The 109,051-nt window shown below is 69.0% G+C and carries 112 protein-coding genes; 46 read left to right on the forward strand and 66 right to left on the reverse strand.

Going from position 1 to position 109,051, the window contains the following annotated elements; all coding sequences use genetic code 11:
* Positions 1-196: 196 nt before the first annotated feature.
* The 4 genes from gatB to ACFXIV_RS41295 are packed head-to-tail and all read right to left on the reverse strand — an operon-like array spanning position 197 to position 5,423.
* The gene (gene gatB, locus ACFXIV_RS41280) at positions 197-1,711 is read right to left on the reverse strand and encodes an Asp-tRNA(Asn)/Glu-tRNA(Gln) amidotransferase subunit GatB (protein ID WP_379402431.1); all 1,515 of its coding nucleotides are present in this window, start codon (positions 1,709-1,711) and stop codon (positions 197-199) included.
* Positions 1,712-1,736: 25 nt separating this feature from the next.
* On the reverse strand, positions 1,737-4,253 hold the full coding sequence (locus ACFXIV_RS41285) for an FtsX-like permease family protein (protein ID WP_379402430.1): 2,517 nt from the start codon (positions 4,251-4,253) through the stop codon (positions 1,737-1,739).
* Positions 4,250-5,035, reverse strand: coding sequence for an ABC transporter ATP-binding protein (locus ACFXIV_RS41290; protein ID WP_379402429.1), 786 nt, complete (start codon positions 5,033-5,035; stop codon positions 4,250-4,252). The genes ACFXIV_RS41285 and ACFXIV_RS41290 overlap by 4 nt, the downstream gene beginning before the upstream one ends.
* 40 nt (positions 5,036-5,075) lie before the next feature.
* The gene (locus ACFXIV_RS41295) at positions 5,076-5,423 is read right to left on the reverse strand and encodes a hypothetical protein (protein ID WP_379402428.1); all 348 of its coding nucleotides are present in this window, start codon (positions 5,421-5,423) and stop codon (positions 5,076-5,078) included.
* 206 nt (positions 5,424-5,629) lie between these two features.
* On the opposite strand from ACFXIV_RS41295, the gene ACFXIV_RS41300 reads away from it, so the two are divergent.
* The 6 genes from ACFXIV_RS41300 (at position 5,630) to ACFXIV_RS41325 (ending at position 12,743) form a co-directional block, all read left to right on the forward strand.
* Positions 5,630-6,964, forward strand: coding sequence for a sensor histidine kinase (locus ACFXIV_RS41300; RefSeq protein WP_379402426.1), 1,335 nt, complete (start codon positions 5,630-5,632; stop codon positions 6,962-6,964).
* Between the two features lie 29 nt (positions 6,965-6,993).
* Entirely contained in the window at positions 6,994-7,647 is a 654-nt protein-coding gene (locus ACFXIV_RS41305; protein WP_354835362.1) for a response regulator transcription factor, read from the forward strand.
* A gap of 57 nt (positions 7,648-7,704) precedes the next feature.
* The gene (locus ACFXIV_RS41310) at positions 7,705-9,549 is read left to right on the forward strand and encodes a protein kinase (protein WP_379402425.1); all 1,845 of its coding nucleotides are present in this window, start codon (positions 7,705-7,707) and stop codon (positions 9,547-9,549) included.
* Positions 9,550-9,712: 163 nt separating this feature from the next.
* Positions 9,713-10,492 carry a hypothetical protein gene (locus ACFXIV_RS41315; protein WP_379402423.1) on the forward strand — a complete coding sequence of 260 codons (780 nt, stop codon included), beginning with the start codon at positions 9,713-9,715 and terminating at the stop codon, positions 10,490-10,492.
* A gap of 315 nt (positions 10,493-10,807) precedes the next feature.
* Positions 10,808-11,641, forward strand: a complete 834-nt coding sequence (locus ACFXIV_RS41320; protein WP_379421433.1) for a hypothetical protein — start codon at positions 10,808-10,810, stop codon at positions 11,639-11,641.
* Positions 11,642-11,711: 70 nt separating this feature from the next.
* A complete protein-coding gene (locus ACFXIV_RS41325; RefSeq protein WP_379382137.1) occupies positions 11,712-12,743 on the forward strand; it encodes an ATP-dependent 6-phosphofructokinase in 1,032 nt (343 codons plus the stop codon).
* A gap of 212 nt (positions 12,744-12,955) precedes the next feature.
* On the opposite strand, the gene ACFXIV_RS41330 is transcribed toward ACFXIV_RS41325, so the two are convergent.
* Positions 12,956-13,534: a CGNR zinc finger domain-containing protein gene (locus ACFXIV_RS41330; RefSeq protein ID WP_379402421.1), complete on the reverse strand. Its 579-nt coding sequence runs from the start codon at positions 13,532-13,534 to the stop codon at positions 12,956-12,958.
* Positions 13,535-13,621: 87 nt separating this feature from the next.
* Here ACFXIV_RS41330 and ACFXIV_RS41335 point away from each other — a divergent pair, with 87 nt between their 5' ends.
* Positions 13,622-14,116, forward strand: coding sequence for a carboxymuconolactone decarboxylase family protein (locus tag ACFXIV_RS41335; RefSeq protein ID WP_379402420.1), 495 nt, complete (start codon positions 13,622-13,624; stop codon positions 14,114-14,116).
* 66 nt (positions 14,117-14,182) lie between these two features.
* Positions 14,183-14,407, forward strand: coding sequence for a hypothetical protein (locus ACFXIV_RS41340; RefSeq protein WP_379402419.1), 225 nt, complete (start codon positions 14,183-14,185; stop codon positions 14,405-14,407).
* Positions 14,408-14,444: 37 nt separating this feature from the next.
* Here ACFXIV_RS41340 and ACFXIV_RS41345 read toward each other — a convergent pair whose 3' ends face one another.
* Both ACFXIV_RS41345 and ACFXIV_RS41350 read right to left on the reverse strand, forming a co-directional pair.
* On the reverse strand, positions 14,445-14,642 hold the full coding sequence (locus tag ACFXIV_RS41345) for a DUF397 domain-containing protein (protein ID WP_379382144.1): 198 nt from the start codon (positions 14,640-14,642) through the stop codon (positions 14,445-14,447).
* Entirely contained in the window at positions 14,639-15,520 is an 882-nt protein-coding gene (locus ACFXIV_RS41350) for a helix-turn-helix domain-containing protein (protein ID WP_379402417.1), read from the reverse strand. The genes ACFXIV_RS41345 and ACFXIV_RS41350 overlap by 4 nt, the downstream gene beginning before the upstream one ends.
* A gap of 328 nt (positions 15,521-15,848) precedes the next feature.
* On the opposite strand from ACFXIV_RS41350, the gene ACFXIV_RS41355 reads away from it, so the two are divergent.
* On the forward strand, positions 15,849-16,100 hold the full coding sequence (locus tag ACFXIV_RS41355; protein WP_379402416.1) for a hypothetical protein: 252 nt from the start codon (positions 15,849-15,851) through the stop codon (positions 16,098-16,100).
* Here the strand turns inward: ACFXIV_RS41355 and ACFXIV_RS41360 are convergent.
* From ACFXIV_RS41360 to ACFXIV_RS41370, 3 genes are all read right to left on the reverse strand, one after another.
* Positions 16,097-18,589, reverse strand: a complete 2,493-nt coding sequence (locus ACFXIV_RS41360) for a protein kinase (protein WP_379402414.1) — start codon at positions 18,587-18,589, stop codon at positions 16,097-16,099. The two genes, ACFXIV_RS41355 and ACFXIV_RS41360, sit on opposite strands and share 4 nt — an antisense overlap.
* Positions 18,590-18,657: 68 nt before the next feature.
* A complete protein-coding gene (locus tag ACFXIV_RS41365; protein WP_379402413.1) occupies positions 18,658-19,317 on the reverse strand; it encodes a response regulator in 660 nt (219 codons plus the stop codon).
* A 127-nt stretch (positions 19,318-19,444) separates the two neighbouring features.
* Positions 19,445-20,668 carry a sensor histidine kinase gene (locus ACFXIV_RS41370; protein WP_379402412.1) on the reverse strand — a complete coding sequence of 408 codons (1,224 nt, stop codon included), beginning with the start codon at positions 20,666-20,668 and terminating at the stop codon, positions 19,445-19,447.
* Between the two features lie 167 nt (positions 20,669-20,835).
* On the opposite strand from ACFXIV_RS41370, the gene ACFXIV_RS41375 reads away from it, so the two are divergent.
* Together ACFXIV_RS41375 and ACFXIV_RS41380 are read left to right on the forward strand one after the other, a co-directional pair.
* Positions 20,836-21,732, forward strand: coding sequence for a hypothetical protein (locus ACFXIV_RS41375; protein WP_379402411.1), 897 nt, complete (start codon positions 20,836-20,838; stop codon positions 21,730-21,732).
* A gap of 302 nt (positions 21,733-22,034) precedes the next feature.
* The gene (locus ACFXIV_RS41380) at positions 22,035-23,345 is read left to right on the forward strand and encodes an alpha/beta-hydrolase family protein (RefSeq protein WP_379402410.1); all 1,311 of its coding nucleotides are present in this window, start codon (positions 22,035-22,037) and stop codon (positions 23,343-23,345) included.
* Here the strand turns inward: ACFXIV_RS41380 and ACFXIV_RS41385 are convergent.
* The 3 genes from ACFXIV_RS41385 to gatC form a co-directional block, all read right to left on the reverse strand.
* The gene (locus ACFXIV_RS41385; protein ID WP_379402409.1) at positions 23,306-25,297 is read right to left on the reverse strand and encodes an ADP-ribosylglycohydrolase family protein; all 1,992 of its coding nucleotides are present in this window, start codon (positions 25,295-25,297) and stop codon (positions 23,306-23,308) included. The two genes, ACFXIV_RS41380 and ACFXIV_RS41385, sit on opposite strands and share 40 nt — an antisense overlap.
* 319 nt (positions 25,298-25,616) lie before the next feature.
* Positions 25,617-27,086 carry an Asp-tRNA(Asn)/Glu-tRNA(Gln) amidotransferase subunit GatA gene (gene gatA, locus ACFXIV_RS41390; RefSeq protein WP_379402408.1) on the reverse strand — a complete coding sequence of 490 codons (1,470 nt, stop codon included), beginning with the start codon at positions 27,084-27,086 and terminating at the stop codon, positions 25,617-25,619.
* On the reverse strand, positions 27,083-27,382 hold the full coding sequence (gatC, locus tag ACFXIV_RS41395; RefSeq protein WP_379402407.1) for an Asp-tRNA(Asn)/Glu-tRNA(Gln) amidotransferase subunit GatC: 300 nt from the start codon (positions 27,380-27,382) through the stop codon (positions 27,083-27,085). Before gatC ends, gatA begins: the two co-directional genes overlap by 4 nt.
* A 244-nt stretch (positions 27,383-27,626) precedes the next feature.
* Here gatC and ACFXIV_RS41400 point away from each other — a divergent pair, with 244 nt between their 5' ends.
* Positions 27,627-28,277: an amino acid-binding protein gene (locus ACFXIV_RS41400; RefSeq protein WP_364613416.1), complete on the forward strand. Its 651-nt coding sequence runs from the start codon at positions 27,627-27,629 to the stop codon at positions 28,275-28,277.
* A gap of 240 nt (positions 28,278-28,517) precedes the next feature.
* On the forward strand, positions 28,518-28,937 hold the full coding sequence (locus ACFXIV_RS41405) for a hypothetical protein (protein ID WP_379402406.1): 420 nt from the start codon (positions 28,518-28,520) through the stop codon (positions 28,935-28,937).
* Positions 28,938-29,469: 532 nt separating this feature from the next.
* On the opposite strand, the gene ACFXIV_RS41410 is transcribed toward ACFXIV_RS41405, so the two are convergent.
* From ACFXIV_RS41410 to ligA, 3 genes are all read right to left on the reverse strand, one after another.
* Positions 29,470-30,000 carry a GNAT family N-acetyltransferase gene (locus tag ACFXIV_RS41410; protein WP_379402404.1) on the reverse strand — a complete coding sequence of 177 codons (531 nt, stop codon included), beginning with the start codon at positions 29,998-30,000 and terminating at the stop codon, positions 29,470-29,472.
* Positions 30,000-30,182 (reverse strand): hypothetical protein, encoded by a 183-nt coding sequence (locus tag ACFXIV_RS41415; RefSeq protein ID WP_379402403.1) that lies wholly within the window; start codon positions 30,180-30,182, stop codon positions 30,000-30,002. Before ACFXIV_RS41415 ends, ACFXIV_RS41410 begins: the two co-directional genes overlap by 1 nt.
* A 92-nt stretch (positions 30,183-30,274) precedes the next feature.
* Complete coding sequence (gene ligA / locus ACFXIV_RS41420; RefSeq protein WP_379402437.1) at positions 30,275-32,380, reverse strand: NAD-dependent DNA ligase LigA; 2,106 nt, start codon at positions 32,378-32,380, stop codon at positions 30,275-30,277.
* A gap of 135 nt (positions 32,381-32,515) precedes the next feature.
* Here ligA and ACFXIV_RS41425 point away from each other — a divergent pair, with 135 nt between their 5' ends.
* From ACFXIV_RS41425 to ACFXIV_RS41435, 3 genes are all read left to right on the forward strand, one after another.
* A complete protein-coding gene (locus tag ACFXIV_RS41425) occupies positions 32,516-32,935 on the forward strand; it encodes a PPOX class F420-dependent oxidoreductase (RefSeq protein ID WP_379402402.1) in 420 nt (139 codons plus the stop codon).
* A gap of 180 nt (positions 32,936-33,115) precedes the next feature.
* Complete coding sequence (locus ACFXIV_RS41430) at positions 33,116-34,357, forward strand: ATP/GTP-binding protein (RefSeq protein WP_379402401.1); 1,242 nt, start codon at positions 33,116-33,118, stop codon at positions 34,355-34,357.
* Positions 34,358-34,416: 59 nt separating this feature from the next.
* On the forward strand, positions 34,417-34,830 hold the full coding sequence (locus ACFXIV_RS41435; protein WP_379402399.1) for a hypothetical protein: 414 nt from the start codon (positions 34,417-34,419) through the stop codon (positions 34,828-34,830).
* 47 nt (positions 34,831-34,877) lie between these two features.
* On the opposite strand, the gene ACFXIV_RS41440 is transcribed toward ACFXIV_RS41435, so the two are convergent.
* Both ACFXIV_RS41440 and ACFXIV_RS41445 read right to left on the reverse strand, forming a co-directional pair.
* The gene (locus ACFXIV_RS41440) at positions 34,878-35,321 is read right to left on the reverse strand and encodes a PIN domain-containing protein (protein ID WP_379402398.1); all 444 of its coding nucleotides are present in this window, start codon (positions 35,319-35,321) and stop codon (positions 34,878-34,880) included.
* A 133-nt stretch (positions 35,322-35,454) separates the two neighbouring features.
* Complete coding sequence (locus ACFXIV_RS41445) at positions 35,455-36,303, reverse strand: SAM-dependent methyltransferase (protein ID WP_379402397.1); 849 nt, start codon at positions 36,301-36,303, stop codon at positions 35,455-35,457.
* Between the two features lie 143 nt (positions 36,304-36,446).
* Between ACFXIV_RS41445 and ACFXIV_RS41450 the strand changes: the two genes are divergently transcribed.
* Entirely contained in the window at positions 36,447-37,001 is a 555-nt protein-coding gene (locus tag ACFXIV_RS41450; RefSeq protein WP_379402396.1) for a TetR/AcrR family transcriptional regulator, read from the forward strand.
* Between the two features lie 70 nt (positions 37,002-37,071).
* Here the strand turns inward: ACFXIV_RS41450 and ACFXIV_RS41455 are convergent, their stop codons facing one another.
* The 4 genes from ACFXIV_RS41455 to ACFXIV_RS41470 all read right to left on the reverse strand — a co-directional run bounded on the left by ACFXIV_RS41455 (position 37,072) and on the right by ACFXIV_RS41470 (position 41,117).
* Positions 37,072-38,115 carry a methionine synthase gene (locus ACFXIV_RS41455; RefSeq protein ID WP_379402394.1) on the reverse strand — a complete coding sequence of 348 codons (1,044 nt, stop codon included), beginning with the start codon at positions 38,113-38,115 and terminating at the stop codon, positions 37,072-37,074.
* A 201-nt stretch (positions 38,116-38,316) separates the two neighbouring features.
* Positions 38,317-38,778: a hypothetical protein gene (locus ACFXIV_RS41460; RefSeq protein ID WP_379402393.1), complete on the reverse strand. Its 462-nt coding sequence runs from the start codon at positions 38,776-38,778 to the stop codon at positions 38,317-38,319.
* Positions 38,775-39,896 (reverse strand): tRNA 2-thiouridine(34) synthase MnmA, encoded by a 1,122-nt coding sequence (gene mnmA, locus ACFXIV_RS41465; RefSeq protein ID WP_379402392.1) that lies wholly within the window; start codon positions 39,894-39,896, stop codon positions 38,775-38,777. Before mnmA ends, ACFXIV_RS41460 begins: the two co-directional genes overlap by 4 nt.
* Entirely contained in the window at positions 39,897-41,117 is a 1,221-nt protein-coding gene (locus ACFXIV_RS41470) for a cysteine desulfurase family protein (protein ID WP_379382186.1), read from the reverse strand.
* A 44-nt stretch (positions 41,118-41,161) separates the two neighbouring features.
* On the opposite strand from ACFXIV_RS41470, the gene ACFXIV_RS41475 reads away from it, so the two are divergent.
* Positions 41,162-41,380 (forward strand): hypothetical protein, encoded by a 219-nt coding sequence (locus ACFXIV_RS41475; RefSeq protein WP_379402390.1) that lies wholly within the window; start codon positions 41,162-41,164, stop codon positions 41,378-41,380.
* 11 nt (positions 41,381-41,391) lie between these two features.
* On the opposite strand, the gene ACFXIV_RS41480 is transcribed toward ACFXIV_RS41475, so the two are convergent.
* The 3 genes from ACFXIV_RS41480 to ACFXIV_RS41490 form a co-directional block, all read right to left on the reverse strand.
* Positions 41,392-43,044, reverse strand: coding sequence for an alkaline phosphatase family protein (locus ACFXIV_RS41480; protein ID WP_379402389.1), 1,653 nt, complete (start codon positions 43,042-43,044; stop codon positions 41,392-41,394).
* A 77-nt stretch (positions 43,045-43,121) separates the two neighbouring features.
* Complete coding sequence (locus ACFXIV_RS41485; RefSeq protein WP_379402387.1) at positions 43,122-43,919, reverse strand: murein transglycosylase; 798 nt, start codon at positions 43,917-43,919, stop codon at positions 43,122-43,124.
* Positions 43,920-43,965: 46 nt separating this feature from the next.
* Positions 43,966-45,165 carry a hypothetical protein gene (locus tag ACFXIV_RS41490; protein ID WP_379402386.1) on the reverse strand — a complete coding sequence of 400 codons (1,200 nt, stop codon included), beginning with the start codon at positions 45,163-45,165 and terminating at the stop codon, positions 43,966-43,968.
* A gap of 752 nt (positions 45,166-45,917) precedes the next feature.
* Between ACFXIV_RS41490 and ACFXIV_RS41495 the strand changes: the two genes are divergently transcribed.
* From ACFXIV_RS41495 to ACFXIV_RS41515, 5 genes are all read left to right on the forward strand, one after another.
* On the forward strand, positions 45,918-46,784 hold the full coding sequence (locus ACFXIV_RS41495) for a helix-turn-helix domain-containing protein (protein ID WP_379402385.1): 867 nt from the start codon (positions 45,918-45,920) through the stop codon (positions 46,782-46,784).
* Between the two features lie 263 nt (positions 46,785-47,047).
* The gene (locus ACFXIV_RS41500; RefSeq protein ID WP_379402384.1) at positions 47,048-47,239 is read left to right on the forward strand and encodes a hypothetical protein; all 192 of its coding nucleotides are present in this window, start codon (positions 47,048-47,050) and stop codon (positions 47,237-47,239) included.
* Between the two features lie 294 nt (positions 47,240-47,533).
* Positions 47,534-48,130, forward strand: a complete 597-nt coding sequence (locus ACFXIV_RS41505) for a TetR/AcrR family transcriptional regulator (protein ID WP_379402383.1) — start codon at positions 47,534-47,536, stop codon at positions 48,128-48,130.
* A 65-nt stretch (positions 48,131-48,195) separates the two neighbouring features.
* Positions 48,196-48,831, forward strand: coding sequence for a glyoxalase (locus ACFXIV_RS41510; protein ID WP_379402382.1), 636 nt, complete (start codon positions 48,196-48,198; stop codon positions 48,829-48,831).
* Positions 48,832-48,935: 104 nt separating this feature from the next.
* Positions 48,936-49,400, forward strand: coding sequence for a phage tail protein (locus ACFXIV_RS41515; RefSeq protein WP_364613359.1), 465 nt, complete (start codon positions 48,936-48,938; stop codon positions 49,398-49,400).
* A gap of 64 nt (positions 49,401-49,464) precedes the next feature.
* Here ACFXIV_RS41515 and ACFXIV_RS41520 read toward each other — a convergent pair whose 3' ends face one another.
* The 12 genes from ACFXIV_RS41520 to ACFXIV_RS41575 all read right to left on the reverse strand — a co-directional run bounded on the left by ACFXIV_RS41520 (position 49,465) and on the right by ACFXIV_RS41575 (position 60,385).
* Positions 49,465-49,611, reverse strand: coding sequence for a hypothetical protein (locus tag ACFXIV_RS41520; RefSeq protein WP_354835208.1), 147 nt, complete (start codon positions 49,609-49,611; stop codon positions 49,465-49,467).
* Between the two features lie 223 nt (positions 49,612-49,834).
* Positions 49,835-50,479, reverse strand: a complete 645-nt coding sequence (locus ACFXIV_RS41525) for a class F sortase (RefSeq protein ID WP_379402381.1) — start codon at positions 50,477-50,479, stop codon at positions 49,835-49,837.
* Positions 50,476-51,582, reverse strand: coding sequence for a hypothetical protein (locus ACFXIV_RS41530; RefSeq protein ID WP_379402380.1), 1,107 nt, complete (start codon positions 51,580-51,582; stop codon positions 50,476-50,478). The genes ACFXIV_RS41525 and ACFXIV_RS41530 overlap by 4 nt, the downstream gene beginning before the upstream one ends.
* A 245-nt stretch (positions 51,583-51,827) precedes the next feature.
* Entirely contained in the window at positions 51,828-52,454 is a 627-nt protein-coding gene (locus ACFXIV_RS41535) for a VOC family protein (RefSeq protein WP_379402379.1), read from the reverse strand.
* 75 nt (positions 52,455-52,529) lie between these two features.
* A complete protein-coding gene (locus ACFXIV_RS41540; protein WP_379402378.1) occupies positions 52,530-53,483 on the reverse strand; it encodes a lysophospholipid acyltransferase family protein in 954 nt (317 codons plus the stop codon).
* Between the two features lie 6 nt (positions 53,484-53,489).
* A complete protein-coding gene (locus tag ACFXIV_RS41545) occupies positions 53,490-54,338 on the reverse strand; it encodes a GNAT family N-acetyltransferase (protein WP_379402377.1) in 849 nt (282 codons plus the stop codon).
* Positions 54,339-54,646: 308 nt separating this feature from the next.
* Positions 54,647-55,777: an S-adenosylmethionine:tRNA ribosyltransferase-isomerase gene (locus tag ACFXIV_RS41550; RefSeq protein ID WP_379402376.1), complete on the reverse strand. Its 1,131-nt coding sequence runs from the start codon at positions 55,775-55,777 to the stop codon at positions 54,647-54,649.
* Entirely contained in the window at positions 55,774-56,463 is a 690-nt protein-coding gene (locus ACFXIV_RS41555) for an SDR family NAD(P)-dependent oxidoreductase (protein ID WP_379402375.1), read from the reverse strand. The genes ACFXIV_RS41550 and ACFXIV_RS41555 overlap by 4 nt, the downstream gene beginning before the upstream one ends.
* A 70-nt stretch (positions 56,464-56,533) precedes the next feature.
* Entirely contained in the window at positions 56,534-57,295 is a 762-nt protein-coding gene (locus ACFXIV_RS41560; RefSeq protein WP_379382217.1) for an ABC transporter permease, read from the reverse strand.
* A complete protein-coding gene (locus ACFXIV_RS41565) occupies positions 57,292-58,314 on the reverse strand; it encodes an ATP-binding cassette domain-containing protein (RefSeq protein ID WP_379402374.1) in 1,023 nt (340 codons plus the stop codon). Before ACFXIV_RS41565 ends, ACFXIV_RS41560 begins: the two co-directional genes overlap by 4 nt.
* Before the next feature lie 79 nt (positions 58,315-58,393).
* Entirely contained in the window at positions 58,394-59,011 is a 618-nt protein-coding gene (locus tag ACFXIV_RS41570; protein WP_354835188.1) for a PadR family transcriptional regulator, read from the reverse strand.
* 78 nt (positions 59,012-59,089) lie between these two features.
* The gene (locus tag ACFXIV_RS41575) at positions 59,090-60,385 is read right to left on the reverse strand and encodes an NAD(P)/FAD-dependent oxidoreductase (protein WP_379402372.1); all 1,296 of its coding nucleotides are present in this window, start codon (positions 60,383-60,385) and stop codon (positions 59,090-59,092) included.
* Positions 60,386-60,497: 112 nt separating this feature from the next.
* On the opposite strand from ACFXIV_RS41575, the gene ACFXIV_RS41580 reads away from it, so the two are divergent.
* The gene (locus ACFXIV_RS41580; RefSeq protein WP_356997904.1) at positions 60,498-61,358 is read left to right on the forward strand and encodes a LysR family transcriptional regulator; all 861 of its coding nucleotides are present in this window, start codon (positions 60,498-60,500) and stop codon (positions 61,356-61,358) included.
* 10 nt (positions 61,359-61,368) lie between these two features.
* Here ACFXIV_RS41580 and ACFXIV_RS41585 read toward each other — a convergent pair whose 3' ends face one another.
* The gene (locus ACFXIV_RS41585; RefSeq protein WP_379402371.1) at positions 61,369-61,860 is read right to left on the reverse strand and encodes an SRPBCC family protein; all 492 of its coding nucleotides are present in this window, start codon (positions 61,858-61,860) and stop codon (positions 61,369-61,371) included.
* Positions 61,857-62,642, reverse strand: coding sequence for an SDR family NAD(P)-dependent oxidoreductase (locus ACFXIV_RS41590; RefSeq protein WP_379402370.1), 786 nt, complete (start codon positions 62,640-62,642; stop codon positions 61,857-61,859). Before ACFXIV_RS41590 ends, ACFXIV_RS41585 begins: the two co-directional genes overlap by 4 nt.
* A 76-nt stretch (positions 62,643-62,718) precedes the next feature.
* Between ACFXIV_RS41590 and ACFXIV_RS41595 the strand changes: the two genes are divergently transcribed.
* Both ACFXIV_RS41595 and ACFXIV_RS41600 read left to right on the forward strand, forming a co-directional pair.
* Positions 62,719-63,309: a TetR/AcrR family transcriptional regulator gene (locus ACFXIV_RS41595; RefSeq protein ID WP_379402369.1), complete on the forward strand. Its 591-nt coding sequence runs from the start codon at positions 62,719-62,721 to the stop codon at positions 63,307-63,309.
* A gap of 61 nt (positions 63,310-63,370) precedes the next feature.
* The gene (locus tag ACFXIV_RS41600; protein WP_379402367.1) at positions 63,371-63,808 is read left to right on the forward strand and encodes a DUF1707 domain-containing protein; all 438 of its coding nucleotides are present in this window, start codon (positions 63,371-63,373) and stop codon (positions 63,806-63,808) included.
* Between the two features lie 24 nt (positions 63,809-63,832).
* Here the strand turns inward: ACFXIV_RS41600 and ACFXIV_RS41605 are convergent, their stop codons facing one another.
* Positions 63,833-64,459, reverse strand: a complete 627-nt coding sequence (locus ACFXIV_RS41605) for an aminoglycoside phosphotransferase family protein (RefSeq protein ID WP_379402366.1) — start codon at positions 64,457-64,459, stop codon at positions 63,833-63,835.
* A gap of 349 nt (positions 64,460-64,808) precedes the next feature.
* Positions 64,809-65,324, reverse strand: a complete 516-nt coding sequence (locus tag ACFXIV_RS41610) for a CGNR zinc finger domain-containing protein (RefSeq protein ID WP_379402365.1) — start codon at positions 65,322-65,324, stop codon at positions 64,809-64,811.
* 47 nt (positions 65,325-65,371) lie between these two features.
* On the opposite strand from ACFXIV_RS41610, the gene ACFXIV_RS41615 reads away from it, so the two are divergent.
* Positions 65,372-66,700 (forward strand): FAD-dependent monooxygenase, encoded by a 1,329-nt coding sequence (locus ACFXIV_RS41615; RefSeq protein ID WP_379402364.1) that lies wholly within the window; start codon positions 65,372-65,374, stop codon positions 66,698-66,700.
* A gap of 543 nt (positions 66,701-67,243) precedes the next feature.
* Here ACFXIV_RS41615 and ACFXIV_RS41620 read toward each other — a convergent pair.
* From ACFXIV_RS41620 to ACFXIV_RS41630, 3 genes are all read right to left on the reverse strand, one after another.
* The gene (locus tag ACFXIV_RS41620) at positions 67,244-67,462 is read right to left on the reverse strand and encodes a hypothetical protein (RefSeq protein WP_379402363.1); all 219 of its coding nucleotides are present in this window, start codon (positions 67,460-67,462) and stop codon (positions 67,244-67,246) included.
* A gap of 536 nt (positions 67,463-67,998) precedes the next feature.
* Complete coding sequence (locus ACFXIV_RS41625; RefSeq protein WP_379402362.1) at positions 67,999-68,958, reverse strand: electron transfer flavoprotein subunit alpha/FixB family protein; 960 nt, start codon at positions 68,956-68,958, stop codon at positions 67,999-68,001.
* A gap of 37 nt (positions 68,959-68,995) precedes the next feature.
* Positions 68,996-69,781, reverse strand: a complete 786-nt coding sequence (locus tag ACFXIV_RS41630; RefSeq protein ID WP_379402360.1) for an electron transfer flavoprotein subunit beta/FixA family protein — start codon at positions 69,779-69,781, stop codon at positions 68,996-68,998.
* A gap of 191 nt (positions 69,782-69,972) precedes the next feature.
* On the opposite strand from ACFXIV_RS41630, the gene ACFXIV_RS41635 reads away from it, so the two are divergent.
* Genes ACFXIV_RS41635 through ACFXIV_RS41645 form a run of 3 tightly spaced genes read left to right on the forward strand, consistent with a single transcriptional unit; the run spans position 69,973 to position 73,564 of the window.
* Positions 69,973-70,755 (forward strand): class I SAM-dependent methyltransferase, encoded by a 783-nt coding sequence (locus ACFXIV_RS41635; RefSeq protein WP_379402359.1) that lies wholly within the window; start codon positions 69,973-69,975, stop codon positions 70,753-70,755.
* Entirely contained in the window at positions 70,752-72,305 is a 1,554-nt protein-coding gene (locus tag ACFXIV_RS41640) for a 1,4-alpha-glucan branching protein domain-containing protein (protein WP_379402358.1), read from the forward strand. Before ACFXIV_RS41635 ends, ACFXIV_RS41640 begins: the two co-directional genes overlap by 4 nt.
* On the forward strand, positions 72,302-73,564 hold the full coding sequence (locus ACFXIV_RS41645; protein WP_379402357.1) for a glycosyltransferase family 4 protein: 1,263 nt from the start codon (positions 72,302-72,304) through the stop codon (positions 73,562-73,564). Before ACFXIV_RS41640 ends, ACFXIV_RS41645 begins: the two co-directional genes overlap by 4 nt.
* 94 nt (positions 73,565-73,658) lie before the next feature.
* Here the strand turns inward: ACFXIV_RS41645 and ACFXIV_RS41650 are convergent, their stop codons facing one another.
* The 3 genes from ACFXIV_RS41650 to ACFXIV_RS41660 form a co-directional block, all read right to left on the reverse strand.
* Positions 73,659-74,093, reverse strand: coding sequence for a cupin (locus ACFXIV_RS41650; RefSeq protein ID WP_379402355.1), 435 nt, complete (start codon positions 74,091-74,093; stop codon positions 73,659-73,661).
* Positions 74,094-74,139: 46 nt separating this feature from the next.
* Entirely contained in the window at positions 74,140-74,679 is a 540-nt protein-coding gene (locus tag ACFXIV_RS41655) for a DUF1697 domain-containing protein (protein ID WP_379402354.1), read from the reverse strand.
* A gap of 84 nt (positions 74,680-74,763) precedes the next feature.
* On the reverse strand, positions 74,764-75,510 hold the full coding sequence (locus tag ACFXIV_RS41660) for an acyltransferase (protein ID WP_379402352.1): 747 nt from the start codon (positions 75,508-75,510) through the stop codon (positions 74,764-74,766).
* A 139-nt stretch (positions 75,511-75,649) separates the two neighbouring features.
* Here ACFXIV_RS41660 and ACFXIV_RS41665 point away from each other — a divergent pair, with 139 nt between their 5' ends.
* The 4 genes from ACFXIV_RS41665 to ACFXIV_RS41680 all read left to right on the forward strand — a co-directional run bounded on the left by ACFXIV_RS41665 (position 75,650) and on the right by ACFXIV_RS41680 (position 79,480).
* A complete protein-coding gene (locus tag ACFXIV_RS41665; RefSeq protein ID WP_379402350.1) occupies positions 75,650-76,987 on the forward strand; it encodes a PQQ-binding-like beta-propeller repeat protein in 1,338 nt (445 codons plus the stop codon).
* A 98-nt stretch (positions 76,988-77,085) separates the two neighbouring features.
* On the forward strand, positions 77,086-77,904 hold the full coding sequence (locus ACFXIV_RS41670; protein WP_379402349.1) for an ABC transporter ATP-binding protein: 819 nt from the start codon (positions 77,086-77,088) through the stop codon (positions 77,902-77,904).
* Positions 77,905-77,912: 8 nt separating this feature from the next.
* Positions 77,913-78,674, forward strand: a complete 762-nt coding sequence (locus ACFXIV_RS41675; protein ID WP_379402348.1) for an ABC transporter permease — start codon at positions 77,913-77,915, stop codon at positions 78,672-78,674.
* A 14-nt stretch (positions 78,675-78,688) separates the two neighbouring features.
* Positions 78,689-79,480 carry a MerR family transcriptional regulator gene (locus ACFXIV_RS41680; protein WP_379402347.1) on the forward strand — a complete coding sequence of 264 codons (792 nt, stop codon included), beginning with the start codon at positions 78,689-78,691 and terminating at the stop codon, positions 79,478-79,480.
* 10 nt (positions 79,481-79,490) lie between these two features.
* Here ACFXIV_RS41680 and ACFXIV_RS41685 read toward each other — a convergent pair whose 3' ends face one another.
* Positions 79,491-79,925 (reverse strand): hypothetical protein, encoded by a 435-nt coding sequence (locus tag ACFXIV_RS41685; RefSeq protein ID WP_379402345.1) that lies wholly within the window; start codon positions 79,923-79,925, stop codon positions 79,491-79,493.
* Between the two features lie 59 nt (positions 79,926-79,984).
* On the opposite strand from ACFXIV_RS41685, the gene ACFXIV_RS41690 reads away from it, so the two are divergent.
* Positions 79,985-80,455, forward strand: a complete 471-nt coding sequence (locus tag ACFXIV_RS41690; protein WP_379402344.1) for a MarR family winged helix-turn-helix transcriptional regulator — start codon at positions 79,985-79,987, stop codon at positions 80,453-80,455.
* Between the two features lie 3 nt (positions 80,456-80,458).
* Here ACFXIV_RS41690 and ACFXIV_RS41695 read toward each other — a convergent pair whose 3' ends face one another.
* Positions 80,459-80,920, reverse strand: coding sequence for a MarR family winged helix-turn-helix transcriptional regulator (locus ACFXIV_RS41695; RefSeq protein WP_379402342.1), 462 nt, complete (start codon positions 80,918-80,920; stop codon positions 80,459-80,461).
* Between the two features lie 98 nt (positions 80,921-81,018).
* Here ACFXIV_RS41695 and ACFXIV_RS41700 point away from each other — a divergent pair, with 98 nt between their 5' ends.
* Together ACFXIV_RS41700 and ACFXIV_RS41705 are read left to right on the forward strand one after the other, a co-directional pair.
* The gene (locus tag ACFXIV_RS41700; protein WP_379402340.1) at positions 81,019-82,044 is read left to right on the forward strand and encodes an SMP-30/gluconolactonase/LRE family protein; all 1,026 of its coding nucleotides are present in this window, start codon (positions 81,019-81,021) and stop codon (positions 82,042-82,044) included.
* Between the two features lie 11 nt (positions 82,045-82,055).
* Positions 82,056-82,454: a PPOX class F420-dependent oxidoreductase gene (locus ACFXIV_RS41705; protein ID WP_379402339.1), complete on the forward strand. Its 399-nt coding sequence runs from the start codon at positions 82,056-82,058 to the stop codon at positions 82,452-82,454.
* A gap of 33 nt (positions 82,455-82,487) precedes the next feature.
* Here the strand turns inward: ACFXIV_RS41705 and ACFXIV_RS41710 are convergent, their stop codons facing one another.
* From ACFXIV_RS41710 to ctaD, 12 genes are all read right to left on the reverse strand, one after another.
* Entirely contained in the window at positions 82,488-83,777 is a 1,290-nt protein-coding gene (locus ACFXIV_RS41710) for a class I SAM-dependent methyltransferase (protein ID WP_379402338.1), read from the reverse strand.
* A gap of 18 nt (positions 83,778-83,795) precedes the next feature.
* A complete protein-coding gene (locus tag ACFXIV_RS41715) occupies positions 83,796-84,773 on the reverse strand; it encodes a class I SAM-dependent methyltransferase (protein WP_356997469.1) in 978 nt (325 codons plus the stop codon).
* Between the two features lie 47 nt (positions 84,774-84,820).
* A complete protein-coding gene (locus tag ACFXIV_RS41720) occupies positions 84,821-85,588 on the reverse strand; it encodes an enoyl-CoA hydratase-related protein (RefSeq protein ID WP_379402337.1) in 768 nt (255 codons plus the stop codon).
* A gap of 55 nt (positions 85,589-85,643) precedes the next feature.
* Positions 85,644-86,498, reverse strand: a complete 855-nt coding sequence (locus ACFXIV_RS41725) for an NUDIX hydrolase (RefSeq protein ID WP_379402336.1) — start codon at positions 86,496-86,498, stop codon at positions 85,644-85,646.
* Positions 86,499-86,568: 70 nt separating this feature from the next.
* Entirely contained in the window at positions 86,569-87,015 is a 447-nt protein-coding gene (locus ACFXIV_RS41730; RefSeq protein ID WP_379402335.1) for a hypothetical protein, read from the reverse strand.
* Positions 87,016-87,122: 107 nt separating this feature from the next.
* Positions 87,123-87,956, reverse strand: a complete 834-nt coding sequence (locus ACFXIV_RS41735) for an ABC transporter ATP-binding protein (protein ID WP_354835130.1) — start codon at positions 87,954-87,956, stop codon at positions 87,123-87,125.
* 370 nt (positions 87,957-88,326) lie between these two features.
* The gene (locus tag ACFXIV_RS41740; RefSeq protein ID WP_379402334.1) at positions 88,327-89,070 is read right to left on the reverse strand and encodes a peptidyl-tRNA hydrolase; all 744 of its coding nucleotides are present in this window, start codon (positions 89,068-89,070) and stop codon (positions 88,327-88,329) included.
* 25 nt (positions 89,071-89,095) lie between these two features.
* Entirely contained in the window at positions 89,096-89,506 is a 411-nt protein-coding gene (locus tag ACFXIV_RS41745) for a protease inhibitor I42 family protein (protein ID WP_379402333.1), read from the reverse strand.
* A gap of 139 nt (positions 89,507-89,645) precedes the next feature.
* Entirely contained in the window at positions 89,646-90,875 is a 1,230-nt protein-coding gene (gene serB / locus ACFXIV_RS41750) for a phosphoserine phosphatase SerB (protein ID WP_354835124.1), read from the reverse strand.
* 180 nt (positions 90,876-91,055) lie between these two features.
* Positions 91,056-92,015 (reverse strand): NAD(P)H-dependent flavin oxidoreductase, encoded by a 960-nt coding sequence (locus ACFXIV_RS41755; protein ID WP_379402332.1) that lies wholly within the window; start codon positions 92,013-92,015, stop codon positions 91,056-91,058.
* Positions 92,016-92,061: 46 nt separating this feature from the next.
* Positions 92,062-92,871, reverse strand: a complete 810-nt coding sequence (locus ACFXIV_RS41760) for a CBS domain-containing protein (RefSeq protein WP_379402331.1) — start codon at positions 92,869-92,871, stop codon at positions 92,062-92,064.
* A gap of 173 nt (positions 92,872-93,044) precedes the next feature.
* Entirely contained in the window at positions 93,045-94,781 is a 1,737-nt protein-coding gene (gene ctaD, locus ACFXIV_RS41765) for a cytochrome c oxidase subunit I (RefSeq protein WP_354835118.1), read from the reverse strand.
* Positions 94,782-94,981: 200 nt separating this feature from the next.
* On the opposite strand from ctaD, the gene ACFXIV_RS41770 reads away from it, so the two are divergent.
* The gene (locus ACFXIV_RS41770) at positions 94,982-96,106 is read left to right on the forward strand and encodes an ABC transporter substrate-binding protein (RefSeq protein WP_379402330.1); all 1,125 of its coding nucleotides are present in this window, start codon (positions 94,982-94,984) and stop codon (positions 96,104-96,106) included.
* Between the two features lie 305 nt (positions 96,107-96,411).
* On the opposite strand, the gene nrdF is transcribed toward ACFXIV_RS41770, so the two are convergent.
* Entirely contained in the window at positions 96,412-97,374 is a 963-nt protein-coding gene (gene nrdF, locus ACFXIV_RS41775) for a class 1b ribonucleoside-diphosphate reductase subunit beta (protein ID WP_354835114.1), read from the reverse strand.
* Positions 97,375-97,662: 288 nt separating this feature from the next.
* Positions 97,663-98,457: a magnesium transporter gene (mgtE, locus tag ACFXIV_RS41780; protein ID WP_379402435.1), complete on the reverse strand. Its 795-nt coding sequence runs from the start codon at positions 98,455-98,457 to the stop codon at positions 97,663-97,665.
* Between the two features lie 146 nt (positions 98,458-98,603).
* Here mgtE and ACFXIV_RS41785 point away from each other — a divergent pair, with 146 nt between their 5' ends.
* Complete coding sequence (locus tag ACFXIV_RS41785) at positions 98,604-99,272, forward strand: response regulator transcription factor (protein ID WP_379402329.1); 669 nt, start codon at positions 98,604-98,606, stop codon at positions 99,270-99,272.
* Positions 99,269-100,573: a sensor histidine kinase gene (locus ACFXIV_RS41790; protein WP_379402328.1), complete on the forward strand. Its 1,305-nt coding sequence runs from the start codon at positions 99,269-99,271 to the stop codon at positions 100,571-100,573. The genes ACFXIV_RS41785 and ACFXIV_RS41790 overlap by 4 nt, the downstream gene beginning before the upstream one ends.
* 24 nt (positions 100,574-100,597) lie before the next feature.
* Here ACFXIV_RS41790 and ACFXIV_RS41795 read toward each other — a convergent pair whose 3' ends face one another.
* Positions 100,598-101,863: an MFS transporter gene (locus tag ACFXIV_RS41795; protein ID WP_379402327.1), complete on the reverse strand. Its 1,266-nt coding sequence runs from the start codon at positions 101,861-101,863 to the stop codon at positions 100,598-100,600.
* A 57-nt stretch (positions 101,864-101,920) separates the two neighbouring features.
* Here ACFXIV_RS41795 and ACFXIV_RS41800 point away from each other — a divergent pair, with 57 nt between their 5' ends.
* Together ACFXIV_RS41800 and ACFXIV_RS41805 are read left to right on the forward strand one after the other, a co-directional pair.
* Positions 101,921-102,577 carry a histidine phosphatase family protein gene (locus tag ACFXIV_RS41800; RefSeq protein WP_379402326.1) on the forward strand — a complete coding sequence of 219 codons (657 nt, stop codon included), beginning with the start codon at positions 101,921-101,923 and terminating at the stop codon, positions 102,575-102,577.
* A 313-nt stretch (positions 102,578-102,890) separates the two neighbouring features.
* A complete protein-coding gene (locus ACFXIV_RS41805; RefSeq protein ID WP_379402325.1) occupies positions 102,891-104,171 on the forward strand; it encodes a PucR family transcriptional regulator in 1,281 nt (426 codons plus the stop codon).
* Positions 104,172-104,213: 42 nt separating this feature from the next.
* Here the strand turns inward: ACFXIV_RS41805 and ACFXIV_RS41810 are convergent, their stop codons facing one another.
* Positions 104,214-105,410 (reverse strand): lipase family protein, encoded by a 1,197-nt coding sequence (locus ACFXIV_RS41810; protein WP_379402324.1) that lies wholly within the window; start codon positions 105,408-105,410, stop codon positions 104,214-104,216.
* 290 nt (positions 105,411-105,700) lie between these two features.
* Between ACFXIV_RS41810 and ACFXIV_RS41815 the strand changes: the two genes are divergently transcribed.
* Positions 105,701-105,943 (forward strand): hypothetical protein, encoded by a 243-nt coding sequence (locus ACFXIV_RS41815; RefSeq protein ID WP_364613198.1) that lies wholly within the window; start codon positions 105,701-105,703, stop codon positions 105,941-105,943.
* A 36-nt stretch (positions 105,944-105,979) separates the two neighbouring features.
* Here ACFXIV_RS41815 and ACFXIV_RS41820 read toward each other — a convergent pair whose 3' ends face one another.
* Positions 105,980-106,990, reverse strand: a complete 1,011-nt coding sequence (locus ACFXIV_RS41820) for an alpha/beta hydrolase (protein ID WP_379402323.1) — start codon at positions 106,988-106,990, stop codon at positions 105,980-105,982.
* 750 nt (positions 106,991-107,740) lie between these two features.
* Between ACFXIV_RS41820 and ACFXIV_RS41825 the strand changes: the two genes are divergently transcribed.
* The 3 genes from ACFXIV_RS41825 to ACFXIV_RS41835 form a co-directional block, all read left to right on the forward strand.
* The gene (locus ACFXIV_RS41825) at positions 107,741-108,139 is read left to right on the forward strand and encodes a hypothetical protein (RefSeq protein WP_379402322.1); all 399 of its coding nucleotides are present in this window, start codon (positions 107,741-107,743) and stop codon (positions 108,137-108,139) included.
* Positions 108,118-108,312 (forward strand): hypothetical protein, encoded by a 195-nt coding sequence (locus ACFXIV_RS41830; RefSeq protein WP_379402321.1) that lies wholly within the window; start codon positions 108,118-108,120, stop codon positions 108,310-108,312. Before ACFXIV_RS41825 ends, ACFXIV_RS41830 begins: the two co-directional genes overlap by 22 nt.
* Before the next feature lie 86 nt (positions 108,313-108,398).
* On the forward strand, positions 108,399-109,051 hold a 653-nt coding region (locus tag ACFXIV_RS41835; RefSeq protein WP_379402320.1), incomplete at its 3' end, for a DUF222 domain-containing protein.

A 109,051-nucleotide genomic window follows, 5' to 3' on the forward strand; every position in this document is an offset into this window, starting at 1 on the left:
CCCGGGCTATGTCGCCTTTCATCAACATCCCCCCGCCTGGTTTCGCACCTCCCCGGGTGTGTGGTTCACGCCCTTGAACCGGCGGGGGCGGGGGGGGGGGGGGGGGGCCCCCCCGCCCCGATTCGAGAATGCGGTGGGTGGAGTCAGGACTGTGGCGCACCACATCGGTCGTGCGCCACAGGCTGTTTCGGAGGTGTCAGCCCTCGACTCCGCAGGCCGCGAGGACCAGTTCGCGGACGCGGGCGGCGTCGGCCTGACCGCGGGTGGCCTTCATGACGTCACCGACGACCTTGCCGGCGGCCTGCACCTTGCCGGAGCGGATCTTCTCGGCGATGTCCGGGCTGGCGGCGAGGGCCTTCTCGACCTCGGCCTGCAGCGCGGAGTCGTCGGAGACCATGCCCAGGCCCTTGACCTCGACGATCTGGCCCGGCTCGCCCTCACCGGCGAGGACGAAGTCGACGACCTGCTTGGCGACCTTGTTGTTGATGGTCTTGGCCTCGACGAGCCCGGCCACCTCGGCGACCTGCTTCGGGGTGATGGGCAGGTCCTCGAGCGCGACCTCGCGCTCCTTGGCCTTCTCGGTCAGGTAGGCGACCCACCAGGAACGGGCGGCGTCCACGGAAGAGCCCGCGTCGACGGTCGCGATGATCAGGTCCAGCGCACCGGCATTGACCAGGTCGCGGAACACCTCGGCGGACAGGCCCCAGTCGGACTGGATGCGGGCGCGGCGCAGCCACGGGTACTCCGGGATGGTGCCGCGCAGTTCCTCGACCCAGGCGGCGTCGGGCGCGATGGGCTCGAGGTCCGGCTCCGGGAAGTAGCGGTAGTCCTCGGCGGTCTCCTTGATGCGGCCGGGCGAGGTGGTGCCGTCGGTCTCGTGGAAGTGGCGGGTCTCCATCAGCACCGAGCCGCCGGCGGCCAGCACCGCGCCCTGGCGGCGCATCTCGAAGCGCACCGCGACCTCGACGCTCTTGAGCGAGTTCACGTTCTTGGTCTCGGTGCGGGTGCCGAATTCCTTGGCGCCCTTGGGCATCAGGGAGACGTTGGCGTCGCAGCGCAGCGAGCCCTGCTCCATCTTCACGTCGGAGACGGCCAGGGACTTGAGCACCTCGCGCAGCGCGGTCACGTACGCGCGGGCCACCTCGGGGGCGCGTTCGCCCGCGCCCTCGACGGGCTTGGTGACGATCTCGATGAGCGGCACGCCGGCGCGGTTGTAGTCCAGCAGCGAGTGCGAGGCGCCGTGGATGCGGCCGGTCGCGCCACCGACGTGCAGCGACTTGCCGGTGTCCTCCTCCATGTGGGCCCGCTCGATCTCGACCCGGAAGGTCGACCCGTCATCGAGCACCACATCCAGGTGCCCGTTGGTGGCGATCGGCTCGTCGTACTGGCTGATCTGGTAGTTCTTGGGCTGGTCCGGGTAGAAGTAGTTCTTCCGCGCGAACCGGCCCCACGGGGTGATGGAGCAGTTCAGCGCCAGCCCGATGCGGATCGCGGACTCGACGGCCTTCTCGTTCACCACCGGCAGCGAGCCCGGCAGGCCCAGGCACACGGGGCACACCTGGGTGTTGGGCTCGGCGCCGAATTCGGTCGGGCAGCCGCAGAACATCTTGGTCGCGGTGCCCAGCTCGACGTGTACCTCCATGCCGAGCACCGGTTCGTACCGGTCGATGACATCGGAGTAGTCCATCAAGTCCACGGTCGCTGCGCTCATGCGCTCCATCCTATTTACTCGCCGATCAGTCCACGGCGATGGCCTCCACGATTGGCAGCCGCGCCGCGCGCATGGCGGGCGGGATGGCCCCGAGCAGGGACAGTCCGAGCGCGATCACGGCGTAGGCGACCAGCAGTGGGCTGGGCTGATAGCGGATGTCCATGGCGATGGCGTGCCCGAGCGCGATGGTGGCCAGGTAGTGCACGGCCGAGCCGATCGCCAATCCGAGTGCCGCGCCGGTCACTCCGATGCCGGCGGCCTCGGCGAGCACGGTGCGCAGCAGGAAGCGGCGGCTGGTGCCCATGGCCCGCAGCACCCCGAGTTCACGGCGGCGGTCCAGCACCGACAGCATCAGGGTATTGAGCAGCGCGACGGCCGAGACCACGACCACGATCCAGAGGATGGCCGCGCTGATCGAGGTGCCCTGCCGGACACTGGACGAAATCGCGGTCACCGCATCGCGTCCGGTGCTGACGTGGATATCGGCCGGGACGGCGGCGCGCACGGCCGCCATCACCGCGGCATGATCCGCGCCGGGCGCGAAGTCGATGCCGATGATGGTCTCGCCCGGCCGCTGGTACCACTCGCGCATGATGTTCAGGTCGAGCGCCACCACGCCCGCGATGGCGGAGAAGTAGGGCACCACCTTCAGCACCTGCACCCGGTGCTCACCGGTCGGGGTGGGCAGGGTCAGGTCGGACCCCTCGTGCACGCCGAGCGAGCGGGCCACATCCCGGGAGATGACGACGCCCGCGCCGGCGGCCATGCGCGCCTGGTCGGCCTCGCTCACGCTGTCCAGCACCGAGGTCCGGGCCACGCCGCCCTCGAAGGCCTGCAGCATGACGCGGCCGCGGCCCAGGGTCGCGAAAGCCATTTGGGCCGAACCGACTCCGCCGACGCCGGGGATGGCGCTCAGTTTCTGTTTCAGGTCCGACGGCAGCAGCGGGCCGGTGGGGAACTGCTCCATGGCGGTCGGGCTGACGAACACGTCGGTGCGGGCCAGGCCCTCGAAGCTGTCGGTCGCGGCGCTGACCATATTGCGGCTGGCATTGCCGATGGCGACGATCGCGGTCACGCCGATCATGACGGTCATGACGGTCGCCCAGACCCGGCGCGGTGCGCGTTCGATGGTGGTCGCGCCCAGGGCGCCGGGCGCGCCGAAGAGCCGGGCCACCGCGGCGACCGCGCGCACGATGGGCTCGGTGGCGGCGAAGCACAGCACGACCGCGCCGGCGATGGACAGCGAGATCGCCCCGATCGAGAGCCGGCCCAGGTCCGCCTCGGCCACGACCACCGCACCCGACACCATGATCAGACCGAGAATCGCTGCGGCCCAGCGGATCACCGGCTTCACGCTGTCGGCCGCGCCGACGCCGACAGGGGCCAGCGCCTCGATCGGCGCGACCTTGTACACCTGCCGCGCGGCGATCGCCGCCGCGGCGACGCTGACCAGCACGCAGGCCAGAATCGCCACCGGCACCGCGTAACCGGGCACCTCGTACTCGGTGCGCGACTCGACGGAGTTCACGATGGCGGCGGGCAGCTGCCGGATGGCGGTGCGGCCCATGAAGATTCCGATGATGGAGCCGCTGATCGCGCCGAACAGGCCGAGGATCGCGGCCTCGGCGAGCAGATCGCGCACCACGGGACCGCGCTTGCCGCCCATGGCCCGCAGCAGCGACAGCGTCGGGCGGCGTTGCGCCACGGCCATGCTCATGGCGTTGTAGATGAGGAACGAGGAAACGATGAGCGCCGAGGCCGAGGAGGCCAGCGTCGAGTAGCGCACCAGCATCACCGCGCCGCCGGCCTGCGCGGTCCGCAGATCCGGATCGGCGACCACGGCCCGGCCGGCGATCGCCTTGGTGAGGTCGGAACGCAATTGGCCCACATCGGTATTCGGTGCGGCGATGATCTGGACCGAGTCCAGCCGGCCTTCCCGGCCGGTGATCTTCTGCGCCACCGGTAGCAGCGCGATCGCGATGTGGCCGCCGTTGATCTTGGCGGCGGTGGAGTCGTCGATGACGCCCGCGACGGTGGCCGTCACGGTGCCGAACTGGAACTTGTCGCCCTCCTGATAGCCCATGGCGGAGCCGACCAGGACACCGTTGCCGACCGTGAGCAGTTTGCTCGCCTGATCGGTCACCGTCCCGCCGAGGTCACTGCCCAGCTGGGCGGCGGAGGGGTCCGCACCGACCAGCAGGGCCCGTTTGTCGTCGGCCCCGATGGACTGCCGCACCATCGGCACCGCCGTGCCGACCCCGGGCACGGACCGGATCTGTTGCAGCAGTTGCTGATCGAAGCCCGCGTCGGTGATGCCGCTGACCTCCAGCACCGCCTTGCCGCCCAGACTGTGGGTGAGCTTGTCCACCGAGCCGGTGATGGAGCCGGAGATGCTGAACACCGAAACCAGCAGTCCCGCGGACACTCCCATCACCACCATGGCCATGGTGGTGCGGCCGCGGTGGGCGAAGAGCTCACCGATATTGAACAGGCGGAGACGATCCAGCGCGGCGCGGGGCCGATCCAGAGCGGCGCGGATCATGCGTGCACCGCCCCGGCGTCGTCGGCGGTGACGTCACCGCCGGCGGCGGGCGCTGAACCGTTGCGGCGCGGCTCGGGAACGGTCCGCACCTCGCCGTCATCGCCGCGCTCGACCCGGTCGATGGACCCGATCTGCCCGTCGCGCAGGTTGATCACCCGGTCGCAGTAGCGCACCGCACCCATGTCGTGGGTCACCATGACCACGGAGTTGCCCTCCTCGGTGATGTCGGCGAGCAGCTGCAGGATCGAGGCACCGGTCTTGGAGTCCAGGTTGCCGGTCGGTTCGTCGGCCAGGATCAGTGGCGGATCCATGATGAGCGCCCGCGCCACCGCGACGCGCTGCATCTGACCGCCGGACAGTTCGGCCGGCCGGTGCTCGGCGCGCTCGCCGAGCCCGACCAGGTCGAGCAACTCCAGCGCGCGCGGCTTGGCCTTGCGCAATCCGGTGCCGTCCAGCAGTTTCGGGATGGCGACATTCTCCCAGGCGGTCAGCGTGGGCAGCAGATTGAAGAACTGGAAGACGAAACCGACGCGGTGCCTGCGGAATTCGGACTGCCGGTCGTCGTCCAGGTCGCCGATCTCCTTGTCCTGGAATCGAATCGACCCGGTGTCCGGAGAGTCGAGTGCGCCGAGCAGGTGCAGCAGTGTGCTCTTGCCCGAACCGGAAGGACCGACGATCGCGGTGAACTCCCCCGCATCGATCCGCAGGCTGATCCCGTCCAGAGCGCGCACGGTCTGCTCGCCCACCCGGTATTCCTTGGTGACGTCGGTCAATTCCAGCATTGGTCGTTCCCCTCTGCAGATCAATACCAGCCGGTGTCTATCAGCTGGCCAGCGCTCGCGCACGCGGACGGCCGAAATACAGCCCATCGGTGTCGTAGGTGTCGAGGATCGCGCGCAGGGCCGGCTGTTCGGCGCGCAGCTCCGCGTACACCTCGATCGCCAAAACGCCCTTCTCCATTGCGTTTTCCATCTTCACGGTCAAATGGTTCTCCCAGCGATTGCGCAGTGCGAGCAGCACCCCGTCAGGGCCGCCGAACAGGCGCTGCAGCTCCGGGAGATTGTCGAACAGCTTGGGATCAGCAGGATTCAGTTCGAAGTCACTGCGTGCTGCCCGATCGAGAACGATGTGCAGGATGTCGGTACGAGCGTGAAAGTCTGCCCAGGACATGGCGCCAACCTTCCGTTGAATTGGGTTCCAGCGTTGTGTGCACCCGGTTTTGCGGGCGGGCGCGTGTGCCGTTGCCCCAAAACTACGATCGCTCCGATACCCCTGTCTTCGTGCCGCGGACGCGACTTGACCTCCTACTCCGGTAGGAGACGTGCCCCTGCCGCCGGACGATGTACGCGGTCTGCTTCGACGGATAGCCTTGCAGAATGAACGTGACCAGCGCCACCCCCGAGACGGTCGGGCAGGCGTTGCAGGAGTTACGGGAGTGGCTGCACGAAGCCGGTGTCCGGTCCCGGCGGTTCGTGCGCAACCCGGTCCGCGAATACCGGCGCTGGGTGGAGGAGACCGGTTTCGACTACCCGGTCTCGATGGTCGTGCTGGTGGACGTGATGCTCTACACGTTCAGCACGATCGCCTTCGCCCAGCGGGTGGCAGCGGGCTATTTCCCCGGCCTCCTCGCCCTGGCCGCGCTGCTCATCATCTATCTGACCGGGCCGCCGTGCGTGGTGCTCAACCTCCCGCCGCGCCCGGTCCTGCTCGCCTCGCTGACCATGGCCGGGGTGGCCCTGTTCCTGATGCAGCCGGTGCCGCTGGATGTCGCACCGCTCATCCTGATCGTCGTGACCGGCGAGGTCGCGGCCATCACCCGGACGTCCGTGAGCGCGGTCATCGGCCTGGGCATGATCGCGGAGATCATGTTCTTCGGATACGTCGGGCACATCGACGGACTGACCTGGTTCACGCTCGGCATCCTCTTCGGCTGGTTCACCGGGCAGCTGCTGAACTACCAGCGCCGCTACCTGTATCAGGAACGCGACTACCAGGAGGTCCGCGCCCTGCAGGCCGCCGGCGAGGAGCGCCGCCGCATCGCCCGTGAGGTGCACGATGTCATCGCGCACTCACTGAGCGTCACCCTGCTGCACGTGACCGCCGCCCGGCACGCGCTGCAGACCGACCGCGATGTGGACGAGGCGATCGACGCGCTCGCCGACGCCGAGCGGCTGGGCAGGCAGGCCATGGCCGACATCCGCCGGACGGTCGGGCTGTTGGACGGGCACCATGCGCCCCAGACGCCCGAACCCGGCCTCGATGACATCGAGGATCTGGTGTCGGACTTCCTCCGCGCGGGCATGGCGATCGACTTCCGCTCGGAAGGCGATCGCGGGCAGGTTTCGGCCGCCCTGGGGCTGGCGCTGTACCGGATCTGCCAGGAATCGCTCGCCAATATCGCCAAGCACGCCCCCGGCGCACAGGCTCAGGTTCGAATGATGGTCTGCGCCAGACATATCGAAGTCACCATCACGAATACCCTGCCTCCCGGGGCACTGCTGCGGCCCGGTCGCGGCATGGGCATCTCGGGCATGCGCCAGCGCCTGGCCGTCCTCGGCGGCACCCTGACCGCGGGACCCCACGACGACGGCTGGCAGGTGTCCGCGCGGATCCCGACGAGCGGGCAGATGCCCTGTATCGCCGCCGCGGAGCAGAACCTGCGCTCCGTACTGCTGTCCATGACCCAGAAGACCCCGCAGGAGGGTGCGTGATCGACCGATCCGACGACGAGCCGATCGGCGTGCTCGTCGTCGACGATCAGGAGCTGGTGCGCGGCGGGCTGCGCCGAATCCTGCGCCGCCGCGACGGTTTCACGGTGAGCGAGTGCGCGGACGGGGACGAGGTGCCCGCGGCCGTCACCGCGCACCGCCCGGACGTGGTGCTGATGGATCTGCGCATGAAGCGGATCGGCGGCATCGAGGCCACCCGGACGCTGCGAACGGTCGTGGACGCGCCGCCGGTGCTGGTGCTCACCACCTTCGACGACGACCAGTTGCTGTCGGGCGCGCTGCGGGCGGGCGCGGCCGGGTTCATCCTCAAGGACTCCCCCGCCGAGGATCTGATCCGCGCGGTGCGGACCGTCGCCACCGGCGGCTCCTGGCTGGACCCGACGGTCACGCCGCGGGTGCTGACCACCTATCGCTCGGCCCGTCCCACGCCGGCACCCGGCGGCGATCGCCTGTCCGAGCTGACCGTTCGCGAGCTCGAGGTGCTCGAACTCATCGGCCGCGGCCGCCTCAATGCTGAGATCGCGCGCACACTCGGTATCTCGGAGGTAACGGTGAAGAGCCACGTAGGACATATCTTCGGGAAGCTCGGGTTACGCGACCGGGCAGCGGCCATCGTCTTTGCGTTTGACCACGGCGTAGTGGCACCGGGAGAATCCACCTCCTAGAGGGGTGGGTCGCGGGTCCTCGTCTGCTTCCCTCCCGAGAGTTGGAGGTTGGACGGGGTGGATGCACCGCCATCGCGGGCCGGAAGCAGGTTCGGGCCGTACGAGTTGCGCTCGCTGCTGGGCAGGGGCGGTATGGGAGAGGTCTACGAGGCCTACGACACCTCCAAGGATCGGGTCGTCGCCCTCAAGCTGCTACCGGAAGAACTTGCGAAAGACCCCTCCTACCAGGAACGTTTCCGCCGGGAGTCGCAGGCGGCGGCACGGCTGGCGGAGCCGCACATCATCCCCATCCACGACTGGGGCGAGATCGACGGTGTGCTCTACATCGATATGCGGCTGGTGCGCGGGCAGGATCTGCGCTCGCTGCTGAACCGGTACGGCGCGCTGCCGCCGCTGCGGGTCATCGGGATCATCGAGCAGATCGCGGCGGCGCTGGACGCCGCGCACTACTCGGGGCTGGTGCATCGGGACGTCAAACCCGCGAACATCCTTGTGACTGATGCAGATTTCGCATATCTCGCGGATTTCGGCATCGCGCGCGCCGAGGGCGATTCCACCATCACCATGACCGGTACGGCCGTGGGCTCCTACGCCTACATGGCCCCCGAGCGCTTCGACGCCGGGCCGGTCTCCGGGCGCGCCGACATCTACTCGCTGGGTTGTGTGCTGCACGAGTGCCTCACCGGCGACAAGCCCTTCCCGGCGCACAACATGAGCGTGCTGATCCGCGCGCACCTGTCGGAGCCGCCACCGCTGACGAGCATGCTGCGCGGCGGGATTCCGCCTGCGCTGGATGCCGTGGTGGCCAAGGCGCTGGCCAAGGATCCGAACGACCGGTTCTACACCGCAGGCGAATTCGCCCGGGCCGCGCGGGCGGCGCTGGCCGGTGGTCAGCCGGTGCCCGCGCCCGCCGGACAACCCCGGCCGGGCCGGACCGTGCCGCCGGGTCCGCCGGTCGGCCCGCCACCGACGACCGTGCTGCCGACCGGCGCGCCCGCCGGGCCGCCGACCACGGTCATGCCGGGCGGGACGCCCGCCGCGGGCCGGAATGCGGATCCCACTGTGCGGCACTCCGATCCCGCTGTGCGACAACCTGATCCCACTGTGCGGCAACCCGGTTCCGGGCTCGGGCTGAACACCGGGGCGATCCCGGCCTACATCACCGGATCCTTCCCGGCCGCCGAGGAACCTTCGCCCACAGGGGATCTGCCGGTCATCCTGCCGTCGGATCCGACCCGGGTGCGGGTCAGCGATTTCCACTACACGCCGCTGCCGGCCGACGCCCAGCAGCAGGCGATCTGGGGCCATGCCCAGGCGCAGCAGCGGGATTTCCCGTACGCGCCGGCGCCCGATCCCTCGCTGTACCCGACCGCGGATCACCCCATCGTCCAGCCGCCGCCCCGCGAGCCCGGAAAACGGCGCAAGGGCAAGTCGATCGCGGCGCCGCTGTCGATCGGCGTGCTGGTGGTCGCGGTGGCCGCCGTTGCCGGTGCGGTGGGCTGGCAAGTCCTGGACCGCTCCGGCAACGAAGCACCCATAACGACGGCAGCACAGGGTGTTCCGGGCACCACCGCCCCGCACTCGCAGCAGGCGGGCCCGGCGGCGACGACCCCGGCTCCCACCACTGTGCAACTGCCGGCGGGAGCGACGTCGTGTCCACCGGTGTATGCGGCGCTCGGCGGTTACGCCAGTTCCGCGATCGGAAACACGGTCACGACCTGCCCTTTCGCGGAGGAGGTTCGCCGAGCCTATACCGACGCGGCTTCTGGTCGGCAGGCTTCGGCAGTTAGTGTGGTGGCAGTGAGCCCGGTGACCGGCCGGTCTTACACGATGAACTGCACGGCCGCAGGCAAATTGGTGACCTGCGTCGGTGGTGAGAACGCGGTGGTGTATGTCTACTGATCCAATTCCGGCCTGTCGCAAGGGGTTTGTGCGCGGGCTGGCGCTGGCGGCTGTCCTGGCCGTTTCCGCTTGTGGCCCGAATCTCGGTGCTGTACAGCGTCATTCGGCGCAGTCGGATGAGATCAAACCGGTCGGCGACAGTTCTGCGCTACCGGTCCCGAGCATGATCGGACCGGATTTGCCGGAGCTGTTCGGGCTGCCGAAATCCGTTGCCTTCGCAGCAGATTTCAACGATCTGAAGGCCACCCTGGACGGCCGGGTCGGCGTGGCGGTCATGCCTGTCGGCGGCGGCGACATGACCCAGCTGGGCGAGTGGAGCACCGGCATCGCCTGGTCCACCATCAAGGTGCCGCTGGCGCTCGCCGCGCTGCGCCACGATCCGGTGGGCATGCGCTCCACCGCCGAGGCCGCCATCACCTTCTCCGACAACGATGCGGCACAGACGCTCTGGAACTCGCTGGGCACCGGCAGCGAGGCCGCCGACGCGGTCGAGGCGGTGCTGCGCGAGGCCGGCGACGCCACCACCGATGTCGCCGCGCGCCACACCAGGCTGGCCGCGCTGGAGTCCGACGATCTGCTCGCCTTCGGCGCCACCGACTGGTCGCTGGCCGATCAGGTGCACTTCGCCTCCCGGCTGCCCTGCCTGCCGCGCGCCAATTCCGTGGTCTCGCTCATGAGTGAGATCACCCCCAGCCAGAGCTGGGGCCTGGGCCGGCTCATCGGCGCGGAGTTCAAGGGCGGCTGGGGTCCCGACGACGACACCGGCAAGTACACCGTCCGCCAGTTCGGGCTGGTCCCGACGCTGAACGGACCGGTGGCGGTGGCGCTGGCGGCCGAGCCCGCCTCGGGCAGTTTCGACGACGCCACGGACATGATGGACAAGCTCGCGCTGCTGGTCGGCGACCATCTGCCCGACCTGCACGGCGGACTCTGCTCGCACTAACACATTCAGTGCGTATTCGTTTCAAAATGCCCAGCGTGCACCCCCAATCGGGCGTGAGCCGGTGAAAAACGTCCATACCCACCGGGTTTGACCGCCAGTGTCCCGACCCACAACAATCCTTGCGATTGACGGGTCCGGGTGCGTCCGCTAGGAACAGGGAACGCACCGGACACCCGGGCAGATGGAGGTTACGGGGTGCACGCACCGTATTCGCGGAACGCTGACCAGCGCGACGCACTGGACAGCACACGCGATGCGGGGTACGGATCCCGTTGGCGCGGACGACGGCTCGCGCGGGGATGCGGAGCGCTGGCCGTGCTGGTCGGAGCGCTGACCGCGTGCAGCAGCAAGCCGGTGCTGGTCCCGGACAAGACCACCGTGGCCGCGGCGGCGCCCAGCGCCGCCGGCTCCACCACCGTCATGGCGCTGCCGGGCTCGCTGGCCTGGGATTTCACCAACGACCTGAAGCCGTCGCTGGCCGGTAAGGTCGGGCTGGCCGTGATGCCGGTGGGCACCGATCGGGTGCTGGCCCTGGGCGATTGGAGCTCCGGGCCCGGCTGGTCGACCATGAAGGTCCCGCTGACCCTGGCGGCACTGCGCAAGAGTTCGGGCAATCAGGTGGCGGCGGTCAATGCCATCGAATACTCCGACAACTCCGCGGCCGACACCCTCTGGCAGTCGCTGGGAACCCCCGAGGCCGCGGCCCAGACCGTCCAGGACGTGCTACGCGAGGGCGGCGACACCGAGACCACGGTGCCCGCCACCCGCGCCCGGGCCGACTACTCCGCCTTCGGCCAGGCCGAATGGTCGCTGGCGAATCAGCTGAAATTCGCCGCCAAACTCCCCTGCCTGGCGCAATCCGACGACGTCACCTCGCTGATGGGCAAGATCAGCTCCACTCAGCGCTGGGGGCTGGGCAATCTGGACGGCGCCATCTTCAAGGGCGGCTGGGGGCCCGATCCCAGCGGCAACTACCTGGTCCGGCAATTCGGACTGATCCCCGTGGACGGCGGCCAGATCGCCATCGCGGTTGCCACCCAGCCCAATTCCGGCTCCTTCGACGACGGCACCACCATCCTCACCAAGATCGCCACCCTGATCGGCAAGCACCTCGACGAACTCAAGGGTGGTACCTGCACCGCCGGCTAGTGAAAACCGTAACCCGCGGTTCACGGGGGCGGGGATCACAGGCGGCCGATCTCAGGGCAAGATGGGGATCATGCGCATCGGAGTCTTGACCGGAGGCGGAGACTGCCCAGGCCTGAATGCCGTGATCCGTGCTGTCGTTCGTACCGCGAACGGCCGCTGGGGGGATGCGATCGTCGGCTTCCAGGACGGCTGGCGCGGCCTACTCGAGGATCGCAAGATCCAGATCCTCAACAATGACCGCACCGATCGGCTGCTCACCAAGGGCGGCACCATTCTGGGCACCGCGCGCACCAATCCGGACGTGCTGCGCGCCGGACTCCCCCGCATCAAGCAGACCCTCGACGACAACGGGATCGACGCGCTCATCCCGATCGGCGGCGAGGGCACGCTGACCGCCGCCTCCTGGCTGGCCGACGAGGGCGTGCCCGTGGTGGGCGTCCCCAAGACCATCGACAACGACATCGACTGCACCGACACCACCTTCGGCCACGACACCGCCGTCTCCATCGCCACCGAGGCCATCGACCGGATCCACACCACCGCCGAATCCCACCAGCGGGTCATGCTGGTCGAGGTGATGGGGCGGCACGCGGGCTGGATCGCCATCAACTCCGGTATCGCCTCCGGCGCGCACCTGACGCTGGTGCCCGAGGTGCCGTTCGACGTGGACGAGGTCTGCGCGATGGTGAAACGCCGCTTCCAGCGCGGGGATTCGCACTTCATCTGCGTGGTGGCCGAGGGCGCGCACCCCGACCCCACGTCCATGACCCTGCGCGACGGCGGCATCGACGAATTCGGGCATGTGCGGTTCACCGGCGTGGCGCAGCAGCTGGCGCCGGAGATCGAGCGGCGCATCGGCAAGGAGGTCCGGGTGACGGTGCTCGGGCACGTGCAGCGCGGCGGCACCCCGACCGCGTACGACCGCGTGCTGGCAACGCGTTTCGGCGTGCACGCCGCGGAAGCCGTGCACGCCGGGCAATTCGGGCAGATGGTGGCGCTGCGCGGCACCGAGGTGGAACTGGTGCCGCTGTCGGAGGCCACCAAGCAGCTCAAGCTGGTGCCGCAGGATCGGTACCGGGAGGCGGCCGCCTTCTTCGGCTGAGCCGGCTCGCTCCGAGTCGAAACACACTGCGGCATACGGCCCTCGCACCTGTCGGTGCCAGGGCCGTTTCGCGTTGCGGAGGCGTATCGACCGTGGCCCCGGACTCACTCGCGGCACTCGAATCGGTAGCAGCATCGGGCTCGGTCGCGGCGCTCGGCTCAGTCGCGCCACGCGGATCGGTAGCGGCGCCGGACTCCGTCGCGGCGCCGAACTCAGTCGCGGTGCTGGGCGTAGTGGCGGGCGGCGCGGGCGCGGTTGCCGCATGCGACCGAGCACCACTCCTGGCGCGGATGCGATTTCAGGAAATAGCGCACGCAGCGCGGGGCCGGGCAGACGCGGATCTGGGCGGCCTGGGTGCCGGAGAAGAACTCGATGGTGGCGTCGGCCAGTCCGGCCATGACGGTGGCCAGGTCGTCCGAGGTCAGCAGCCGGTGCTCGGTGTGCGGACCGGTGTCGTCCCACGTCAGCAGCCGTAGCGCGGGGGCGGCCGCGCGATTGACGGCGGCCAGTGCGTCCGGGAAGGCCGGCAGCACCGCGGCGTCGGCGGAGCTGGGCGGCTGGGGCGCAACGTATTCCGCGAACAGCGCGCGCACGTTCTGCCGCAGGTCCACCAGGGCGGCGCGCTCGTCCTCGGTGGGCAGGTACGCCTCGAGGTCCAGGTACACACCGACATTCGCGGCATTGGCGACCAGCCACTCACGGGTGGATTCGGGGGTGCCGAAGGCGTCCGTGAGGCCACGGCTGGTAGCGCGGATGGTGTTCGCCAAACGGAGTGCCAAGGGATCGACCATGTTCGCATTCTAACGGGTATTGCGCTTTCGTTCCATGATATTCTAACGTGTGAAAGCACGATCTTCCGTTAGAAAGATGAGGACGCCATGATCACCCCGATCGACAACGCACCCCTGCTGGACGAGGTCAAGAAGCGGATGGGCCGGGTGCCGAACATGACCAAGGTGATGGCCAACGCGCCCGTGGTACTGGAGGGTTACCTCGGGCTGTCCGGCGCACTGAAGAAGGGCACGCTGCCGGCCCCGACCTCCGAGCGCATCGCGCTCACCGTCGGCGCGGCCAATGACTGCGGCTACTGCGTAGCGGCGCACACCTTCACCGGCAAGCGGGTCGCCAAGCTGAGCGACGCCGAGGTGGAGGCCGCCAAGAGCGGCACCTCCGCGGACCCGAAAGAGGCTGCGGCCGTTGCCTTCGCCCGTGAACTGACCGAGAGCCGGGGCAAGGCCGATCCGGCCGCCGCACTGGCCGCGGGGTGGACGCAGGAGCAGGTGCTCGAAATCGTCGCCCTGGTCGCCCTGCAGACCCTGACCAACTACGTCAACAAGGTCGGCGAGACCGAAAACGACTGGCCCGCCGCCTAATCTGTCCCATTCCTGGCGCGATCGGCCCCCTCGGGGACCCCGCCCGAATCCTTAAGGTCGGAAATCATGAACGCCGTCAAGAACACCCGCCTCGTCGACGCGCAGGTGCTGCGCAGCCTGCTCCACAACGGCATCGTCATCCGCGCGGTGGCGCTGGCCGTCGCCACCATCGTGCTGCTCGTCATCCACCACCCGACCTGGGTGCCCTACTCGGTGAGCGCCTACGCCATCTGGAACGCGGCCGCGATCACCCTCAACTCCGCCCGTGCCGCCACCGCCCGCACGGCCTGATTCCCGGTGCCGCCAGGGGAATTCCGCCGGGCCGAGTTCAGTCGTCGAACCGCCCGGCGGCCAGGGCGGCGGTGAATCGATCCCAGTCCGCCGGCGGGAAGATCAAGGCCGGACCGCTGGGGTTCTTACTGTCCCGGACTCCGACGCCACCGGAGAGGAAGGCGACTTCGACGCATTCCTTCGCACCGGTGCTGCGGGCGCTCTTGAACCACCGGACACCGGGTTCGACGCTCACGTCGCATACTCCTTCGCTGCCCTCCGCAGGAGGTCTCTGCTGGTCGTCTCGTCCAGCGCGGCGCGCTGGATCGCTTGGTATGCCTCGCGGTATCGGTCGACCGCGGCCTGCTTCTCCAGGTAGAGGTCGCCGAGGAAGTTCTCCAGGTAGACGACCGTGGGTTCGACAGGCCGGTTGCCCGCGTCCCGGCCGAAATCCAGGATCACGAACGGGCCGACGGTGTGGCCGATCGGTACGCCCGCCGAGAAGGGTAGTACACGAACAGCGATCGTCGGCAGCGTCGACATGTCCGCGATGCGTCGCAGCTGCGCGGCCATTACGCGCGGGCCGCCGACAACGCGACATAATGCGGTTTCGTGCACCACGACATCGAAGGAGGCCGGACTTCGCTTGCGCGTCAAGAGGCTTTGACGACGGGTCTTCAACTGCACGCGGCGGTCCAGTTCGTCGTGCGCAGCATCCGGCCAGTAATCATTGATCAGAACCCGTGCGTACTCGGCAGTCTGGAACAGTCCCGGGATGATCTCCGGCTGATAGGAGATGAGGGCGCGGGCCGAAGCCTCCAGGCCCACATACATATTGAAGCCCTCGGGAATCAGATCGTCGTATTCGTGCCACCAGGACTTGACGCTGGCCTGTTGCGCGAGGCCGGTGAGCGCGGAGCTGAACTCGTCGTCGAAGTCGTAGATTCGGCACAATTCCCGGACATCGAGGACTCGGATCTTCTCGGCATTACCGGTTTCCAGCCGCTGCAGCTTCGATTCGCTCCACTCCATCAGCGCCGCCGCCTCGGCGATCGTCATATTGCACTGCATCCGGCCTTCCCGCAGGTATCGCCCCAGTTGACGACGCGGCAGAGTCGAACCATGCTCCGACATCGAATCCTCCCCCACGAAGGCGGTTTTCGGTCACTGCGAATGATGCTCCCACGCGATACGAATGCTGACCTGGCGCTTTCGGAAAGTTCCCACCGCGCCAGGGCTGCGATTGTCGGTTCGCCGAAACGGTGCTGGACTGGAGTCGCGCCCGGTGAGAACCGGAGCCCTGATATCTCTGGACCCACTCGTCCCCGAGCCGGGCGCACCCAATCCCTCCCCGACCGCTCCGCGGTCGCTCGGTATGACCGGGCGTGACAAGGGATCCGAATGCGGTGTGGGGCCTGATGAATCTCGATAGTCTTGACGAGGCCCGGCGCAGATGCGCCGCATGCCGAGCACCAGCGCCGGACCGCGAATTGTCCAGCCCCCTGCGCTGCCCCCGGTGGACACCATGATGTATCTGTTCGACTGCACGATGGACCCCGGCGACCTGGCCCTGACCCAGGCCCATCAAGCCATGCAGATCCACAAGTTCTGCACCGTGGACAACTGCCTGGTCCGCCGCCGCGCCCGCCAAATCCTGATCGACCAGGGCCAAATGGTCCTAGGCCCCCGAGCCAACCCGTACCCCGGCGCCTAGCCTGACACCACCAGCACCGCGACAACCACCAACAGCACAAGCGCCACCACCGCCAGCCCCAGCACCACCACCGCGGTGAGCTGCGACGCCTCGGCCCGCTGCGACGTCGGAATCAGCCCGGGCTGCACCGGATTCCCCCCGAACGGCGGCCCACCGTACCCGGGCCCACCTGGCACCCCACTCCCGTAACCCCCATACCCGGGCATCCCAGCAGCGGGACCAGCACCCGTCATTCCGGCCATTCCACCCGAAACTGGCTCGGATACAGCGAAACCCGATGCCTCCCCCTCGGCCGCCACCCCGCCGACGGTCCCCGACCCGCCTACACTGTCCGTCCAGCCGACGCCATCCGTCGAATCGGGCACGAACGCCCCCGAATCCGGATGCCGCACCACACCACCCGATTCCTCGTCGGCGCCACCGGAATCCGCCGTACCAGCAGCGACGCCGGACGGCCCGCCGGACTCCGCACCGCGAACCGGCTCACTCGCCGACATCTCCGCAACCCCGGCCGCCGCACCCGCCTCGTCCGACTCCCCGTCCCCCGCAACCGCTGTCGTCTCAGCCGCGGCCGCTGCCTCGGGCACCGGCGCCATGACAACCGGCTGTGCCAGCACCGTCACCGGCTCGGCAACGATCTCCTCGAAGCCGGGCGCCCCGGCGGTCCCTCCGAGACCCCGCTCCCCCGAATCCGATTCGCCCGTTCCGTCGGCAACCGACGGCTCCGATACGCAGCCTGCCGCCGAATCGGACGAATCCTCGTCCGCCGCTGCGGATCCCGCTCGCTCCGGCCGGTCGGTATCCGACACCGCCAGCCCGGCCGCACCCCCGGTCGAGAGCTCCTCGGACTGCCCCGCCGAAACCACCGGCTGCGGCACGACATCCGTCGGCCGCTGCGACGCATCCTGCGCATCCACATCCGCCGACCGATTCGCCCACCCGGCATCCGCTGGCTCGACATCCGGTACCGCCTGCGGCGCAGGTGATCCCTCAATCGGCGCACCAGGCAGTCCACTACCCGCGACCCTGCCAGTGCCCGCCGTCGATCCGGCCCAAGCCGTCGGCTCCGCCGGAGCCGCAGGCTCGTGCGCGCCGACGGCCGGAGACATCGGCGGCCCTTGCGGCGCCGGATAGCCGGGCACGCCCGCGGACTGGGGTTGCGGCGGTGCTGAGTAACCGGCGGCGGGAGGGCCCTGCGTCGGGGGGTAGGGGCGCGCGGTCGGCCCCGAACCTGCCCGGTCGTTGTCCGCTGGCGGCTGCTGGGAAATCTCGGGCGCGGGGGCCTGCGGTGCCGGCGCGGGGTGGGAGGACGGGTACGGGGGTGCGGGGTAGGCCGGGGCGGCAGCGGGCGCGGGGGCTTGTGGCTGCGGACCCGCCGACGGTGCCGGAGGCGGGTAGCCGGGGGCGCTGACGGGCTGCTGGGAGGCGGGGGGTGCGGACTGTGGTTGCGGCGCGGGGTAATTGGGCGCGGGCGGTTGCTGCGGGGGTGAGGGGTAGGCCGCGGGTTGGGGTGGCAGAGCCGTGGCGGGGTAGGGCTGGGGTGGGGCCGGGTAGGCCTGGCCGGGGTAGGGCTGGGGGGCGTAGTTGGGTTGGGGGGCGGGGGAATTGGGGTAGGCGGGGTGGAGGGGCTGCTGGTGGACGGGGTGCTGGGCCGGGGGGCCGGAGAGGGCGCGGCGGGCGGCCTTGGCGAAATCGGTGCAGGTGGGGAAGCGGTCGGCGGGGCGTTTGGCCATGGCCTTGGTGAGGACGGCGTCCATGGCGGGCGAGAGGCCGGGGCGGCGCAGGGAGACGGGGGGCGGGAGGAGCTGGAGGTGGCCGCGGATGAGTTCGGCGGGGTGGGGCGAGTCGTAGGGGCCGGCGCCGATCAGGAGCCAATAGAGGGCGCAGGCCAGGGAGTACTGGTCGGTGGTGGGGTCCAGGTGGGCGCCGGTCATCTGCTCGGGCGAGGCGTAGGCGAGGGTGGCGGTGAACATGCCGGCCTGGGTGAGGTGGGTGGAGTCCTCGCGCAGGCGGGCGATGCCGAAGTCGGTGAGGAAGACGCGCTCGCCGTGGCCGGCGACGGCGCGGGCCAGAATGATGTTGGCGGGCTTCACATCCCGGTGCAGCACGCCCATGCCGTGCGCGTAGTCGAGGGCGCTGGCCACCCCTTCGATCACCTGTACGGCCCGCTCGGGCGGCAGCGTGGCGACATTGATGCCGGCGGCGTCCACCCCGTCCACGTACTGCATGGAGATCCACAGCATCTCGTCCTCGGTGCCGCGGTCGTACACCTCGACGATATTGGGGTGGTCCAGCCGCGCGACCAGATCCGCCTCGCGTTCGAACCGGGCGCGAATCTCCCTGTCCGCGTACAGTTCCCGGTTCAGCAGCTTCAGTGCCGTCAACTTGCCCAGGCGGGGATGCCGGGCGAGATAGACCGAGCCCATCCCGCCCTGTCCGAGCAGTCGTTCGATGGTGAACCCGGCGAACACGTCACCGCTATTCAGCACTGGCTACGACCCCCTTCCGGTGACGTACAAGTCCGTGAGCCTACCCGTCGAAACCCTGTCCGGGCAGGTCAGCCCGGGGTCACCAGTCCGGATTCGTAGGCCAGCACCACCGCCTGCGCCCGATCGCGCAGGTTCAGTTTGGTGAAGACCTTCGACACGTGCGTCTTCACCGTTTGTTCTGCGACAAAAAGGCTTTCGGCGATCTCGGCATTGGACATGCCGCGCGCCACCAGCTCCAGCACCTCGCGCTCGCGCGGGGTGAGCACCGACAGCTGCGGCGCGGGGGCGCGCCGAGCCCGGCGACGCGTGACATCGGCGATGAGCCGGCGCGTGACGGTCGGCGCGAGCAGCGCGTCACCGGCGGCCACCACGCGCACCGCGCGCACCAGTTCCTCGGCGGGCGCGTCCTTGAGCAGGAACCCGCTGGCCCCGATGCCCAGGGCCTCGTACACGTAGTCGTCGATATCGAAGGTGGTGAGCATGAGCACCCGCACCGGCGGTTCGAACCCGGCGGAGAGAATCGAGCGGGCGGCGTCGAGCCCGTTCATCTCCGGCATGCGCACATCCATCAGCACCACGTCGGGGCGCAGCCGTTTCGCCTCGGCCACAGCGATTTTCCCGTCCGCCGCGTCCCCGACCACGCTGATGTCGGGCTGCGCCGCGAGCAACGCCCCGAACCCCTGCCGCACCATCGCCTGATCGTCGGCGATCAACACGGTTATCGCCACAGTCCCACCTCACGCACGACACCGAGTTTGCCATGCCCCGACCGGAACGGCCCGCGCGACGACGACTTCGCACCCCCGCCATCGCGCACGCCCGGCCGGACCGGGCACGGTGACCCGACCCCCGGATTCAGTGGCCGGAGCCGAGCGCCTCCGCGCTGCCCGCGGCACTCAGCGCGGGCGCCAGCGGCAGCCGGGCCTGCACCTCGAACCCGCCGTCCGGCCGGGGCCCGGCGGTGAGCACGCCGCCGACCGCGGCCGCACGGGTCTGCATACCGGCGATACCGCTGCCGGACGTGCCCGAATGATCACCCGGCCGCACCGCGATCGGCCGATCATTGGCGACGGTCAGGGTCAGCTCGCCCGCGCAGGCGAGGTCCACGCGCACCGCCGCCCCGGGCGCGTGCCGGGACGCATTGGCCAGCGACTCCTGCACGATCCGGTAGAGCGCCAGGCCCGTGGTGTCGGGCACGGCGTCGAGGCTGCCGTCGACGGTCCAGGTGAGCGGCACCCCGGCGCGCTGCGCGCCCTCGAGCAGATCCGGGACGTCGGCGGCCGAGGGCTGCGGCGCGTGCTCGGGCAGCTGCCCGTCACTGCGCAGGACGCCCAGCATGCCGCGGATCTCGTTGAGCGCCGCCCGCGCGCCGGCGCCGATGGACTCGAATTCGGCTCGGGCATCGGCCGGCAGCCCGCTGATCCGATACGGCGCGGTCTGCGCCTGCACCACCACCATCGACATGTGGTGCGCCACCACATCGTGCAGGTCGCGGGCGATGCGCGCCTTCTCCTCCAGGATGGCGCGGCGGGCCCGCTCCAGCTCGGTCTCCTCCTCCGACTTGAGCAGCGCCTGCCGCGACAGCACCACCCACCGGATGAGCAGGCCGAACACCACCAGGCCGGTGATGGCCAGCGGCCAGCCGAACCCGGATTCGGCGAAGCTGTCCCCGGTCTGGGCCATGGCGGTGGCGAACAGCAGTGAGGTCGCCACCCACACCACGGCCACGATCCGGATCGGGGCGCGCACGGCCACCGCGAACACCAGGGCGAACAGCACCAGGATGTGCACCACCTGGAACGGGATCGAATTGCCCGGCTGATGCGGCACCGCGAGCGCGATCATCAGCGCCGAACCGGCCGAAACCGCCCATCCCAGTGGCGGATTCACCCGCAGCAGCAGAATCGGGAACGCGGCGAAGCCCGCGATGAACGGCGCGGCCGCCGCCGGAACCTTGTGCGTCAGATGCAGCGTCGGCCAGGCCACCGCGATGAAGACGATCGCGAGCAGGACCGTGAACCCGTCGAACACCTGCCGCGCCCGTGCGACACGGGCCTGCCCAGACATATTTCCGACCATGCCCTCGACGGTAGAGACTCCGCGCCGCCCCCACCTCATACCCCTGAGTGATCTCCCACCCCCTACCCCGGTACGAGACGTCGGCACGCCTCCCCCGCCTCGCCCACCGCGGAACCGCCCCGCAGGCTGAGGCCCCGGTCGGAGCGCGATTCCTAGCGTCGAGACCCATGAGAGCGTTCCCGACTTCCCGCCGGATCTCGACCCGTTCCACCACACCCGTAGCGGCTGCCGGCCGCGCAGCGGACACCACACGAGAGACCTCGCCCGCCACGACCGCTGACGTACTGGCGGCCGACGACTCGATGAGCACCATGTCCCCTGGCCCTGGCGTGTCAGGCCACGACCGCCGGGCCCGGCAGCGCCGATATGGTGCGCTCGCGGCGGCTGCGGCGGTGATGTGCTCGGCCGGTCTGGCTTTCGCCCCGGGCGCGGGGGCCGTGAACAGCTGGCCGGGCACGCCCGAGAACGCCGCCGCCCGGAGCGGAATCCTGGAATCGGTTGCCGTGCAGCCGGATCCCACGCTCATCCCCGAGGACTTCGTCACCACGGCCGGATACCGCCCGGTGGTCGAGGCGGGCATGCTCATCAACCCGAACGGTGACTGCTCCTCCCCCGTCCCGCTGCCCGCCGAATTCGATCTGGCCTGCAAATCCCACGATCTCGGCTACGACCTGCTGCGCTACGCGGCCGCGCACGGCCAGACGCTGGGCCCGTGGGCCCGGCAAACCGTGGACGCCGCCCTGGAACGACGCATGCACGCGGCCTGCGACGCCCGCGAGAACCCGGTCTCGCGCGCCCAATGCCAGGTCATGGCCAGCGTGGCCACCACCGCCGTGGACCTGAACTCCATCCGCCAGGACTACGGCAACCCCATCTACGAACCCTTCTTCGAGCACTCCGGCGACGCCCCCTCCCCCGCCACCCTCACCCTCGCGGGCCTCGGACTCGCCGCCGGACTGGCCACGGCGACAACCATTCTCGTGCGCCGCACGCGCAACCGCCGGACCACCCTCGCGCATTTGCGTGGTCCCGACGCGCTCGATGGCATGGCGGTGGCACTGTGACCCGCCCGCCCGAGACCTCCGGCGCGCGCGAGGCCGAGCTCTCCCTCCCGTCGGGACACCGGGCCGAACCATCCACTGCGGCAGATCAACTCGGATTCATCCCGACTCATGTGGTGGATGCGGCAATTCCTACTGCCGGCCTCCCATCCCACGGTCAGGAGGGCCCCAGCGGCGGCGTGCGTGCGGAAGTGGTCCCCACGGCGGACGGGGAGCCGACCGGACCTCGGGCAGGAGGCGCCGCTGCCGTGGTCCGGTATGGGCCTCGAATGTGGCTCGGGCGGGCGAAATTCCATGTCCCACGAGTGGGGACCAGTGCCGCGGTGGCGGGCGGGACCATGATCTCGCTGGCGCCGGGGCTGCTACCGCGGACACCGTCGGCGCAGGCGATCCTGACCGCGCTCGTGGTGCTGATCGCATTGGGGCTGGCGGCGATCATCCGAATGGTACTGCGGTGGACGCGGTTCGGGATCGAGCATCTGACGCGCGGCCGAGTTCCGGCGCTGATCGCGGGCATGGTGCTGGTCGGGGCCGCGATGGGCTACGCCGAACATTGGCAGAACACCTTGCGCGCCGCCATGGGAGTCGCGGGTATCGGACCCGGGTACTGGGTGCAGTGGCTGGCCTGGACCGTGCCGCTCGTCGTCGCCGTGGTCGCCCTGACACGCGGAGTGGGCTGGGCGGTGCGGAGATTGGGGCGGGTGCGCAGTATCGCGGCGGGGGTGGCGCTGCTGGTGGCGGGGCAGCTGGTGGTCGTGCCGACGGTGGTGGAGTGGCGGCGGGCGGCCTATGCGGCGGCCAATTCGTATGTGGATCCGGAGTTGGTGCAACCGGATTCGCCGACGCGGTCGGGTAGTCCGGTGTCGATGGCGAGCTGGCCGTCACTGGGGGCGGAGGGCCGCCGGTTCGTGGTGGGGGCTCCGGCGCGGACCGTGCGGGTGTACGTCGGGTTGAACTCCGCGCCCGATCTGGATTCCCGGGTGGCGCTGGCGATCCGGGAGCTGGAGCGCACCGGCGGACTGCAGCGCCGCAATCTGGTGGTGACGGTGCCGACCGGTTCGGGCTGGATCGACAGCGATGCGGCCAAGGGTCTCGACACCCGCTTCGGCGGCGATGTCGCCCTGGTCGGTCTGCAGTACTCCGATGCCCCGAGCTGGGTCACCTTCGTCTTCGGCCGCAGCGCCGCCGAGCAATCCGCCCGCGCCCTGTTCCGGGCCGTGGAGCAACGGATCGCGGCGCTACCGAATCCGCCGAAGCTCTACATCTACGGCCAGAGCCTGGGCGCGCTGGGCGGCAGCGCCGTCTTCACCGATGCCGCCGACCAGGACCGCCGGGTCTGCGGCGCGCTCTGGGCGGGCCCGCCCGCCGGGCAGGTGCGGCACGGCCGCGCGACGGTGCTGGCCAATGCCTCCGATCCGGTGGTGCACTGGTCGCCGGCGCTGCTGTGGCGTGCACCGGATCTCACCACCACCCGCCCGGACGCGCCGGTCCCGCACTGGCTTCCGGTGATCAGCTTCCTGCAGACCACCGCCGACCTGCTGGGCGCGCTCGACGCCCCGCCCGGTCACGGTCACCGCTACGGCGCCGACCAGGGCACGGTCATGCCGGACTGCTGAGCGGCGCCGCGGAACTCGCGGGTGAAGTCGGCGGCCAGCCGTTCGATGGCGGCCGCCGCGTCGAGGCCGGCGCGCCAGGGCGCGGGGATGGCGTGCACCCCGAGCCGGGCCCCGAGCAGAGCGCCGCAGACGGCCCCGGTGGAGTCGCTGTCCCCGGAATGATTCACCGACAGCAGCACGCCGTTGCGGAAGATCTGTTCCGGTGTGCCGCCCACGTTTTCGGCGCACACCGCCGCGCACACCCCCAGCGCCAGCGCCTCGGACCCGATGACGCCGGTGCCCAGCGGTTCCAGCAGTCCGGGCGGCGGCATGGGCCGGCCCCGGAAGGCCACGGTGTCGGCCAGTCGCACGGCCGCGTCGAGAGCCTGGGTGGTCTCCTCGTGATCGCGGTTGCGAACCAGCTGGGCCCGAGCCTGTTCCACCGCCGCCCGCACGTCCAGTCCCCGGCAGAGCCCGTACACGATGGCCGCGAACGCGCCCGCCGGCAGCCAGCCGCTCGGATTGCCGTGGGTGAGTGCCGCCGCGTCACAGGCCAATTCGAAGGCGTACTCCAGCGAGGGCATGAACCCGCACGCCGCGGACCGGACCGTGGCCGCACAACCCTTGGAGTCGTTGATCGGATGATCGCGGGTACCCAGCGGAATTCCGGGCTGCTGCCTCGCCGCCACCCGCAGCATGGCCGAGATGGTCGTCTGTGTCGGCCCCCGATAGGTCATCAGCTCCGGGTATCCGGTCAGCCCGCTCTGCAACGGCACCGGCTGTTCCGGCACCGCCGCCTGCCCCTGCCCGCGCAGCCACACCAGCAGGTTCTCCTGGATCATGCCCACCGCGGCGGCGGTGCCGCGCTCGCGTGCCCGCGCGCTGCGGATGAGCGCCTCCATGGTGAACAGCGCCAGCTGCGTCTCGTCGGAGATACGGCCCCGATAGCCGCTGCCCGCCCCGGTGACGCCCTGGATCCCGTAGCGCTGCTGGATGTTCGGCAGCAGCATGGTCTCGATCGGCGCACCCAGCGCGTCCCCGACGGCGCCGCCGAACAGGCAGCCGAGCACGGTGTCCGGACGCGGCAGCCGGTCCGCGACCGGCCCGCGCGGCCGCCGCACCAGCGACACCGGTTCGGCCACCGTCTCCCAGGCGGTCTGCGCGAATTCGAAGCAGGTGTCGTAGCGGTCGCGCGGATCCTTGGACAGCGCCTTGCGCAGCACCTCGTCCAGTTCCGCGGGCAGCTCCGGCCGCAGCAGGCTCACATCCGGCGGCGGCGATTGCAGATGCCCGAGCATGACGGTCGCGATATTCGGGGCGTCGAACGGCCCGCGCCCGGTGAGCAGCCGAAACAGCGTGCACGCCAGGGAATACTGGTCCGAGCGCGGCCCCATGGGCGCCGAGGTGAGCTGTTCCGGGGAGGCGTAGGCCAGGGTGGCATTGAGCATGCCGGTGCGGGTCAGGTGCGCGGTGTCGTCGAGCACCCGGGCGATGCCGAAGTCGCTGAGCAGCGCCCGCTCGGCGAATCCGGCGCCGATGCCGCCGGAACGGGACAGCAGGATATTGGCGGGCTTCACATCCCGGTGCAGCACGCCGCGCCCGTGCGCGTAATCCAGTGCGGCCGCGGTCTGCACGACGATCTCGACCGCCCGGTCGGGGCTGAGGTCGTAGGGGTCGATGGAGGCGCAGTCGACCCCGTCCACGTACTGCATGGCGATCCACAGCTGCTCGTCGTCATCGCCGCGGTCGTAGACGGTGATGATATTGGGATGGTCGAGCTGGGCGATGACGTCGGCCTCGCGTTCGAACCGGAGGCGAGTCTCGTTCTCGCCGAACATCTCCCGGTGCAGCAGTTTGAGCGCGATGAGCCGCGGGAGCCGAGGGTGGCGGGCAGCGTAGACCGAACCCATTCCGCCACGGCCCACTTCGCGCTCGATCACGTAGCCCGCGAAGACTTCGCCGCGTCGCAACATCCCCAAGAAAACCCTTCACACACGCCGAACCGCTGCCAGCCTACCGGTCTGGACCGACAGGCCGCAGGCATTGCCCGATCGGCCGGACGCCGATCGGGGCGGAATCCGACAAGTCGGGCAGCGGGCAACCCGAACGGACAGCGCAGGGTCCGTGCCGGTGGACAGGGACGGCCCCCGCCGGTGGATACCGGCGGGGGCCGAATTCGCTTGCGGGACTGCCTCGATCAGGCTGTCACCGTGGCCTGGATCAGGCTGTGGCCATGGCCTGGATCAGGCTGTGGCCATGGCCTGGATCAGGCCGCCTTCATGGCCTTCGCGCTCAGGCGATGGGCCCGCGGGCCGCCTCGTAGGCCGCGCCGACCCGGTAGAGCCGGTCGTCGGCCAGCGCCGGGGCCATGATCTGCAGACCGACCGGCATGCCGTCGTCCGCGCTCAGCCCGGACGGCACCGACATGGCGCAGTGCCCGGCCAGGTTGGTGGGCAGCGTGCACAGGTCCGAGAGGTACATGGCCAGCGGGTCGTTGACCTTCTCGCCCAGCTTCCACGGGGTGAACGGGCTGGTCGGCGAGACCAGCACGTCGACGGTCCGGTAGGCCTTGTCGAAGTCCTGCGCGATCAGGTTGCGGACCTTGTTGGCCTGACCGTAGTAGGCGTCGTAGTACCCGGCCGACAGCGCGTAGGTGCCGATCATGATGCGGCGCTTGACCTCCGGGCCCAGCCCGGCCTCACGGGTCATGGACATGACCTGCTCGGCCGAGTGCGAACCGTCGTCGCCGACGCGCAGGCCGTACCGCATGGCGTCGAAGCGCGCCAGGTTCGACGACACCTCCGACGGCAGGATCAGGTAGTAGGCGGGCAGCGCGAATTCGAAGTGCGGGCAGGACACCTCGATCACCTCGGCGCCCAGTTCCTTCAGCTGCGCGACCGCGGCGTCGAAGGAGGCGAGGACGCCCGGCTGATAGCTGTCGGAGTGAAGTTCCTTCACCACACCGACTTTCACGCCCTGCAGGTCACCCTTGGCGCCCGCGCGGGCGGCGGCGACCACCGGCGGCACCGGCACATTGCGGGAGGTGGAGTCCTTCGGGTCGTAGCCCGCGATCACCTCGTGCAGCAGCGCGGTGTCCAGCACGGTGCGGCCACACGGGCCACCCTGGTCCAGCGAGGACGCGCAGGCGACCAGGCCGAAACGGGACACGGTGCCGTAGGTCGGCTTGGTGCCGACGGTCGCGGTGACCGCGGCGGGCTGGCGGATGGATCCGCCGGTGTCGGTGCCGATGGCCAGCGGCGCCTGATACGAGGCGAGCGCCGCGGCGGAGCCACCACCCGAACCGCCCGGAATCCGGTCGGTGTCCCAGGGATTACGGGTCGGGCCGTAGGCCGAGTTCTCGGTGGACGAACCCATGGCGAACTCGTCCATGTTCGTCTTGCCGAGGATCGGGATGCCCGCCTCGCGCAGCTTGGTGGTGAGCGTCGCGTCGTACGGCGACACCCAGCCCTCCAGGATCTTCGACCCGCAGGTGGTCGGCATGTCCGTGGTGGTGAAAACGTCCTTGAGCGCCAAGGGAACACCGGCCAGCGCCGAGACCACCTTGCCGCCGGCGACCTGACGGTCCACCTCGGCGGCGGTCAGCAGCGCCTGCTCGCCGGCCACGTGCAGGAAGGCGTTGATCTCCCCGTCGACCTCGGCGATGCGCTGGATGTGGGCCTCGGTGACCTCGACCGAGGAGACCTCGCGCGCGTGGATCTTGTCCGCGAGTTCGGCCGCGGACAGCTTGGTCAGGTCTGTCATTCGCCCTCTCCCAGAATCTGCGGAACCATGAACCGCTGCTCGTCGACGGCCGGCGCCATGGCGAGCGCCTGCTCCGGAGTCAGGCAGGGCTGCTCCGCATCGGGGCGAGTCACATTGGTCTCCGGATTCGGGGATGCGGTGGCGGGCACGTCCGCGGCGGCGACCTTCGAGATCTGTGCGACGTGGGTCAGGATGGAATCCAGCTGACCGGCGTACAGATCGAGTTCGTCGTCCGTCAAAGCGAGCCGGGACAGCCGGGCGAGGTGAGCGACCTCGTCCCTGGAGATGGCGGGCACCGCGGGACCCCTTTCGGCATGGTTCGAGCTTGGTGATTGGCCATTCGACAGCCTAGTGGGTCGCCTCGCGCCAGCGGTCGCAGGTGTGCGCCAGACCTGGCACCATCAATGTGTAACCGATGGGTAAGTGGCCCGCGTCACACGGAATGGTTCGATTCGATAACGAGCTCTCGAGGGTGTAAGTATTGCGGGACTCGGGTACCCGTCCGAAAGTTTCGGTCGCACAGTAAAGAAAGGAAGGCACGTGTCTTATCTGCTTCGCGTGCAACTTCCGGATCGCCCAGGGAGTCTCGGATCGCTGGCCTTGGCGCTGGGTTCCGTCGGCGCGGACATCCTCTCGCTGGATGTCGTCGAACGCGGCGACGGCTTCGCGATCGACGACATCGTGGTGGAGGTACCCTCGGGCGCACTGCCCGACACCCTCATCACCGCGGCCGAATCCCTGCACGATGTGCAGGTCGATTCACTGCGCCCGTACTCCGGGATGCTGGACACCCACCGCGAACTCGAGCTCATCGATCAGGTCGCCAATGCGCGCGACGATCGTTTGCAGGTGCTGGTCGACGGCGTGCCGCGGGTGCTGCGGGTGGGCTGGTCGATCGTGATCGACATGGGCCCGCAGGGCGCGTATCGCGTGGTCGGCTCGCAGAGCGCCCCGTCGACCCAGGCGGCGTCGGCGCCATGGATGCCGCTGGAGAAGCCGACGGTCCTCGACGGCGAGGCCGACTGGCTGCCGCAGCTGTGGAAGGACATGGACACCAAGCTGGCCGCGGCGCCGCTCGGCAATACCGGCAAGGTGCTGCTGCTGGGCCGTCCGGGTGGTCCGGATTTCCGGCCCTCGGAGGTCGCGCGGCTCGGCTACCTGGCCGGCATCGTCGCCACCGCGCTCGGCTGAGCCGCACCACCTTTCTCGCACCGCGTTTAACGCCCCCGCCGGAGATCCGGTGGGGGCGTTCTCGTCTGCCCGGCCGCTGTTCACCGTGCCGCATCTACGTACGAACTTAGTAGATTCACAGCATTTACCTACTATTCATCTACGTAGATGACCTACGGTCTTACTTAGTAGATAAGTCACCGACGTGACCAGAACCGGCAAGCAGATCAGCAATGACGCCATGCAGAGAGGCAGGACGCCATGCCGCAAGCCCATCGATCACGCCCGACCCTCCGACGAGCGACCCTCGTCCTGACCCCCATGGCCGGACTGGCCGCAGCCCTGCTCGCAGCCGGACCCGCCACCGCCGAATCCCAGTCCCGCGGCACCATTTCGCCCGGCGCCTCCGATTCGGCCGGACCCCGATCCGGCGGCAGCCGGGGCATCATCACCCACGGCGACGACCCCACCGGCGTACACGCGAGCGACCCCTTCGGCTACCGCCACTCGGACATGAATCCCGTTCTGCAGAACCAGCATCCGCGCTCCCCGGGCAAAGTCCCCGCCCCTTCGCCGCAGCCGTTCGACACCGGGGCGGGCAACTCGTCCGTCTGGACGCCGTCGTGGAACGCCGACGGCTCCGGCTACACCGTCTGCCCCCCGCTGGCCAGCTACTGCTGACCCCGCACCGAGCCACGGGAGCCCCCCAATGTCCAACCGCGCAACACCCACGCCGACAACCACCAGCACCATGCCCACCACCGCGAACACGACACCGAGCACCGCGAAGCCCACACCCACCCGCGCGAGCACCGCGCCCACCCGCCCGAGCGACGTTCCCACCCGCGCAAGCGCCGTGCCCACCTGCGCGAGCACCGTTCCCACTCGCGCGAGCAGGCCCGCCCCACCGAGCAGCACCCGCCGCCTCGGGCGTGTGGCCGCCGCGCCCCTCGCGGCCGCGGCGGGTACGCCCGGCAATCCCGGCGCGTTCTCGGACGAAATCCACCACCCGAGATCGCGGCCCGAAGATGCCGGGATGACAGACCGGACTTCCGTCGCCGCTTCCCCGGGGCATCGCCCGCGCACCCGTCGCGGGCCCGCGAGGTTGGCCGGTTCGACCGCAAGACGGTCGAGCCGGTCCGCCGCGGCCGGTCGATGAGTCTGCCCCCGCCCTTTGCCCATTCGACGATGCCGGGCGTCCGGCCCGGCCAGGTCAGCGGGCCGCAGCGATCTCCAGACGCATCACCGTGAGCTGCAGGCCCGAGTCGGTGCGCCAATCTCGTTCCGGGGCATGGGCAAAGCCGAGCCGGTCGTACATGCGGCGGGCGTCCTGCATGGTCGGCATGGTGGTGAGCACCACCGCGTCGAACCCTTCGGCGCGGGCGGTATCGATCACCCGCCCCATGAGGGCGGTCCCGACTCCCAGCCCGCGGGCACCCTTGGACACCGCGAGCATCCGGAACTCCAACTCCCCCGGCCGGGCGATATCCGCGAACGGCGTGCCGGGCCGGGCCATGGTCAGCGAGCCCAGGAGCTCGCCGTCGCGGACCGCCACCACAATCTCGGCCGCCGCCGCCCGGGTGGCCGTGTCGGCGAGCTCCTCGACATAGGGGCTGCGCGGATTCACGTGCCCCTCACCGACATACACCTCGACGGTCAGCTCACCGATGGCCGGGTAATCCCCGGGCTCGGCCACCCGAATCTCCACGCGGCCGTCCCGTGACCGCTCAGTGCGCACATTCATCACCACAACTCCATCCTCAATACCGCCCCGCCGCACGCGATTGCCTTTACCGATCGCTCCGCCCGGGTGGCGGTGTCGGCGAGCTCACCGGTATAGAGGCCCGGCGGATTCGCGCACTCCTCACCGGCATACACCTCGACGATCAAGTCGCCGATGGCCGGGTAATCCCCGGACTCGGCCACCCGAATCTCCAGCTCCCCGACCACATTGCCGATCGCCCCGCACCGGGCGCGTACACGGTTGCACGAGGCGCCGCACCGGTGCGAATCGATCTCTAGGACACCGCCTCCGGGCTCTCGGACTCCGGTTCCGGGATTTCCGACACCGCCTCCGGGCCGCCCTCGAGCAGTTTCACGAAACCTGCCTCGTCGAGGATGGGAACACCCAGTTCCTCGGCCTTGGCGGCCTTCGAGCCGGGTGCGTCGCCGATCACCACGAAAGCCGTCTTCTTGGAGACGGATCCGGCCGCCTTGCCGCCGCGGATGAGGATGGCCTCTTTCGCGCCGTCGCGGGTGAAGCCCTCCAGCGAGCCGGTCACCACGATGGACAGGCCCTCCAGGTTGCGCTCGATGGACTCGTCGCGCTCGTCCTCCATCCGGACGCCTGCGGCGGTCCACTTGTCGACGATCTCGAGATGCCAGGGCACGGTGAACCATTCGGTGACCGCGGCGGCAATGGTGGGGCCGACGCCGTCGGTGGCGGCCAGTTCCTCGGCCGAGGCCTCCCGGATGCGGTCCATGCTGCCGAACGCGGTGGCCAGGGCACGGGCCGCGGTGGGACCGGCATGGCGGATGGAGAGAGCGACCAGCACGCGCCACAGCGGGCGGTCCTTGGCGGACTCCAGGTTCTCCAGCAGGCGTTTGCCATTGGCCGACAGGGTGCCGCTCTTGTTGGTGAACAGCGTGGTGGTGAGCAGCCTGTCCTCGTCGAGGGAGAACAGGTCGCCCTCGTCGGCGATCGCGCCCGACTTCAACAGGTCGATGGCGGCCTCGTAGCCCAGCGCCTCGATATCGAACGCGCCGCGCCCGGCCACGTGGAATACCCGCTCCCGCAGCTGCGCCGGGCAGTACTGCTGGTTGGGGCACCGGATATCGGCGTCGCCCTCCTTGGCCGGGGCCAGCTCGGTGCCGCACTCGGGACAGTGCGTGGGCATAACGAATTCACGCTCGCTGCCGTCGCGGGCGTCCACCACCGGTCCCAGCACCTCGGGAATCACGTCCCCGGCCTTGCGGATGGTGACGGTGTCACCGATGAGCACGCCCTTGCGCTGCACCTCGGAGGCATTGTGCAGGGTGGCCATGGCGACGGTGGAGCCCGCCACGGTGACCGGCTGCATGACCGCGAACGGCGTAACCCGGCCGGTGCGACCGACATTCACCTGAATGTCGAGCAGCTTGGTGGTGGCCTCCTCGGGCGGGTACTTGTAGGCGATGGCCCAGCGCGGCGCGCGCGAGGTGGAGCCCAGGCGGCGCTGCAGGCTGAACTCGTCGACCTTGATGACCTGGCCGTCGATCTCGTGCTCGATATCGTGGCGGTGCTCGCCCCAGTAGTCGATGCGGTCGACCACCGCGTCCGCGCCCTGCACCCGGATCGTGTGCGCCGACACCGGCAGACCCCAGGAGGCCAGCGCGCGGTAGGCCTCGAACTGAGATTCCGGCGCGAAGCCCTCCAGCCGGCCGAAGCCGTGGCAGATCATGCGCAGCCGCCGCCGCGCCGTCACCGCGGGATCCTTCTGCCGCAGCGACCCGGCGGCGGTATTGCGCGGATTCGCGTACGGCGCTTTGCCTTCCGCGACGATGGCGGCGTTGAGCGACTCGAAGTCGGCCAGCGTCATGAACGCCTCGCCGCGCACTTCCAGGAGCTTCGGCACCGGGAACTCGTCGCTGTGGATGAGCTCGTGCGGAATGTCCTCGATGGTGCGGGCATTGAGGGTGACGTCCTCACCGGTGCGGCCGTCGCCGCGGGTGGCGCCGCGCACCAGTTTGCCGTCCTCGTAGACGAGGTTGAGGGCGACGCCGTCGATCTTCACCTCGCACACGTAGTGCAGATCGGTGCCGGCATCGGCCTCCACCTTGGCGATCCACTGCCGCATCTCGTCCTCGTTGAAGACGTTGTCCAGCGAGTACATCCGCTCCAGGTGATCCACGGGCTGGAACTCGGTGGTGAAGCCGCCGCCGACCAGCTGGGTGGGCGAATCCGGGGTGCGGAGATCCGGATGCGCCTCCTCGAGCGCCACCAGCCGGTTGAACAGCTCGTCGAACTCGCCGTCGGTAATGATCGGCGCGTCCCGCACGTAGTAGCGGAACTGGTGGTCGCGAACCTCCTCCGCCAGCCGCTGCCACTCGACGCGCTCGTCCCCGCTCGCCGCGGTGATCTCCATGCCCGATTCGCTCACACCAGGCACTCTATCCCGCCCCACCGACAGGTCTGATCAACATTCCCGCACGTCGCACGCCTGATGCGAGGTTTTTCCGGCCTCGGGAACACGCCCGCAACCGGCCGGGTTCCACTCGGTATGGACCTCGCCAAGGCAGTCGATTTCGCGCGCTCCCACCGCAAGTCGGTGCTCACCACGATTCGCCGCGACACCCGTCCGCAGCTGTCCAATGTGCTGCACTGGGCCGGCGAGGACGGCATCATCCGGATCTCCATCACCGCCGACCGTGCCAAGTACCACAATCTGGTCCGGGACCCGTGGGCCGCGCTGCACATGAGCAGTGACGACTTCTGGTCGTACGCGGTCATCGAAGGCGAGGTGGAGGTCTCCCCGGTCGCCGCCGATCCCGGCGACGCCACGGTCGACGAATTGGTCGCCTACTACCGCGCCCTCAGCGGCGAGCACCCCGACTGGGACGACTACCGCCGCGCGATGGTCGCCGACCGCCGCGCCGTCGTGCGTCTCGCTCCCGCCCGCGCCTACGGTCTGCTCCGCTGAGGTTCCCGCACTGCTCCGCTGTGGTTCGTGCACACCGTCATTCGGCCGCGGCGCGGTCCGTGCCGGTCGCCCCGGTTTCGAACCCGGATATCGCGAAAGTTGCCCTCCGGGTGCCGCCCTCGCGGAATGCCCGAATAAGGTGAGTCGCATTTCCGACCCGCGACCGGCAGGATGTCCAGGGTGTTGCGTAGTTTTCAGGTGTCGAATCATCGGTCCCTCGCCGAACCGCAGGAACTGCGGCTGACCCGGGGTAGCGGGCCGGTCGCCACACCGGTCACCGCCGTCTACGGGACGGCCGCCACCGGCAAGACGGGCCTCGTCGACGCGCTCGATCGCATGCGCGACGCCGTACTGAATTCGGTCACCGGGTGGGATCCCTACTCCGGTCCGGTTCGGACGCCGCACCTCGGATTCTCCGATCGCCCTTCGGAATTCGTGGCGAACTTCGTCGCCGAGGGGTGCCCGTACACCTACGGGTTCCGGCTCGACAATGCCGACGTGGCCGCGGAGTGGCTGCACTCGCATCCGCACAATCGCAAGCGCGTGGTGTTCGAGCGCGCCGGCGACGACATCCGCATCGGGCCCATGTTCGAGGCCGCGCGCTACGGGCTGGGTGCCGTGGTGCCGCTGGTGCGCCCGAATGCCTTGCTGCTCAGCCTGTCCGGGCAGCTGTACGCCGAGCCGCTGGTCCCGGCCTACCGCTGGTTCCAGTCGCTGCTGGAAGTACAGTGCGGGCAGCCGGATCCGCAGGAGGTCGCGCACCGGGTGGGCTCGCACATCTCGCGCTCGACCGACCATGCGGTGCGGCTGCTGACCCTGCTGCGCGCCGCCGACCTCGGCATCACCGATCTGCTGCTGCCGTCCGACGACCCCATGTACGCCGACTACCTGCGTGACCTGGACGCCGATATCGCCTCCACCACAAAGGAAATCGAGTCCTGCACGATCTCGGCGAACTACGCCGAGGAGATGTTCCTCGAACACGGCATCACCGTCACCCTGCTGCAGCGCGAACTGGCCAACCTCTATGCCGCCCGGGACGCGCTGTACTCCCGCATGGTGGCCCGCCGCGGCGTCGGTCTGGGCCTCACCCACGAGGGCATCGAAACCGCCTTCGACATCACCGACGAGTCCAGCGCCACCCTGGCCATGCTGCGGCTGCTGCCGCCCATGCTCGACGCCCTCGACACCGGCGGCGTGCTGGCGGTGGACGATATCGACGCCGCCCTCACCCCCGAGACGGCCGACAGCCTCATCCAGCTGTTCCAGAACCCCGAAACCAATACCCAGGGCGCGCAACTGGTCTTCACCACCGCCAACCGCACCCTCATCGACCGCGGCAACGGCCGCTCCCAGTCCAAGCGCACCACGGTCTGGCAGCTGCGCCGCCACAACGGCATCTCCGAACTCACCGCCCACTAGCCGCGGTCGTCACGCGGCCCCGGCCGGGCATGAACTCCACGCCGCCTAGCATGGAGTTCATGCTCCTGCAGCTCATGTTCGTCCTGCTGATCGGCGGCGCACTGGCCGCGGTCCTGGTGTACTACCGTCGCGGCAACGGCGGCGGCTCACGAGCCTTCCCCGGCGACCCGCTCGCCGCCTCCTGGAACGCCTCCCCCGCCGGCCTCGAATACGGCACCCTCCACGTCACCGGCGTCAGCCCCCGCCCCGACGACCTCGGCGAGCAGTACGTCACCATCTCCGGCAGCATCTCCGGCCCCACCGTGTTCGCCCACGAGGTCTACGGCCGCTTCGCCTGGGACGTCGACAACTGGCCCTCCATCGGCGACCAGATCCCCGTCACCTACCCCTCCGGCAAGCCCGACAAGTGGCAACTCGACCACCCCGGCGCCCGCCCCTACTTCGGCTCCAAACGCCCGAAGAACCAGGGCTGAACGGACCTCGGTTCCCGTTCCACGCCGCACGCCGGGGATAGGCCGGACTACCTCGCATCTCGAATGAAATCCGGCCTCGCAACCAAGTCCGCGACCGCAGACCCCAGTTCCCGGCGAGTCCAGACCGTCAGCCGGTCCCGAATCTCCGCGGTGTCGATCGGCTCGACCCCGCCCAGCCACCGCCTGGCCGCCATCTCGATCAGTGCCCGCCCGGCTCTGGGCACATCGGAATCGATCGCGAACGCGATGAACACTGAAGCTGTTTGCGCTTCAACCAGTTCTGGGAGATTGTCGAGTTGGCCGCGGAGCGCCCGGTCATTCGTGACAAGAACGTCGGCGTGTGCGAAGGCTGCCGCCGCGACAACATGCCGATTCTTGGCGTTGATCAGTTTCGGAACTTCGACCCGCAAGCTCGCGGGCCATTCGACGAGCGCATCCGGAAATGCCCGGGCCATCGCGCCGAAGAGCGATGTCCGCGCGGGAGCGTCCATACAACTCGGTAGATGGCGCGTCACTTCGTCCAAAACCTGAGCACTCCAACGAATTTCGTATAGCTCCACTTCGGCCGGTGTGAGCAGTACGTCCCGCAGACGCGCCGGGACAATCGATTTGGCAGTCAGGCGCTCAGCGGCGGATGGCGGCGATGGTGCCGATGCGGGGGTCGACGGGGGTGGTGGGGCGGGGTAGGTGGGAGATCATGTCGTTCCAGGTGCGGAATTCGGTGGTCCAGCCGATGTTGTCGAGCCACTGTTCGATGTCGTAGTCCGGGGTGGGGGTGGGTGGGGTTGGTTGTGGGGTGTTGTCGCCGGAGACGAGGCGGCGGAGGTCTCGGTACTGCGGGGCTTCGGGGTCGATGGGGATGCGGGCTGCGCCGAAACAGCTTGCGGGGGCGGACAGTTCGGTGAGGGTCTGGACCACCTGGCGGTTCCAGTCCTGGTTGAGGTAGCCGAGGGAGCCCTCGTCGACCCAGCAGGTCGGGACGGTTGGGTCGAAGCCGGTGTCGAGCAGGGATTTTCGCCAGTTTTCACGGAGGTCGGCGATGACCACGTGGCGGTGGCAGGTGGGGGTGGCGGCGGTGGCCGACAGGACCGGCTCCTTGAAGGCGAAGAGTTCGGGTAGGTCGATCTCGTAGATGTGCAGGGCGGGTGGGAGGTCGAGGCGGTAGGCCCGGGTGTCCAGACCGGCGCCCAGGAGGACGATCTGGCCGCAGCCGGCCGCGATCGCCTCGCGGAAGCGCTCGTCGACGAGGCGTACGCCGATGGTGCGGCCGTCGTAGAACTGGTCGGCCAGGGCTTCCATGCGCGCCCAGCGTTCGGGGGTGAAACCTTTGCGGGCCGCGGCCACGAAGTTCTTCGCCTGCGGGTCGTCGTAGAGGCGATCGTCGCGTTCGGATTCCCGCGCCCGGATGATGGCGACCCCGATGGCGGTCACGGCGACGCCGTCCACCGGCACTGTCGCTGCTGTCTCGGTCATGTCCTGCTCCCCACTGCGCAAAGTAACTTGCCGACCGGCTAGGTATCTACCGGTGATGGAGACGCTAGGCTTCACCTTGCCGGTCGTCAAGCAAAAGGGCCGTCGTCAAGGAAACAAGGGCGGGGTACCGAGGGAAGGACTCGATGGACGGGCGTCGCAGTGATACGCGGGAGCGGATTCGGTCCGTCGCCATGGAGCTGTTCTCCGAACGCGGCTATGAGAAGACCTCGCTGCGCGAGATCGCCGAGCGCCTGGGCGTCACGAAAGCCGCGCTCTACTACCACTTCCGGACCAAGGAAGACATTGTCGCCAGCCTGTCGGAGGATCTGCGCGGCGGTGTCGACGGGATCGTGCAGTGGGCCGAGGCCACGCCGCCGGGGCCGGATCGGGCCCGCGAGATCGTGATTCGCTACGGCGCGCTGCTGCACAGCCTCGGCAAGGACATGATCCGGTTCTGGCACGAGAACCAGCCCGCGTTCCGGGATCTCGGGTTCGGCACCAGCCTGCGCTACCAGTTCCGGGTGCTGGCCGACCTCATGACCGCGCCCAGCACGGAGCCGCTGGCCACCTTTCACGCCCGGCAGGCGCTGCTGGCCATCAGCTGGAGCCTGTCCATGATGGGCGATCTGGAGCTCTCCGACGAGGAGAGCAACCAGGCGTCGGTGGCGATCGCACTGGACATCCTGACCCGGATATGAGCCGCGCCCGCCGAAACACCCTGCGGCACAGCGTCACGCTGCCACCCGGCGGTCACGCTGCCACCCGGCCTCACTCGAAGGTGAGCGACTCCGGCTCCTCGGCGTAGGCGCGCGCGGTCTCGGCGGCCAGGCTCAGCGCGCGGCGCGCCCAGGACAGCGGAGCACCGGCCAGGCCGCAGGCCGGGGCGACCAGAATCTGCTCGGCCAGCAGGCGCCGCGGGAAACCGAGCCGATCCATCAGGCGCACACCGGGTTCCGCGATATCGCGCCAGGTGACGGGCACGGCCGGCGCGGTGGTGGGCACCAGCCCGAGCACCAGGTGCTTTCCGCTGTCCAGCAATTCGCCGATCCGGTCGAGGTCGGGGGTGCCGACGGCGGCCATGTCGAAGCCGACCGCGGCCGCCCCGCTCTTGCGCAGGAACCCCAGCGCGGGCCGGTCGGCGCAGGTGTGCACCAGCACCGGCACGGACTGGCTGCCCGCGACGATGTCCAGGATGTGCAGCGCCTCGGGTTCGGGCATGGCGCGCACGGTGTTCAGGACGCTCACGCCCTTCAGCGTGCCGTTCAGCACGGCCGTCAGGTCCGGCTCGTCGATCTGGAGTACGACCTGCGCGCCCAGCCGCTTGGCCACCTCCGCCACATGATTCGCGATGCCCTCGGCCAGCGACTCCGAAAGATCGCGCAGCGCACCGGAATCGGTCAGCACGCGATGCCCGCCCGGCAGCTCCACCTCCGCGGCCACCGACAGCGGCCCGGCCACCTGCACTTTCACCGGATGGCCGGAGCCCGCGAAACCGCCGGTCTCCCAGGCCTCTTCGAGCGCGTCCAGATCGGTGCGCAGCAGATCGTGGGCCCGGCGCGCGACCGCGCCCGGCCGCGCCGCCAGCCGATATCCGCGCGTGGTGCTGTCGAACTGCATGTCCACCAGCAGGCCCGACACCCGTCCGACCATGTCCGCGCCCACGCCACGGCCGGGCAGTTCGACGAGATGCGGCAGCTGCCCCAGCTCCCCCACCACGGTCGCCGCCGCCTCCCGCGGATCGGTCCCGGGCCACGAGCCCACGCCGGTCGCGATGCCGCCGCGCAGTACCGCCGTGTTCGTGTCGTCAGTCATCCCAGCCATCCCGTATCACTCGGCCGTGCGTTCCGAAAACCCCGCGTACCAACTGAACTCGTCACCTCGACGTCGACCCGGCCACCCGGCATCCGCTCGCCCCGTTTCAGCGGCGTCGACGAACTCCCGCCTGGACCGAACCGGATCGCGTGCGAGCCGTCGTGCACTGCGCGGCGAAGCGGGCTGCCGAGCCGCGCGAGGTCACTCGTCGGCATCGCCGCGTTCGGTGCGGCTGCTCGAATTCGTGTACCAGTCCCAGCAGGTCGCGTTGACGAACCAGTCCCAGGTCTTGCCCGCCCGCTCGGCCGCGTCGGCGTGCGCGCCGGGCCCGGTCGTGGGGCGGCCGCGCTCGGCATACGGGGTGACCCGGACGACCACGCCGGTCCGTGCCCGACTGCGGCCGGTGCCGTTCGCCGTGTCCGTTTTCCCGTCCGGGCCGGGTTGCGGCTCGCCGGGCCGGAATTCGCCGGTGTCGGTGCGGGCGATCTGCTCCGGCGCGGCGCTGCCCGCGGCGTTCCGGCCGAGCCTGGCCCGCCCCGGCGCGCGGCGCGGGCGCAGGCGCAGCGGCTGCGGCATTCCGGTGCGCCAGACGACCCGGGAGGTCGATCGAATCTGCGCCGCTACATATGATTTCGCGCGTCCGCGCGTGTGGCGGTCGCTCACCGGGCGCTATCCGAGACCAGTTCGCTTGCGTACGAATGAGGTTCGCGTTCGGTGCCGGAGATGGTGCCGCTGCCCAGCACCTCGTCCCCCGCCGGGTCGGGGCGGTAGAGGACCACGGCCTGGCCGCGGGCCACACCGGTGAGCGGTGCGCGCAGGCGCACCACCAGGCCGCCGTCCACGGCCTCGGCGACGGCCGGGGCGATGCCGCCGTGGGCACGCACCTGGGCCACGCATTCCACCGGGCCGGAAGGACTTTCACCCGAGGTCCAGATGGCGCGGTCGGCGCGCACCGTCCACACCTCGAGGTCCTTGGCCGAGCCCACGCGCACCGTGCCGGTGTCCGGGTCGATATCGGTCACGTAGCGCGGCTTGCCGTCGGCGGCCGGGCCGGGCAGGCCCAGGCCCTTGCGCTGGCCGATGGTGAAGCCGTGCACGCCCTCGTGGTCGGCGAGCTTGGTGCCGTCGGCGTCGAGCACCGCGCCGGGGCGGATGCCGATCTTCGCGCCCAGGAAGGCCTGGGTGTCGCCGGAGGGGATGAAGCAGATGTCGTGGCTGTCGGGCTTGCCGGCCACCGCCAGCCCGCGCTCGGCGGCCTCGGCGCGGATCTGCGGCTTCGGGGTGTCGCCGACCGGGAACATGGCGCGCGAAAGCTGTTCGGCGGTAAGGACGGCCAGCACGTAGGACTGGTCCTTGTCCTCGTCCACGGCCCGGCGCAGCACGCCGTCCGCGAGCCGCGCGTAGTGCCCGGTGACGACGGCGTCGAAGCCCAAAGCCACCGCGCGGTCGGCCAGCGCCGAGAACTTGATCTTCTCGTTGCAGCGCAGGCACGGGTTGGGGGTCTCACCGGCGGCGTACGCGGCGACGAAGTCGTCGATCACGTCCTCCTTGAACCGGTCGGCGAAATCCCAGACGTAGAACGGGATTCCGAGCACGTCGGCCGCCCGCCGGGCGTCGCCGGCGTCCTCCTTGGAGCAGCAGCCGCGCGATCCGGTGCGTAGCGTGCCCGGGTTCGCCGACAGCGCCAGGTGCACGCCGACCACCTCGTGTCCGGCGTCCACCGCGCGGGCGGCCGCCACGGCGGAATCCACGCCACCACTCATCGCGGCAAGTACTCGCATCTAGAAGCCTCCCTTCGCTCCGGCCAGTCCGGCCGCCTTCGCCCGTTCCACCACCTGCGGCAGCACGGCCAGCAGGGCATCGATATCGGCGTCGGTCGAATTGTGTCCCAATGAGAATCGCAGGGATCCGCGCGCCAGCGCCGGTTCCACGCCCATGGCCAGCAGCACATGGGAGGGTCCGGCCACACCGGCATTGCACGCGGATCCGGTCGAGCATTCGATCCCGGCGGCGTCCAGCAGCATGAGCAGCGAGTCGCCCTCGCAGCCGGGGAACGTGAAGTGGGCGTTGCCCGGCATGCGCTGCGCGCCGGTCGCCCCATTGAGCACCGCGTCCGGCACGACGGCGCGCACGCCCTCGATGAGCCGGTCCCGCAGCCGCTCCAGATCGACCGCGCGCACGGCCAGGCCGGCCACGGTCTCGCGAATCGCGGCGGCCAGGCCGGCCGCCGCGGGTACGTCCGAGGTGCCCGAGCGCAGATCCCGCTCGTGCCCGCCGCCGTGCAGCAGCGGCACCGCCGGCACCTGCCGCCCCAGCAGCAGCACGCCCGCGCCGTGCGGCCCGCCGACCTTGTGCCCGGCGAAACTGGCCGCGGCCAGCCCGCTGGCGGCGAAGTCGATGGGCAGCTGCGCCGCGGCCTGCACCGCATCACTGTGCATGGGCACATCGAATTCCTGTGCCACCGCGGCCAATTCCTGGATCGGCTGGATGGTGCCGACCTCGTTGTTGGCCCACATGACGCTCACCAGCGCCGTCTCGGCGGCGTACTCGGCCAGCGCGTCGCGCAGCGTGCGCGGCGAGACGATGCCCTGGGCATCGCACTCCAGCCACGTGATGCGCGCGCCCTCGTGCTGCTCGAGCCATTCCACGGTGTCCAGCACCGCGTGATGCTCCACCGCGCTCACCAGGATCCGGTTCCGCCGCGGATCGGCGTCACGCCGCGCCCAGTAGATGCCCTTGACGGCGAGATTGTCGCTCTCGGTCCCGCCCGAGGTGAAGATCACTTCCGACGGCCGCGCCCCCAGCCCCGCCGCGATCGACTCCCGTGCCTCCTCCAGCACCCGCCTGGCGGCCCGCCCGGACCCGTGCAACGACGACGCGTTCCCCGTCATCCCCAGCGCAGCACACATCGCCTCGACGGCGACCGGGAACATGGGTGTCGTGGCCGCGTGATCGAGGTAGACCGTCTGGGCACCGACCGGACCCGGGAAAGCCGACTTCATGACCGTCCAAGGATAGCCGCCACCGTCGAGACGATATTCCCGCCATGCCCGCAGCACCTCCCGCCCCCATCGTCGCGACCACCGCGCCCGCACGCTCCGCCTCCACTCCCGACGCCGACCACCCCGTCCGAGTCCTCCATGTAGGCCACGAATCGGCAGCGGGCCGGGTTCGCCCGCGTCCCGCCCGGTCCGTTGGTTCACCCCTGCGGCCGGGTGCGGAACGGCCCGCCGGGTTGGACCGGCGGGCCGTCGTGGTCGCGTGATCCGAATCGGATCAGCCCAGGTTCGGCAGCTCGCGCACGCCGTGGGCCTTGGCGGCGTCCAGCTTCTGCGGGTTCTCGTCCAGCAGCTTCAGGATGGTCGGGGCGATCTGGGTGGTCTGCACGGCGTCGGTCACGACCGCCTTCTTGGCGCCCGGGCCGGAGACGATCAGCGGGACGTTGCGGTCGGCCGGGTTTGCGCCGCCGTGCTCGGCGATCTTGCCCTTGCCACCGGTGTAGACGGTGCCGACCTGTGCGACGCCGACCAGGTCGGGGTGGCGCGGGTCGTTCTCCGGGGCGCCCAGGTACGAGGCGGCGTCGGCGCCGGCGTGCACCTCGGTCAGGCCGGACTTGGTGTACGCCTTCGAGTTTCCGCTGATGTCATTGCCGGTGCCGTTGTTGGCCAGCAGCCACTGCTTGGCGAAATCGGCGGCGGCCTGCGAACGGTCGTTCAGCCACAGCAGCATGGCGTCGTCGTCCACGCTGAAGGCGACCAGGTCCTTGGTGGCCTCGGGGTGTTTGGCCTTCCAGGCGGCGTTCAGGGCGGTCAGGATCGGGCCGTCGTCGATGCGGGTCAGGTCGCTCGGCTTGGTGGGCGACTGGCCGTGCTTGGCCGAGACGATGACGGTGGTGTTCTTGTCCTCGCCCTTGGTCTTCAGCTCGCCGAGCAGCTTGCCCAGCTGGCCATCGACGTAGTCGAGCGCACCGGACAGCAGCGCGCCGGGGGTCACGCCGTCGGCCTGGTAGCCACCGGTCATGCCGTCGGAGGTCGGCAGCTTCTGCGCGACGGAGACGGTCTGGAAGTTCATGCCGAAGACGGCCGGCTCACCGACCTGCTTGGTGTGGCCGTGGTCGTAGCCGTCGATCTCGTTGAGGACGGCCTGCACCTTGTAGCCGTCGTACTGCTGGGTGGACTTGTCGTCCTTGGTCCAGTCCTGGCCCGCGATCGGGGAATTGGAGTTGATCTCCGGGGTGAAGAGATCGTCGATGGCGTTGCCGGCCTTGCCCTCGAGGATCGAGTAGGCGGGGTGCTTGTCCGACCAGGCGGTCAGCTTGCCCGCGGCGTGCAGGACATCGAAGACCGAGTTCACCTGGAGGTACTGGCTCGGGTAGACCGGCTTGCAGGTGGCCGGGTCGACCGGCATGGCCGCCGGGTTCAGCAGGGAAGCCGGGTTGCCCGTCATGCCCAGGATGCTGCCCGGCAGGCCCGCCAGGCCCTGGCCGGCGTCGATCGAGTTCTGGTTCTTGTCCATCGCCTCGGTCATCGCGACCTCGGCGCCCTTCGGGGTGTGCGCGCAGTCGGTGGTGCCGGCGGGCAGCAGGTCGTGATTGAAGGTGTCGTCGTAGTAGACGCCCGACTGTCCCGCGGTGGCGCCGGTGAACTGCGCGACCATGCCCGGGAAGGAGTCCGACGGGTTGGTGGTCTGCGCGTTGGTGTACTCGGCGCCGTTGTTCGCCAGCGAGGCCAGCGCGGAGTTCGGGTGCTGCTTGACGTACCACGCCAGGTCCGCCTGGTGCATTCCGTCGATCGAGATCAGCAGCACATGGTCGGCGTCCTTGCCCTGACCGGTCTTGCCGCCGGGTGCGGCATGGGCGATACCGGCACCGGTACAGACCAGCGCCACTGCACCGGCGGCAGCGGCGACCCGAATGCTCTTACGGGACATGGATTCCTCCTAATCACGCGACACAGAACTTTTGTGTCACGGCGTTATTGCGAATGAAGTGATTCGAAAGACAGCAATCAGGCGTCGTAACCGGTTGCGGCAGTGCGCACTTGGCCGACATAGAGCGAGGAGTGGTTGTAGGCGAGGATGGCCTGCCGCCAGCCCGCGGCGGTGGCCAGATCGCCGCCGGCGGCGCACAGGTAGCGGCCCGCGGCCAGCGCGGCGTCGTCGATATTGTCCGGGTTGCCCGACAGGTCGCCGGTGGCAACGGGTTTGGCGGCCTCGAGCGCATCGGCGAGGGCGCGATAGTCGGCACCGGCGCGAACGCCCCAGTGCTTCCAAGTGTCCGGGATGAACTGGAACGGGCCCATGGCGCGGGCGTAGACGGTGCGTCCGGCCCGGGCGGTCGAGGCGGGATCGAGGATGACGGCGTTGCCGCCCGTGCCGTTGAGGGCCACGCCGCGAATCGGCGGCTGCACCAGGCCGTCGGGTGCGATGGTGGCGCCACCGAAACGGGCGTGATCGCTTTCCACGCGGGCGATCCCCGCCAGCGTGGTCCAGCCGAGGTGGCAGCCGGGCTGGGCCTTCGCCAGCACGACCGTGGCGTACCCGTACGCCTCCAGCGCGCGCAGCGGGATGCCGTCCTTGTCGGCCCGTGGGTGAGCCCACTCGCGGAGCTGGTCGAGCTTGTTGTCCATCGCGTCGAGCCGGATTTTCGGGATCGGGCCGCCGGAGCCCGGCGGAGCGGGTTCCGGAGCCCGGCCCGGCCCTGCGGCACACCCGGCCACGGTGAGCGCGACCGCGGCGATGAACAGGGGCAACCGAGCCCCGCCCACCGCCCGGCCACCCGTGCCGGGCACGTACGAGTTCGTCATGTTTCCGCGAGATTCACTGGTGCGAACAAGGTTTCGTTCCGTACGCCTAGCCGCACGGACGAGGGGCGGGCGGGGGTGTCGGCGCCTTGGATGTCGGGGGCGTGGCCGGCTTCGAGGTCGCGGGCACCGGGGGCTTCGATGTCGCGGGCACGGGCGGCTTCGGCGCCGGGGCGGCCGGCGGCGCGGGCTGCGGCTTCACGGTCGGCGGATGCGCGAGAGTCGCGGATGCCAGCGGCTGCATCGGATTCCGCGGCAACGTTGCGATGCAGTGGGGCGAGGTCGGCGGCGGGGCGGTCGTCGTCACCGGGGCGGGCGTCACCGCCGGTGTGGTCGTCACGGGAACCGTGGTCGTCACCGGCGATGTCGTCGTGGGTGCCGTGGTCGTGGTGGCCACCGGAACCGTCGTCGTTGTCGACGGGGGCGTGGTGACCGGAGCTGTGGTGGTGACCGGAATTGTGGTGGTGGACGGGACGGTAGTGGTCGTCGTCGAGGGGTCGGTGGTCACCGTGACCGTCGTAGTGGTGGTGACAGGGTCCGATGTGGGAGTCACCGACTGCGAAACGGTTTGTCCCGGATCGGAAGACTGATCCGCTTGGAACGAGAGGGTCGCGCTCGCGTCGATGGAGAGGCTGGGCGCGGCGGTCGTGGTCGGCGTATCCGTGGTCGTGACCGGCGTATCCGTGGTCGTGACGGGGGCGCTGGTGGTCGCATCCGGGGTGGTGGTCTCCTGGGCGGGATCCGTTGTCGCGGACGCGGGATCGGTGCCCGGATCGGTCGCGGCGATCGGGTCGCCCGCGGCGTCGGGTGTGGAGCCGTCGGTGGGGACCGGAACGTCGCTCGGGGTCAGTGAGCTGTCGGCGAGACCGATCTCCGGCGTGGTCGACCCGGACTGCGCGGCCGTCAGATCGGCGTAGCTCTGCGAATCCGGCGCCTTCGCTGCTTCGGTCGACGCGGCACTGGTCGCCGCCGGATCGGTCCCGTGCGTTTCGGCCGCGGCGACCACGCCGACGACGAGGCTCGCCAGCGCGGCGCCGGCCGCCACCTTCGGCAGATGGCGGCGGACGGGACGCGACGCGATCAGGCGAGCCATCAGCTGCCATTTCCCCGGGGCCTCGGCGAGTTCCCCCCGGGCCTCGATGAATTCGGTCGGCACCGCATCGACGGCATCGGCGTTCGGCTCGATGGTCGGTTCAGGCGTGTCCGATTCGTCCCGATCGGATTCGTTGCTGTCCAAGGCTGTCCCCACTGTGGATTCTTTCTCCGCGATAAGTCGCCGCACCAGCGCCCATGCGGAGGATGACCGGATGGCCACCGGGGCCGGAAATTCAAAACTCGTTATGAAACGGCTTTCTGGCGACCAAGACTGTGCAATGCACGCGGACAGCACGCAACTCAGCCCCGCATCGCGCACCACAACTCGCCGGTGCCCCGCAACACGGCAGCGACAACATGCCCGAGATCACGCATAAATCTCTGCACAACAGGGGAATCGAGCACTGCTGGCGGGATGGATCAGCCAATCGGCACATCGAACGACGCGGCAGCGCCCATCGGCCAGGAAAAAGGCAGCTACCACCGATCAGCCGCGCCGAGTCGTCACCCCAACTCTTCTGCCCGATTCACCAAATCAGTTGTACCAAAACAGGTTTCACACCGAACTCGACACCGGAACGCGAGCTGAACGATTGACCGAGCGACACAAATTGTCACACCTTCCGCCCGAACGCCCTCACCCATCGCCTGCACAACCAGGCAGCACTGGATATGAGCTTTGGAGCTCTGTTCACGATTTTGCCCCATTACCCAAACTTCAATGAACAAACGGTGCATGAAAGGTGTCGGAAAATCGTTGGCATCAGCGAATATTCATGTTGCATACGCTGTGATCTTTCCGACAGTGCGCCGTTTCGGCCCGTCGGGTAAAAGTTCTTCAGCGAATTTGATTCACACCGCTCGGCCGCGCAAGGCTTCGTAGGACGTTCGACAGAGAGGCTGGCCGTGCAGATCGCCGCACCGCTCCCCCACCCCGGCCAGTCGGCGTTTCCCCCGATCCCGCCCACCCAGGTCCGCCGCAGCGCCGGCCGGCTCTCGTGGGTCTGCGAGCGACCCGAGATCGGGGGCTATCTCCGCCGGCAACGCGAGGCGCTGGGATTGACCCAGGAGGAGGTGGCCCTGGCCGCGTCGACCACGCTGTCGTCCCTGCGGAAGTGGGAGGCGGGTCTGCGCAACCCGAGCACCGAAGGTCTGGCGGCCTGGTGCCGCGCGCTGAATCCACCGGACTGGATGTTGCGCAAGATCATGTCGCTCGCGCTCGGTGACATGGATACGCTGCGCACGGAACCCTGGCCCCGGACCATCGGCCGCGAGGATCTCGCTCATCTCGAATCGTTCTCCGCGCCCGCCTTTTTCATCAGATTCCCCCATTTGGATGTCGTCGCCGCCAACGGACCCGCGCGCCAACTGATTCCGAGCTTGACGCCGGCCGACCTCGGTCCGGCCCGCCCGGTCAATCTGGTCGAATGGATCATGACCGACGCCGCACGAGAGCTGCTGGTCAACTGGCGCGACGTCGCCGTTCGCGTGATCCATGCCCTGCGGGTCATGGGTCCCGGCATCATTCCGCAGCAGCGCCTCGACGAGATCTTCAACGCCTGCTATTCCCGATCGCCGAAGGACTTCAAACGATTCTTCGCCACCGACCCGGTCGAGGACGAACAGGACGGCGACGCACTATTGGTGCGAAATCTGGAGCAGGGCACGGTCGATCGGTACACCTACCGATCCTTGCGCCCGACCCAGCCGATGCGCCCGTATGACGTCGTGCACCTGATCCGGAGCACCGCACCGCGTAATGCGGGCGCGTAGGCCGCACCGGATGGACCACACCTGACACCTTCCCGCCGCCCCCATCCCGGGGGTTCCGATCGTGCCAGACTGCGGACCACACGTGCCGATCTCGGACACCGGTGGTGCAGCGCCGGGCCGGGTGCACCAGAATTCGGTGCGGCCGACACCGACTCGCGGACCGGCCCTGGTCTTCAACGCGGTCGACCGCACACGCACCGGTACATGGGCAATGGGGTGGTGTGCGGCCCGGCCGCGACCGATCCCACACGAAAGGTCGATACGTGCCCAAGCACCTGATCACAGTGGCGTCGATTGCGCTGGCGGTGGTGGCCCTCGCGGGCTGCGGCAGCCACCACAGCAGTCCGCTCACCCCGCCGACTTCGACGACCTCGGTACCGGTTTTCGGCGGCGGCCAGATACCGGATGTGATCGATGTGCCGACCACCACCCCGTCCACGACCAAGGCCAGGTGATGGCCGGGCGGTGACCTCGACCGGTTGCCGGCCGCGCCGGAGGCGACGCTCACGCCCATACAGCCGAGCCCCTGCGCGGAGACCGTCGGGCCCTGGGTGCCGAGTTCTCTTGTCCCCGTCCGAAGTTCGTTGCAGGGCACGCGAATCCGGCAGCACCTGATGAGCCACAACGGCTTCCTCCGCTCGGTCGCGGATGCTAGCAATGATAGAACTCATGTCACTGACACGCCCAGAGCCTATAGCTAGATAACTTTACGGCCGATACGATATGTCGATGACGATTCAGAAGACGCCATGACGATCCAGGAACGGCGTGAGCGGGAGCGGGCCGCCAGGCGTCAGCTGATCATCGACACCGCACGCAAACTCGCCGAGGACGATGGCTGGCCCGCGGTGACCACGCGCCGGCTGGCCGATTGCATCGAGTACAGCCAGCCCGTGCTCTACAGCCATTTCACGAGCATGGAGGCCATCGTGGCGGCGGTGGCCGTGGAGGGCTTCGCCGAGCTGGCCGACGATCTGCACGCCGCGGGCGCGGGGCGCGAGACCGTCGAGCAGCGCCTGGGCGCCCTGGCCACCGCCTATGTCGAATTCGGGTTGTCCCAGCCGGCGCTCTACGACGCCATGTTCGTCCAGGCGACCGATCTCGCCTTCGGCAGCGCCGAGACGCCCGCGCAGTTACGCCGCGCCTTCGGCGAAATGCGCTCGGTGATCAGGGCATCCCCCGGCGACATCGATCCGGACGCCGACACCGACACCGAGGTGTTCTGGGCCGCCCTGCACGGCCTGGTGACGCTGGCGCGCAGTCACCGCCTGCGCACCGAGTCCATCGGCGTGCACCTGACGGTGCTGCTGGAGCGTTTCACCAACCTCGGAATCCACCGATCCTGAATCCGTGGCGGGATCCGTGGTCGGCACGGATGTCGCCGGCGCGGCCGAAATTTAGCGTTATCGGCATGACGAACACCGCCACCACCACCGAAATCAATGTCAGCCTCGAGGCTGCCGACCCCACCGCCACCGCGGCCGCCTACCAAGCCGCCTTCGGCCTCGGCGCCAGGCTAACCTTCCGTCCCGCCACCGCCCCGGCGGAAGGCTTCCGCGGATTCATGCTGTCGCTGGTCGTCACCCAGCCCGGCACCGCCGACAACCTCATCGCCAGCGCGCTGCAGAACGGATTCACCATCCTGAAGCCGGCCAAGAAGAGCCTCTGGGGCTACGGCGCCGTCATCCAGGGCCCGGACGGCACCGTCTGGAAGGTCACCACCTCCCAGAAGAAGAACACCGGCCCCGCGACCCGCGAGGTCGACAGCGTCGTCCTGCTGCTCGGGGTCGAGAACGTGAAGGCCAGCAAGCAGTTCTACCTCGACCGCGGCCTCACCGTCTCGAAGAGCTTCGGCAGCAAGTACGTCGAATTCGCCCTCCCCGACTCCCCCGTCAAGCTCGCCATGTACCCCCTCGCGGCCGCCGCCAAGGACGCCGGCGTCCCTCCGACCGGCTCGGGCCCGCACGGAATCGTGGTCAGCGGCGCCACCACCTCGTTCGTCGACCCGGACGGCTTCGAATGGGAAGCATCCGCGAAACGCCCGTGACGCCTTCGGGTTACCCATCGGCCGGGCGGGCGCGGCTAGGATTACCGCGGCCTGTCCGAGAGCACCGTCCGACCTGATCGGACATTCGTGTGAAGGAATTAGCCATGCCGTATGTTGTTGACTTCGTGAACGTCTCGACCGAGGGACTGGAGTCGTCGCCGGTCGCACCCGCGCTCGCCGGATTGCGGGCGAACGAGGCCCGGTACTTCAAGAACAAGTACGACCATGTCTTCACGGTGGAGCCCGCGGAGGATGCCCAGCAGACGATCGAGTGGGTGAACCGGATCCTCGCGGAGGAGCGGTCCCTCGTCATCTCCTCGAAGCCCCTCGAGGCGACGGCCTTCCAGGTCGAGGACATTCGAATCGCCTACGTGTTCTATCAGAACGGCCTGTCGATCAATGTGATGTACACCGTCGACGACGCCAAGAAACGAGCGGTCGGGTTCAAGCTCTCCGACGGGATGGAGGTCCCCGCGGAGCTCGCCTCGCAATTCAAGTTCGCGCGGCAGAAGTCGAAGCTGGCCGGCACCATTCGCGGCTCGTACTTCGTCATCAAGGGCGAGTACTGACCGCGGTGGGCCTTACCGCCCCGCAGCCGACGAAGACCTGCGGGACGGTTCGGCCACTGCTCGATCAGCCGAACGGGTACTGACCGGCGCCGGCGTAGCCGGTGCCACCCATACCGATGATGTCGGTGAGCATCACGAGCATTCCCTGCCCGATCGACAACGCGTCGTTGCCGATCGTTCCGAGGTTCTGCGCAAAGGTCTGCATGTCCACCTCCGCTGTCGGTCGATCCGAATGGTGCGCACGGGAACGTAGCCAATCCGTGTCACCACCGGCAAGTTCGGTGTGGCGCAAGCTGCCGCACCCGGATGCACCGAAATCTGTTCTCTGCCAACAACATTGCCGAGTCTCAGCGGACACGACAGGGCGACACGCCGACATTCGGACAATCAGGGCCACAGCAGACTCACAGGACCGCCGTGCGCCCCGGGCGCCGCTAGGTCACCGAATCGAGGGACGAGAAGACCACCACGTTGGACTCGTAACTCTTGGCAGCCTGGTCGAACTGGCCGCCACACGTGACCACCTGCAGCGTCGCGCCGCCGCGGGGACCGAAGACGAGCTGGTCGGGGAACTGGGATTTCAGGTACATGCGGACATCGGTGACCTTGAAGTGCGCGGTCTTGCCGTCCGCGCGCTTCACGTCGATCATGTCGCCCGGCTTCACCTTCTTCAGGTAGAAGAAGACGCCGGTGCCCTTGTAGGAGTCGACGTGACCGAGGATGACCGCCGAGCCCTGCTCGCCCGGCGCGGGACCCTGCTGATACCAGCCGGCCTGCAGGTAGTCGGAAGGCACCTGGACCGAGCCATCGGCATTGAGCCCCACCGCGATCAGCGACCCCGAGGCCTTGATCGAGGCGATGTCGAACGACACCGGAGTGGACCGGCTGATCGCGGCCGCCGTCTTCACCCCGGAAGCGGACGCGGCCGCGGTGGTCGTGCTCCCGGCCGAATGGGTCGCGCCGGAGGACGAACAACCGGTCACCAGGGCCAGGATGATCGCCACCACGGCGACGAGCGCACCACGTAGTGGTCTACGGATTCTCAATGCGCCCAAGGCGTTTCCCTTCGCGGTGCTCACTGCGCGCTCACCTGGGCGGCCATGCCGCCCGCGCCGGTCTCGGGCGCGCCCTTGGGAGTCACGTAGCCGCCCGGCGGAACCTGATCGGTGACCGCCGTGCCGCCCGGGATGCCGGTGGTCGCGCCCACCGGAATCGCCATGCCGTACGCCGTGTCCGCACCGGCCGCCGCGGCTCCGGCCGTCACCAGATCGATGCCACCCAGTGCGCTACCGCCGATGTCGGTGTTCCCGCCCGCCTGTACTCCGCCACCGGCGTTTCCACCGATCTGCGTACCGCCGCCGACCTGCACACCACCATTGGCATCCCCGCCGATCTGCGTACCGCCGCCGACCTGCACGCCACCACCGGCATTGCCACCGATCTGCGTACCGCCGCCAATCTGCACACCACCATTGGCGTCACCGCCAACCTGGGTGCCGCCGCCGACCTGCACGCCACCGTCGGCATTGCCACCGGTCTGGACGCCTCCGCCGACCTGCACGCCACCATTCGCGTCACCGCCAACCTGGGTGCCGCCGCCGACCTGCACACCACCGTTGGCATTGCCACCGGTCTGGACGCCTCCGCCGACCTGCACGCCACCATTCGCGTCACCCCCAGCCTGCGTACCGCCGCCGACCTGCACACCACCGTTGGCATCCCCGCCGGTCTGCGTACCACCACCGACCTGCACGCCACCACCGGCATTGCCGCCGGTCTGCGTACCGCCGCCGACCTGAACACCGCCATTCGCATCCCCGCCGACCTGCGTACCACCACCGACCTGCACGCCACCACCGGCATTGCCGCCGGTCTGCGCGCCACCGCCGACCTGCACGCCGCCGCCCGTGTTGCCGCCGGCCTGCGCGCCACCGCCGACCTGCACACCGCCGCCGGCATTCGCGCCGGCGCTCGGCTGGACGGACGCACCGGCATTGCCGCCGCCTCCGCCTTGGACGTCGACGCCCACGTTCACCCCGCCGGGTCCGATGCCGACGTCCACACCGAGGCCGGCGCCCGGGGCGGGCTGTGTCGTCGCGGTCGGGTCCGCGCCGGCCAGCGGCGCCCACAGTACGACTGCGGCCGCGGCGATCACCATGACCGGGAATGTCCTAGCCGACATTTTCGAATTCGCTTCCAGACGTTGTTATTCGGTTGCCTTCCCGTCGAACAGACGGGTTGGTGTGTTACCGACAAGTCGCCCCTGACCGCGAGAACTATGCTGTTTCAGGCGCGTTTGAAACTGGACGCCTGCACAAGCCCCTAATGCACCGAGCCCCCACCCGAAGCCCCTAATTTGCTCCGCTTCACCGACCATGCCGACGGCATTCCGGTAAGGCGGGCAACCGCCCGTGGAACGGTGACGAGTCAGCGGGCGGCATGCTGGGACGCGGTCTCCCAGGCGAATCCGTCCGGATCGGTGAAGGTCGCAGCGCCGCCCACCACAAGGCGGTGAGACCCGCTGCCGTCGGAGGAGACCCCGGCGTCCTTTGCCAGGGCACGACGCTTGTACAGGGCCAGCTTCACCGGGCTCGAGCCGGTGTCGAACTCCACGTACATGGGCCCGAAGCTCTTGGCCACCGGCAGCCCGTGGTCGACATAGAAGCGCTTGCTCGCACCGATGTTCTCCACACCCAGCAGCAACACCTTGGAGTCGAAGCGCTTGGCCGCCGGACCGCTGTTCTTCTTCGAGGAGGTCGCGACCTTCCAGATCGCGCCGTCCGGGGCCTGGACCACGCCGCCGTAACCCCACATCGACTTGGCCGCGGGCTTGAGCGCGGTCGCACCCGCCGCCAGCGCCGCATCGAGATAGGCGTCGGCGTCGGCCGGCTGGGCCACCGTCAGCGACAGCGTGTACCCGCGGAATCCGGTGCTGGGCTCCCGGGTGGCCCGGAAGCCCAGCAGCTGCGAGTCCAGTCCGAACGCGGTGGAGTAGAAGGTGGCCGCGGCGTCGATGTCCGCGACGTCGAGGGTGATGTTCTCGATGGAAGTCATGGCAGCAACGCTACGGTCGCGCCACTGACCAGCGCTTCTCGATTCCTGATCAGTCCCGGGCCACTCGCGGGCGAGTCACTTCCCGGCGGTCGCCCGCGGTGCCTCCGCACGTCGATCCGCGCCCGTGCCGACGGCCTCGAGGTACTCGGAGCCGTGGATGACGTCGGTGAAGGCGCGGGCGACGGTATCGCCCTCCAGGGTCTGTTCGCAGCGGCGGGCCAGCTCGTGGCGGTCGGTGTCGGGGAGCAGCTGCGGCTGCAGGGCGATCTCGGCGACGACGCCCTTGGAGCGCAGGACGCGGCGGATCGAGTCGGCCAGCGAGTCGATACCGACGAAGCCGGGGATGGTGGACAGGTCGCCGTCGCGGTCGAGGTAGCGCAGGCGGATGGGCTGCACCGGGGTATCGGAGTCGATGGCAGCCTGGAACAGGGCGGGACGCAGGCGGCCGTGGGCGCGGCCGCACCAGGTGGTGCCCTCGGGGAAGAAGGTGACGCGCTCACCGGCGCGCAGGCGGTCGGCCATGGTCGCGATGACCGACGGCAGCTGCCGCAGGCGTTCGCGCTCGATCGGGATGACGCGGACCCGCTTGGCGACATCGCCGAGCATCGGCCACTCGACCATGTCGGCGCGGGCCACGAAGGACACGGGCTCGACGGCGGTGAGGGCCACGATGTCGGTCCAGCCGATGTGGCGGGCCGCGATCAGCACACCGCCCTCGCGACGGTCCTCGGGGGCGCGGTTGTCGACGATGCGGACGCGAATTCCGCAGCAGGCCAGCAGGGCTCGCGCATAGCGGCGCTGCAGCCCGGCGCGTCGGCGGCGCGGGGTGGCGTAGTGCGCGATCGGGAAGCTCAGCAGGACCCCGGCGATGCCGGCGATCCGGGCGGCCACCCGCAGCGTGCCTGCCTCAGCGGGAGCGTCGACACACGAAGGGCCGCAGGGACTGTGGGGCATCCAGGCGTGGGCGGAGGCCTCGGCCGGCGGGCACGAGAGCGATCCGGTCTCCGGGGAGAGCAGTGCGGGCATCATGGGGCATCACCGGGCATCCAGGCTGTTGGCCGCGCCCTGCAGGCGCTCCAGGTAGCGGGTGTTGATGGTCTCGAGGCCGAGCAGGGCGACGAAGTCGGCGACCGCGAAGTCCGGGTCGTGGGCGGGCTCGCCGCAGATCTGCGCGCCCAGGCGTAGGTAGCCGCTCAGCAGCGGGGGTAGCTTGGGGCGGGTGGGGGCTGCCAGCTCGTCGAGGGTGCGGCCGTCCACCACCACCGGGTTGTACGGGCGCACATGGCGTTCCGTCTCCAGCGCGTGCTTGCGCAGCAGCATGTCGCGCACGCCGCGCACGTTCACGCCGGGCTCGTCCTCGGGGGTCATCCGCATCGGCACCGACACGCAGCCCATCACCCAGTCGTATCCGGTGAGCTGGATGTAGTGCAGGATGCCCGCCCACATCAGCGTCAGCACCGAACCGTTGCGGTGATCGGGCACCACGCAGGCGCGGCCCATCTCCACGATCCGGTGACCGACGGGATCCAGTGCGGCCAAGTCGAATTCGGTGGCGGTGTAGTATCCGCCGGCGGCGGTCACCTTGTCCGGGGGCAGCATGCGGTAGCAGCCGACGAACTGCTCGGTGAGCTCGTCGCGCACCAGCAGGTGGTCGCAGTGGTCGTCGAAACGGTCGGCGTCCAGGCCGGTTCCGTTGTCGGGAATGGTGAAGCCCGGCTCATTGGCGAACACCTGGTAGCGCAGCCGCTGTGCGGCCTCGCGGTGCTCGGCATCGGAGGAGACGACCAGGGAGTACTGGGACCGTCCGGTGGTGCGGGGTGCTTCCGGGGCGGGCTTCGACGCGGCTGCCAGCAGGCTGGAATTCGACGCTGCCATGGTGGTCATAGGCTTGATCAAGCCAGTCCGAGACTGCGCTGGAGCGACCGCCGGATTACCTGCCGATGCCAGTCCGGTGAACGCGACGCAGACCGCACCGGGAGTTCATCCGACCGCCTCGCAACGTTCTCTACCAGGACAAATGCTCGTATCCCGGCGGGGTACCGGCGGCTCTGGAAGGCCGCGCGGCGAGCCCGGAAGACGTTGCGGCGAGCCCGGACCCGCGTCCGCGAGCGGTCGGCAACGCGGAAGAAATCAGCCTACGCCGCCCGGGTGAGCCTTGCATCGCGGGGGTCCACTTCCGGAACGAGGGAGGGTCAGTTCCGGAAGAGCAAGGCGGAATCGCCGAATTCGTGCCAGAGATACCCGGAGTCGAGCGCCACCCGGTACGCCTCCCGCACCACCGCCCCGCCCGCCACGGATTCGAGCAGATGCAGATGCGAGGCGCCCGGCGCGTGCCAACCGGTGATCAGCCCGTCCACCGCCCGCGCGGGACGATCCCCGTCGAGCACCAGCTCGGTCCAACCGGCCATCGAACGCACCAGACCGTCTGCGGCGGTGGCGGTTTCGAGCGCCCGGGTGACCGTGGTCCCCACCGCCACCACCCGGCCGGCCGCCGCATGCGTGGCATTGACCAGCCGCGCCGTCATCTCCGGTACCGCGAACCGCTCCGGACTCGGCGGCTCCCCGGACTCCGGCGACGAAACCCCGGTATGCAGCGTGATCGGCGCGAACCCCACCCCGCCCGCCACCAGCTCGGTCACCAGCGCCTCGGTGAAAGGCCGCCCTGCGCTGGGCATTTCGGCACTGCCCGGCTCGAGCCCGAAGACCGTCCGATAGTAGGCGGCCGACCACCGCCCCGTGAGGTAGGAGTAGGAGATCGGGCGGCCATACCGTGCGAGCAGCGCCCGCACATCCGCCCCCGCTCTCTCGACCCCGTCGCCGTGGCCCGCCGCGGCGGCGCCCCGGTCCCCAACGGCAGCTGGATTCCCGACGGCATCATGATCGGACGCGGCTTCGACGTCCGCGGCCCAGAGGCGGTCGCCGCCGCGCAGCCAACGGGTACGGACGGTGGCGAGGTGACCGGCCGGAAGGGTAATGCGCGCACCGGGTTTCAGCGCCCGCCCGCGCCACGGCACGCCCGCGGGGTCGCGCAGTTCGACCACCCAGCGCCCGTCGTCGAGCCAGGTCGAGAAGTGCAGCACCGCGGCCGCGTCGCCGTACCGCGCATCCACCGCGGCGCTGAGCACGGCCGAATTGTTCACCACCACAAGGTCTCCGGCGCGCAGGAATCTCGGCAGCTCCCGGAACCGCGCGTGGGTGACCGTCCCGGCGTCGCAGACGAGCATCCGGACCTCGTCACGCGCCAGGCCGCGCGCCTCGGGCGGGCTGGTCGCCGACAGCTCGCCGGGCAGGGTGAACGCGAGCTCCTCCATACCGAGGGTCATGACGCCACCGACAGTTCGGACGCGAGGTAGCGGCCGCTCGGCGGGCGCGACTCGAGAAGGCGCAGCAGGGCGGGGACAACGGTTTCCGGTTCCGGACGGTCGGAGATGTCCTCACCAGGGAAGGCGGCCTGATGCATCTCGGTGCGCATGTCGCCGGGATCGAAGCTGTAGATGCGCAGCCGGGGATTCTCGGCGGCGAGCACGTTGGTGAGCTGGTCCAGTGCGGCCTTGGAGGCGCCGTAGCCGCCCCAGCCCTCGTAACCGCCGACGGCGGCGTCGGAGCTGATGTCCACCACCACGCCGTCGGAGGCCCGGAGTGCGGTCAGGGTGAGCTGCAGAATCGCCAGGGGTGCAATCACATTGGTGTCGAGGACGGTGGCGAGTTCGTCCAGCGGGTAGCGGTCCAGGGTCGGGAGCGGGCTCGGCCCCAGTGCGCTGGCATTGTTGAGCACCAGGTCCAGCCGGCCGGAGCCGACGGCCTCGGCGATGCGCTCGCGCACCGCCGGGTCGGCGACATCCCCCGCGATGGCGTGCGCGCCGGTCGCGGCCCGCACCCGGTCGAGCCGATCCGCGCCGCGGGCGACGAGGATCAGCTCCCAATCCCGTTCGGCGAGCGCGAGCGCGACCGCCCGGCCGAAGCCCGCCGACGCCCCGGTGATCAGGGCCCTTTTCGTGTTTTCAGGCATACAGCCATCGTGAAACCTGAACCTCTGTTCAGGTCAACAACTTTTCGCCGGCAGCGAAGAGCCGCCCGGGTCAGGCGTTCTCCCGGGCGAAGCTGCGGGAGGCGACCAGGATCAGCAGCAGCGAGACCACGATGGTGACGGCGGTGCCGACATAGACCTCGTGCGCCCCGAAGTCACCGCGGAACAGCGCCCGCGCCGCGTCCACGGTGTGCGAGAACGGATTCACCTTCGCGATGTCCTGCAGCCACTTCGGTCCCACCGTCATCGGCAGCAGGATGCCCGACAGCAGCATGATCGGCACCGACACCGAGTTCAGCAGCGAGGCGAGGGTGTCCTCCGAGCGCGCCCACAGGCCCAACGCGTAGGACGCGGACGCCAGCCCCGCACCCATGACGGCGATCAGCAACAGTGACAGCACCAGGCCGCCCGGATTCGGCCGCAGCCCGAAGACCGCCGTGGCCACTCCGACCAGCACCAGAGCTTGCACCAGCAGCACCGTCATGTCCTTGAGCACCCGGCCCAGCAGTAGCGCGCCGCGTGAGGCGGGAGTCACCCGCTGCCGTTCGATCACGCCCGCGCGCCATTCGGCCACGATGCCGAAGCCGACGAACAATGCTCCGAACAAACCGATCTGGATGACCAGCGCCGGGGTGAGGATCTTCCACGGATCCGCGCCCGGGCCCAGCGACGGGGCGATGCCCTTCACCAGGGGGCCGAACAGGACCAGGTAGATGATCGGCTGCATCAGGCCGATGATCACCCAGACCGGATTGCGCAGATTGGCCCGGACCTGGGACCAGTAGATCAGTCCGGTGTCGCGCAGGAATGTCATGACCGGTCTCCTTCCCGGAGTGAACGCCCGGTGAGCGTGAGGAACACATCGTCGAGGCTGGGGCGCTTCACCGTGAGCGAGCCGGGCGTGATGCCCTTGTCGCCGAGCGCCTGCAGCAGCGGAACCACCGCGGCGTCACCGTGTTCGACGGTGAGATGCACGAGACTCTTTCCGGCATGGCCGTTCTCGTGGCCCTCGGTGCGCAGCCGGGAGCGCAGTTCGAGCGCCTCCGCGGCGACCTCCAGGGCCAGATCGGCGCTGCCGGAAGCGATCTCGAGGCTGATCACGTCGCCGGAGATGCGCCGCTTCAGCTCATCGGGGGTGCCTTCGGCGACGATGGTGCCGTGGTCCATCACCAGGATGCGATCGCAGAGCGCGTCCGCCTCCTCCAGATAGTGGGTGGTGAGTACGACGGTGGTGCCTTCGTCGCGCAGCCGCCGGATGTGGTCCCACAGGTTGGCCCGGCTCTGCGGATCCAGCCCGGTGGTGGGTTCGTCGAGGTAGATGAGCGTGGGCCGGTGCACGAGGCCGAGCGCGATGTCCACCCGCCGCCGCTGCCCGCCGGAGAGCTGCCCGCACCGGCGGCGCTCCAGCCCGTCGAATTCGAGCGCCTTGGCCAGGTCGGCGGCATTGCGCCTGGCCTCGGTCTTGGACAGCCCGAAAAGCCTTGCCTGCAGGATCAATTCGTCCTCGACCAGTTCGGCCTCGTTGGTCGATCCGCCCTGCGGCACATAGCCGATGCGGGAGCGCACCGTCCGCGGCTCGGCGCGCAGGTCGGCGCCGACCACGGTGGCCTCGCCCGCGGTGGGCGCCAGCAGCGTCGAGATCATCCGCAGGGTGGTGGTCTTGCCGGCCCCGTTGGGGCCGAGCAGTCCGATGATCTCGCCGTAGCGCACGTCGAAGTCGATACCCGTGACCGCTTGCACGTCACCGGTTTTGGTCTTGAAGGTCCGGGCCAGCCCACGGACCCGGATGACCGGGTCGGTGGGTGCGCCGCGGACGGGTGATGTCGTTTCCACGCCTCAACGGTAGAAACGACTCACCCATATAGTCAAGCTTGACTATTAAAACTTGATTACTTCGCCAGGAGCGGCGACACTACTTCACCGGAGGCGGGACCGGGGCCCCGCCCATGGTCCCCGACCAGGCATCCAGCTCCCCGCTCTCGATCCGCTGCAGGGTCCGGCGCGACCACTCCAGATCCGCACGCACATGCGCCGCAGCAAGATTGATCGCATCGGCGACATGATGCGGCTCCGCCTCCCGCGGATCCCCGCTCCCGGCCAGAATCCGCTCCTCCTCGCGCTCGAGATAGACCAGATTCGACTCGAACTGCAGGATCCGGCTGCGCAGCGCCGCAATCACATCCACCTTCGGCGCGTGCGGGAACAGCGACACCGTCGCGAAATACGGATGCTTGAGCTGGTCGGCCGCGAACAGCGACTCGCGCAGCATCTCGCCGAATTCCTTCTCCCCCTCCGGAGTCAGCCGATACGTGCGCCGCTCCGGCCGCGCCCCCTCCTGCCCGACACCCTCCACCGAGATGAGACCGTCCCGCTCCAGCGTGTTCAGCGCCCCGTACACCGAGCCGGGCTTCACATTGGCCCAGTCGTCGGCATGCCAGGACAGCAATTCGCGGCGCACGTCGTAGCCGTGCACGGGCTGGAGCAGGCGCACCACCGCCAGCACCAGCAATCGAGTTGTAGGAACAGCCATAGTCGCAGGTTAACCTTGCCCCACAACGGGAACGAGCCGCCCGGCGCTATGGCCGGGCGGCTCGTTTCGTTCCTGCGGTCAGGCCGCTACCGGTGACTTCTCCGGAGTCTTTGCGGCCGAGGCCTTTTCGACCTCGTTGAAGCCGGGCCGGCCGCTGCCGATGAAGGCGACCAGCCAGGACAGCACCGCGGCGAAGCGGTTGCGGAAGCCGACCAGGTAGTAGATGTGCACCGCGAGCCAGGCCACCCAGGCGATGAGACCGGTGAACTTGACCTTGTCGTTCAGCTTGGTGACCGCGCTGAAGCGGCTGATCACCGCCATCGAGCCCTTGTCCCAGTACTTGAACGGCGTGGCCGCGGGCTTCTTGCCGCGGATGATGTCGGCGACGTGGCGGCCCTCCTGCATGGCCACCGGCGACTGGCCGGGGTAGCCGTTGAGGTAGGTCATGTCACCGATGGCGAAGATGTCGGCGTGGCCGCCGACGGTGCAGTCGGGGTTGATGAGCAGGCGGCCGGCGCGGTCGGTCTCGCAGCCGGTGGCCTCGGCCAGCACCTGGGCGAAGCCGCCGGCCTGCACGCCCGCCGACCACACCACGGTCTCGGCGGCGATCCGGCGCTCCACGCCGTCCTTGCTCTTGACGGTGACCTTGCCGTCCTCGATGTCGGTCACGAAGGTGTCGACCAGCACCTCGACGCCGCTGCGCTCCAGCGACTCCTTGGCGTATTCCGACAGCCCGCCACCGAAGGGCGGCAGCACCACGCCCGCGCCCTCCACCAGGGTGACGGTGTCCTCCTGGTGGTAGTACCTCTTCGCGAGCTCCTTCAACTGACCGGCGACCTCGACGCCGGTCGCGCCCGCGCCGACCACCACGAAGCTCAGCAACCGGCGGCGGGTCTCGGGGTCGGCATCCTTGGCCTGCTCGAAGACGCGCTGGATCTGCGCGCGCAGGTTGCGGGCGTCGTCGATGGTCTTGAGCGAGAACGTCTTGTCCGCGAAGTCGTCACGGCCGAAGTACGACTGGCTGGCGCCGGTGGCGGCGATGAGCTTGCCGTACCGGATCCGGCGCGGACCCTCGGATGTCTCATAGGTGAGGACCGCATTGGGGGCGTCGATGGCGGTGACCTTGCCCAGCCGCACCTCGCCGTTCTTGTGGTTGCGCAGGATATTGGCCATGGGAGGCGCGATCTCGTCCGAGGCCAGCACCCCCGTCGCCACCTGATAGAGGAGTGGCTGGAAGAGGTGCTCGGGCGTACCCGAGATCAGGACGTAACGGATACCCGACTTGTTCAACTGCTTCGCAGCGGCGAGACCACCGAAGCCCGATCCGACGATGACGACATCGGCGGTTTCGATACCCGCCTCCACGTGTTGCATGACTGCTCCCTTCCGTCATGACTAACCGTGATTCGGAACGCGGTTGTTCCAGCCGTCAGGGCGCATAATCAAGATGACTCTTATCTACGTTGATCATGAATTGGAGAATGCCGTGGAGCTGCGCCAACTGGCCTACTTCGTGGCGGTCTGTGAGGAGCTGAGCTTCAGCCGGGCCGCGAGCCGATGCTTCATCTCGCAGTCGGCTATCAGTCATCAGATCGCCCGGCTGGAACGCGACCTCGGCGTGAACCTCTTCGAACGGTCCACACGCTCGGTCGTCCCGACCGACGCGACCACTCGGCTACTTCCCCTTGCGAAGCAAATGCTGAGCCTGGAATCGGCCATTCGCGCAGCTGTGCGGGCCTCCGGGCCGCGCATTCGCTTGGCGGCTAATATGAGCTTTGCAACTAGATCACTGTCCGCCATCGCGGGCGCGCGCGAGGCGCACCCGGGCGCGGAGATCGAATTCGTCATCAAGCCCTTCCGGCAGCGCATCCAGGCGGTGGCCGACGGCGACTGTGACCTTGCCCTCATCCGGGGCAGTGTCGACCAGCCGGGCCTGACCGTCGAGAAGCTCTGGGACGAGGATCCCGTCATCGCCACCTCCACCGCGCACCCGCTCGTCATGCGCGGCGGGGATGTCACCCTCGCGGAACTGGGGGCCTATCCGCTGCTGCTCCCGCCCGAGTCGGAACAGGTCCTGCTCCACAATGTGGTGCGGGCTGCCTTCGCCGACCTCCCCACCGGGCCGGTCTTCGGCCCGCCCATCCCGCCGGACCACACCGCCACCATGGAACTCATCAACCGGCCCGACGCCTGGACCATCCTCTACGCCGACAGCCAGACCGAGGGCATCGCCACCCTGCGGCTCACGGGGCACCCGCTGCGCATCCCGGTCTCGGCCGTGACCCGCAGCGAGGGCCGCACCTCCCCCATCGTGACCACCCTGCTGGCGGCGCTGCACTGCGCGTGACCCACCACCCCTAACCGGGATGCGCGGCGGCGAACTCGGCGAGACCGGCCGCGAAGGACTCGAACATCGGAGTCAGCATCGACCGCACGAACCGCGCCTCGACCGGGGCGAGCGCCGGGGCCGGATCCAGATGGACCTGCCAGGTCAGCGTGCAGTGCCCGGCGTCGATCGGCGTGAACGAGATGTCCTCGATCATGCGGCGGGCCAGGGGAATCGACATGGCGTCCGCGCCGAAGGTGAAGCGCGCGGCCGGTTCCCAGGCCAGGAAGCGTTCCCGCACGGTGATCCAGCGCAGGTGGATATCGCGGATCGCGCCCGCGGCATGGACATTCGAGTACCAGGTGGTGGCGCGATAGCCGTTCGCCCACTCGGTCTGCCCCTCCCCCGAGGCGAGAATCTCGAAGGTGCGCGCCGCCGAGGCCGCCACCGTGCGCTCGCTGTGCAGGTGCAGGCGCATGGCGTCGATGTCGCCGAGTTCACTCGGGCGCAGTGCGAACATCATTTCGCCCCCACCAGACGCCTGGTCACGCGGATGGTGGTGCGGCGGGGCAGGATTCGCGGCAGACTCGACGAGACCGCATTGGCGGTGCCGGACACGACGCTCGGCGGCGGGTTGCGGCGATCCAGGGCCCGCAGGGCGGTGGCCACCACCTGCTGCGACGTCTGCCGGCTGCCGACACTCGCCGCTTCGCCGGCCACATCGAAGAATTCGGTGTCGGTCGCGCCCGGGCAGACCGCCAGCGCGGTGACGCCCGACCCCTCCAGCTCACCCCACAGCGCCTCGGTGAAGGAGAGCACGAAGGCCTTGGTCGCGCCGTAGACGGCCATGAACGGAATCGGCTGGAAGGCCGCCGTCGAGGCGATATTGACGATCACCCCGCGATCGCGGGTCACCATGGCCGGCAGTGCGGCGTGGGTCAGCTCGGCCAGCGCGGCCACATTCACCGCGATCTCCTCGCGGACCTTCCCGGCCGCATGGTCGGCCAGCGCGCCGTGGGTGGCGAAACCCGCGTTGTTGATCAGGATGCCGACGGGATGCAGCGGATCGGTGCAGACCTCGGCGACCCGTGCCACACCGGCCGAATCCGCGAGGTCCGCCGCGAGTACACGCACCGAAACCCCGTGCGCGCCTTCCAATTCCTTCGCCAGGTCCCGCAGCCGCGGCTCGCGCCGGGCCACCAGGATCAGATCGCAGCCGCGGGCGGCCAGGGCGGTGGCGAAGGCCGCGCCGATGCCGCTGCTCGCGCCGGTGACGACCGCGGTCGCCGGATACCACTCGGTCATTTCTCCTCCTAGGTGAACGGGTGTTCAGCTATGTATACTTAACAGCTGTTCAGTCATCTCTGTCAAGGAGGACTTCGTGCCGGGTACCCGACAGCGCCGAACCCGCGGCGAAGGCGAGCGGCTGCGCGCCGAACTCGTCGCCGCGGCCATCGACCTGCTACTCGAGCCACAACCGCTGCCTGCGCCGTCCCTGCGCGCCATCGCCCGCGCCTGCGGCGTCGCCCCCAGCGCCGTCTACATGCACTTCGCCTCCCAGGACGCGCTGAACTACGCCGTCATCGCCGAACTCTTCGGCCGGCTGCGCGCCGACCTCGACGCCGCCGACCCGGCCGGCGCGACGCCCGCCGAGCGACTGGACGCCCTGCTCGGCGCCTACCTGACCTGGGCCGAAAACCACCCGGGCGCATACCAATTGCTCTTCGAGCGGCCCGATCCGCTCGACACCGAAGGCGAGGGACCCGGCCTCGACCTGCTCGACCGCCTCGCCCGGCTGCTGCCCGAGACCGACTCGGGGACCCGGCGCGCCACCGCCCTGCGCATCTGGTGCGCCGTGCACGGGGTGGCGTCCCTGCACATCCACAAACCGAGCGCGCCCTGGGCCGACACCGCGCGCGCGGACGCCCGCGCGCTGGTCGCGAGCATCGCCGGACTGCCCGCCGCCACCTGAGCGCGGCGCACCCGGCCGGATACGGCCGACACGTCCGCCGGAACCGAATTACGCTGGCATCGTGGGGCAGGAGAACATGCGGGCCTCCGACAGGGACCGCGAACAGATCGTCGACCGGCTGCGCGTGGCCATGGACGAGGGGCGCATCACGCTGCACGAGTTCGACGAACGACTGCAGCAGGTGTACTCGGCCCGGACCTACGGGGAACTCGCGCCGATCATGTCCGACCTACCGGTCCAACGGGTTTCCAGCCGGAGCGCCCCGGCCGACGTGAGCAGCGTGCCGCTCTGGGTGAAGATCATCTGGGCGCCCTGGGTTTTCGTGACGCTCATGTGCGTGGTGATCTGGGTGGCCACCGGACTGGGTTACTTCTGGCCGATCTGGGTCGCGGCGCCGTGGGGACTCGCGCTGCTGATCCCCACCTCCATCGGGATGGTGGTGCAGCGCGACGCGCAGCGGCGGCGGCAGGCGGCGCGAGATCGGTATCGGCCGCGGTAGTTCCGCCGCAGTGGTTTCCGGCGGTCAGGCCAGGGCCGCCGCCACCGCGAGATGCAGTCGCAGATCCTCGGGCTCCTCGTCCTGGATGGCCCACACGATCTCCTCCATCGATCGCATGAACGCCCAGGCGCGGGCTCGATCGGCGTGGATGGCCAATCCCGCGGCGGTCCGGTCGGCCACCGCCCGGGCATGCTCCGGCGTCGGGTCGCTCTGCACCTGGATCATCACCAGGAACCCGGCATCGAACGCCGCCTCCCCCAGATATGCCTTCGGGTCGATGAGCAGCCACGGCTCCCGCTCCGCCGCAACGATATTGCCGAGATGAGTGTCGCGGTTGACGACCAGCAGCGGCCCGTCGGGCACCGCCAGCTCCCCGCACCGCTCGGCGGCCCGATCCCGCAGCCGCGCCGGAATCACCTCGGCGACAGCAGCTTCCGGTGCGAGGAACATCGCCTCCCACTCCGCGACCATCCCGGTGGCCGCCGGCAATTCCGGGAACCCGTCCGGGGTCGCGAGCGGCTCCCGGCGCAGCCGCCGATACAGCCGGCACGCCTGGTCGACCTTCGCGATGTGCTCCGGCCGCCCCTCGAGGCTCGGAAACCCGGGCTGATACAGCAGTTCCGTGCCCGGCCGCGCCCATTCGAGCAGCATCGGCCCCGGACTCCGGATCGAACTCGTACAACCGCACCGCCCCGTCGCCGCCATAGCAGTACAGCCCGGTCGGCTCGCCGCAGTTCTCCTCGTCGACCACCGGCACCTTCAGCACGGCGACCGAGCCATCGGCTCGCCGGACCGGCGCGACCCACGAATGTGTCCCGCCCCCGAAACTGCCGCCGACGATCTCCAGCTCCCAAGCCGCGCAAAGCTTCTCCACCAGACCTGGCAGATCGGCCAGCCATCGCGGCCCGCGCTCGCCGAAGCTGTCGGCGATGTTCTCGGCCAGCCCGGGCGGAAGTGAGATCGGCATCGCCCCAGCCTGCCGTAGCCGGCCTGCGCCTGGCTAGCGACGTTGCCGGTGTGCGGCCACCCGGGTTCGGGTGGCGCAGGTGGTGCCGCAGTACTTCTGGGGCTGGCGACGGCCGGTGTCGATGAAGTAGCGGCCGCAGTCGGCGGCGGCGCAGCGGCCCCAGGCGCAGCGGCCGCGGTCGCTCAGCCACAGACCGAGGGCGAGGGCGGCGGTGGAGAGCAGCCAGTACTCGGGGTCGGCGTCCTCGGGCGGGCGGGAATGCATCGACCATGGGCGGCCGGGGAATTGGACCAGGATCGGGCGCGCGGGGTAGTCGGCCAGCAGCGTGTTGATGGCGTGCGCCGCCTCGTCGGGATTCCTCATCTCGAGGATGTCCGTGATAGGGCCGATCGCCCTTCGCACTTCCGCAGGCTTCGCGGCGGTGTAGCGGTCGGGTGCACGGTGGTGGCGCATGACGCGCCGGAGCTCGTCGTCATCGGCTTCGTCCCGCACGGCATTCGCGAGGTCGGCCAGGAAGTACAGGCCCCGGGGGTTCTGGTCATCCACCACGCAGCCAGTGTAACGTCAATACAAGATATTGACGTTACAGGAGGGTCATGCGTACATCCGTGCTGGTGATCGGCGGCGGCCCCGTCGGGCTGACGTTGTCGATCCTGTTGTCGCGCATGGGAATCGACCATCGGGTCATGGAGGCCCGCACCGAACCCTCCCCGCATCCGAAGGCGCGCGGGATCTCGGCCCGGTCCATGGAGATCTTCCGGCGCTGTGGGCTCGAAGCGGACATCCGCGCGGCGGGACTGCCCGCCGAGCACGTCGCGTTCTTTCGTGGGAAGACGCTCACCGATCCGGACTACGTGCGCACCCAGCCGATACCGGGCGACATCGAACACACGCCGTCGCCCGGGCTGATCTGTTCCCAGGACGCGCTCGAACTAGTGCTGGCCGCGCGGGCGGGTGATCGCGTCCAGCGCGGTATGCGGCTGCTCTCGTACGAGCCCGCCGAATCCGGGGTCACCGCGACCGTCCGCGACGAGCGCACCGGCGAAGTGACCGTGCTGCAAGCGGAATGGCTCGTCGGCTGCGACGGCGCGCACAGCACCGTTCGCACCGGGGCTGGGATCACCATGGACGGACCGACCGGCCTGAACGAATTCCTCAGTGTCCGCTTCGAAGCGGCCCTGGGGCCGGTGGTCGCGGACCGGGCGAGCGCCTCATACTTCCTGACCGGCGGGGGTGGGTTTCTCGCGGTCGACAATGACCGGCAGTGGATCTTCCAGCAGCCCTTGCACGGGCGCGATCCCGGTGACATCGACCTGATCGACCGGATTCGCCGCGGCAGCGGCATTTCCGATCTGCCCGTCGTCATCCGCGATACCGCCACCTGGCGCATGGACGCCCGGCTGGTCGACTCCTACCGGTCCGGCCGAGTCCTGCTCGCCGGGGACGCCGCCCACGCCGTCCCGCCCACCGGTGGCCACGGCATGAACCTCGGGATCGGCGACGCCGACAACCTCGCGTGGAAGCTGGCCGCCGTGATCACCGGGGCGGCTCCCGAAATCCTGCTCGGCACTTACGAATCCGAGCGCCGCGAGCTCGCCCGCCAGGTCATCGACATCTCCACCGAGAACTTCCGTACGCGCGGGAGCTACCGCATCGACGACGAGTTGCTGCTCGGCACCGCTTACCGGGACACCGGCACCACCCTCGCCGATCGCGGCTACCTTCCTGCCGCCGAGATCGGCGACCGCCTCCCCCACGCCTGGCTCCCCGACGGCCGCTCCACCCTCGACCTGGTCGGCCCCGGCCACGTGCTGCTCACCGGTTCCCAACTCCCCCAGGCCCTCCGCGATGCCTGCAGCCTCCCCCCCACTACCGGTCTGCTGGTCCGGCCCGACGGCCACATCGCCGCTCGCGTCTACGGCTGAACTCTCGGTGGCTGGTTGTGGCGTAGCGGCGGCCGGTTCCGGTACCGGTGTCTCGTGCACGGTGCGCCACAGGTAGGTTCGGCCGTCGGTCACCAGGACGGCCGTCACTGTGCGCCGACCGGTTTTCACCGTGCCGATGCGGTTCTCGGCGACGAAGCGGACGACGATCAGCTGGCCGCTGCGGGCGATCTCCTGGACCTCGGAGACCTCGATTTCCACGCCCGCCAGCATGTTTCGGGCCGACCACATGCCGGCGAGGAAGGTCTCGCGGTCCACGGCTTGCCCGGTGGTCACGACCGAGGTGAATTGGTCGTCCAGCGCCTCGGAGATGCGGTCGAAGACCTTCAGGGGCACGTCCGATCCCAGCCATTCTGCGAGATCGAAATGCAGGGCCGCGACGACGTCGCCGAGTTCGACGCCGTCGGATCCGGAACCGGCAGCGTTACTGGTCTTACGGGCGACGCGCTCCTCGGCCCGCCATCGCCGAGGATCGAATCGCCCACGCACGGTGTAACTGTACGTCCACGACGCACAGCGATCGCGCTACCCGACGGGGTCCGAGCAGAACACCGTCACACCGCAGCCCCAGCTGCCACTCGGGTTGGATGCCGCGATCGTGGTAGCCCCGGTTCCGGGCGCCACCGCATCCGTCGCCACCGAGATCTCGGTGGGATCGGTCAGCGGCAGCGGCGCGGCCGTAGCCGACCCGATCCCGGCCGCCATCATTGCCGCGACCGCAGCGCCGGTCATGAGAATCCGCATGAGGCAATCCCTTTCGATACCGCGACCGACCCCCGCCGACGCGCCCCAATCATAAATTGCACCTTTTCACAAAAACGAGAGCGGCTCCGAGCCCCCAATACCGGGGGCACGAACGCTAGCCCGGACGGCCGGTGCAGGCGCTCTGCGTCTGGCCGTACGCGGCAGAGGCCGAAGAGCTACCGGAACAAAGGGAAGACCAGAAGCCGTGAATCAGGTCCTGGGCGGAACCGGTTTGCACGAGGTCCGACCACAGGCCGCCATCGAGCGCATAGGAGCCACTGTTCCCGAGGGCACTCGATGCGGATGAGGAGCCGGATTGTGGCGTAGCAGCGGCTTGGCCGATTCCGGCAGCCAGGGCGGCGGTTACGGCGAGGGAGGTGAGGAGAGTGCGCATGGCGCAAACGTAAAGGAATACGTTTCAAACGTGGCCGGAACTCGCGGCACCTCCGTGCCCTCAGTTCCTTGGGCCCGAAAACGAATGTCCCCCGGCCGAATCCGGCCGGGGGACATTCGATCCGCTTGCAGCAGAGCTGAAATCAGCCCTTGTGGGCCTTCACGGCCTCGGTCAGCTGCGGGGCGACGTTGAACAGGTCGCCGACGATGCCGTAGTCCGAGATCTCGAAGATCGGGGCCTCTTCGTCCTTGTTGACGGCCACGATGGTCTTCGAGGTCTGCATGCCGGCGCGGTGCTGGATGGCGCCGGAGATGCCGAGGGCGATGTACAGCTGCGGGGAGACCGTCTTACCGGTCTGACCGACCTGGAACTGGCCCGGGTAGTAGCCGGAGTCGACGGCGGCGCGGGACGCACCGACGGCGGCACCGAGGGCGTCGGCCAGCGGCTCGACGACCTTGCCGAAGTTGTCGGCGGAACCGACACCACGGCCACCGGAGACCACGATCGCGGCCTCGGTGAGCTCGGGGCGGTCGCCGCCCACGTTCGGCTCACGCGAGATGACCTTGACGACGCCCTCTTCCTGCGCGGGCAGCTCGACGGCGACCTTCTCGCCGGCGGCGGCCTGCGGGGCGGCCTCGACGGCGCCCGGGCGCACCGAGATCACCGGCACGTCGCCGGTGGCCTTGGCGTCCACGGTGAACGCGCCACCGAAGATGGAGTGCTGCACCGAGCCGTCGCCGTTCACGGCGATGGCATCGATGAGCAGACCGGAACCGATGCGGGCGGCCAGGCGACCCGACACCTCCTTGCCCTCCGCGGTGGCGGCGACCAGGATCGCGGCCGGGGCGGCGGACTCGGACAGGCCGGCGAGCACGTCGACCTTGGGGGTGACGAGGAAGCCCTCGGCGTCGTCGCCCTCGGCGACGTAGATCTTCTCGGCGCCGGCGGCGGCCAGGGCGTCACCCAGCTTGTCGGCGGTGCCGGCCGGGCCGACCACGACGGCGGCCGGGGTGCCGAGCGAGCGGGCGGCGGTGAGGAGTTCGGTGGTCACCTTCTTGGGCGCACCGTCAGCGTGCTCCACGAGCACCAGAACTTCTGCCATTTTTTCTATCTCCTGAAAGTCGTTGGGCTCGGGGGCTTTAGATGATCTTCTGGCCGACCAGGTAGGTGGCGATCTGGTTGCCGCCCTCGCCCTCGTCGACGATCTTCTCGCCCGCCGTGCGCGCCGGCTTCGGGGTCACACCGGTCACCTGGGTGCCGGCGTTCGCAACGCCCACGGTCTCCGGGTCGACGCCCAGTTCCGCCAGGGTGAAGGTCTGAACTTCCTTCTTCTTGGCGGCCATGATGCCCTTGAAGGAGGGGAAGCGCGGCTCGTTGATCTTCTCGGTGACCGAGACGATGGCCGGAAGAGTCGCCTCGAGCTTGAACACGCCCTCGTCGGTCTCCCGCTCGCCGGCGATGCGCTCGCCGTCGACGGTCAGCTTGCGCAGGTGGGTCAGCTGCGGCAGGCCCAGGTACTCGGCGATGATGGCCGGAACGGCGCCGGCGCGACCGTCGGTGGCCTCGTTGCCCGCAATGACCAGCTCGATGCCCTCGATCTGGCCCAGCGCCGCGGCCAGGATGTAGGCGGTCTGCACGGCGTCGGAGCCGTGGATGGCCGGGTCGTTGATGTGGATGGCCTTGTCCGCGCCCATGGACAGGGCCTTGCGGATGGCCTCGGTGGCCCGGTCGGGGCCTGCGGCCAGCACGGTGACCTCGCCGCCCTGCGCCTCCTTGATCAACAGCGCCTCCTCGACGGCGCGCTCGTTGATCTCATCGAGGATGGCGTCGGCGGCCTCGCGGTCGAGGGTGTAGTCACCGCTGGTCAGCTTGCGCTCGGACCAGGTGTCGGGAACCTGCTTGATCAGTACGACGATGTTCGGCATTGGTCTTCGTCGACCTCCTGTTCTGGTGGCACTGGGTATGGCGGTCGCACGAGTTCGTCACGTACGTCCACAAGTAGCTCGTCCGGGAGATTACCCTACGTTAAGTTACTCGTGGGTAACTTAGTGTGTGACTTTCTGCATCGGCTGATCCGGTCGCGGGTGTGATATGGACAACCGCTAACGTCGGAGCAATGAGCGAGGCCGTGAGTCCTGTTGAAAACCCCACCGATCCCTTGCCTTTGACCGGTGAGCGGACGGTGCCCGGCATCGCCGAGGAGAACTACTGGTTCCGGCGGCACGAGATCGCCTACGTGCGCATGCTGGAGCACTGCGCGGGTAAGGTCGTGCTCGAGGCCGGCAGCGGAGAAGGCTACGGCGCCAATATGATCGCCGACGTCGCCGCGCAGGTCACCGGCCTGGACTACGACGACAGCGCGGTCGCGCACGTGCGCGCCAAGTACCCGCGGGTGCGGATGGTGCAGGGCAATCTGGCCGCGCTGCCGCTCGACGACGCCTCGGTCGACATCGTGGTGAACTTCCAAGTGATCGAGCACCTTTGGGACCAGGCGCAGTTCCTGCGCGAATGCCTGCGGGTGCTGCGGCCCGGCGGCAAGCTGCTGATCTCCACCCCCAACCGGATCACCTTCTCCCCCGGGCGCGATACGCCGCTCAACCCTTTCCACACGCGTGAGCTGAATGCCGCCGAGATGACCGAACTTCTCGTCGAGGCCGGTTTCACCGTGGAACTGATGGCCGGCATCTTCCACGGGCCCGAACTCGTAGCGCTGGACGCGAAGTGGGGCGGGTCGATCATCGACGCGCAGATCGAGCGGGCGCTGGCGGGCGAGCCGTGGCCGGCGGAGCTGGCGGCGGACGTGGCCGCCGTGCGCATCGACGATTTCGAACTGGTCGCCGACACCGAGCGGGACATCGACGCCAGCCTGGATCTGCTGGCCATCGCGGTGAAGCCGTGAGTGACAAGCTTTCCCCGGTGCCGGGCCAGTTCACGCTGGTCCTGCACTCACATCTGCCGTGGCTGGCTCATCACGGGCGCTGGCCGGTCGGCGAGGAGTGGCTGTACCAGTCGTGGGCGGCGTCCTACCTGCCCGTGGCGAATGTGCTGAGAACCCTTGCGGCAGAGGGCCGTTCGCACCTGATCAGCCTGGGGATCACGCCGGTGCTGGCGGCGCAGCTGGATGATCCGCACTGCCTGAAGGGCATGCACCACTGGCTGGGCAACTGGCGGCTGCGTGCCGACGAGGCGTCCATGGCGGGCAATACCGCGCTCGGCGGGCACGAACACCGGCTCGCCGCAACGGCTCTCGACGATTTCGAGACGCGCTGGATGCACGGGGCCTCGCCGGTGTGGCGCGAGCTCATCGACGCCGAAGCCATCGAATTGCTGGGCGGGCCGCTGTCGCATCCGTTCCAGCCGCTGCTGGATCCGCGGCTGCGCGAGTACGAACTGACCGAGGGGCTGGCGGACGCGCGGGCCCGATGGGGGCACACACCCTCCGGCATCTGGGCCCCGGAGTGCGGGTTCACGCCCGGGATGGAAACGACCTACGACAAGGTCGGCATCTCGCACTTCATGGTGGACGGTCCCGCGCTGCGCGGTGACACCACGCTCGGGCGGCCGGTGTGGGATTCGGATGTGGTGGCCTTCGGCCGCGACCTGACGGTCAGCTACCGGGTGTGGTCGCCGAAATCCGGGTACCCGGGACAGCCCTTCTATCGTGATTTCCATCACTACGATCACGCCACCGGACTGAAACCGGCGCGCGTCACCGGCAAGACCGTCGCGGGCCCCGACAAGGCCCCTTACGATCCCGAACTCGCCGCCGCGGCGATCGAGAAGGACGTCGCGGACTTCGTGGCGACCGTGCGGGAGCGGCTGATCTCGGAGTCGGAACGGATCGGTCGCCCGGCCCTGGTGGTGGCCGCGTTCGACACCGAACTGTTCGGGCACTGGTGGCACGAGGGTCCGCAGTGGCTCGAACAGGTGCTGCGCGCGCTACCCGAGGCGGGGGTCACCGTCGGCACGCTCGCCGATGCGCGGGCCCGTGGTTACGTGGGCGAACGCGTCGAATTGGCCGACTCCTCCTGGGGTTCGGGCAAGGACTGGCGGGTGTGGGCCGGGGACCAGGTCGCGGATCTGGTCGAGCTCAACGCCGAGGTGGTGCGGCTGGCCCTGGACACCCTCGACAAGATGCGGGTGGACGCCGGATCGATGCACAACGACCGATTCGGGCTCCGCGACACGGTTGCCGACCAGCTGCTGCGAGAGGCGATCCTCGCCGTCTCCAGTGACTGGGCGTTCATGGTGTCCAAGGATTCCGCGGCCGGATACGCGCGTGACCGCGCCCATGAACACGCCCACGCCGTGCGCGAGATCGCCGCGGCGGTGGCGGCCGGGCAACTCGCCAAAGCGGGGCAGTTGGCGGCAGGATGGTACGCGGCCGACGGACTCTTCCCCGCGCTCGATGCGCGCAGGCTCGGCCCCGCTTCAGAAGGACCCGCATGAAGATCTTGATGGTGTCGTGGGAGTACCCACCCGTCGTAGTCGGCGGGCTGGGCCGCCACGTGCATCACCTCGCCGTCGAACTGGCCGCGGCCGGGCACGAAGTCGTCGTGCTGGCGCGCCGTCCGATGGGCACCGACGCCACCACCCACCCGACGCACTCCTTCATCGAGGAGGGCGTGCTGGTGGTGGCGGTCGCCGAGGATCCGCCGGCCTTCGATTTCGGCGAGGACATGCTGGCCTGGACCCTGGCCATGGGCCACGCCATGGTGCGGGCCGGCATCGCGCTGAACAAGCCCGGCATCGGCGAGGGCTGGACACCGGACGTGGTGCACGCGCACGACTGGCTGGTCGCGCACCCGGCCATCACGCTGGCCGAGTATTACGACGTGCCACTGGTTTCCACCATTCACGCCACCGAGGCGGGCCGGCACAGCGGCTGGGTGTCGGGACGGGTGAATCGGCAGGTGCACTCGGTGGAGTGGTGGCTGGCGCACGAATCCGACGCGCTCATCACCTGTTCGGAGTCCATGAAGGACGAGGTGCACCGGCTCTACGGCGCCGAGCGGGTGCCGATGACGGTGATCCGCAACGGTATCGACGTGGGCGCGTGGACCTTCCGTGAGCGCGCGCCCCGCTCCGGTCCGCCGCGACTGCTGTACGTGGGCCGGCTGGAGTACGAGAAGGGCATCCAGGACGCTATTGCCGCGCTGCCGCGGATCCGCAAGGCGCACCCGGGCACGACCCTGACGGTGGCCGGTATCGGCACCCAATTCGATTGGCTGCGTGAGCGGGCCCGCGCGCACCGGGTGGCGCGCGCGGTCAACTTCGTGGGCAAGCTCGACCACACCGATCTGCTCGGCTGGCTGCACAGCGCCGATGCCATCGTGCTGCCCAGCCGCTACGAGCCCTTCGGCATCGTCGCGCTGGAGGCGGCGGCCGCGGGCACCCCGCTGGTCACCTCCACCGCCGGTGGGCTCGGCGACCTGGTCACCGACGGCGTCACCGGCGCCTCGTTCGAACCGGCCGACGTGAACGGCGTTGCGGACGCGGTGATCTCGGTGCTGGACGACCCCGCCGCCGCCCAGGATCGCGCCTGGTCCGCCCGCGAGCGGCTGACCGCCGACTTCGCCTGGGACGTGGTCGCCGAGGAGACCGCCCTGGTCTACCAGTCCGCCAAGCGCCGCGTCCGGACACCGCTGGGCCGTCCCGTGATCGCGGAACGCCCACTCCCCGAACGCGACCCGAACCAGCCGTACTGAGCCCCTCGGCTCGAATTCACCTGGGACATCCCTGCGCCCCGAATTGGAACGAGTTCTAATTCGGGGTCAGCGGACGCTCGACCCCGGCAGCCGGTCAGTCGAACGGGCAGCCCGGATTCGGCGCATCCTCGGACAGTGGACTGCCCGCGGGCAGCACATACAGCACATCGAGGATCTGCGGCTCGGTGCCCAGATTCCGCTCGAGATGCACATTCCCCGACCCGGCCCGCTCCACGAACGTGGTACCCGGCCCGCCGGTCTGATCCACCGCGCAGTCCGACCCGTAATGGCTCAGCTCGCCCTGCCGCACCAGCGCGTACAACGTCCCATCGTGGTAATGCCACCCGGTGGAACCGCCTGGCGCCACGGTGATTTCGCGCAGAATGTAGTCCATACCGCCGATGGTGGTCTGCGAGAGGATCACGGCGCTGATGCCGCTGGACGGCGTCGCATGAGCATTCGCGGCGAGCGACCCCACCAGCGCGACGGACGCCACGCCGGTCAGCACAGCTCGAAATCCGAGAGTCACCGGCCCACGGTATCGCGCCCCACGACGGCCCGCAGGCCGAAATGCGTTAGGCGTCCATCTTTTTGAGGGCCTTCTGGACCGTCAGGAAGGTGCGGGTGGTGATGTCCTTGCCGTAGGCCTTCTCGACGACGGCCATGAAGCCCGTGGTGCTGGGGTCGGTGTTGTCGATGACCGAGAGCAGGGCGCGGCAGGGCTTGTCGAAGCGGACGAGGCGGACGGTGGATTCGCCCTCGGGGAATTCGGGGAGGGACTTCGGGATGTCGCGGACGAAGGTGACCGTCAGGTAGGTCTCGCGGCCGTGAGTGAGGCCGGCGAAGGGGGCGGAGTCGATGAGGGCCTGGAGCTGGGCGTGGGTCCGGATCAGGGTGCCGCCGGGGATGCCCAGTTCGGAGTTGAGGGCCTGCTGGATCTTGGCTTCCAGGGCCGGGACATCCGAGTCGCCGGACCGGAAGACGACATTGCCGCTGGTGAGCAAGGTGCTCACCTTCTCGAAGCCGAGACCCTCGAAGACGCCGCGCAGTTTCTCACTGCGCATATTGGGGTTGGTGGGCATGATCCCGCGCAGGAAGGCGGCGTAGCGGTGCATGCGCCTGAACGTACCGGGCGGGCATGACAAAGGCCGGGCATCGCGGCCCGGCCTCTGCGCGGTGATGGGTCAGGCGGTGATTTGTCAGGACGCGGTGGCGCCGCTCTTCTTGCGTTCGATGTCGGCGAGGGCGGCCAGGTGGGCGGCGCGCTTCTCGGCGGCGGAGTCCCAGGCGTCCTTGCGGTTCTTGACCACCTTGGCGGGGGCGCCGACGGCGATGGAGTAGTCGGGGACGTCGCCCTTGACCACGGCGTGAGCACCGAGCACGCAGCCGCGGCCGACCCGGGTGGAGCGCAGCACGGTGACCTTGGCCGCGATCCAGGTGTCGGGGCCGATGCGCACCGGGGACTTCACGATGCCCTGGTCCTTGATGGGCAGGTTGATGTCGTCGGTGACATGGTCGAAGTCGCAGATGTAGCACCAGTCGGCGACCAGGGTGGATTCGCCGATCTCGATATCGAGGTAGGTGTTGACGACATTGTCCTTGCCGAACACCACCTTGTCGCCGATGCGCAGCGAACCCTCGTGGCAGCGAATGGCATTACCGTCGCCGATGTGCACCCAGCGGCCGATCTCCAGCCGGCCCAGTTCCGGGGTGGCGTGGATTTCGACCCTGCGGCCCAGGAAGACCATGCCGCGCAACACCACGTGCGGATTGGCCATCTTGAACTTGAACAGCCGGTAGTAGCGCACCAGATACCAGGGCGTGTAGGCGCGATTGGCGAGAACCCACCTGAGGGACGCGAGGGTGAGGAAACGCGCCTGCTCCGGATCACGGCGGCGCGACCCCCGCCAACGCGAGCGCAACGGTGCGCCCCACATGCTCGTCACGAACTACTCCCTGTGTTCACCGGTCGTTTCAACGAGGGTATCCGCCCCCCTCACAGGGCGTGAAAGTAGGCTGTGCTCCGGCTGTAGCGGCCCGGCGAGAAACTACAGACTTCCGTACTGGCAGAAGGGACACCAGCAGGTGCGAAACGGCAGGCGGCGGACCGGACGTGAACGACGCACCCGCACCGGGGCGAAGGTGCTGGCTCTGGCGAGCGCCGGGCTGTTCACGCTGACCGCGTGCGCGTACGGCAGCACCAAGGTCGACGATATCGGCGTAGGCCCGGGCAAGGGGTGGCCGCTGGCCTTCCGCGACGCGCACAACAGCGGGTCGAGTCCGGTCACCGGGTCGCGGAAGCTGGCGCTGAATTGGTCTCGGCCCGTGGGCGGTCCGGTCGCGCAGCCGGTGACGATCGGCGGCGACGGTCAGCTGTACGTCACCACCCGCGCCAATGCCTGCAATATTGTCTCGTTCCAGATGCCGACCGGGCGCAAGCGGTTCTGCAATCCGATGGGTCCCAGCGCCGTCGACGGCGGCTCCGCGGTGGACGGCGTCGGCAATGTGTACGTCGGCGACGACGGCGCGGTGAACTCCTTCAACAATTCCGGGCAGCCACGCTGGCGCACCCCGGCCGCCGGGACACCGGTGTCGGTGCAGTTCACCGGTGACGGAAATGTCCTGTCGGTGACCCAGTCCGGACAGGTGGACGTGCTCAGCCGGCAGACCGGCGATCGGCAGGTGTCCACCTTCCAGCTGCTCGGCGAGCCCGACTTCCTGACCAACCCGTCGCTGAGCCGGCCGCCGGACCGGCAGGGCCTGGAGGATTGCGCGACCGGCGGGCCGCAGTGCCCGATCGCGAATGTGTCGGCGGTGGACCAGAAGTCGGGGCGTTTCTACGCGACGGTGTGGAAGCCGGGCGACAAGGCGGCCGCACTGATCGCACTCACCTACGGCGGCAAGGACGTTCACGTCGACTGGATCGCGCAGCTGCTCGAACAGGGCAGCGCCACCAGCCCGGCGCTGTCGGCCGACGGGTCCACGGTGTACGTCGGCGACAACACCAACCGGCTGATGGCCGTGGACGCCGCCACCGGGCACACCAAATGGGTGCAGGATCTGGGTTTCCCGGCGCGCGGCGGCATCTCGGTGGCCGACGGACTGCTGGTCCCCGCCGGCGACGAGGGGCATCTGGTCGCGCTGCACGACCGGGGGAACAGCGCCGAGATCGCCTGGGAGCGTAAGGATCTGGAGCTGCGCGGGCGGCCGGTGCAGACGGCGGGCGGGACCGGGTACACGGTCGCGCCGATCGGCGACAAGCTGACGCTGGTCACCTTCGACACGAAGACCGGCGCCACGGTGCAGTCGAACGAGCTGCCCGGCGCGGAGGGCACGACCGTGGCCACCGCCGTGGGCGATCAGGGCGAGGTCGTGGTGACCACCCGCATCGGCGAGCTGTTCGTCTTCAAACCCGAGAAGTGACACCGCGTCCGGCTTGACCCTGACGCTGGGTCAACCCTCCATCCTGGTGCCAGGAGCCTCCCGGAACGACCGGAACAGCTCCGGGATGGAGAAGAACGATGACGACTGCCGAAACGGCCCACGCCCCGGCCATCCGGGTGCGGGGTCTCGAGAAATCGTACGGTCAGCTCGAAGTGCTGCGGGGCGTGGACTTCGAGGTAGAGCGCGGCAGCATCTTCGCGCTGCTCGGCTCCAACGGGTCGGGCAAGACCACCACCGTGCGGATCCTGGCCACGCTGCTGAAGGCCGACGCGGGAACGGTCGGCGTGAACGGCTTCGATGTCGCCACCCAACCGGCCGCAGTGCGCGAATCCTTCAGCCTCACCGGGCAGTTCACGGCCGTCGACGAGATCCTCAGCGGGCGGGAGAATCTCGTGCTCGTCGCCCGGCTGCGCCACCTCGCGCAGCCCGGCGCGATCGCGGATGACCTGCTCGCGCGTTTCTCGCTCACCGACGCCGGTGCGCGGAAGGTGTCCACCTATTCGGGTGGGATGCGCCGCCGCCTGGATATCGCCATGAGCCTCATCGGGAATCCGCCGGTGATCTTCCTGGACGAGCCGACGACCGGACTCGATCCGGAGGCGCGCCTCGAGGTGTGGCAGACGATCGAGGAGCTCGCCGGCCACGGCACGACGGTACTGCTCACCACCCAATACCTCGACGAGGCCGAACAATTGGCCGACCGGATCGCGATCCTGCACCGGGGCCGGATCATCGCGAACGGCACGCTCGGCGAACTGGAGCGACTGCTCCCGCCCGCCACCGTCGAGTACGTCGAGAAGCGGCCGACGCTCGAGCAGATCTTCCTCGCGATCATCGGCGACGACCCCGAGAGCGACGTCGCCGGCGCGAACTCCGTCGCTGACACGAACCCCTAGGAAAGACGATGCCCTCCTACTTCTTCGGTGATACCGCCGCACTCACGGGCCGGACCCTGCGCCATGTCACCCGCAGCCCCGACGCCATCATCACCACCGCGATCGTGCCGATCGCCATGATGCTGCTGTTCGTCTACGTGTTCGGCGGTGCGATCGCCACGGACTCGGAAAAGTACGTGGACTACATGCTGCCCGGCATCCTGCTCATCACGATCGCATCGGGTATCTCCTACACCGCGTTCCGGCTGTTCACAGACATCAAGAGCGGGATCTTCGAGCGCTTCCAGTCGATGCCGATCGCGCGGTCGGGTGTGCTGTGGGCGCATGTGCTGACATCGCTGATCGCCAATCTGATCTCGCTCGTGATCGTGGTGGGCGTGGCGCTGCTCATCGGCTTCCGCTCGGGTGCCGGAGTGGCCGCGTGGCTCGCGGTCGCCGGGATCCTGATCCTGTTCACCCTGGCGTTGACCTGGCTCGCGGTGATCCCGGGCCTGTCGGCGGGGTCGGTCGAGGGTGCGGGCGCGTTCTCCTACCCGCTCATCTTCCTGCCGTTCGTGAGCTCGGCCTTCGTGCCCACCGCGGGCATGCCCGCGCCGGTGCGCTGGTTCGCCGAACACCAGCCGGTGACGTCGATCGTCGATACGATCCGCGGCCTGTTCGCCCAGCAGCCGGTCGGCGGCCAGGTCTGGACGGCATTGGCCTGGTGCGTCGGAATCCTGGTCGTGGCCTATGGATTCGCGATGGTCACCTACCGCCGGAAGATCGCCTGAGGCAGTCTGAAGCCATGCTCACCATCAGCAGGCTGGCGGCCTACGCGGGGGTGACGGTGCGGGCGGTGCGCCACTACCACCGCATCGGACTGCTGCCGGAGCCGGAGCGCGACCACTCCGGTTACCGGACCTACGACGCGGCCGCGGTGGTGCGGCTGATCCGGATCCACACCCTCGCTGCCGCGGGGGTGCCGCTGGCGCGGGTGCAGGAGCTCCTCGACGCCGACCCGGAGGAGTTCACCGCGAGCGTCCGGGCGATCGACAAGGAGTTGCGCGCCGAGATCCGGCGGTTGCAGGGCACTCGCGAACGGCTGGCCAAGCTGGCCGCGGGCGAGCAGCTGGCGTTGCCGCAGAGCGTGGTGGACTACCTCGATCGGCTGCGGGGTCTCGGCGTCGAGGAGCGGTACATCGAGCTGGAACGGGACGGCTGGATCATGATCGCCGCCCAGGTGCCGGACCTCATCGACGCCGTGATCGCCAAGAAGCACGAGGAGCTGGACAACCCCGACATGGTGCGGCTCTATCACCTGGTCAGTGGCGCGCTCGACTGGTCGGCGGACGACTCGCGAATCGTCGAGGTCGCCGACATCCTGGAGCGCTTGCTGATTCGCGCCATGACAGCCGGCGAGGCGGATACCGGCAGAGTCGGCGGCAAGTTCACCGACGTGATGGACGATCAATTCGTCGACCTGCTGGACACGACCATGCTCGAGACCTCACCGGTCGCCGAACGGCTCATGGCGATCCTGGCAGAGCGGGGCTGGAAGGGCTGGACCCGGGTCGAGCGGGTGCCGCCGCACCCGTGACGGGCGCCGGCTACCGCAAGGTCAGCGCGAACGCGTCGACGTTCGCCGAAACGCGCTGCAGCAGATCGAGCAGCGTGCGGTAGTCGTCGTCGCTGAGGCCCTCGGTCGCCGCCGTGCGTTGAATCCCGATGCGCTCCAGCAGTTTCGCGTGCGCGCCGATGCCCTCGAGGGTGAGGGCGTAGGTGCCCGCGGCATCGCGAACGACCCAGCCGCGGTCGAGCAGTGTGCCGACATATGGTGCGGCCGTAGGGTCCTGGGCGTTCAGGAACGGCGAGAGGGCTACGTCGAGCCCGGTCGCGTCGAGTGCGCCACCGGAGAGGGTGTGCATGATCTGCCAGTGGCGGCGCAGCAGGCCCTCGGTGGCGAGCAGGGCGGCGAAGTTCTCTTCGAGGGTCTTGTCGATGTGCTTGAACCAGTAGCCGATCGGCTTCGGGGTGTCGGTCATGACATTCTCCAATCAGTTGTCTTATTACATATACATGTACTTTAGCAAGGAATTGTACGATGGCAAGGGTGAAGGACAACGACCCCGCGATCGTCGCCATCGAGCGCGCCATGGTGGCCATCCGGCGCAGCCAGACCCGGCGTGCGCTCAATAGATTCGCGGCCCGCGGGGGCGGACCGGCCGTCGATCCGACCCTCTTCGGCGTGCTCGACGCGGTCGAGGCGCGCGACGGGGAGGCCACCGTCACCGACATCGCGGCCGCGCTGGGCGTGGATCAGCCCCGCGCCAGCCGCCTGGTGGCGCGCGCGGTCACCGAGGGCCTGCTGGAACGCCGTGCCGACCAGCACGACGCGCGACGCATCCACCTGCACCTCACGCCCGCCGCGCAGACCGCACTGAGCCGCGCCCACGCCAACCGCCAGGCCGTCTTCGCCGAGGCGACCGCGGCCTGGGGCGAGCGCGACCGCACCGAATTCGCCCGGCTGCTCACCAGATTCGTCGCCGACTTCGGCGCCATCAGCGACCGTTAGCGATCAGTCCGGCCGCACCGAATCGAGCAGGGTGGCCGCACGCTCGAGCATGGACATGAGCGTCTCGCGCTCGGCATCGGTGAACTCCGCGGCCAGCGCCCGTTCGACCGGGACCGCCCGCTTGTCGGCGGCGTGCATGACGGTGCGGCCCTCCTCGGTGAGCCGGGTCTCGAGCACATTGCGGTGCCAGGCGTGCGGCGTGCGCTCGATGAGGCCGCGCTCGCGCAGATTGGTGAGGACCGTGTTCATGGTGGGCGGCGTGACGCCGCAGCGCCGGGCCAGCTCGGCCGCCGAAATGCCCGGGTTCTCACTCAGTACGTAGAGGGCCGCGTACTGCGGAATCGTCACGCCCGCGGGTTTGAGGGCGGCGTTCTTCGCACCCATCAGCGCCTGTTCGGCGCGCTTGATGAAGGTCCCCAGGCGTTCTTCGACCGGCATCGACGTCACCCCGGCATGATAGCTCATGCAGTTGTTCGAACCTTGACGATCATTAGAGTTCTAATCTATCTTCGCTCTCACACTCAGATGTCATCTCTATCCACCGGGATCGAAAGGCACGAACCATGTCCCACCCGATTCGCCGCTGGGCCGCGCCCGCGGTGACGGCGGCGCTGCTGCTGGCGTCGGCGGCGTGCAGCACCGGCGACGCGGCGACGCCGGGCGCCGCACCCGACCACAACACCCCGGCGCCCGACCGCATCACCACCGCGTACGACCTGCCCGAGCGCGCGTATCCGGAGAGCATCACCGTCGATCCGCGTACCGGCGACGTGTACGCGAGCTCGTTCCTCACCGGCGCGATCTACCGGGCCACGCCGGGCACGACCGCGGCCGAGACCTTCCTGGCCGCGGGCGCGGACGGACGCCGCACCGCCAACGGCGTGCAGGTCGATGCCGCCGGGCGGCTCTGGGTGATCGACCACACCGCGGGAATCACGGTGTACGACACCGGGACTCGCGCCCTGCTGGCCGGCTTCGACGTCCCGGCCGCCGGGCAGCCGTTCGTCAACGATCTGGCCATCACCCCGGACGGCAGCGTCTACGTCACCGACAGCGTGCGGAACGTGGTCTACCGCATCGGACCGGACCAGCTCGCCGACGCGCTCGCGCACGACGGGCACGGCGGCGAACTGCGGGTCTACCTCGACCTCGGCGCCGCCAAGGACCCGGCCGCGCGGAATCCCATAACCCTCAACGGCATTGCCGCCGACAACGGGGGCCGGTATCTGATCGTGGTCGACATGACCAACGGCGACCTCTACCGGGTCTCGACCGGACCGCAACCGACCGCGCAACGGATCGAGCGCACCGGCGGCGACGCGCTCGACGGCGACGGCCTGGAACTGCGCGGCGACACCCTGTGGGTGGTGCACAACAAGGGGAACGCCGTGTCCCGCTGGCGGCTCGGGAACGACGGCGCGAAAGCCGAACTGCAGCACCGCGTCACCGACCCCGCGCTCGACATCCCCACCTCGATCGTGCACACCGGCGGCCATGCGCTGGTCACGGTCTCCCAGTTCGACAAGAACGGCCCCTACGGCGACGGCGTCCCCGCCGGCTTCCGCATCGTCGAGATCTCCCAACTCTGAAGGAGCACACCGTGACCCACCCCGTCATTCCCGAGAAGTACACCGACCTGCTGACCCGCCCGCTGTTCGCGCACCTGGCCACCCTCAACCCGGACGGCACCCCACAGGTCACCCCGGTCTGGCAGATCTGGGACGGTGAGTTCCTGCGCTTCACCACGACCACCGCTCGCGCCAAGCACCGCAATACGTCTCGCGACCCGCACGTGGCCGTGAGCATCAATGATCCCGAGGCTCCCTACCGCTACCTCGAGGTGCGCGGCGTCATCGAGCGCATCGACGCCGACCCCGAGGGCGAGTTCTTCGACGTCCTGGCGCAGCGGTACGGCCTGGCCTACGACAAGCCGGTCGGCGACCATCCGCACCGCGTCGTCCTCGTCATGCGACCCACCCACGTCAGCTATCAGGGCTGAAACAGCGCGAGCTACCGGGGCGGAGACACCGCGTCAGGGCGTGGCGCAGAGGAAAACCGTTGCCGCCCGGCCGATCCGGGTGACGACCAGCGTATGTGGCTGGGAGCCTCGCGGTTTGAGCCGGGCACGGAGCGCATCCGGGTCGATATCGACACCACGCGCGAGGATCTCCAGCGGACCACAGTCGCGACGGTGCAACTCGGCCCGTAGCGGCTTCTCCCGGAATTCCATCCGATCGAGCACCCGGAACCCCCGCACACCCTCCGGAACCCGGTCGCCGGTCAGGTACGCGATGCGCGGATCCAGCTGCCACAGCCGGTGTTTCGCGGCATAGTGCCGCACCAGCCCCGCACGGACGACCGCCCCGTCCGGGTCGATGATCCACTCCCCCGGCTCACGCTCGGGGATATCGTCCGGATCGGCATCGGTGAGAGTCCAGGGCGCGGCAGTGGACGAGAGCACGGTCGCGCGGCGGGTCACACCCGGCTCCGCCAAACCCGGTGACCACAGGCAGGCTTCCCGCACCGCCCCATCGAGCGAGACGACTTCGATCTCCCCCGCCCACCCGAGCTTGTCGAAATCCAGTCCCGGAGCACACTTCACGGCCAGCTCTCGTCCGGCATACGCCGCCAGCAGATCCGGCAGCGGCGGCTGCAGCTTCGCCGGATCATGCGTCCGCCGCCCATCCGCCCGCCGCGCCGGATCCGCGATCACGACCTCAGTGCTACTGCACGGCGCCAGCGCATCCGCCTTGACCAGCACCACATTTCGCACCTGCGCCCCGGCGAGCGCCGCAGTGGATACGCTGCCGATCGCCGACGGGACGCCACGTCCCTGCCCAGCAACGCTCGCATCCCCGTGGTGGATCGCATCGCCGTCCGAGCGGGAATTCACCAGCGGCACACCGAGATTGTGCCGAGCCATCGCGAGACGTACGTCGTCGAGGTCGCTGCCGATCACGGCGGGGCAGACCTCGGCCAGGGCGGCCAATTCCGCGCCGATGGAGCAGGTGACGTCGTGGACCGTGCGGCCGGCCAAGCGCTGGGCGCGGTGGCGAGCTACGGCCGACGGGGTGGCCTGCTGTAGGGCGTCGTCGGTGAAGAGCCACTCCCCCGCGCCGTCGAGTTTGGCTGTCGCGCGGCGGCGCAGGCGGACCGTTTCCACGAGGGCGGGGGCGTGGTCGCCGTGGTCGCGGCGGAGGCGCTCCAGGTCCTTGAGGAGCGAGGCGGGGGTGAGCGCGAAATCGCCTACCTCGGCCAGGGCGGCCGCGCCGGCCGGACTGGCGAGGTAGGCGATGTCAGCGCGAGAGAATGCGTAGCCCACGGGGATTCGTGGACCGGCCTACTTGGCGGAGGCGCCGGGCTTCACGCCGGTGATCATGGCGTTGTAGAAGAACTGGCGGGGCACCACGTGGCGCAGCACCTTCTCGTCGAGGGCCGAGAACGCCAGCCACGCCTTGTACTGGGCCATGCGGTAGCGCCAGGTCAGCTTCTCGTCGGGGACAGCGGCCTCGAAGGTGCGCACCGGCCAGCCCCACAGGGCGGCGGCGAATTCCTCGGTCTTGGCCTGCACCTCGACGGCGCCGGCGCTGCGGGCCATGCGCTCGAGGTCGGACGGGTCGAAGGTGTGCAGGTCGACGACGGCCTCGAGGGCGGCGGCGCGGGAGGACTCGTCGAGCTCCTCCTGCGGGCGACGCCAGTCGCTGAGGAACGGCAGCTTGGTGATCTCGGTGGTGATCTTCCAGGTGACCTGGCCCAGCTTGCGGGCGTAGAGGTTGCCGATGGTGGTCGGCTCACCCGCGAACACGAACCGGCCGCCCGGCTTCAGCACGCGCAGGCACTCCTTGAGCGCCAGCTCCACATCCGGGATGTGGTGCAGCACGGCGTGGCCCACGACGAGGTCGAAGGTGTCGTCCTCGTAGGGGATGGTCTCGGCGTCGGCGACCCGGCCGTCCACGTCCAGGCCCAGGTTCTGGCCGTTGCGGGTGGCGACCTTGACCATGCCCGGAGACAGATCGGTGACCGAGCCGCGCTTGGCGACGCCCGCCTGCATCAGGTTCAGCAGGAAGAAGCCGGTGCCGCAGCCGAGTTCGAGGGCCCGGTCGTAGGGCAGCTCGGCGCTCGGGGCGACGGCGTCGAAGCGGCCCCGCGCGTACTCGATGCAGCGTTCGTCGTAGGAGATGGACCACTTGTCGTCGTAGGTCTCGGCTTCCCAGTCGTGATACAGGACCTGGGCGAGCTTGTTGTCGCTATACGCGGCCTGGACCTCCGCCTCGGTGGCGTGCGGGTTCGGCGCGGGGTCTTCAGGACCAACTGTCATGCAGGGCAGCCTAATGAATACCCCGGTGAACGGTGTTATCGGGCTGCTTAACGGCCGGTGAACCGGGCCGCATCCGGACCGTCGACCAAATAGGAACGTGTTCCAACCTGCTGATCTTCGCTGCCGAACAGATCCGCCCACTCGCGACGCGCCCGATCGTGGCCGTGCGTGCCCGCCTCGAACACCCGCTTGGCAGCGGCCAGGGCCGCGCGCGGACCGTCGGTGAACTGCTTCGCCCACCGCAGGGCGGCGGCGAACACGTCGTCGGGCGCGACCACCTCGTCGACCAGCCCGAGCGCCGCGGCCTCCTCCGGATCCACGAACCGGCCGCTGTACACCAGATCCTTGGCGTGCGAGGGACCGATCAGCAGGCTCAACCGGCGGATACCGGCCAGCGGGATCAGCCCGGCCTTGATCTGCGGCAGACCCAGTTTCACGTTGTCGCCGATGATGCGGCGGTCCGCGGCCAGGGCCAGCTCCAGCCCCGCGCCGAGGGCGTATCCGCTGATGGCGGCCACGGTCGGCTGCGGCAGCCGGGCCAGGCAGCCCAGCGCCGACTGGAAGTCGCCGGCCATGGCCTGCGTCTGCTCGGGGGTGAGCCGGGCCAGTTCGGCCAGTTCGTCACCGGCGGAGAACACCCTCTCGTCGCCGTAGACCACCACGGCCGCGATCGACGCGTCGGCCGCGATCTCCTCGGCGGCCGCCGCCACCTCCAGCGCCACCTGGAGATCGATCAGATTCATCGGCGGGCGTGCGATGCGGAGCACGGCGACATGCTCCGCCACACCCCGGTCCACGGTCACGAATTCGGCCACAGCCGATCACCCTACTTCGGGCCCCGGGCACCGGGACGCCCCGCCCGGGCGGACACTACTCGGGTCGCTGCGAACCGCGGATACGCGAATTGTCGGGCAACTCGGCGAAGTAGCGGTCGGCGTGCGGGAACGCCAGCGCCGGACCGCCGCCCGACGGGTCGTACACCGGCATGATCGGGGTGATGTCCCGGCCGGCCGCGAGAATCTCGGCGGTGGAGGCGAATTCGTTCAGCGCCGCGAGCTGGGTCCAGGTCGGCGGCAGCAGCACGTCCACACCCTCGCGCCAGCGGCCGATGGCCTCGGCGGGGGTGCACCAGGCGACCACGTCGGCCTCGGAGGTGGCGCCGTCGGCGAGCTGACCCTCCGGCAGCACCGCGACGAAGAAGCGGGTGTCGTAGCGGCGCGGCTCGATCACCGGGGTGATCCAGTTGTCCCACGGGCGCAACAGGTCGGCGCGCAGCACCAGGTTCTCGCGGGTGAGGAATTCGGCGAAGGACAGTTCGCGGCGTTCCAGCTGCCCGCGCGCTTCGGCGTACACCGCGGTGTCGCTGACGACGCTGTCGGCGGTCGGTCCCGCCAGCAGCACCCCGCACTCCTCGAAGGTCTCGCGCACGGCCGCGCAGACCAGCGCCTGGGCACGGCCGGCGTCGATGCCGAATCGCTCGGCCCACCAGGCGGGTTCGGGTCCGGCCCAGTCCAGTGCGATGGACGCGTCGGAGGGGTCGACGCCGCCGCCGGGGAAGACGGTCATGCCGGCCGCGAAGGCCATTCCACCCACTCGACGCTGCAGGAACACCTCGGGCCCGTGCGCACCGTCGCGCACCAGCATGACCGTGGACGCGTCCTTGACGGGCGCGGCCGCGGGCTGGGATTCGGACTGGGCCATTGCTTCGCTCACCTTTCGCACCATAACCGTTGCCCCGGCTAAGCGATACCACGCGCTGCGGGTTCGCTGATCACTCGGTCACATGGACTGATGGTCAGTCGGTCACACGGACTGATCCGGTGCGGGTTTCGATGACGGCCCGACCGGCGTCATCGCGCCGGGTCCAGGTGCCCTCCACCTTGCCGGTCCGATAGTCCTGCACCTGGCTGACCAACGCGCCGGAGTCGTCGGCCCAGGTAACCAGGAAGATGCCGGCCGCAATGGACGCGACCGCGACCGGCGTGCTCGACCGGCGTCCGGTGTCGGCGGCGATGTAGGTCAGGGTGCGCCCGTCCGCCGAGAAGACAATGGTGCCGCCCGAACCGCTGTCATAGCTGAGCTGCACGGTCCTACCGTTCAGATCCGACGGGACCGTGGCCCGGCCCAGGGTTTCCGCGGCGTGCGAATTCGAAACCCGCTGGGCGGCCGGTGGATCGGCCACACAGCCGGTGGCGACCACCGCGATGGCCAGAATCGTGATGGCGCCGATGCTCCGGCCCACAGCCAGCTCCCTCCATCCGCGGCAGTTGCGGACAGTTTGCCCGGCGGTAGCGGTGGATGCAATCGCAGCGCGCCGCGGTTCGCGAGACAGGTTGCGGGAGGCAGCTTTCAGCGGTTGCGGTGCCGCCCGAAGCGCTGGCTGCGGCGCGCGAAATAGCGCCCCTCGATACGGTCCAGCTGAATCGACTGGCGGAACGCGTCACTCAGGTTCTCGGAGGTCAGCACATCGGTGAGCAGACCCTGCGCGACCACACTGCCCTCATTGAGGAGCATGCCGTGGGTGAAGCCCGGCGGAATCTCCTCCACGTGGTGGGTGACCAGCACGGTGGCGGGCGCGTCCGGATCGGCGGCCAGATCGCCGAGCCGCTCGACCAGCTCCTCACGCCCGCCCAGATCCAGTCCGGCGGCCGGTTCGTCGAGCAGCAGCAGTTCCGGATCGGTCATGAGCGCCCGGGCGATGAGCACCCGCTTGCGCTCCCCCTCCGACAGCGTCCCGTAGGCGCGATCGGAAAGGTGTTCCGCGCCCAGGCTTTCCAGAATGTCGACGGCCCGGTCGGTGTCCATGTCGTCGTAGCTCTCCCGCCAGCGGCCCATCACCGCGTAGCCGGCCGAGACCACCAGGTCGGCGACCTTCTCGTCGAGCGGCACCCGGCTGGCGATGGCGGCCGAGGACAGGCCGATGCGCGGGCGTAGCTCGTTGATGTCGACCCGGCCCAGGGTCTCGCCGAGCAGGTTGGCGACCCCGGAGGTGGGGTGCATCTCGGCGGCGGCCATGCGCAGCAGCGAGGTCTTGCCGGCGCCGTTGGGGCCGAGCACGACCCAGCGCTCGTCCAATTCCACCTGCCAGGTGACCGGACCGACCAGGGTATGTCCGGAACGTCGGACGGTGACGTCGCTGAAATCGATGAGCAGATCGGGATCCGGTTGCGGCACGGGGTCCATCTTGGCCCACCGCCCTGGATGCTCGTCAACGTGGTGGGAAAACTCGGTGCGTGTCCTCTCCGGAATTGCGATGGCGATAAGCGATTTCGTGTGCGCCACCATCGAATTCCGATGGTTCGCGCTCCGGGCCCGCCAACCCGCGGTCCCGCGCATCCGCCCGCGTGGACCGGAACATGCGCGCCAGAATGAGTGCCGCCGGGACCGAGAGCGCCGCCCACACGATGAGAACAACCAGCAGTGTTGTCATTTCGGTGGTTTCCTTTCGAGGAAACGTGAATCGATCCTTGCCGACCCGACCGGGGAAGTCGATATGCACTGGCCATATAGGTCAGTGCGCCGACCATCCGGTTTCGCTAGTGCGACATCCGCACTACGCCACCGCGATCACGGTCGTCGACCCCGGTGCCACCTCGGTGAAACCGGCATCGCGCACCGCCACCGCGCTGCCCTCGGCCACCCGCCGCTGCAACTCCGCCCAGCGGCCCGGATCGGCCTCCGCGACGGTGCACCGGAATCCCTGTGCGGCCCACGCATACGCCCGCTGCACCGGCAGAGCGCCTGCCAGCAACATACTGGCATGCCCTACCTGTGCCGCAGCCTTCCCTACAGTCATACCCAGTTCCGCGTTCACCCATAGCACCGGAGATTCCGGGTCGATTGCGATCTCCTCCTCGACCTGCAGCTCGGTGCCGCTGATCTGGAGGCGCCGGATGCGCGGATCCACCTCGCCGACCGGTCCCGGCACCAGCGCCCGCGCCTGCGCACCCGCGAAATCGACTGTGACACCGTCGACTTCCTGCGCCGCCAGCCACTGTGCCCCGCGCGCCCGCCGCGCCACCTTGCGAATACGCGAGCGTTTCCAGGTCAGATAGCGCTCCTCCCACTCCCCATCGGGCCCGACCCGCTCGTCGAGGCACAGCGCCACCACCGCCGAGGCGGCGGCTGCCAGCAGTGCGCTGCGCGCCGGTGGATCGTTCTTCGGAATGTGCAGCACCATCTGCATGGCCTGCACGAGCGCCGGGTCCGCCGGATCGCCTCCGCCACCATACCCCCGCGCCAATTCCGCGTGCCTGGCCACGAAACCGGCATCGATGGTGGATCCGACGCTCGACACAACCACTCCTACACAACTGTTCGGGCTAATGAACCGTCAGGTTCAGGGTGAAGCTCTTGGCCGGCTCCACCCCCTGTTCCCAGGCTCGCTTGTATTCCAGGCTCAATCGGGTGGAACCCGCCGCGACCGCCACGAAATTCGACACCGATTTGCCGCCGACCCCGGCCTTGCCGTCCGGATTCGGGTCCTGCTCGTATTCCGGCGAGCCGTTCTGCCTCACCACGTTCTGGTCCAGACCGCCCAGCATCCAGGCGTATCCGGTGGTCGGGTTGGCCTCGAGGGTGACGATCAGTCCCTGACCGACCGCGAGACTCACATCCTTGCCGTCGGAGTCGGCGCCGACCCGCACCGGCTCGTGCTCGGACGAGGTCGAATTGCCGCAGCCGGCCAGCGCCAGCGCGGCCATCAGCACTGCCAGCGGCATACGCACACGCACGGACTCTCCTTCGATCGTGGCCGGACTCCCCGACCACGGTACCGAGAGCGGAGCTGCGAGTGCCGCAACCGAATTGGACGCGTTGCCGGCCTCAGCGAGGCAGGACCCACACGCCTCAGCGAGGCAGGTCCCTCACGCCTCAGCGAGGCAGCGGCACCCGGCGGATGCCACCGTCGCGGGCATCGGCCGCCTCGACCTCGTCGCGGGTGACGCCCAGGATGAACAGCACCGCGTCCAGGAACGGATGCGACAGCGCCGCGTCGGCGACCTCGCGGAGCGCGGGCTTGGCATTGAACGCGATGCCCAGCCCGGCGGCATTGAGCATGTCGATGTCATTGGCGCCGTCGCCGACCGCGACGGTCTGATCCATGGCCACCCCGGTCTCGGCCGCGAATCGGCGCAGCGCAACGGCTTTCGCCTCCCGGTCCACGATCTCCCCGACCACCGCGCCGGTCAGCTTGCCGTCGCGGATCTCGAGGGTGTTGGCCTGTACGAAGTCCAGTTCCAGTTCGTGCGCCAGCGGCTCGATGACCTGACGGAAACCGCCGGACACCACACCGCAGCGGAAACCCAGGCGGCGCAGGGTGCGAATGGTGGTGCGGGCGCCGGGGGTGAGCTCGATCCGCTCGGCGACCTCGTCGATGACCGAGGCGTCCAGCCCGGCCAGGGTCGCCACCCGCTGACGCAGGGATTCGGAGAAGTCGATCTCGCCGCGCATGGCCGCCTCGGTGACCTTGCGGACCTCCTCCTCGACACCGGCGTGCGCGGCCAGCATCTCGATGACCTCGCCCTGGATCAGGGTGGAGTCCACGTCGAACACGATGAGCCGCTTGGCCCGTCGCGCCAGGCCCGCCTTCTCGACGGCGACGTCCACGCTCTCCTTGGCGGCGACCGTGGCCAGCGCGGTGCGCAGCTCGGTCTCGGCGTCCGCATCGGCGGTGGGGACGGTGACCATGAGTTCCAGGCCGGTGACCGGATAGTCGGCGATGCCGCGAATGGAGTCGATGTTCACCCGCTGCGCGGCCAGCTTGCGCGCGATGGCGCTGAAGGCGCGGGCGGTGACCGGCGAACCCAGCACCACGACCGCGTGGGTGGACAGCTTCGCGCCCGAGACGGCGCTCGCCCCGATCTCCACATCGACATCCATGCCGATGGAGGCCATGGCGTCCTCGAGCTGATCCTGCAGCGCTTCGGGATCGGTGGGACACGACACCAGCACGCCCAGGGTGAGCCGGCCGCGAATCACGACCTGCTCCACATCCAGCAGACTGACCGCGCTATTGGCCAGGGCGGCCAGAAGTACCGATGTGACGCCCGGCTTGTCGGGTCCGGTGACCGTGACCAGAACCGTCGTGTCAGACGCGCTCAATCGATAACTCCGTTCCATGCGACTGCCTGTCCCGCCCGGCATGCGGCGGCAGCTCATTCTGTCAGGTCGGCGCGAACGGGACCGCGCCGACCGCCGCCGACGGTGGCGGGCATCACGCCGCCCGAGGTCAGCGACCGGGCCACCGGAGGTCCGGGCGACCGCCGACCGAGAGTCGGTGCGTCAGCGACCGAGCAGGCGCGCGGCGCCCGAACACATTTCGGTCAGCACATCGGCGACCGGGCGCACCGCGGTGACCAGGCCGACGCCCTGGCCCGCGTCGACCGGGGCGATACGGGGGTCGTCGGCGGCATCGGCGGTGGTCAGCGCGGACCGCGCGGCGGTGTCACCGGCCAGCTCGCCGAGGTGGTCGTGCCAGCGCGCGGTGAAGTCGTTGCGCAGCACCCGGGCCGGAAAGCGCTGTGGCCAGGGCAGTTCCATGCCGACGTCGAAAGTCCGGGTCACGATGGTGTCGGTGTCCTCGGCCGCGAGCAGGGCCCGCCGGCCGCCCGGCGAGAGCAGCGATTCGGCACAGGCGGCCAGGGCGGTCCCCAGCCACACTCCCGAGGCTCCGGCGGCCAGCATCGCGGCGACCCCGCGCGCCGACCCGATTCCACCGGCGGCCAGCACCGGACCCGGCACCGCGTCGAGCACGGCCTCCAGCAGCGGCAGCGTCGCCAGCTCGGGAGCGCCGTGCCCACCACCCTCCAGACCGCGTGCCACCAGGACATCGATACCGGCATCGCGCGCGCGCCGGGCATCGTCGACGGTGTAAACCTGTGTCGCCGTGCGGATTCCGGCGGCGCGAGCCCGGTCGGCCCACGACAGGTCGGACCCGAAGCTCACCGACAGCAGCGCGGGTGCGGCCGCGAGGGCGAGCTCGAACAGCCCGGGACGGGCGGCCATCACCCAATCCACCAGACCGATCCCGACGGGACCGGCAGCGTCGGCGACGTACGGCAGTTCCCGCTCGAGGGCCTCCACCGACCCCGCACTCCCCATCCCGATCATGCCCAGGCCACCCGCCGCCGCGACCGCGGCCGCCAGCCTGCCACCGGCAACCCCGCCCATCGGCGCGTTCACCACCGGCAGCCGCAGCCCCAGCGCACGCGACCACTCGGTGGACAGTCCCGTTTCCGACATCGCTCCCGGATCCTCCATAAGCCAATAGCAACACATCGAACAGGCGCTAGGCCGTCGCGCCGACCTCGACGCGGGAGGGCCGGATCGTCGGCAGGCGCAGAATGCGCTGGGCGGCATGTTCTTCGTGGTGGTCACGGGCCCGCCCGGCGAGCAACATCGTGAGGCTGACCATGCCGAGCACGATGTCCGGATTGTTGCGGTCCACAACCGGGAGGCGGTCGATGTCGTTGGCGGCCATGGTCATTGCGGCCGCGCGCAGGGTCTCGTCGGGGTGGGTGACCGTGGCGGGGATGCACAGCCGGCCGAGGGTCAGGCGGGATTCGCCATCGTGCACGACGGTTTCGAGGGCGGTGCGGGTGACGACGCCGAGCAGGCGGCCGCCGACGTCCAGGACCGGGTAGAGCATCTGCCGCCGGCCCACCAGCTCGGCGGGATCGTGACCGGAGATGGCGGTCAGCGCGGCCCCGGCGGTGACGTCGCCGACGAAGGCCCGCACATCGCGCTGCATGACCTCGCCGACGAACAGGATCTCCAGCGGGTCGACGTCGTATTCGCGGGACAGGTGGAAGCCGCGGCGGGCGATCTTCTCGGTCAGCACCGACCGCTCGAGCACCAGCACCGAGAACGCGTACGCCGTGCACGCGCCGATGATGAGCGGCAGCAGCGCGTCGAAGCGGTGGGTCAGCTCGACGGCGAACACCACCCCCGTGATGGGTGAGCGCATCACGCCGCCGAGCACCCCGAGGGCCGCGATGAACAGCATTCGCGGGGTCGCGGTGAAGTCGGCCAGATGCCCGATGTCGCGGCGCGCGGTCGCGCTGGTTCCCGGCCGCCGCTGAGCCACTGAATCATGCACTTGACAACTGTTGCACAGTGCGTGCGTCTGGCGAAAACCGGGCGGCCTTACGAGCGGGAGATATATACGAGTGCGGGACGCCCGCGGTCGGGTCGGCACTCCCCTCCGCCTCCCCGAAAACAACGCGGCACCCGTCATCAGACGGGTGCCGCGTTGGTGTTCAGGTGTCGAGACTAGCTTGAAACCTTCTCCAGCTCCTTGACGGTGTGGGACTTGGAGCCCCAGCCGACATGGGCCTCGGCGCGCATGCGCTCGACCATGTGCGGGTAGTGCAGCTCGAACGCGGGACGCTCGGAGCGGATGCGCGGCAGCTCGTAGAAGTTGTGCCGCGGCGGCGGGCAGGAGGTCGCCCATTCGAGGGAGTTGCCGTAGCCCCACGGGTCGTCCACGGTCACGACCTCGCCGTAGCGGTAGGACTTGAAGACGTTCCAGATGAACGGCAGCATCGACGAACCCAGGATGAAGGCACCGATCGTGGAGATGGTGTTCAGGGTGGTGAAGCCGTCCGAGGGCAGGTAGTCGGCGTAGCGACGCGGCATACCCATGTTGCCCAGCCAGTGCTGCACCAGGAACGTGGTGTGGAAGCCGACGAAGGTGGCCCAGAAGTGCCACTTGCCCAGGCGCTCGTCCATCATGCGGCCGGTCATCTTCGGGAACCAGAAGTAGATGCCCGCGAAGGTGGCGAACACGATGGTGCCGAAGAGCACGTAGTGGAAGTGCGCCACCACGAAGTAGGTGTCGGACACGTGGAAGTCCAGCGGCGGCGAGGCCAGGATGACACCCGACAGACCACCGAAGAGGAAGGTCACCAGGAAGCCGACCGACCAGAGCATCGGGGTCTCGAAGGTGAGCTGACCGCGCCACATGGTGCCGATCCAGTTGAAGAACTTCACACCGGTCGGGACCGCGATGAGGAAGGTCATGAACGAGAAGTACGGCAGCAGCACGGCACCGGTGGCGTACATGTGGTGCGCCCACACCGCGATGGACAGCGCCGCGATACCCAGCGTCGCGTAGACCAGCGTGGTGTAACCGAAGATCGGCTTACGGCTGAAGACCGGGAAGATCTCCGACACGATGCCGAAGAACGGCAGCGCGATGATGTACACCTCGGGGTGGCCGAAGTACCAGAACAGGTGCTGGTAGAGCAGCACGCCGCCGTTGGCCGGGTCGTAGATGTGGCCGCCCAGGTGGCGGTCGTAGGCCAGGCCGAACAGCGCCGCGGTGAGCAGCGGGAAGGCCAGCAGCACCAGCACCGAGGTGACGGCGATGTTCCAGGTGAAGATCGGCATCCGGAACATGGTCATACCCGGGCAGCGCAGGCAGACCACGGTGGTGAGCATGTTGACGCCACCGAGGATGGTGCCCAGACCGGAGACGGCCAGACCCAGGATCCACAGGTCGCCGCCGACGCCCGGGGAGTGGACGATGTCCGACAGCGGGGCGTAGGCGGTCCAGCCGAAGTCGGCCGCGCCACCGGGGGTGATGAAGCCGGCGGTCGCCATGGTGCCGCCGAACAGGTACAGCCAGTAGCTGAACGCGTTCAGACGCGGGAAGGCGACGTCAGGGGCGCCGATCTGCAGCGGCAGGATGATGTTGGCGAAGCCGAACACGATCGCGGTCGCGTAGAAGAGCAGCATGATCGTGCCGTGCATGGTGAACAGCTGGTTGAACTGCTCCGGCGACAGGAACTGCATGCCCGGGCGGGCCAGCTCGGCCCGCATGAGCAGCGCCATGATGCCGCCGACCATGAAGAAGGACATGGCCGTCACCAGGTACATGACGCCGAGAACCTTCGGGTCCGTCGTGGTGACCATCTTGTAGATGAACGATCCCTTCGGACCCGTCCTTTGAGGATAGGGCCGAGCCGCCTCCACAAGGCTGGCCGGCCGCGGTTCTACGGCAGTCACGAAACCTCCACAGGTATGCCATCGTTCGTACGCTGCTTCCGGCGTCCGGTTCGGCACATGACGAACGACGGTGGCTTGCGCTGTGACAGATCGTAAACCGTGTTCCCACAGCGCTCGCTCCGGGTCCTACTCTGTGTCGTATTTCAGCGGCGCCGGTGTCGTAATTGGGAGTCGCCGGGCACGGCTGTAGGCTGCCCCGCATGCCGGTGCGCGAGTCCGCTTCCACCCGAAACACGTTCGCCCCCACCTTCTCCCCCCTGGTCGCTCCCCATTGGCGATCTTTGCGGCATTTGCGCAGTGTGGGATTGGTCTCGGCGGCCACGCTGCTGACGGTGGGTCTGGTCGCGGGATGCGGCAAGACCGATGACAACTCCGCCTCGATCGTGCGCACCACCACGAATATCGCGGGTGCGGGCGTGGTCGGGATCGAGCGCGACACTTCCAAGGCGTGCCCGCTGCCGTCCAGCCCGGACTCGGCCGCGGGCACCAAGACCGTCGCCCATGCCGCGGGCACCTCGGAGGTGCCGGCCGATCCCAAGCGCATCGTGGTGCTCTCCACGTCCGCCCTGGACGCCACCTGCGCGCTGGGGCTGTGGGAGCGCGTGGTCGGCGCGACCACGCTCGCCGGTCCCGCGCCGCAGCCCGGTTATCTGGGCACCGGCGTCGTCGATATTCCCTCGGTCGGCCTGGTGGGCAACCCGGATCCGGCGAAGATCGCGGAGCTGAAGCCGGACCTGATCATCGGCCCGGCCTCCGACAGCTCGCACTACGACGCACTGAAGGGCATCGCCCCGACGGTGCTGGTCGGTGCGGAGAACGGCTGGCAGGCCACCTTCACCGGTTTCGCGGAGGCCATGGACCGCCAGACCGCCGGGGTCAAGGCGCTCGACGACTACCGCACGGCCGCCAAGGACGCGGGCGTCGCCGCCAATGCCGCCCTCACCCAGGCGTCGGTGATCCGCTTCGAGCCCAATGTCATTCAGGTGCAGGGCGGCAACAGCTTCGCCGCGCAGGTACTGGGCGACGCGGGCGTGCAGCGGCCGCAGCCGCAGCGTGGGGACTCCTTCGACGTGACCAGCCTGAGCAGCCAGGACGCCCGCAACCGGATCGAGGGCGACCTCATCTTCCTGATGTTCGACGGCAAGGACGGCCTCGACTACGGCAAGTCGATCATGAAGGGCGACAACTGGAAACAGCTCGCCGCCGTGAGCGACCGCCGCGAGTTCGCCGTCGACGACACCATCTGGCACGGCAGCGGGATCACCGCCGCCCGGGCCCTGCTCGACGACGTCCGCAACAACCTCAACGGATACGTCACGGACTGAGCTCCCCCCGCCTCTCCGGACCTTCAGCGCGCGGCCGAGAGCCGTCGACCGTTGGGCACGCGTGTCGGCGGTCGGGGAGCAAACCGATTCTGGTCGTACCCGACGAGTTACCCCGAATGTTGCGAAATCAGTTGCTGCGGTCAGCAAACGGCCCCGAGCGAAGCTTTGCTCGGGGCCGTTTGCCATGTCTGTCCGTGGGAACACCCGTGATCACGAAAAGTTCACGGTCTCGCTGGTGAACTTCGCGGTCGGCGCTCGGCCGGGTGGCGACTTCCCCGCGGCATCGGGTCGAGCGCCGCGACTTGTCAGAACTCCCAGTCTTCGTCTTCGGTGTTGACGGCCTTGCCGATGACGTAGCTGGAGCCGGAGCCGGAGAAGAAGTCGTGGTTCTCGTCGGCGTTGGGCGAGAGGGCCGAGAGGATGGCCGGGTTGACGTCGCACTCGTCCTTGGGGAACAGGCCCTCGTAGCCGAGGTTCATCAGGGCCTTGTTGGCGTTGTAGCGCAGGAACTTCTTGACGTCCTCGGTGAGGCCGACCTCGTCGTAGAGGTCCTGGGTGTACTCGACCTCGTTCTCGTACAGCTCGAACAGCAGCTCGAAGGTGTAGGCCTTGAGCTCCTCGCGCTCGGCCTCGGAGACCAGTTCGAGGCCCTTCTGGTACTTGTAGCCGATGTAGTAGCCGTGCACGGCCTCGTCGCGAATGATCAGGCGGATCATGTCGGCGGTGTTGGTGAGCTTGGCCCGCGAGGACCAGTGCATGGGCAGGTAGAAGCCGGAGTAGAAGAGGAACGACTCCAGCAGGGTGGAGGCGACCTTGCGCTTGAGCGGGTCCTCGCCGTTGTAGTACTCCAGCACGATCTCGGCCTTACGCTGCAGGTTCCGGTTCTCCTCGGACCAGCGGAAGGCCTCGTCGATCTCGCGGGTCGAGCACAGCGTGGAGAAGATCGAGCTGTAGCTCTTGGCGTGCACCGACTCCATGAAGGCGATATTGGTGAGCACCGCCTCCTCGTGCGGGGTCAGCGCATCCGGGATGAGGCTGACCGCGCCGACCGTGCCCTGGATGGTGTCGAGCAGGGTGAGGCCGGTGAAGACCCGCATGGTGAGTTGCTTCTCATTGGCGGTCAACGTGTTCCAGGACGGGATGTCATTGGAGACCGGGACCTTTTCCGGCAACCAGAAGTTGCCGGTGAGCCGATCCCAGACCTCGGCATCCTTCTCGTCCTGCACGCGGTTCCAGTTGATCGCCGTCACCCGATCGATCAGTTTCACGCCCGCTCACACACCCTTCTCAGCTCACCGGACCCTGCGGAATTCCCTTACCCTGAACACTACTACTGGTAGGTGACATCCCCATGCAGCACAAGAAGTTGTGTCTTCACGTGTCCTCACACTGTCCTGCGAGAATGCGAAACGGGGATGGGCAAGCACGCCACCGACTGCAGAAAATTACAGCGGTGCAATCCGTCACAGCGACCCGGGGTCGGCGTGTCCGTACCCGCCCCAGGTTTGCCGATCAAATGCCCAGCACCGCCATGTCAGATCCCCAGCACCACGGTGTCAGATCCCCAGCACCATTTTCGCAGTCGTGAAATAGATGACCAGCCCGGTCGCGTCCACCAGCGTGGTCACCATGGGCGCGGAGATGACGGCCGGGTCGATGCGCAGTTTCTTCGCCAGCAGCGGCATGGTTCCGCCGATGGTCGCCGCCCAGGCGCAGATGATCACCAGCGCGATGCCCACCACCACGGCGATCTTCACGCCCACGAACAGCGTGCCGATCACCATGCCGACCGCGGCCAGCATGCAGCCCAGCAGCAACCCGACCCGGCATTCCCGCCAGATCACGGCGAACAGGTCCGAGGCCCGGACCTCGCCGACCGCGAGCGCGCGCACGCAGGTGGTCGCGGCCTGGGCGCCCGCATTGCCGCCGGATCCGATGAGCAGGGGGATGAACAGCGCCAGGTGCGCGGCCTGTTCGAGGGTCGGCTCGAAGAAGTTGGTGACGCTGACGGTCAGGGTCGCGGCGACCAGCAGCAGCATCAGCCACAGGGCGCGGTAGCGGGCCAGCTGGAACACGCCCGCGGCCATGTAGTGCCCGGACCACGGGGTGGTGCCGGCCTGGCGGGCCATGTCCTCGGAATCGGCGGCCTCGATGACCTCGACGGCGTCGTCGATGGTGAGCAGGCCCACCAGGCGGTCCTCGCTGTCCACCACCGGCAGGTTGATCAGGTTGGCGCCCTGCATGAGCCGGGCCGCCCGCTCCGCCGAGTCGGTGGCGCGCACCGAGACCGGTTCGGCCACAACCAGATCCGCGATCATGGCCTCCGGTGAGCCGAGCACCAGATCGCGCAGCTCGACCTGGCGGGCCGTTCCGTGAGAGGGTCGGAAGCCGGTGGTAGCGCGGCGGTTTGCCGTCGGATCATTTTCCGATCATTTTTCGCCGATCCGGTCGCCGCAGCCGTTGGGCAGGCGTCCGGGATGCCCTACTCTCTGCCTCTGTGCGTGTTTTGGTGCTAGAGGACGACCACCAGCTCTGCCGTGAGGTGACCGATGGGTTGCGCTCGGCCGGGTTCGCGGTGGACCTCGCCCAGAGCATCGCCGACGCGGATTTCAAGATCGCCATCAATCGCTACGACTGCCTGGTGGTGGATCGCGGCCTGCCCGACGGCGACGGCCTGGACCTGGTCGCCCGGGCGCGCAGCGCCGGGCACACGGTGCCCGCGCTCATGCTCACCGGCCGCGACGGGCTCGACGATCGGCTGGCCGGTTTCGAGCACGGCGCCGACGACTACCTGACCAAACCCTTCGCGCTGCCGGAGCTGGTGATGCGGGTGCGGGCGCTGTGCCGCCGCCGCGAACAGCCCACCGCGTCGCGAATCGCGGTGGCGGACATCGATATCGACCTGATGCGCCGCCGAGTCACCCGCGCCGGCATCATGCTGATGCTCACCCCCAAGGAGTTCGCGGTGCTCGAGCTCATGGCGACCCGGCGCGGCAGCGTGGTGACCCGCACCGATCTCATCGAGTGCTGCTGGGACGAAATGGCCGAGCCCGCTTCGAATGTGGTGGACGCGGTGGTGGCGAAGCTGCGCCGCAAGCTCGGGGAACCGAGCGTGATCGAGACCGTGCGGGGTACGGGATTCCTCATCGGCGGCGGGATCTCGTGAGCGCGCACCGCTCTCCCGCCGTGGCCCGGCTGAAACGTGCCCGCTGGATCATGACCGCGCTGGTCACCGTGATCACCGCGACGGCCGTGCTGGTGTTCGGCTTCGTGGCCGCCTCCATCGACGCGCACGCGCGCCAGACCCGGGCGCAGGATCAGGCCGAGCAGGTGGCGGGCGGGCTGGCCCGGGCCATTCAGCACGACGACAAGCAGGTGCTGGACCTGTCCACCGTCATCGACGACGAGCTGGCCAAGGGGGCGACGGCGGTCGTGGTGACAGTGCGCAAACCGGGCGAGCCGTGGAAGCAGGCGCACACCTACCAGCGTTCGCTCATGCCCGACGACACCCAGATCTCCACGCTCGCAACGCAAACCGAGGATCACGCCGACGGCCTGCTCTATCAGGGCAGCCGGTTCGCGGGCACCGACATCACCGGCCGCTCGGTGACGGTGGCGGGCGCCCCGGTGTTCTGGAACGACTGGGACAGCATCGTGGTCATCCTGGCCGGGACCGAGTCCATGGCCGACGCCGGGGCGCATCGAATCCTGGTGTGGGAGTTGATCGCCGGCGGTGGCCTGCTGGTCCTGCTGTCGGCGGCGGCCACCTTCCTGCTGTCGGGGCGCAGTCAGCGGCAGGCGTTGCGCATGCTGGACGAGCACGAGCAGTTCCTCGGCGACGCCGCGCACGAATTGCGTACGCCGCTCACCACATTGAAGCTGCTCACCGAATCCCGGCCCAAGCCCGAGGAGGTGCAGCAGACGCTGGCCGAGGCGCGCCGGCTCGCGGATCGGATGGCGCGCCTGGTGACCGGGCTGCTGGCCCGCGCCCGCATGCAGTCCGGCATCGCCGAACCCGAGCGCACCCTGCTCCGGCTGGACCAGCTGGCCGAGGCGGTGGCCGAGGAGGCCGCCGACGAGCGCATCGTGGTGACCGCGCATCCGAGCGTGGTGGTGGGCGATCCGCAGCTGCTGAGCCTGGCGATCCGGAACATGCTGGAGAACGGGCTGACCCACGGCGCGGTGAACCGGGCCGCGCCGGTCGAGGTGCACGTGGCGGAGGGGCGGGTCAGCATTCGCGACCACGGCCCGGGCGTCGATCCGGTCATGTCGGCCAGCCCGTTCAATCGTGGCGCGGCCGGGCGCAGCGGGCGCAATGGCATCGGGCTGGCCCTGGTCGCCTGGGTGGCGCAGGCGCACGGCGGCAATGCCTCCATCGAGCCCGCGGTCGGCGGCGGCACCATCGCCACGCTGTGGCTGCCGCCCGCCGACATCACGGTGGGCAGTCCGGTCGCCGCGCACCGGTAGCGATACCCGGTGCGCGGCCGGGGTTCACACGGCGTCGAGCGGTTTGCGGCCGCTGATCGGACCCCAGAGGCCGATGAGCACGACCATGATCACCAGGGCCACGGTGATGACGGGGAACACCGCGCCCGGCCCGCGGCGGTCCAGCAGCGGCAGCAGCAGGAACGGCTGCACGGCCGTGCTCAGTTTGGACAGTGAATAGGTGGTGCCCGACGCGGTGCCGCGCACGCTGGTCGGGAAGGACTCCGGCAGATAGGTGTGGATGGCATCGGAGAACACATTGCTGGCCAGCGTGAACAACCCGCCCGACACCAGGATCAGCGGCACGGCGGTGGCGAAACCGAAGACCAGGCCGAACACCGCCATCAGGGCGGCGCTGCCCATCACCAGGTATTTCCGTTCCACGCGCTCCATCAGCGGAATGGCCAGCAGCGAGCCCAGCGGGTAGCCGAGATAGGTGATGGCCAGGTATCCGAGGGAGTTCACCACCGTGAATCCCTTGTGCTGCAATACCAGGACGGCGAGGGTGCCGAACCCGTAGTAGCCGAAGACCTGCAGGATCATCACCGCGGAGAACAAGGTGGTGCGGCCCCGGAAGGGCCGGCGCAGGATCTCGGTGAAGGACACGCGCTGCCGGGTCCGGCCCGCCTCCCAGTACGGCGACTCCGGCATGCGCCGCCGCGCCACGAACACCAGCGCCGCGCCGAGGCCGCCGAGCACGAACAGCCAGCGCCAGCCCTCGATCCCGAGGGGCCGCAGCGGCACCAGCCAGCGGGCCAGGAAGCCGACGGCGGGGACCGCGCAGAAGCCGAGGGTGTAGGCGATGGCGATCATCCGCCCGCGCACCCGGGCGGGCATGGTCTCCGACAGGTAGGTGTCGGAGACCGTCATCTCCGCGCCGATGCCGAGACCGGCCAGCGCCCGGGTGGCCATCAGGAACCACACGTTCGGGCTGAACGCGCCCAGCAGCGTGAACCCCGCGTACAGGCCGATGTTCACCATGAACATGCGCCGGCGGCCGAACACGTCCGAGAGCCGCCCGATCACCAGCGCGCCCAGGAACTGGCCCGCGAAGGCCGAGGCCAGGATGCCGCTGAGCTGGTAGGTGGACAGGTGCAGCTGCTGCCGCAGCACGCCGGTGATGGTGCCGGCCAGGAACAGCTCGTAGAGGTCGAAGAACAGGCCCATGCCGACCAGGGCGACCAGCCTGTAGTGCACGGGACCCAGCGGCAGTTCGTCCAGTCGCACCGGCGGACCGGTCCGGGCATCGCGGGCGTCACCGAATGTGGTCATTGCCCACACTTAACATTTCGCCGGGCGGACGGCCATGGTTACGCGCACGATATATGGGTGGACGCGACGGGAGCGGGACTGGAATCACTGACCATGGTGCGGCACGGCCAGAGCACCGTCAACGCGGCGCCGTACACCGGGTCGGAGGAATTCATCACGGGCACACGGGATGCCGACGTGCCGCTGACCGAGCTGGGCGCGGCGCAGGCGGCGGCGGCCGGGAGAAGGCTGGCCGGGTTCGATCCGGGCTTCGACCTGGTGCTCTGCTCGCCGTACCTGCGCACCCGCGAGACCGCCCGCATCGCGCTCGTTTTCCTGTCGACGCCGCCCGTGCACTTCGACGAGCGGATCCGGGACCGGGAGCCCGGGGTGCTGTTCGGGCTCACCAGGATCGGCATTCAGCGCCGCTACCCGGACGAATTCCGGGCGATGCAGCGCTCGGGCGGCTTCTACCATCGCCCGCCGGGCGGCGAATCCTGGCCCGACGTCGCGCTGCGGCTGCGGGCCGTGCTCCGCGAAATGCACGGCCATGTCCTGGTTTTCACCCATGACATCGCAATCGTTCTGACCCGCTACATCTTCGGGGATCTGGACGAGGCCGAGATCAGCGCCCAGACCAGCGCCCAGGTCCGCAATGCTTCCATAACCCGTTGGGAGCGAGGCGATTCCGGGATGCGGCTCACCGCATACAACGACACGAGCCACCTGGGCTGATCACCGCCCCGGGCATGTCCACCCGGGCTGACAGGATTCCGTTCCGAAGTGGAGTCGGATAGATCACCCCGGTGGCGCTCTCGCGCCTCGGGCGTGCGCCCGTTTCACCCGCGTGTCCACGCGAATTGCCCCGCGTCGACGCTGCCCGGCCGTCATACGGGGCCGGCCTGGCGCATGTGAGAAGTCACAAGAGCGCCGAAAGCGCATTACTGTGCCTCACAGGAGAGATCGATCCGGCCGCTGGTACTCGCGGCATGCGTTAGCGTTTCAGGTCCCGGAAGGGGCACAACCCGGGGGTGGAAGGGAGTCACGGATGTCCGTGGGAATTCCGGCCCGGGCGGGGCTCACCGTGTCGGGCAACCCGATATCGTCGCCGCTCAAGGATGTTCGCGGGCTCGCGCAGCACATGGTGGGGCATTTCGTCGAAACCGTCGCGCCGTGCGGAACGCTGCCCGGCGACGCCATTCACGGCGACGTCACCGCCATCACCCGCACCTGCCTGGAGCTGGCGGTGGGCATGCTGGACGGGCGCGACATTCCGGAGAAGACCAAGCGTTTGGAGGAGGCCGCCGCGCAGTGGGCGCGGGAGGGCATACCGATCGACACCATCCACCACGCCATCCACGAGGGCTTCAAGATCGGCTCGGAGCTGGTGATGGCCAATGCCATGGCCGGGCACGTGCGCCGCGAGGACGACGACGGCGATGTCACGCTGGTCATCGCGGCCGCCGACATGGACAGCATCATGGGCGGGGCCAAACTCGTCGTGGAGCTGCTGGACCGGATGACCTCCGCGGTGGCCATGGCCTATGTGCGGGAGCTGCGGTCGGTGGTGGGCGAACACCACACCGCCGTGCACACGCTCACCTCCGCGCTGCTGGGCGGGCACAGCACCTCCACCATGGCGCGCGAATGCGGGATCGAGATCGCCGAGACGTATCACGTACTGGCGCTGGCGATTCCCGAACATCCCGAGGAGCACTCCCCCACCGTGGACGGTGCGGTGGTGGCACGGCGCAAGCTGCGCCGGGTACAGGCCGAGCTGGCCCACCGGTATCCCGACCGGGTGCTGTCGCTGCTGAGCGTGGACGGCGGCACGCTGCTGGTGCCGGTCACGGCGCTCGCGGACGAGCAGCTGGACGAACTGGTCGAACAGCTGTCGCGGGCGGCCCGGGTGCCGATCACCGCCACACTGGTTTCCGCTGCGCCGCAACAGATTCCGGATGCGGCCGACCAGGCGCACGAGCTGCTCGACATCGTGCACCGGCTGCGGCTGGTGCGCGGGCTGTTCCGCTTCGACGAACTGGCACTGGAATATCAGCTCACCCGGCCGGGACCGGGCCGCGATCATCTGGGGTCGCTGCTGGATCCGCTCGACGAGCACGCCGAGCTGCTGGAGACGCTGCAGTCGCACATCAGCAACAACCTGAACCGGCAGCGCACGGCGCGCATGCTGCACGTGCACACCAATACCGTGGACTACCGGCTCAAGCGGATAGGGCAGCTGACCGGGTTCGATCCCACCCAGGCGTCCGGGCTGTGGTATCTGCGTTCGGCGCTGGTGGCCCGCACCTATCAGGCGGCGGGCTGCTGACCTGCAGCGGTCGGCCCGCCCGTCGATAGTCGGCCGGCGGGTTCAGCAGTTGGTCGGTGCCGGCTCGCCGCGCAGGCGGGCATCCAGCCAGGCGAGCGCGGGCGGGAGACCGAGGACGGCGGCGGTGAGATGGTCGGGCACCGGAACCTGCACGCTCCACACCTGCGCGCCGGCCGCACAGTAGCGGTGCACGGTGTCCACCACGGCGTCCACGGGAATTAGGCCGTCGATGGGTGAATGCCATTCGAAGACAGGCATATCGGGGATGCCGGGGTACAGCTCCAGGCTGTTCTCCTCCACCACCGAGCGGGCCTGCGGGTCCTCGGTCATGACCGTCGACTTGGCGATATCCAGCGCGCCCTGGCCCGCACCGGCGGCCAGAATGTCATTGGTGCAGCTGTTGAGCAGCCGGTCGCGCACGGCCAGACCGTGCGCATTGAGCTGGTCGGTGAGCGGGAATCGGTCCGGGTATTCGCGTTCCAGGCCCAGTCCGGCCGCCAGCGCCAGCCCGAAGGCCGGATGCCGGTTCATGCCCAGGGTTTCCAGCATGCTGACCAGGTTCATGGGCACGCCGCCCATGGCCGCGCCCGCGAGGTGCAGGTCGGGGGCGTAGGTGGCGGCCAGCGCCGCGGCCCACGCGGTGGCCATGCCACCGCCCGAGTATCCGGCCATGGCGACCGGACTGTGCTCGACCCGCAGATCCGGCACCCGCTGCACGGCGCGGATGCCGTCCAGGGTGATCTGACCGCCGAGTTTGGCCGCGCCGTAGGCGAATCGGGGTCCGAGGTGGTCGGGCAGGGCCAGGGTCCAGCCGCGCTGCAGCAGCACGTTCCAGGCGGGGGCCTCGCGGACCACGAGGTTCGGGTCGCTGGTGTAGAGCGCGCGGGAGACCGCGCACTGCGCGCCGAGGCCGTTGATGATCTGCTGGTAGGACAGCACCGGCGCGTCCGGGCGGCGGTTGCGCGGGGACAGCACCGTGGTGGTGGCCGCGATGGGCCGGCCGGTGGAGTCGGTGGAGCGGAACTTGATCAGCGTGATATCGGTGTCGGAGAAGGTGGGCAGTGCGGGCATGGCGCGCACGGCGAGCACGTCGCCGGGCTGGTGGTCGGCCAGATCGGCGGGGGCGGCGTAGAAGGGGTCCGGATCGGGCGCGGCGAGAAGTGGCTGTGCGGCAGCCGATCCCGCGGCGACAGTCAGCAGCAGCGCGCCGATCACCGCGATGGGAACGCGAATCCTCATGCCGGGCAGCGTAGGAAGGCGCGGTATGCCGGGACAGAGGGGAGGACGAACCTTCCGAATAGTCACAATGGGCATCGTGATCGTTTGTGAGCGCGTGTCCAGTCTGGGGTGCCAACATTTCTGTTCCAATGCGTAACAACTAGCCTCGCGCGGCGCTTGTGACATTTCCAAGGTCGAACCGGAACATGTTCCCGTGCAAACCAATCCAGTTACTTTCGGTTACAGAGACGCGCAGCCGACGCAGGGGTCGGCTCGCGCGTCTCCCCGCCACTATTCGAGGAGCAGCACGCATGGCCGGCATCACCGAAGGCAAGGTTCTGTTCGACAGCATCGGGGAGGCGCTCACCCATCGCGTCACCGTGTACCTGGGCGGGCCCGACGAAGGGGCCGAGCTCACCATGGAATACGCGGCCACCTGGAAAGAGGCGTCGGACTTCACCGTGGCGGCCGTGCACGCCGGACTGGCCGTGACGGTGGACAGCCGGATCCGGCCGGGACTCCGCCGACTGCCCCGCTACGGATTCCGGCACTGAGATACCTTGCGCCCCAAGCGCATTCGGGCGGTGCTATTACCGCCCGGAGGCCGGGGCGAACGCGGAGGCGAGGGTATCCCAGGCCGGGCCCAGCTCGGCGGAGAAGTCCTCCCAGGCGTGAATTCCGGTCGGCTCGTAGTGCACGGTGGCGGGAATTCCCAAGTCGCTCAGCCGTTTCGCAAAATGCTCGGTGCAGACGCGGGCGCCTGCCTCCAGCACCACGCCGCCCCCGGCGGCCTCCAGGGCGGCCGGGATGTCGGGCGACTTCAGCACCTGGGTCAGATCGGGCAGGCCCGGGAGACCGGAGGCGGCCGACAGATAGATCACGGTGCCGCGCAGGGCTTCCGCCCAGACGGTGCTGTCGTGGATCAGCCAGTCGAAGGTGCCGGGCGGGCCCCACAGGTTCATGATGTTGCCGCCGCGCGAGGCGACGGTGAGCGCGGTGATCGCACTGCCGGAGGGGTCGATGGTCGAGTAGCAGCCGCTCAATCCGGCGACGGCGCGGTAGAAGCCGGGGTGGCGGTGGGCGAGCATCATCGCGCCCTGCGCACCCATCGAGACGCCCGCGATGGCCCGGCGGCCGTCGGAGTGCAGATAGGGCTCGATGGCGCCGGGTAGCTCGGTGGTCAGGAAGGTCTCCCAGCGGTTCCAGCCGAGCGCGGCATCGGCATGCAGCCAGTCGGTGTACATGCTGCCGGTGGCGCCCGCGGGCAGGACCACGTCGACGGGCTTGTCCGCGAAGAATTCCGCCGCGTGCCCCTTGGTCAGCCAGTCGGACACGCCCTCGGCGTCCACCCCGTCCAGCAGATAGAGGGTGGGCCGGGGACCCGCGCCGGAGCCGTGCAGCACATCGAGGGCGACGTTGCGGCCCATGGCGGCGGAGGTGACCTCCACCCGCTCCCAGTTCGGGCCGAACTGATGCACCCGGGTCACATCGGCCGGGGACGCGGCCCGGTACGGCATTCCGGCATGGGCGGTCGCGCCCAGCGGCGGGCACGCGAGTATCGCCAGCGCCACCGCGACCCCGGCGGCAGCCCGGGACCTCACGACTCCGCTCCCGTATCGGGAATCATCCGAATCATGTTGTGCGACAAGCCAACTCCTCACGCGGGGCGTGATATCCGAAGAACCCACCGAGCGGGGTGCGAGGTTGGCCGCTCGGCGGGTCTTCATCCGATGGGAGTGCAGTTGGGACTGCACCGGCAGTACATGTCTCGAACAAGCAGTCCTCGGCATGCGGGGGCAGGAGAGGACTTCTTACTCACCTCCAAAAACGGGAGTCCTGATGCGATTCCGATTCCGGCATCGACCGCGCAGTTCGGTGATTTCGATACCCGAATCACAGCGAGCCTAACCAGGCTCGAACCGTGATCGGCAGGGCGCGAGCCACCTTCTGGAGAGTTCACAACAATGGGCGGCGCGGCCGTGGGATCGACCACAGCAGCGGTTATCGCCGCCGCGTCGCCTACTGGTCAATCCCCCGAAACGCGTTGTCAACCAACCGTTTTCACCTCGAGAATCACGTTGACCAGCACATTGCCGCCGGGCCAGGTCCGTACCGGATTGTTTGGCCTAGACCATCCCGACCGATACCCAATCCGGATTCGATGCAATCGAGAGGAACATCACGCGTGCAGTCGATGGGATATCCGATCCCGGCGGTCTCCGTCTTCCGGCACGCGGGCTGGAACGTCGCCCTGGGCCGACTCCGCCGCCTCGATCTGCTTCAGCACCATCTACTTCGCACTGCCCGAGAAGGCTTACGCCACCGCCCCGGTCGTCGAGGTCTACCCGATCGTGCGGGGCAGCTCCCCGGTCCTGGTCGTCGCCGCCTCCGCCATCCTCGGGACGACCATCGGATGGACCTGCCGGTTGGGCGTGGCCTTCCTCGCCTCCGGCGTCCTGCTGATCGCCGTCTCCCGAGCCCGGCCGGCCGCTCCGGGCATCACCGGCGGCCGCCGATCCGTCTTGTGGGGTCTCACAATCGGCTGCTGCGTAGCCTCCTACACACTCTTCGACGGTGTTGGTGTTCATCACGCCGCGCCCATTCCCTACCTCGTCACGGTCATGAGCGGCTCCGGAATTGCCCTGAAGGTCAAGGACATAGCCCGCGGCGACCATGCCGGCACGCTTTCCCTACGCTCACTTCCCCTCACCGCCATCGGTGGTGCGGCATGCTCGGAGCCTTCGTTCTGACGCTGATCGCCATGACCCAGCTGCCGGTGGTGGTGGCCAGCGTTCGAGAATCCAGCATTGTCGTAGGTGCGATTCTCAGCCGAATCCTGCTCGACGAAAGGATTTCTCGACAAGGTGCTATCGGGATCGCAAGTGTATTAACAGGAACGGTGGTCATTGGATTACTGGCTTGAGAATCGGGCGTGATTGTTGCCGAATCATATTGAGATACTGGACAATTCGGATTCATTGAATGATCTCCGAGCGGTAGAATGGGGGTATGGATTGGGGTGGGCAAATCATCGATGACATCACCGCGGTGGACGCGGTCGGTGTGGTGGGTGACGCGCTCGATGTGCTGATTCAGGATTCGCTGGGGCCGATCGGTGATGACGACCTGCTGGATGTGATGCGGGAATGGGAAAGCCACCGCCGTCGCATGTCCGCGTTCGAGCACAAGCTGATTCGTGAGGTCGAGAACCGGAACCTGCCCGAAAAAGCGGGTGTGAAGCAGACCTCGACATTCCTCGCTCAAACCCTGCGCCTGGGACACGCCGACGCCCGCGCGCGATGCAACGCCGCGCAATTGTTGGGTGTACGCCAGGAAGCCGGCCGGGTGTTGGAGCCGTGGCTGACCTGGACCGCCGCCATGCAGGAAATCGGTTTGGTGTCAGTGGATTCGGCACGCGTGATCGGCAAGATCATGGACCGGATCCCCGAGGGTGTCGACGCCGACCTGCGCGACCGCGCCGAGTTTCAGCTGGCGCACTTCGCGTCCCAGTCCACCGTCGATGACCTGCCCAAGGTCGGAGACCGGATCCTGGGCTACCTCGACCCCGATGGCACCCTCACCAAGGACGTGGACCGGCAACGCCGCCGCGGCATCACCCTGTCCAAGCAGGGTGTGGACGGCATGTCCACGATGACCGCCGA

The sequence above is a fragment of the Nocardia sp. NPDC059236 genome, from assembly GCF_042754085.1.
Taxonomy (GTDB): Bacteria; Actinomycetota; Actinomycetes; order Mycobacteriales; family Mycobacteriaceae; genus Nocardia.

What these genes read in the sequence shown, in the direction of transcription:
- gatB (WP_379402431.1), bottom strand. Translation starts at nt 1,711, where the DNA reads ATGAGCGCAGCGACCGTGGACTTGATGGACTACTCCGATGTCATCGAC.
- ACFXIV_RS41285 (WP_379402430.1), bottom strand. Translation starts at nt 4,253, where the DNA reads ATGATCCGCGCCGCTCTGGATCGGCCCCGCGCCGCGCTGGATCGTCTC.
- ACFXIV_RS41290 (WP_379402429.1), bottom strand. Translation starts at nt 5,035, where the DNA reads ATGCTGGAATTGACCGACGTCACCAAGGAATACCGGGTGGGCGAGCAG.
- ACFXIV_RS41295 (WP_379402428.1), bottom strand. Translation starts at nt 5,423, where the DNA reads ATGTCCTGGGCAGACTTTCACGCTCGTACCGACATCCTGCACATCGTT.
- ACFXIV_RS41300 (WP_379402426.1), top strand. Translation starts at nt 5,630, where the DNA reads ATGAACGTGACCAGCGCCACCCCCGAGACGGTCGGGCAGGCGTTGCAG.
- ACFXIV_RS41315 (WP_379402423.1), top strand. Translation starts at nt 9,713, where the DNA reads ATGATCGGACCGGATTTGCCGGAGCTGTTCGGGCTGCCGAAATCCGTT.
- ACFXIV_RS41325 (WP_379382137.1), top strand. Translation starts at nt 11,712, where the DNA reads ATGCGCATCGGAGTCTTGACCGGAGGCGGAGACTGCCCAGGCCTGAAT.
- ACFXIV_RS41330 (WP_379402421.1), bottom strand. Translation starts at nt 13,534, where the DNA reads ATGGTCGATCCCTTGGCACTCCGTTTGGCGAACACCATCCGCGCTACC.
- ACFXIV_RS41335 (WP_379402420.1), top strand. Translation starts at nt 13,622, where the DNA reads ATGATCACCCCGATCGACAACGCACCCCTGCTGGACGAGGTCAAGAAG.
- ACFXIV_RS41340 (WP_379402419.1), top strand. Translation starts at nt 14,183, where the DNA reads ATGAACGCCGTCAAGAACACCCGCCTCGTCGACGCGCAGGTGCTGCGC.
- ACFXIV_RS41350 (WP_379402417.1), bottom strand. Translation starts at nt 15,520, where the DNA reads ATGTCGGAGCATGGTTCGACTCTGCCGCGTCGTCAACTGGGGCGATAC.
- ACFXIV_RS41355 (WP_379402416.1), top strand. Translation starts at nt 15,849, where the DNA reads ATGCCGAGCACCAGCGCCGGACCGCGAATTGTCCAGCCCCCTGCGCTG.
- ACFXIV_RS41370 (WP_379402412.1), bottom strand. Translation starts at nt 20,668, where the DNA reads ATGGTCGGAAATATGTCTGGGCAGGCCCGTGTCGCACGGGCGCGGCAG.
- ACFXIV_RS41375 (WP_379402411.1), top strand. Translation starts at nt 20,836, where the DNA reads ATGAGAGCGTTCCCGACTTCCCGCCGGATCTCGACCCGTTCCACCACA.
- ACFXIV_RS41385 (WP_379402409.1), bottom strand. Translation starts at nt 25,297, where the DNA reads ATGTTGCGACGCGGCGAAGTCTTCGCGGGCTACGTGATCGAGCGCGAA.
- gatA (WP_379402408.1), bottom strand. Translation starts at nt 27,086, where the DNA reads ATGACAGACCTGACCAAGCTGTCCGCGGCCGAACTCGCGGACAAGATC.
- ACFXIV_RS41405 (WP_379402406.1), top strand. Translation starts at nt 28,518, where the DNA reads ATGCCGCAAGCCCATCGATCACGCCCGACCCTCCGACGAGCGACCCTC.
- ACFXIV_RS41410 (WP_379402404.1), bottom strand. Translation starts at nt 30,000, where the DNA reads ATGAATGTGCGCACTGAGCGGTCACGGGACGGCCGCGTGGAGATTCGG.
- ligA (WP_379402437.1), bottom strand. Translation starts at nt 32,380, where the DNA reads ATGGAGATCACCGCGGCGAGCGGGGACGAGCGCGTCGAGTGGCAGCGG.
- ACFXIV_RS41425 (WP_379402402.1), top strand. Translation starts at nt 32,516, where the DNA reads ATGGACCTCGCCAAGGCAGTCGATTTCGCGCGCTCCCACCGCAAGTCG.
- ACFXIV_RS41435 (WP_379402399.1), top strand. Translation starts at nt 34,417, where the DNA reads ATGCTCCTGCAGCTCATGTTCGTCCTGCTGATCGGCGGCGCACTGGCC.
- ACFXIV_RS41440 (WP_379402398.1), bottom strand. Translation starts at nt 35,321, where the DNA reads ATGGACGCTCCCGCGCGGACATCGCTCTTCGGCGCGATGGCCCGGGCA.
- ACFXIV_RS41445 (WP_379402397.1), bottom strand. Translation starts at nt 36,303, where the DNA reads ATGACCGAGACAGCAGCGACAGTGCCGGTGGACGGCGTCGCCGTGACC.
- ACFXIV_RS41450 (WP_379402396.1), top strand. Translation starts at nt 36,447, where the DNA reads ATGGACGGGCGTCGCAGTGATACGCGGGAGCGGATTCGGTCCGTCGCC.
- ACFXIV_RS41455 (WP_379402394.1), bottom strand. Translation starts at nt 38,115, where the DNA reads ATGACTGACGACACGAACACGGCGGTACTGCGCGGCGGCATCGCGACC.
- mnmA (WP_379402392.1), bottom strand. Translation starts at nt 39,896, where the DNA reads ATGCGAGTACTTGCCGCGATGAGTGGTGGCGTGGATTCCGCCGTGGCG.
- ACFXIV_RS41470 (WP_379382186.1), bottom strand. Translation starts at nt 41,117, where the DNA reads ATGAAGTCGGCTTTCCCGGGTCCGGTCGGTGCCCAGACGGTCTACCTC.
- ACFXIV_RS41475 (WP_379402390.1), top strand. Translation starts at nt 41,162, where the DNA reads ATGCCCGCAGCACCTCCCGCCCCCATCGTCGCGACCACCGCGCCCGCA.
- ACFXIV_RS41480 (WP_379402389.1), bottom strand. Translation starts at nt 43,044, where the DNA reads ATGTCCCGTAAGAGCATTCGGGTCGCCGCTGCCGCCGGTGCAGTGGCG.
- ACFXIV_RS41485 (WP_379402387.1), bottom strand. Translation starts at nt 43,919, where the DNA reads ATGACGAACTCGTACGTGCCCGGCACGGGTGGCCGGGCGGTGGGCGGG.
- ACFXIV_RS41505 (WP_379402383.1), top strand. Translation starts at nt 47,534, where the DNA reads ATGACGATCCAGGAACGGCGTGAGCGGGAGCGGGCCGCCAGGCGTCAG.
- ACFXIV_RS41510 (WP_379402382.1), top strand. Translation starts at nt 48,196, where the DNA reads ATGACGAACACCGCCACCACCACCGAAATCAATGTCAGCCTCGAGGCT.
- ACFXIV_RS41515 (WP_364613359.1), top strand. Translation starts at nt 48,936, where the DNA reads ATGCCGTATGTTGTTGACTTCGTGAACGTCTCGACCGAGGGACTGGAG.
- ACFXIV_RS41530 (WP_379402380.1), bottom strand. Translation starts at nt 51,582, where the DNA reads ATGTCGGCTAGGACATTCCCGGTCATGGTGATCGCCGCGGCCGCAGTC.
- ACFXIV_RS41535 (WP_379402379.1), bottom strand. Translation starts at nt 52,454, where the DNA reads ATGACTTCCATCGAGAACATCACCCTCGACGTCGCGGACATCGACGCC.
- ACFXIV_RS41540 (WP_379402378.1), bottom strand. Translation starts at nt 53,483, where the DNA reads ATGATGCCCGCACTGCTCTCCCCGGAGACCGGATCGCTCTCGTGCCCG.
- ACFXIV_RS41545 (WP_379402377.1), bottom strand. Translation starts at nt 54,338, where the DNA reads ATGACCACCATGGCAGCGTCGAATTCCAGCCTGCTGGCAGCCGCGTCG.
- ACFXIV_RS41550 (WP_379402376.1), bottom strand. Translation starts at nt 55,777, where the DNA reads ATGACCCTCGGTATGGAGGAGCTCGCGTTCACCCTGCCCGGCGAGCTG.
- ACFXIV_RS41555 (WP_379402375.1), bottom strand. Translation starts at nt 56,463, where the DNA reads ATGCCTGAAAACACGAAAAGGGCCCTGATCACCGGGGCGTCGGCGGGC.
- ACFXIV_RS41560 (WP_379382217.1), bottom strand. Translation starts at nt 57,295, where the DNA reads ATGACATTCCTGCGCGACACCGGACTGATCTACTGGTCCCAGGTCCGG.
- ACFXIV_RS41570 (WP_354835188.1), bottom strand. Translation starts at nt 59,011, where the DNA reads ATGGCTGTTCCTACAACTCGATTGCTGGTGCTGGCGGTGGTGCGCCTG.
- ACFXIV_RS41575 (WP_379402372.1), bottom strand. Translation starts at nt 60,385, where the DNA reads ATGCAACACGTGGAGGCGGGTATCGAAACCGCCGATGTCGTCATCGTC.
- ACFXIV_RS41585 (WP_379402371.1), bottom strand. Translation starts at nt 61,860, where the DNA reads ATGATGTTCGCACTGCGCCCGAGTGAACTCGGCGACATCGACGCCATG.
- ACFXIV_RS41590 (WP_379402370.1), bottom strand. Translation starts at nt 62,642, where the DNA reads ATGACCGAGTGGTATCCGGCGACCGCGGTCGTCACCGGCGCGAGCAGC.
- ACFXIV_RS41605 (WP_379402366.1), bottom strand. Translation starts at nt 64,459, where the DNA reads ATGCTGCTCGAATGGGCGCGGCCGGGCACGGAACTGCTGTATCAGCCC.
- ACFXIV_RS41615 (WP_379402364.1), top strand. Translation starts at nt 65,372, where the DNA reads ATGCGTACATCCGTGCTGGTGATCGGCGGCGGCCCCGTCGGGCTGACG.
- ACFXIV_RS41620 (WP_379402363.1), bottom strand. Translation starts at nt 67,462, where the DNA reads ATGCGGATTCTCATGACCGGCGCTGCGGTCGCGGCAATGATGGCGGCC.
- ACFXIV_RS41625 (WP_379402362.1), bottom strand. Translation starts at nt 68,958, where the DNA reads ATGGCAGAAGTTCTGGTGCTCGTGGAGCACGCTGACGGTGCGCCCAAG.
- ACFXIV_RS41630 (WP_379402360.1), bottom strand. Translation starts at nt 69,781, where the DNA reads ATGCCGAACATCGTCGTACTGATCAAGCAGGTTCCCGACACCTGGTCC.
- ACFXIV_RS41635 (WP_379402359.1), top strand. Translation starts at nt 69,973, where the DNA reads ATGAGCGAGGCCGTGAGTCCTGTTGAAAACCCCACCGATCCCTTGCCT.
- ACFXIV_RS41645 (WP_379402357.1), top strand. Translation starts at nt 72,302, where the DNA reads ATGAAGATCTTGATGGTGTCGTGGGAGTACCCACCCGTCGTAGTCGGC.
- ACFXIV_RS41655 (WP_379402354.1), bottom strand. Translation starts at nt 74,679, where the DNA reads ATGCACCGCTACGCCGCCTTCCTGCGCGGGATCATGCCCACCAACCCC.
- ACFXIV_RS41670 (WP_379402349.1), top strand. Translation starts at nt 77,086, where the DNA reads ATGACGACTGCCGAAACGGCCCACGCCCCGGCCATCCGGGTGCGGGGT.
- ACFXIV_RS41675 (WP_379402348.1), top strand. Translation starts at nt 77,913, where the DNA reads ATGCCCTCCTACTTCTTCGGTGATACCGCCGCACTCACGGGCCGGACC.
- ACFXIV_RS41680 (WP_379402347.1), top strand. Translation starts at nt 78,689, where the DNA reads ATGCTCACCATCAGCAGGCTGGCGGCCTACGCGGGGGTGACGGTGCGG.
- ACFXIV_RS41685 (WP_379402345.1), bottom strand. Translation starts at nt 79,925, where the DNA reads ATGACCGACACCCCGAAGCCGATCGGCTACTGGTTCAAGCACATCGAC.
- ACFXIV_RS41690 (WP_379402344.1), top strand. Translation starts at nt 79,985, where the DNA reads ATGGCAAGGGTGAAGGACAACGACCCCGCGATCGTCGCCATCGAGCGC.
- ACFXIV_RS41695 (WP_379402342.1), bottom strand. Translation starts at nt 80,920, where the DNA reads ATGAGCTATCATGCCGGGGTGACGTCGATGCCGGTCGAAGAACGCCTG.
- ACFXIV_RS41700 (WP_379402340.1), top strand. Translation starts at nt 81,019, where the DNA reads ATGTCCCACCCGATTCGCCGCTGGGCCGCGCCCGCGGTGACGGCGGCG.
- ACFXIV_RS41715 (WP_356997469.1), bottom strand. Translation starts at nt 84,773, where the DNA reads ATGACAGTTGGTCCTGAAGACCCCGCGCCGAACCCGCACGCCACCGAG.
- ACFXIV_RS41725 (WP_379402336.1), bottom strand. Translation starts at nt 86,498, where the DNA reads ATGGTGCGAAAGGTGAGCGAAGCAATGGCCCAGTCCGAATCCCAGCCC.
- ACFXIV_RS41735 (WP_354835130.1), bottom strand. Translation starts at nt 87,956, where the DNA reads ATGGACCCCGTGCCGCAACCGGATCCCGATCTGCTCATCGATTTCAGC.
- ACFXIV_RS41755 (WP_379402332.1), bottom strand. Translation starts at nt 92,015, where the DNA reads ATGTCGGAAACGGGACTGTCCACCGAGTGGTCGCGTGCGCTGGGGCTG.
- ACFXIV_RS41770 (WP_379402330.1), top strand. Translation starts at nt 94,982, where the DNA reads ATGCCGGTGCGCGAGTCCGCTTCCACCCGAAACACGTTCGCCCCCACC.
- ACFXIV_RS41795 (WP_379402327.1), bottom strand. Translation starts at nt 101,863, where the DNA reads ATGACCACATTCGGTGACGCCCGCGATGCCCGGACCGGTCCGCCGGTG.
- ACFXIV_RS41805 (WP_379402325.1), top strand. Translation starts at nt 102,891, where the DNA reads ATGTCCGTGGGAATTCCGGCCCGGGCGGGGCTCACCGTGTCGGGCAAC.
- ACFXIV_RS41810 (WP_379402324.1), bottom strand. Translation starts at nt 105,410, where the DNA reads ATGAGGATTCGCGTTCCCATCGCGGTGATCGGCGCGCTGCTGCTGACT.
- ACFXIV_RS41815 (WP_364613198.1), top strand. Translation starts at nt 105,701, where the DNA reads ATGGCCGGCATCACCGAAGGCAAGGTTCTGTTCGACAGCATCGGGGAG.
- ACFXIV_RS41830 (WP_379402321.1), top strand. Translation starts at nt 108,118, where the DNA reads ATGCTCGGAGCCTTCGTTCTGACGCTGATCGCCATGACCCAGCTGCCG.